The sequence below is a fragment of the Chitinasiproducens palmae genome (assembly GCF_900095735.1).
Taxonomy (GTDB): Bacteria; Pseudomonadota; Gammaproteobacteria; order Burkholderiales; family Burkholderiaceae; genus Chitinasiproducens; species Chitinasiproducens palmae.
The window spans coordinates 530,996-644,086 of the sequence record NZ_FNLO01000002.1 but is presented as its reverse complement, the minus strand read 5'-3'; the positions used below and the strand labels follow the sequence as shown (position 1 = coordinate 644,086).

At 65.6% G+C, this 113,091-nt stretch carries 92 protein-coding genes and 3 pseudogenes (1 of these 95 running past the window's edge); 56 read left to right on the top strand and 39 right to left on the bottom strand.

From position 1 onward, the window contains the following. Nucleotides 1-346: electron transfer flavoprotein subunit beta/FixA family protein (locus tag BLU54_RS05900; protein ID WP_407919395.1), on the bottom strand; the 346-nt coding region annotated here is incomplete at its 3' end. 256 nt (nt 347-602) lie between these two features. Between BLU54_RS05900 and BLU54_RS05895 the strand changes: the two genes are divergently transcribed. From BLU54_RS05895 to BLU54_RS05885, 3 genes are all read left to right on the top strand, one after another. Then, nucleotides 603-1,451, top strand: a complete 849-nt coding sequence (locus BLU54_RS05895; RefSeq protein WP_091906045.1) for an HTD2 family dehydratase — start codon at nt 603-605, stop codon at nt 1,449-1,451. A 95-nt stretch (nt 1,452-1,546) separates the two neighbouring features. Continuing rightward, entirely contained in the window at nt 1,547-2,710 is a 1,164-nt protein-coding gene (locus tag BLU54_RS05890; RefSeq protein WP_091905937.1) for an acyl-CoA dehydrogenase family protein, read from the top strand. A 43-nt stretch (nt 2,711-2,753) separates the two neighbouring features. After that, nucleotides 2,754-3,602 (top strand): HpcH/HpaI aldolase/citrate lyase family protein, encoded by an 849-nt coding sequence (locus BLU54_RS05885; RefSeq protein ID WP_091905935.1) that lies wholly within the window; start codon nt 2,754-2,756, stop codon nt 3,600-3,602. Between the two features lie 282 nt (nt 3,603-3,884). On the opposite strand, the gene BLU54_RS05880 is transcribed toward BLU54_RS05885, so the two are convergent. Then, nucleotides 3,885-4,385 (bottom strand): YciE/YciF ferroxidase family protein, encoded by a 501-nt coding sequence (locus BLU54_RS05880; protein WP_091905933.1) that lies wholly within the window; start codon nt 4,383-4,385, stop codon nt 3,885-3,887. 184 nt (nt 4,386-4,569) lie between these two features. Continuing rightward, the gene (locus BLU54_RS05875) at nt 4,570-5,190 is read right to left on the bottom strand and encodes an NUDIX hydrolase (RefSeq protein WP_170845040.1); all 621 of its coding nucleotides are present in this window, start codon (nt 5,188-5,190) and stop codon (nt 4,570-4,572) included. Nucleotides 5,191-5,867: 677 nt separating this feature from the next. Between BLU54_RS05875 and BLU54_RS05865 the strand changes: the two genes are divergently transcribed. From BLU54_RS05865 to BLU54_RS24595, 4 genes and pseudogenes are all read left to right on the top strand, one after another. After that, a complete protein-coding gene (locus tag BLU54_RS05865; protein ID WP_091905927.1) occupies nt 5,868-7,004 on the top strand; it encodes an efflux RND transporter periplasmic adaptor subunit in 1,137 nt (378 codons plus the stop codon). An 8-nt stretch (nt 7,005-7,012) separates the two neighbouring features. After that, nucleotides 7,013-7,711 (top strand): annotated as a pseudogene (locus tag BLU54_RS24605) (ABC transporter ATP-binding protein); the annotation flags it as partial. A 306-nt stretch (nt 7,712-8,017) separates the two neighbouring features. Next, a pseudogene (locus tag BLU54_RS24600) lies at nt 8,018-8,604 on the top strand (ABC transporter permease); the annotation flags it as partial. A 123-nt stretch (nt 8,605-8,727) separates the two neighbouring features. Then, on the top strand, nt 8,728-9,150 hold the full coding sequence (locus BLU54_RS24595; RefSeq protein ID WP_328586103.1) for an FtsX-like permease family protein: 423 nt from the start codon (nt 8,728-8,730) through the stop codon (nt 9,148-9,150). Between the two features lie 181 nt (nt 9,151-9,331). Here the strand turns inward: BLU54_RS24595 and BLU54_RS05850 are convergent, their stop codons facing one another. The 6 genes from BLU54_RS05850 to BLU54_RS05830 form a co-directional block, all read right to left on the bottom strand. Further along, complete coding sequence (locus tag BLU54_RS05850; RefSeq protein ID WP_091905924.1) at nt 9,332-11,119, bottom strand: ATP-binding cassette domain-containing protein; 1,788 nt, start codon at nt 11,117-11,119, stop codon at nt 9,332-9,334. Beyond that, nucleotides 11,116-13,062: an asparagine synthase-related protein gene (locus tag BLU54_RS05845; RefSeq protein WP_170845038.1), complete on the bottom strand. Its 1,947-nt coding sequence runs from the start codon at nt 13,060-13,062 to the stop codon at nt 11,116-11,118. Before BLU54_RS05845 ends, BLU54_RS05850 begins: the two co-directional genes overlap by 4 nt. Further along, complete coding sequence (locus BLU54_RS05840) at nt 13,059-13,523, bottom strand: lasso peptide biosynthesis protein (protein ID WP_091905920.1); 465 nt, start codon at nt 13,521-13,523, stop codon at nt 13,059-13,061. Before BLU54_RS05840 ends, BLU54_RS05845 begins: the two co-directional genes overlap by 4 nt. Continuing rightward, complete coding sequence (locus tag BLU54_RS05835; RefSeq protein WP_091905918.1) at nt 13,513-13,818, bottom strand: hypothetical protein; 306 nt, start codon at nt 13,816-13,818, stop codon at nt 13,513-13,515. The genes BLU54_RS05840 and BLU54_RS05835 overlap by 11 nt, the downstream gene beginning before the upstream one ends. A gap of 80 nt (nt 13,819-13,898) precedes the next feature. Further along, nucleotides 13,899-14,021 carry a lariocidin family lasso peptide gene (locus BLU54_RS24345; RefSeq protein WP_268874502.1) on the bottom strand — a complete coding sequence of 41 codons (123 nt, stop codon included), beginning with the start codon at nt 14,019-14,021 and terminating at the stop codon, nt 13,899-13,901. Nucleotides 14,022-14,315: 294 nt separating this feature from the next. After that, a complete protein-coding gene (locus BLU54_RS05830) occupies nt 14,316-15,236 on the bottom strand; it encodes a LysR family transcriptional regulator (RefSeq protein ID WP_091906041.1) in 921 nt (306 codons plus the stop codon). 115 nt (nt 15,237-15,351) lie between these two features. Here BLU54_RS05830 and BLU54_RS05825 point away from each other — a divergent pair. Continuing rightward, a pseudogene (locus BLU54_RS05825) lies at nt 15,352-16,764 on the top strand (M20 family metallopeptidase); the annotation flags it as partial. 134 nt (nt 16,765-16,898) lie between these two features. Then, the gene (locus BLU54_RS05820; protein WP_091905914.1) at nt 16,899-18,164 is read left to right on the top strand and encodes an MFS transporter; all 1,266 of its coding nucleotides are present in this window, start codon (nt 16,899-16,901) and stop codon (nt 18,162-18,164) included. Nucleotides 18,165-18,462: 298 nt separating this feature from the next. Here BLU54_RS05820 and BLU54_RS05815 read toward each other — a convergent pair whose 3' ends face one another. Genes BLU54_RS05815 through BLU54_RS05800 form a run of 4 tightly spaced genes read right to left on the bottom strand, consistent with a single transcriptional unit; the run spans nt 18,463 to nt 22,613 of the window. Further along, nucleotides 18,463-19,698 carry an MFS transporter gene (locus BLU54_RS05815; protein WP_091905912.1) on the bottom strand — a complete coding sequence of 412 codons (1,236 nt, stop codon included), beginning with the start codon at nt 19,696-19,698 and terminating at the stop codon, nt 18,463-18,465. A 46-nt stretch (nt 19,699-19,744) separates the two neighbouring features. Then, nucleotides 19,745-20,272 (bottom strand): gamma carbonic anhydrase family protein, encoded by a 528-nt coding sequence (locus BLU54_RS05810; protein WP_091905910.1) that lies wholly within the window; start codon nt 20,270-20,272, stop codon nt 19,745-19,747. Nucleotides 20,273-20,331: 59 nt separating this feature from the next. After that, nucleotides 20,332-21,882: an AMP-binding protein gene (locus BLU54_RS05805; RefSeq protein ID WP_091905908.1), complete on the bottom strand. Its 1,551-nt coding sequence runs from the start codon at nt 21,880-21,882 to the stop codon at nt 20,332-20,334. Then, nucleotides 21,879-22,613 carry a nitroreductase gene (locus tag BLU54_RS05800; protein WP_091905906.1) on the bottom strand — a complete coding sequence of 245 codons (735 nt, stop codon included), beginning with the start codon at nt 22,611-22,613 and terminating at the stop codon, nt 21,879-21,881. Before BLU54_RS05800 ends, BLU54_RS05805 begins: the two co-directional genes overlap by 4 nt. A 282-nt stretch (nt 22,614-22,895) precedes the next feature. Between BLU54_RS05800 and BLU54_RS05795 the strand changes: the two genes are divergently transcribed. Continuing rightward, nucleotides 22,896-23,831 (top strand): LysR family transcriptional regulator, encoded by a 936-nt coding sequence (locus tag BLU54_RS05795; RefSeq protein WP_091905904.1) that lies wholly within the window; start codon nt 22,896-22,898, stop codon nt 23,829-23,831. Between the two features lie 236 nt (nt 23,832-24,067). Here the strand turns inward: BLU54_RS05795 and BLU54_RS23125 are convergent, their stop codons facing one another. After that, on the bottom strand, nt 24,068-24,352 hold the full coding sequence (locus BLU54_RS23125) for a hypothetical protein (protein WP_139169507.1): 285 nt from the start codon (nt 24,350-24,352) through the stop codon (nt 24,068-24,070). Nucleotides 24,353-25,202: 850 nt separating this feature from the next. Here BLU54_RS23125 and tcuC point away from each other — a divergent pair. Both tcuC and BLU54_RS05785 read left to right on the top strand, forming a co-directional pair. Next, nucleotides 25,203-26,492 carry an MFS transporter gene (gene tcuC, locus BLU54_RS05790; protein ID WP_407919397.1) on the top strand — a complete coding sequence of 430 codons (1,290 nt, stop codon included), beginning with the start codon at nt 25,203-25,205 and terminating at the stop codon, nt 26,490-26,492. Between the two features lie 27 nt (nt 26,493-26,519). Further along, nucleotides 26,520-27,299 (top strand): substrate-binding domain-containing protein, encoded by a 780-nt coding sequence (locus tag BLU54_RS05785; protein WP_091905899.1) that lies wholly within the window; start codon nt 26,520-26,522, stop codon nt 27,297-27,299. 1,320 nt (nt 27,300-28,619) lie between these two features. Here the strand turns inward: BLU54_RS05785 and BLU54_RS05775 are convergent. Continuing rightward, nucleotides 28,620-29,519 carry an AraC family transcriptional regulator gene (locus tag BLU54_RS05775; protein ID WP_091905895.1) on the bottom strand — a complete coding sequence of 300 codons (900 nt, stop codon included), beginning with the start codon at nt 29,517-29,519 and terminating at the stop codon, nt 28,620-28,622. A gap of 189 nt (nt 29,520-29,708) precedes the next feature. Here BLU54_RS05775 and BLU54_RS05770 point away from each other — a divergent pair, with 189 nt between their 5' ends. From BLU54_RS05770 to BLU54_RS05750, 4 genes are all read left to right on the top strand, one after another. Further along, a complete protein-coding gene (locus BLU54_RS05770; protein WP_328586098.1) occupies nt 29,709-30,623 on the top strand; it encodes an SDR family NAD(P)-dependent oxidoreductase in 915 nt (304 codons plus the stop codon). Between the two features lie 810 nt (nt 30,624-31,433). Further along, the gene (locus BLU54_RS05760) at nt 31,434-32,252 is read left to right on the top strand and encodes an ABC transporter substrate-binding protein (protein ID WP_091905889.1); all 819 of its coding nucleotides are present in this window, start codon (nt 31,434-31,436) and stop codon (nt 32,250-32,252) included. A 119-nt stretch (nt 32,253-32,371) separates the two neighbouring features. Beyond that, the gene (locus tag BLU54_RS05755; RefSeq protein WP_091905887.1) at nt 32,372-33,115 is read left to right on the top strand and encodes an amino acid ABC transporter permease; all 744 of its coding nucleotides are present in this window, start codon (nt 32,372-32,374) and stop codon (nt 33,113-33,115) included. Continuing rightward, the gene (locus BLU54_RS05750; RefSeq protein ID WP_091905885.1) at nt 33,115-33,828 is read left to right on the top strand and encodes an amino acid ABC transporter permease; all 714 of its coding nucleotides are present in this window, start codon (nt 33,115-33,117) and stop codon (nt 33,826-33,828) included. Before BLU54_RS05755 ends, BLU54_RS05750 begins: the two co-directional genes overlap by 1 nt. Nucleotides 33,829-33,947: 119 nt before the next feature. Here the strand turns inward: BLU54_RS05750 and BLU54_RS05745 are convergent, their stop codons facing one another. After that, nucleotides 33,948-34,904 (bottom strand): LysR family transcriptional regulator, encoded by a 957-nt coding sequence (locus BLU54_RS05745; RefSeq protein WP_091905883.1) that lies wholly within the window; start codon nt 34,902-34,904, stop codon nt 33,948-33,950. Nucleotides 34,905-35,652: 748 nt separating this feature from the next. Continuing rightward, nucleotides 35,653-36,672 carry an NADP-dependent oxidoreductase gene (locus BLU54_RS05735; protein ID WP_091905881.1) on the bottom strand — a complete coding sequence of 340 codons (1,020 nt, stop codon included), beginning with the start codon at nt 36,670-36,672 and terminating at the stop codon, nt 35,653-35,655. Nucleotides 36,673-36,761: 89 nt separating this feature from the next. Here BLU54_RS05735 and BLU54_RS05730 point away from each other — a divergent pair, with 89 nt between their 5' ends. The 8 genes from BLU54_RS05730 (at nt 36,762) to hisN (ending at nt 46,018) form a co-directional block, all read left to right on the top strand. Then, nucleotides 36,762-37,346, top strand: coding sequence for a TetR/AcrR family transcriptional regulator (locus BLU54_RS05730; RefSeq protein WP_091905879.1), 585 nt, complete (start codon nt 36,762-36,764; stop codon nt 37,344-37,346). 516 nt (nt 37,347-37,862) lie between these two features. Continuing rightward, nucleotides 37,863-38,909: an ABC transporter substrate-binding protein gene (locus BLU54_RS05725; protein ID WP_091906039.1), complete on the top strand. Its 1,047-nt coding sequence runs from the start codon at nt 37,863-37,865 to the stop codon at nt 38,907-38,909. Nucleotides 38,910-39,015: 106 nt separating this feature from the next. Next, nucleotides 39,016-39,225 (top strand): hypothetical protein, encoded by a 210-nt coding sequence (locus BLU54_RS05720; RefSeq protein ID WP_091905877.1) that lies wholly within the window; start codon nt 39,016-39,018, stop codon nt 39,223-39,225. Between the two features lie 32 nt (nt 39,226-39,257). Then, the gene (locus BLU54_RS05715; protein WP_091905875.1) at nt 39,258-41,465 is read left to right on the top strand and encodes a phosphocholine-specific phospholipase C; all 2,208 of its coding nucleotides are present in this window, start codon (nt 39,258-39,260) and stop codon (nt 41,463-41,465) included. Between the two features lie 64 nt (nt 41,466-41,529). Beyond that, nucleotides 41,530-42,573 (top strand): ABC transporter ATP-binding protein, encoded by a 1,044-nt coding sequence (locus tag BLU54_RS05710; protein WP_091905873.1) that lies wholly within the window; start codon nt 41,530-41,532, stop codon nt 42,571-42,573. Next, nucleotides 42,570-44,303 carry an ABC transporter permease subunit gene (locus tag BLU54_RS05705; protein ID WP_211435305.1) on the top strand — a complete coding sequence of 578 codons (1,734 nt, stop codon included), beginning with the start codon at nt 42,570-42,572 and terminating at the stop codon, nt 44,301-44,303. Before BLU54_RS05710 ends, BLU54_RS05705 begins: the two co-directional genes overlap by 4 nt. Before the next feature lie 29 nt (nt 44,304-44,332). Continuing rightward, entirely contained in the window at nt 44,333-45,109 is a 777-nt protein-coding gene (locus BLU54_RS05700) for a DeoR/GlpR family DNA-binding transcription regulator (protein WP_091905871.1), read from the top strand. Between the two features lie 48 nt (nt 45,110-45,157). Beyond that, nucleotides 45,158-46,018 (top strand): histidinol-phosphatase, encoded by an 861-nt coding sequence (hisN, locus tag BLU54_RS05695; protein WP_091905870.1) that lies wholly within the window; start codon nt 45,158-45,160, stop codon nt 46,016-46,018. Nucleotides 46,019-46,287: 269 nt separating this feature from the next. On the opposite strand, the gene BLU54_RS05690 is transcribed toward hisN, so the two are convergent. Next, a complete protein-coding gene (locus BLU54_RS05690; protein ID WP_091905868.1) occupies nt 46,288-47,358 on the bottom strand; it encodes an aromatic ring-hydroxylating dioxygenase subunit alpha in 1,071 nt (356 codons plus the stop codon). A 112-nt stretch (nt 47,359-47,470) separates the two neighbouring features. Between BLU54_RS05690 and BLU54_RS05685 the strand changes: the two genes are divergently transcribed. After that, nucleotides 47,471-48,301 (top strand): IclR family transcriptional regulator, encoded by an 831-nt coding sequence (locus tag BLU54_RS05685; protein ID WP_170845037.1) that lies wholly within the window; start codon nt 47,471-47,473, stop codon nt 48,299-48,301. Between the two features lie 166 nt (nt 48,302-48,467). Next, the gene (locus tag BLU54_RS05680) at nt 48,468-49,577 is read left to right on the top strand and encodes a D-alanine--D-alanine ligase family protein (protein WP_211435304.1); all 1,110 of its coding nucleotides are present in this window, start codon (nt 48,468-48,470) and stop codon (nt 49,575-49,577) included. Between the two features lie 99 nt (nt 49,578-49,676). Here the strand turns inward: BLU54_RS05680 and BLU54_RS05675 are convergent, their stop codons facing one another. Next, complete coding sequence (locus BLU54_RS05675) at nt 49,677-52,070, bottom strand: TonB-dependent siderophore receptor (RefSeq protein WP_170845036.1); 2,394 nt, start codon at nt 52,068-52,070, stop codon at nt 49,677-49,679. Nucleotides 52,071-52,362: 292 nt separating this feature from the next. Beyond that, nucleotides 52,363-53,373 (bottom strand): FecR domain-containing protein, encoded by a 1,011-nt coding sequence (locus BLU54_RS05670; RefSeq protein ID WP_091905862.1) that lies wholly within the window; start codon nt 53,371-53,373, stop codon nt 52,363-52,365. Nucleotides 53,374-54,133: 760 nt separating this feature from the next. Here BLU54_RS05670 and BLU54_RS05665 point away from each other — a divergent pair. Next, nucleotides 54,134-54,628 (top strand): sigma-70 family RNA polymerase sigma factor, encoded by a 495-nt coding sequence (locus BLU54_RS05665; RefSeq protein ID WP_091905860.1) that lies wholly within the window; start codon nt 54,134-54,136, stop codon nt 54,626-54,628. Between the two features lie 454 nt (nt 54,629-55,082). After that, nucleotides 55,083-57,284 carry a TonB-dependent receptor gene (locus tag BLU54_RS05655; protein ID WP_091905856.1) on the top strand — a complete coding sequence of 734 codons (2,202 nt, stop codon included), beginning with the start codon at nt 55,083-55,085 and terminating at the stop codon, nt 57,282-57,284. Nucleotides 57,285-57,531: 247 nt separating this feature from the next. Here the strand turns inward: BLU54_RS05655 and BLU54_RS05650 are convergent, their stop codons facing one another. Further along, nucleotides 57,532-58,506 carry a GntR family transcriptional regulator gene (locus BLU54_RS05650; RefSeq protein WP_091905854.1) on the bottom strand — a complete coding sequence of 325 codons (975 nt, stop codon included), beginning with the start codon at nt 58,504-58,506 and terminating at the stop codon, nt 57,532-57,534. Nucleotides 58,507-58,741: 235 nt separating this feature from the next. Between BLU54_RS05650 and BLU54_RS05645 the strand changes: the two genes are divergently transcribed. The 5 genes from BLU54_RS05645 to BLU54_RS05625 are packed head-to-tail and all read left to right on the top strand — an operon-like array spanning nt 58,742 to nt 63,828. Then, entirely contained in the window at nt 58,742-59,650 is a 909-nt protein-coding gene (locus BLU54_RS05645; RefSeq protein ID WP_091905852.1) for a fumarylacetoacetate hydrolase family protein, read from the top strand. A gap of 1 nt (nt 59,651) precedes the next feature. After that, nucleotides 59,652-60,932 (top strand): alpha-hydroxy acid oxidase, encoded by a 1,281-nt coding sequence (locus tag BLU54_RS05640; protein ID WP_091905850.1) that lies wholly within the window; start codon nt 59,652-59,654, stop codon nt 60,930-60,932. Continuing rightward, nucleotides 60,922-61,686, top strand: coding sequence for an acetoacetate decarboxylase family protein (locus BLU54_RS05635; RefSeq protein ID WP_091905848.1), 765 nt, complete (start codon nt 60,922-60,924; stop codon nt 61,684-61,686). Before BLU54_RS05640 ends, BLU54_RS05635 begins: the two co-directional genes overlap by 11 nt. Further along, nucleotides 61,683-62,474: an SDR family NAD(P)-dependent oxidoreductase gene (locus BLU54_RS05630; protein ID WP_235837804.1), complete on the top strand. Its 792-nt coding sequence runs from the start codon at nt 61,683-61,685 to the stop codon at nt 62,472-62,474. Before BLU54_RS05635 ends, BLU54_RS05630 begins: the two co-directional genes overlap by 4 nt. 52 nt (nt 62,475-62,526) lie before the next feature. Continuing rightward, complete coding sequence (locus BLU54_RS05625) at nt 62,527-63,828, top strand: MFS transporter (protein ID WP_091905846.1); 1,302 nt, start codon at nt 62,527-62,529, stop codon at nt 63,826-63,828. Nucleotides 63,829-63,894: 66 nt separating this feature from the next. Here BLU54_RS05625 and BLU54_RS23625 read toward each other — a convergent pair whose 3' ends face one another. Further along, nucleotides 63,895-64,056, bottom strand: a complete 162-nt coding sequence (locus BLU54_RS23625) for a hypothetical protein (RefSeq protein ID WP_170845035.1) — start codon at nt 64,054-64,056, stop codon at nt 63,895-63,897. A gap of 339 nt (nt 64,057-64,395) precedes the next feature. On the opposite strand from BLU54_RS23625, the gene BLU54_RS05615 reads away from it, so the two are divergent. Both BLU54_RS05615 and BLU54_RS05610 read left to right on the top strand, forming a co-directional pair. Continuing rightward, nucleotides 64,396-64,716 carry a hypothetical protein gene (locus BLU54_RS05615; RefSeq protein ID WP_170845034.1) on the top strand — a complete coding sequence of 107 codons (321 nt, stop codon included), beginning with the start codon at nt 64,396-64,398 and terminating at the stop codon, nt 64,714-64,716. A gap of 232 nt (nt 64,717-64,948) precedes the next feature. Beyond that, nucleotides 64,949-66,469 (top strand): sensor domain-containing diguanylate cyclase, encoded by a 1,521-nt coding sequence (locus BLU54_RS05610; protein ID WP_170845033.1) that lies wholly within the window; start codon nt 64,949-64,951, stop codon nt 66,467-66,469. A 274-nt stretch (nt 66,470-66,743) separates the two neighbouring features. On the opposite strand, the gene BLU54_RS05605 is transcribed toward BLU54_RS05610, so the two are convergent. Then, complete coding sequence (locus BLU54_RS05605) at nt 66,744-67,883, bottom strand: alpha/beta fold hydrolase (protein ID WP_091905839.1); 1,140 nt, start codon at nt 67,881-67,883, stop codon at nt 66,744-66,746. 125 nt (nt 67,884-68,008) lie between these two features. On the opposite strand from BLU54_RS05605, the gene BLU54_RS05600 reads away from it, so the two are divergent. Both BLU54_RS05600 and BLU54_RS05595 read left to right on the top strand, forming a co-directional pair. Next, nucleotides 68,009-68,632: a TetR/AcrR family transcriptional regulator gene (locus BLU54_RS05600; protein ID WP_170845032.1), complete on the top strand. Its 624-nt coding sequence runs from the start codon at nt 68,009-68,011 to the stop codon at nt 68,630-68,632. 740 nt (nt 68,633-69,372) lie between these two features. Then, nucleotides 69,373-70,770 (top strand): MFS transporter, encoded by a 1,398-nt coding sequence (locus BLU54_RS05595; RefSeq protein WP_091905835.1) that lies wholly within the window; start codon nt 69,373-69,375, stop codon nt 70,768-70,770. A 162-nt stretch (nt 70,771-70,932) separates the two neighbouring features. Here BLU54_RS05595 and BLU54_RS05590 read toward each other — a convergent pair whose 3' ends face one another. Further along, nucleotides 70,933-71,679, bottom strand: coding sequence for an SDR family oxidoreductase (locus tag BLU54_RS05590; protein WP_091905833.1), 747 nt, complete (start codon nt 71,677-71,679; stop codon nt 70,933-70,935). Between the two features lie 275 nt (nt 71,680-71,954). Further along, nucleotides 71,955-73,052 (bottom strand): MFS transporter, encoded by a 1,098-nt coding sequence (locus tag BLU54_RS05585; protein WP_235837803.1) that lies wholly within the window; start codon nt 73,050-73,052, stop codon nt 71,955-71,957. A gap of 259 nt (nt 73,053-73,311) precedes the next feature. Here BLU54_RS05585 and BLU54_RS05580 point away from each other — a divergent pair, with 259 nt between their 5' ends. Then, nucleotides 73,312-74,313 (top strand): LysR substrate-binding domain-containing protein, encoded by a 1,002-nt coding sequence (locus BLU54_RS05580; RefSeq protein WP_091905829.1) that lies wholly within the window; start codon nt 73,312-73,314, stop codon nt 74,311-74,313. Between the two features lie 202 nt (nt 74,314-74,515). Here the strand turns inward: BLU54_RS05580 and BLU54_RS05570 are convergent, their stop codons facing one another. The 8 genes from BLU54_RS05570 to BLU54_RS05535 all read right to left on the bottom strand — a co-directional run bounded on the left by BLU54_RS05570 (nt 74,516) and on the right by BLU54_RS05535 (nt 88,932). Further along, the gene (locus BLU54_RS05570; RefSeq protein ID WP_091905825.1) at nt 74,516-75,178 is read right to left on the bottom strand and encodes a response regulator; all 663 of its coding nucleotides are present in this window, start codon (nt 75,176-75,178) and stop codon (nt 74,516-74,518) included. Further along, complete coding sequence (locus BLU54_RS05565; protein WP_091905823.1) at nt 75,175-76,593, bottom strand: ATP-binding protein; 1,419 nt, start codon at nt 76,591-76,593, stop codon at nt 75,175-75,177. Before BLU54_RS05565 ends, BLU54_RS05570 begins: the two co-directional genes overlap by 4 nt. 84 nt (nt 76,594-76,677) lie before the next feature. Next, nucleotides 76,678-78,174, bottom strand: coding sequence for an efflux transporter outer membrane subunit (locus BLU54_RS05560; RefSeq protein ID WP_235837802.1), 1,497 nt, complete (start codon nt 78,172-78,174; stop codon nt 76,678-76,680). Further along, on the bottom strand, nt 78,171-81,272 hold the full coding sequence (locus BLU54_RS05555) for an efflux RND transporter permease subunit (protein ID WP_091905821.1): 3,102 nt from the start codon (nt 81,270-81,272) through the stop codon (nt 78,171-78,173). The genes BLU54_RS05560 and BLU54_RS05555 overlap by 4 nt, the downstream gene beginning before the upstream one ends. Further along, nucleotides 81,269-84,577 (bottom strand): efflux RND transporter permease subunit, encoded by a 3,309-nt coding sequence (locus BLU54_RS05550; protein ID WP_091905819.1) that lies wholly within the window; start codon nt 84,575-84,577, stop codon nt 81,269-81,271. The genes BLU54_RS05555 and BLU54_RS05550 overlap by 4 nt, the downstream gene beginning before the upstream one ends. Continuing rightward, entirely contained in the window at nt 84,574-85,899 is a 1,326-nt protein-coding gene (locus tag BLU54_RS05545) for an MdtA/MuxA family multidrug efflux RND transporter periplasmic adaptor subunit (protein ID WP_091905817.1), read from the bottom strand. Before BLU54_RS05545 ends, BLU54_RS05550 begins: the two co-directional genes overlap by 4 nt. 420 nt (nt 85,900-86,319) lie before the next feature. Continuing rightward, complete coding sequence (locus tag BLU54_RS05540; protein WP_091905815.1) at nt 86,320-87,762, bottom strand: nicotinate phosphoribosyltransferase; 1,443 nt, start codon at nt 87,760-87,762, stop codon at nt 86,320-86,322. A 108-nt stretch (nt 87,763-87,870) separates the two neighbouring features. Then, a complete protein-coding gene (locus BLU54_RS05535) occupies nt 87,871-88,932 on the bottom strand; it encodes a bifunctional nicotinamide-nucleotide adenylyltransferase/Nudix hydroxylase (RefSeq protein WP_091905813.1) in 1,062 nt (353 codons plus the stop codon). Nucleotides 88,933-89,410: 478 nt separating this feature from the next. Here BLU54_RS05535 and BLU54_RS05525 point away from each other — a divergent pair, with 478 nt between their 5' ends. Then, nucleotides 89,411-90,397 (top strand): threonine ammonia-lyase, encoded by a 987-nt coding sequence (locus BLU54_RS05525; protein ID WP_091905808.1) that lies wholly within the window; start codon nt 89,411-89,413, stop codon nt 90,395-90,397. Continuing rightward, nucleotides 90,394-90,777, top strand: a complete 384-nt coding sequence (locus BLU54_RS05520; protein WP_091905806.1) for a RidA family protein — start codon at nt 90,394-90,396, stop codon at nt 90,775-90,777. Before BLU54_RS05525 ends, BLU54_RS05520 begins: the two co-directional genes overlap by 4 nt. Before the next feature lie 67 nt (nt 90,778-90,844). Here the strand turns inward: BLU54_RS05520 and BLU54_RS05515 are convergent, their stop codons facing one another. Then, a complete protein-coding gene (locus tag BLU54_RS05515; RefSeq protein ID WP_091905804.1) occupies nt 90,845-92,491 on the bottom strand; it encodes an IclR family transcriptional regulator domain-containing protein in 1,647 nt (548 codons plus the stop codon). Nucleotides 92,492-92,656: 165 nt separating this feature from the next. On the opposite strand from BLU54_RS05515, the gene BLU54_RS05510 reads away from it, so the two are divergent. The 16 genes from BLU54_RS05510 (at nt 92,657) to BLU54_RS05435 (ending at nt 110,220) form a co-directional block, all read left to right on the top strand. After that, a complete protein-coding gene (locus BLU54_RS05510; RefSeq protein ID WP_091905801.1) occupies nt 92,657-93,463 on the top strand; it encodes an RraA family protein in 807 nt (268 codons plus the stop codon). Nucleotides 93,464-93,470: 7 nt separating this feature from the next. After that, nucleotides 93,471-93,905, top strand: coding sequence for a nuclear transport factor 2 family protein (locus BLU54_RS05505; protein WP_091905796.1), 435 nt, complete (start codon nt 93,471-93,473; stop codon nt 93,903-93,905). A gap of 61 nt (nt 93,906-93,966) precedes the next feature. Further along, the gene (locus BLU54_RS05500; RefSeq protein WP_091905793.1) at nt 93,967-94,260 is read left to right on the top strand and encodes a Dabb family protein; all 294 of its coding nucleotides are present in this window, start codon (nt 93,967-93,969) and stop codon (nt 94,258-94,260) included. Nucleotides 94,261-94,354: 94 nt separating this feature from the next. Next, nucleotides 94,355-95,764 carry an MFS transporter gene (locus tag BLU54_RS05495; protein ID WP_091906026.1) on the top strand — a complete coding sequence of 470 codons (1,410 nt, stop codon included), beginning with the start codon at nt 94,355-94,357 and terminating at the stop codon, nt 95,762-95,764. A 30-nt stretch (nt 95,765-95,794) separates the two neighbouring features. After that, nucleotides 95,795-96,982 (top strand): L-talarate/galactarate dehydratase, encoded by a 1,188-nt coding sequence (locus BLU54_RS05490; protein ID WP_235837812.1) that lies wholly within the window; start codon nt 95,795-95,797, stop codon nt 96,980-96,982. 65 nt (nt 96,983-97,047) lie between these two features. Continuing rightward, complete coding sequence (locus tag BLU54_RS05485; protein WP_091905790.1) at nt 97,048-98,283, top strand: UxaA family hydrolase; 1,236 nt, start codon at nt 97,048-97,050, stop codon at nt 98,281-98,283. Between the two features lie 23 nt (nt 98,284-98,306). Next, nucleotides 98,307-99,833, top strand: coding sequence for a UxaA family hydrolase (locus BLU54_RS05480; protein WP_091905787.1), 1,527 nt, complete (start codon nt 98,307-98,309; stop codon nt 99,831-99,833). Between the two features lie 133 nt (nt 99,834-99,966). Next, entirely contained in the window at nt 99,967-100,944 is a 978-nt protein-coding gene (locus tag BLU54_RS05475; RefSeq protein WP_091905784.1) for an amidohydrolase family protein, read from the top strand. Nucleotides 100,945-101,048: 104 nt separating this feature from the next. Next, nucleotides 101,049-102,179, top strand: coding sequence for a lactonase family protein (locus BLU54_RS05470; protein ID WP_091905781.1), 1,131 nt, complete (start codon nt 101,049-101,051; stop codon nt 102,177-102,179). Between the two features lie 66 nt (nt 102,180-102,245). Further along, on the top strand, nt 102,246-103,832 hold the full coding sequence (locus tag BLU54_RS05465; protein WP_091905778.1) for an aldehyde dehydrogenase (NADP(+)): 1,587 nt from the start codon (nt 102,246-102,248) through the stop codon (nt 103,830-103,832). A 277-nt stretch (nt 103,833-104,109) separates the two neighbouring features. Next, nucleotides 104,110-104,634: a DUF305 domain-containing protein gene (locus BLU54_RS05460; protein ID WP_091905775.1), complete on the top strand. Its 525-nt coding sequence runs from the start codon at nt 104,110-104,112 to the stop codon at nt 104,632-104,634. A gap of 172 nt (nt 104,635-104,806) precedes the next feature. Further along, the gene (locus BLU54_RS05455) at nt 104,807-106,336 is read left to right on the top strand and encodes a YncE family protein (RefSeq protein WP_091906024.1); all 1,530 of its coding nucleotides are present in this window, start codon (nt 104,807-104,809) and stop codon (nt 106,334-106,336) included. Nucleotides 106,337-106,406: 70 nt separating this feature from the next. Then, on the top strand, nt 106,407-106,937 hold the full coding sequence (locus BLU54_RS05450) for a sigma-70 family RNA polymerase sigma factor (protein ID WP_235837801.1): 531 nt from the start codon (nt 106,407-106,409) through the stop codon (nt 106,935-106,937). Continuing rightward, entirely contained in the window at nt 106,934-107,716 is a 783-nt protein-coding gene (locus tag BLU54_RS05445) for an anti-sigma factor family protein (protein WP_091905772.1), read from the top strand. The genes BLU54_RS05450 and BLU54_RS05445 overlap by 4 nt, the downstream gene beginning before the upstream one ends. Nucleotides 107,717-108,007: 291 nt before the next feature. Then, on the top strand, nt 108,008-109,102 hold the full coding sequence (locus tag BLU54_RS05440; RefSeq protein ID WP_091905769.1) for an L-dopachrome tautomerase-related protein: 1,095 nt from the start codon (nt 108,008-108,010) through the stop codon (nt 109,100-109,102). A gap of 449 nt (nt 109,103-109,551) precedes the next feature. Then, nucleotides 109,552-110,220 carry a phosphoribosyltransferase gene (locus BLU54_RS05435; protein WP_091905765.1) on the top strand — a complete coding sequence of 223 codons (669 nt, stop codon included), beginning with the start codon at nt 109,552-109,554 and terminating at the stop codon, nt 110,218-110,220. A gap of 133 nt (nt 110,221-110,353) precedes the next feature. On the opposite strand, the gene BLU54_RS23620 is transcribed toward BLU54_RS05435, so the two are convergent. The 5 genes from BLU54_RS23620 to BLU54_RS05410 form a co-directional block, all read right to left on the bottom strand. Further along, complete coding sequence (locus BLU54_RS23620; protein WP_170845031.1) at nt 110,354-110,527, bottom strand: hypothetical protein; 174 nt, start codon at nt 110,525-110,527, stop codon at nt 110,354-110,356. Nucleotides 110,528-110,674: 147 nt separating this feature from the next. Next, nucleotides 110,675-110,998 carry a hypothetical protein gene (locus BLU54_RS05425; protein ID WP_091905759.1) on the bottom strand — a complete coding sequence of 108 codons (324 nt, stop codon included), beginning with the start codon at nt 110,996-110,998 and terminating at the stop codon, nt 110,675-110,677. 251 nt (nt 110,999-111,249) lie between these two features. After that, the gene (locus BLU54_RS05420; protein WP_091905757.1) at nt 111,250-111,963 is read right to left on the bottom strand and encodes a maleate cis-trans isomerase family protein; all 714 of its coding nucleotides are present in this window, start codon (nt 111,961-111,963) and stop codon (nt 111,250-111,252) included. A 78-nt stretch (nt 111,964-112,041) separates the two neighbouring features. Continuing rightward, nucleotides 112,042-112,758 carry a hypothetical protein gene (locus BLU54_RS05415; protein WP_091905755.1) on the bottom strand — a complete coding sequence of 239 codons (717 nt, stop codon included), beginning with the start codon at nt 112,756-112,758 and terminating at the stop codon, nt 112,042-112,044. 18 nt (nt 112,759-112,776) lie between these two features. Beyond that, nucleotides 112,777-113,091, bottom strand: the final stretch of a protein-coding gene (locus BLU54_RS05410; RefSeq protein WP_091905753.1) for an asparaginase. The gene runs 777 nt beyond the window's last position; the window shows 315 of its 1,092 coding nt (coding positions 778-1,092); its start codon lies off the right edge, out of view — the gene reads right to left on this strand; its stop codon occupies nt 112,777-112,779.

The window sequence follows — 113,091 nt, the reverse complement described above, 5'->3', positions numbered from 1 at the left end:
CGAGGATCACCAGCTCAGGGGCTTCCTTCTCGACCACCGCCTTGATCAGCTTGGCCACGGCCAGCGGCTGCAGCTCCGCGCTGGTCTCGACCAGCAGCGCGCGGTCCGCGCCGATCGCCAGCGCCGTGCGCAGCGTCTCCTGGCACTGCGTCACGCCACACGACACGGCCACCACCTCGGTGGCCACGCCGGCCTCGCGCAGGCGTACCGCCTCCTCGATGGCGATCTCGTCGAACGGGTTCATCGACATCTTCACGTTGGCGAGGTCCACGCCCGACTCGTCCGCCTTCACGCGAACCTTCACGTTGTAGTCCACCACGCGCTTCACGGGTACCAGAATCTTCAAGGCCAGCCTCCTTCTTCGGTTCAAGAGCCTCACTGTGACAGACCGTCACCCCCCGCTCAATTCGCGATGCGTGAAGCGCTCGTTCGCCAGACCCTAAGACAGGCGATGCCGGCATCGGCTGTACAGCCTTAAGCAAAGCCGAATGCCCACTTTCCGAATCAGAACTTTGCGAAGCCGGCAGGGCAGTTCATAGTAGCCATGACTCGGACGAATCCAAGCGAATGACAAGAATCGCATCACACAACGGAGACGCATGATGAATGCCGTTCCGGCGCGCCTCGACGACTGGCTGGGCAGGGAGGAGACTGCCGGCGAAGTGATCTCGGCCTTCTCGCTGCGGGCCCTGGCCGCCACGCTCGACTCAGGCGATGCGGACGTGCCAACCAGCGTACCGCCTCTTTGGCATTGGATGTTCTTCCAGCCGACCGCGCCGCAGGCGAGCCTCGGCGAGGACGGGCATCCGCAACGCGGTGGCTTCCTGCCGCCGGTAGCGCTGCCTCGGCGCATGTGGGCGGGCGGCAGGCTGACGTTTCACGCCCCGTTGCCGGCCGGCACGGATGCCACGCGCCACTCGACCATTGCGGCGGTGGATAGCAAGACCGGGCGCACCGGTCAGCTTGTTTTCGTGACGGTGCAACACCGTATCGAGACAGGCGGGGTGCTGTGCGTCGAGGAAGAGCAGGACATCGTGTATCGCGATGCGCCGCGCTCCGATGCGCCAGCCGCCCCAGCGGCGCGCGCGCCGGACGGGGAGCGTTGGTCGCGTACGGTTCATCCGGACCCGACGCTGCTGTTCCGCTATTCCGCGTTGACCTTCAACGGCCATCGCATCCACTACGACCATCCGTACGTCACCGCAGTGGAAGGTTATCCGGATCTGGTGGTACACGGCCCGCTGATCGCCACGTTGCTGGTGGATCTGGTCCGGCGCACGCTGCCCGCCGCCGTCGTGCGCACGTTCTCGTTCCGCGCGCAGCGCCCGGTGTTCGCCAACCGTCCGCTGACGCTATGCGGCCTGCCTTCGGACGACGGCTTGAGCGTCGAGCTGTGGGCGAAAGATCACGAAGGCTATCTCGCGATGCGGGCGGTCGCGACGTTGGCCTGAGCCGCCGCGACCGCATCTGGCGCCCGATCCGAAGCAGAACGGGCGCGGCCTTGTACGCCGCGTCCGACCCTCCCGATTTTCACGTTTTCCTTGCCATGCAGACGACCCAACAGGAATCCTTTCAAGACATCCGCGAGGCAGTCCGCGACTTGTGCGAGCAGTTCTCCGGCGAGTATTTCCGCAAGATCGACGAGGAACGCGGCTATCCCGAAGCGTTCGTCGACGCGCTGACGCAGGCCGGCTGGCTTGCCGCACTGATTCCACAGGAGTACGGCGGTTCCGGCCTCGGCCTGACCGAAGCGTCGGTCATCATGGAGGAAATCAATCGGTCGGGCGGCAATTCCGGCGCCTGCCACGGTCAGATGTACAACATGGGTACGCTGTTGCGGCACGGTTCGGAACAACAGAAACAGACCTACCTGCCGAAGATCGCCAGCGGCGAGCTGCGTCTGCAGTCGATGGGCGTCACCGAGCCGACCACCGGCACCGACACCACGAAGATCAAGACGACGGCGGAGCGTCGGGGCGACCGCTACGTGATCAACGGCCAGAAGGTCTGGATCTCTCGGATCCAGCACTCCGACCTGATGATCCTGCTGGCGCGCACGACGCCGCTGGCCGACGTCAAGCGCAAGTCCGAGGGCATGTCGATTTTCATCGTCGACTTGCGCGAAGCGATCGGGAAAGGCATGACCGTGCAGCCGATCCTGAACATGGTCAACCACGAAACCAACGAGCTGTTCTTCGACAACCTGGAGATTCCAGCGGAGAACCTGATCGGGGAAGAGGGCCAGGGCTTCAAGTACATCCTCGACGGCTTGAACGCCGAACGCACGCTGATCGCGGCCGAGTGCATTGGCGACGGGTATTGGTTCATTGACAAGGTCAGTGCCTATGCGAAGGAGCGGATCGTGTTCGGCCGCCCGATCGGCCAGAACCAGGGCGTGCAGTTCCCGATTGCGCGCGCCTTCGTCAACGTCGAGGCAGCCAGCCTGATGCGGTTCGAGGCAGCCCGCCGCTTCGACGCACACGAGCCCTGTGGCGCGCAGGCCAATATGGCGAAGCTGCTGGCCGCCGATGCGTCTTGGGAGGCGGCCAATGCGTGCCTGCAATTCCACGGCGGCTTCGGCTTCGCTTGCGAGTACGACGTGGAACGGAAGTTCCGTGAAACGCGCCTCTATCAAGTCGCGCCGATCTCGACCAACCTGATCCTCTCCTACGTGGCGGAGCACATCCTGGGTTTGCCCCGCTCGTTCTAGGCAAGCGCGATGCGTGCGCCAAGCGAACAACGAAGGTATCGACATGAAGCCAGCACTCGCACGTTCCTACCTATTCGTGCCCGGCAACCGTCCAGAACGTTTCTCGAAAGCCATGGCGGCGGGCGCCGATGCGATCGTCATCGACCTGGAGGACGCGGTGCCGGCCGCTGACAAGCCTGCGGCGCGCGGCTTCGTGCGGGAGACGCTCGACGCCTGGCAAGCGGCCGGCCAGGCAAACGCCTGCGCGGTCGTGGTGCGGGTCAATGGTCCCGACACAACCTGGTTTGGCGACGACCTGACCGCGCTCGCTTCGCATCCGCTGCTCGCCGGCATCATGCTCCCGAAAGCGGAGCGCCGCGACGATCTCGCAACGGTGCGGCGTCTTGCGCATCAGGCGATGGCGATCCTGCCGCTGGTTGAAACGGCGCGTGGCATGGCCGAGGTGTCGACACTCGCTGCGTGCCCCGGCGTTCAACGGTTGGTGTTCGGCACGCTGGACTTCCAACTCGACCTCGGCATCGACGGCGATCGCGAAGAACTGGATCCTTTCCGCGCCCAGCTTGTCATGGCATCCCGCCTCGCTTCGCTCGCGCCACCGATCGACGGCGTCAGCACCGTACTCGACGATGCGGCAAGGATCGAGGACGACGCCCGGCGTGCCCGTCGGTTTGGCTTCGGGGCGAAACTGTGCATCCATCCCAGGCAGGTCGCGCCGGTGCATCAGGCCTACGCGTGGAGCGAGGACGAGCTGGCGTGGGCGAGGCGTGTCCTGCAGGCGGCGGGCGCTGGCGCGGCGGCGCAGCTCGACGGAAAAATGATCGACACGCCGGTGATTCTGAAGGCAAGACGGATCCTGGGCGCAGCCGTGCCCGTGCCCGCGTCCATGCCGTGACGGCGACCACAATCGAGCCACGGTTGCACAACACAGATGATGTGGTCCGCGGGCGGCGGACCGAGAATCAATGCAAGGGCTGGCGGCGCATCGTCGGTCAGCCGCCCGGGCTTCAGTGAATCGCTGCCGCGCTCGTGTGGACGGGATGCACCGGCGCAGAGGCGAAACGTGCAGCGCCCACTGGCGCCATGAGCATACATGTCGCGGAGCGGCTTGTGTGCGCTACCGCACACCGCCGATCGCGGGAAGGGCGGTGGGCCGAAACGAGGCGCCGCGCTGGGCTCAGGCGACCCCGGCCGCTTCGTCGTTCACCTGCTGCTCGGCCAGCACCGTCAACTTGCGGTCCGTTTCCTTTTCTTCCTGCAGCGTCTCGGCGAGCAGCTTGGCGGCATCGTTGAAACCAAGTTGCTTGGCCAGCACGCATAGCGTGCCGTAGGTCGCAATCTCGTAATGCTCGACCTTCTGCGCCGCGCCGATCAGCGCCGCGTCGAGCACCGGACCCTTGTCCAGCTCGTCGATCACTTCCTGCCCCTCCTCGACGAGCCCCTCCATCGCCGCGCACTTCATGCGCTTGAGCTTCACGCCGGAGGACTCGACAACCTGGTCGATCCGCTCGATCTGCCCCTGGGTCTCTTCGAGGTGGGTTTCGAACGCCGCGGCCAGATCCGGATTGGTGGCCGCGCGTGCCAGCTTGGGCAGGGCCTTGGTCAGTTGTTTCTCGGCGCTGTACACGTCCGAAAGAGCATGAATGAAGAGGTCGGTCAGCGTGGTCTTCTTGGCCATGGTCTATCTCCAGGGAGTGTGTGTGCGTTGCGTCGGACGGCACCCGACGCCACGCAGCACTGCTCAGCAACGCGTGTTCCCAACATTCGCTCGGGCCGTGCCGCGACGATCGCTGCGGCGCGCCGCGCCGATAGCGGGCGACAGCGGGCGACACCCATGCCGCGCGCCGGCGGCAGGCCCCCGCTCAGACCATGCGCCGCAACTTGTCACGGATACGGGAAAGCCCGGGTGCGTCGATGTCGGCGAGCGGGCGCCAGACCATGGCATGCGCGTCCAACGGCGTGCCCGCCGGGCCTTCCGGCACGAGTACGAAGCGGAGGTCGCAATGCCAGTGCTCGGGCTCGTGTTTGGACGGGTTGGCCGGGATCCGATGGATATCGACGTCGATCGGCACCACGGGGTCGCGGTGCCATGCGTGCAGACCGCAGCGGAAGCCCGTTTCCTCCATGACTTCTCGCAGCGCGCTCTGGTCCGGCGTCTCGTCGCCCTCGACATGGCCGCCGGGCTGCAGCCAGCGAGCCGTGGGCGCGTGCCAGACCAGCAGGACCTGGGCAGCATCGCCTTGGCCTTGGCCAGCGGCGATGCCGCCGTTCTCCACATTCAGGACGATGCCGCTCGCGGTGACGTGACCGGGCAGATTGCGTCGACTGAACGGGTCGGCGCTTCCTTGGAACGCGGCGATGGCGCGATCGACGCTCGTCGCTTCGTCCGGGAAGCGGATCCGGTAATCGAGCAGGCAGGCAAGCAACGTGGCTTTTCGGGTCATTGGGGTGTTTATCGAGGTGCAGGCGGTTCGCGGCTGCACTGTCACTGAGCGTCCGTCGCGTCCGCTACCTGGTCCGCCGAGGTCGCGCGCGCAATTGCGGCGGGGTGCCCGGAGCATGGCGAGATGGTAGCGTGGCCGCTCGCGCAAAACGTTTCGAATGTTGTCCGGCCGCCCGGTCAGGCAGACCGGTCCGACCAGTCGAAGGGATCCAGCCGTGCATGTCACGCGTGCGGCAATCGTGTCGCAAACGCGTGCGCGCGCCTTCTCGGTCCGGCGCACGGCTTTGCGATCTGTAGCGTTTCATCATTGCGCGCACGATCGCTTTCGGTGAATGCTTCGCTTCCGCCCGTTGCTGCGGCGGCCGCTTGCCGGTCGACTGCGTCAGCACCACGCGTCAGGTCGTAGCGATGCCCTGGCGTTGACACAAGCAGGCTGCCTGCAACCGGTGCGTTACCGCGGTCCGCGCCGATGGCCGGCCTCGGCGGTGGTCCACTTGCCGCACGTCGAATGTGCGTGGCTGCGCCACGCGCCTGGCACCGCACCGGTCCCACGGCTTTGTCGCGGCCGTCGCGGCGATGGCCGGTCTCGCAGGTACCGATCCAGCGCAAGCAAACAGGAGATGTCTTGAAACTGTCGCGTGTTGCAAGACGCGGTTCTCTCGCTTGAGCCAGCCGACCACTCGCAGCGCGCGCCGCCGGGGCGTCGCGTGCGCCGGCATGCTCGCGGCCGCCGCCTGTGTCGCACTCGCTTCGATTTGGCTCCGTTCGAAGCCGGCGCAGCAATATCTGAGTGCACCGGTGCAACGTGGCGACCTCGAGCGCGTGGTGCTCGCCACCGGCACGCTGCAGGCCTACCGGCAGGTCGACGTCGGTGCGCAGGTCTCGGGGCAGCTGAAGACCCTGAAAGTTGCCCTTGGGGACACTGTGCGCCAGGGTCAATGGCTGGCGGAAATCGATCCGGTGATCCCACGCAACGCTCTGCGTCAGGCGCAGAGCAACGTGGCGCGACTGCTGGCCGAGCGGCGCGCCACCGCGGCGCGTCTGACACGTGCGGCAGCCGGCCTGCGCCGTCACCGCCGCTTGCGCGACCTTGACTCGACCTCCGGGCAGGAATTCGATGCGGCGCGCGCGGAACGTGACGTCGAACGCGCCAATCTGGCGGCGCTGGATGCGCAGATCGGCGCCGCCCGAATCGAGGTGGAGAGCGCACGGGCCAGTCTCGGCTACACGCGTATCGTTGCGCCGATCGACGGGCGGGTGGTTGCGGTCGTGACGCAGGAAGGCCAGACAGTGATCGCGCAACAGCAGGCCCCGGTCATCTTGAAGCTGGCCGATCTGGACACAATGACGGTCAAGGCACAGATCTCCGAGGCTGACGTGATCCGCGTCCGTCCGGGGCAGACCGTCTACTTCACGATTCTCGGCGAGCCGGACACGCGGCATTACGCTCGCCTGCGCGCGATCGAGCCGGCGCCGCAGAATATTCTGGAGGTGCAGAACCCGGTTGGCGGTAGCACGCGGCCGAGCACCGCGGTGTTCTACAACGCGCTGTTCGAGGTGCCCAATCCCGACCATCGCTTGCGGATCGCCATGACGGCGCAGGTGGGGGTGCTGCTGGGCGCCGCGCGTGGCGTGCTGACCGTGCCCGTCGGCGCACTCGGCGCGCCCGGTGTGCGCGATGACCGCCATCCGGTTCGTGTATTGGACGCGGCTGGCGAGGTGTCGACCCGTTGGGTAAGGACCGGCATGGACGACGGCACTCGGGTGGAAGTGCGGGACGGGCTGCGCGAAGGCGAACGCGTGGTGATCGACACCCCGGACGATCCCGAGCCTGATGTCGGCACGGCGGCTTGAGCATGGATATGGAACCACCATTGCTCGAGCTCGTCGGCGTCACGCGACGTTTTCGCACCGGCGAGCGCGACGTCGCCGTGTTGAAGGGTATCGACCTGTCGATCCGCGCGGGCGAGTTCGTTGCCATCGTCGGCCCGTCGGGCTCCGGCAAGTCGACGTTGCTGAACCTGTTGGGCTGTCTCGATGCGCCCAGCTCGGGCACCTACCGTATTGCCGGCCGCGAGACCGACAGCCTCCACGATGACGCGCTTGCGCAGTTGCGGTGCGAGCGCTTCGGCTTTGTGTTCCAGTGCTACAACCTGCTGCCGCATCTTGATGCCCTCGCGAACGTCGCCTTACCGGCGATCTACCGGCGCGTCAGCGGTCAAGTGCGCACGGCGCGGGCGGCAGCGCTTCTGGCAGGCGTCGGACTGGCCGCTCACGCGGCGCACCGACCGGCGCAGTTGTCGGGCGGGCAGCAACAGCGCGTGGCCATCGCGCGCGCGTTGATGAACGGGGGCGACGTCATCCTGGCCGACGAACCGACCGGCGCACTGGACTCCGTCAGCGGGCAGGAGATCATCGACATCCTGGCAGGGCTGAACGCGCTGGGACATACCGTGATCGTGGTCACGCACGACATGGGCGTGGCGGCGCGCGCGCGACGCATGATCGAGATGCGCGACGGCGAAGTAGTGGCCGACCGGGCACAGGCACAGGCACAGGCACAGGCACAGGCACAGGCACAGGCACAGGCACAGGCACAGGCACAGGCACAGGCGGGCGCGCTTGGCGCCTCGCGCCCCGCCGCACCGGACTGCGGATCGGCCCATGCGAGCGTCGCTCGCAATGCCCGGCGGGTCGACGATCGCGCAGTCGCTCCCTACGCAGTCGCTCCCTACGCAGTCGCTCCCTGCGCGGCGCTCCCTTCGCAGAGGACGGGTCGCGTCGACGGCGTCGCGGCACGTTGGGCTGCCGTGGTCCAGGAGGCGTGGCTTGCCCTGCTGTCGCACCGTCTGCGCACCCTCCTGACGATGCTCGGCGTCGTGATCGGCATTGCCGCGGTGGTGACCATCGCAGCCCTCGGCGAAGGCGCCAAACGTCATCTGCTGGCCGCGCTCACCAGCATGGGCAGCCACACCATCAGCATCTATCCGGGACGCGACTGGGGAGACACCGAAGCGGCATCGATCCGCACCCTGGTTGCCGCCGATGCGACCGCGCTGGCGACGCAACCGTATCTCGACAGCGCGACGCCCGAGGTCGCCGCAGCCTGTTGCTCCGTTACCGCAACGTCGACGTCAAGGCACTCGTCAATGGCGTTGGCGAGCATTACTTTTCGGTGCGCGGCATGCGGCTGGCCGCGGGCCGCGCGTTCAGCAGCGACGAAGTACGGCACCAAAGGCAAGTGGCGGTGATCGACCAGCACACGCGGCGCAAGCTGTTCGGCAAGCGCGTCAGCCCGCTCGGCAAGGTAATCCTCATCGATACGCTGCCGTGCGTGGTGATCGGCGTCAAGGCGGAGACGCGGGACGGCGCCGGCGATGTGAAACAGCTCAATGTGTGGCTCCCGTACACCACCGCGTTGGCCCGTCTGTTTGGACAGCAGCATCTGGACAGCATCACGGTTCGCGTGCGGGACGGTCAGCCGGGCGCGCTTGCGGAAAAGAGTCTGACCCGGGTGCTCCGCACAAGGCACGGCCGGCAGGACTTCTTCACCTACAACGTCGACAGCATCGCCCGGATGGCGGAACAGACCGCGCGCTCGCTGACGCTGTTGCTGTCGCTGATCGCAGTCATCTCATTGCTGGTTGGCGGCATTGGGGTGATGAACATCATGCTCGTCTCGGTGACCGAACGCACCCGTGAGATTGGCGTGCGCATGGCGGTCGGAGCACGACGCAGGGACGTGCTGCAGCAGTTCCTGGTCGAGGCGCTGCTGGTATGCGTCGCGAGTGGCGTGGCTGGGGTCGCGCTGTCGCTGGGCATCGGCTGGCTGGTCTCGTGGCTGGTCTCGTTGTGGCTCACGCAATGGCAACTGGTGTACTCGGTCGGCGCCGTCGCGTCGGCGCTGGCAAGCGCAACGGCGACGGGCGTGCTGTTCGGCTACGCGCCGGCGCGCCGCGCGGCCCGCATGCTGCCGGTCGACGCGTTGTCACGGGACTGAGCGAGCCAAGGCGCAACAGGGTCGCGCTTGACCGACGGGCGCTGATCGCCCGTAGGGCGATCTCCGACTTTCTCCAGCGCTCCGCGCAGGTCTCGCCTGGGGTTCATCTCGCCGGGCCCCGTCCAATCGCGTCCCATCGCGCCCGAGCGCGTGTCGGCCAGTACGCGCGCGCGCCGTGCCGTTACATCGGCGTGTCCGGTTGTGCCTGGTAGAACTGGGCCTGGCTACGGAACATACGTGCGTATTTTCCGTCGCGTGCGAGCAGCGCATCATGCGAGCCTGTTTCGACGATTCGGCCCTGCTCGAGCACCACGATGCGATCCACGAACCGCGTCAGTGCGAGTCGATGGCTGACGATCACGGTGCTCCGCCGTCTGGCGATACGCAGGATCAATCGCATGATCTCCGCCTCGAATTCGGGGTCCAGCGCGGATGTCGGTTCGTCGAAAAAGAGCAGGTCGGCCTCGTCGGCATGGGCCAGCACGCGCGCGATGGCGAGTCGTTGCCATTGGCCACCGGAGAGATCGACGCCATCGGCCATTTCGCTTGTCAGTGGCTGCGTCAAGCGCGTGCTCAGACTGTCCAGACCCACCGCGCGCAGGTGGGCCCTTGCCCGGCTGCCATCGCGCTCGTCGGGCATACCGAGATTCGCGATCACGTCGAATGGGAAGCGCGCGAAATCCTGAAACAGACCGACGACGCGCGGCGGCGCCGGCTCGGTCGCCCAACGCAGGGTGCCGGCGGTCGGTTGGTAGAGGCCGCTCAACAGCTTGAGCAAGCTGGTCTTGCCCGCGCCGTTTTCACCGACGACGGCGATCGACTCTCGCGGTGCAATCTCCAGGTCGACGTCGACGAGCGCGGGCCGCGCCGCGTCCCGGTAATGAAGGCTCACGCCACGGAGGGAAACGCTGCTTGCCGCCGGCGCGGCAACACCATCGATGCCGCCTCCGTCGGGTGTCGGCTGGCTTGCCCTATCACGTTGACGCGCGGCAAGGTGGGCCGCCGTCAACGCGCGTAGCGGGCGCGCGGCATAGGACACGCGCAGTACGTCGCCAACGTTGTAGATGATTGCCGCCAGGCCGTCTTTCAATTGCACCAACGCGCCGAGCAGGAAAGCGAGCTCGGCAATGGTGAAACGGCCCGCTGCACAGCCTGCCACGACGACGTACAGGGGTATGGCCAGGCAGCCGCTCGCGGCAATAGAGGTCCCGGCAAGCTTGAGGGCGTTGCGTGTGCGCACGCGCCGCATCGAATCGAGATAGGTCTTGTAACGATGCCGCCAGCCCGCGAGCAGGTCCTGCTGCATCCGGTAGACGCGCAGGTCCTTCGCGTACTCCGGCTGCGTCAGCACCCGTTCGACGATGCGCAGCGCATTGAAGGTCCCGGCATGGCGCTCGCGTACATCCCAGCTCTCGCGTTCCGCCCGGGCTCGGCAGTACACGGCGGGTGTCATCCCTGCCAGCATCAGCAGCGGGATCCACCACGCGGTGTGTGCGGTAATGACGAGGATCGGCGTCATCATCACGGTACCAAGGCAGACGGCGTACAGATGCTGGACCAGATCGCCGATCTCGTCGCTGGCCGCGGCCGCGAGGAGCGCCGTCTCGCGTAGCTGGGCATCTTCGTGAATGCTCAGGTCTGGATAGGTTGAGACGATCGCGTTGACCTGGCCCTTCAATCGCACTTTCGCCGCGTCCTCGAGCGTATCGACGACGAAGCTCGAAATGGCGTTCAGCCCGTCGTGGCAACCGCCAAGCAGGAAGTAGCTGAATACCAGTGCCATGACGGCCGCGACGCCGGCGTTCGAGCTGAGGCGACCGATCAGTTGCGCGTTGATGTAGAGCAACAGCGCCGGGATGGCACCGACCACCAGGTTGGACGCGAGCGCGAGACACATTGCGCGCGGTGCCGCGTGCCACAGCAGCGACAGCACTTCGTATAGATTGGCGACGATCTGACGGGCCGTCATGTTCGTCGAGGGCCGGCGAGTGCGCGCAGCGGTCTGAATTTCAGGCGCGCGGCGACGGCGTGCCGGGGACCCGAGAACCGGCCGAGCCACGTTTCGAGGTCGGTGACGCCGCGCATGAAATGATAGTCGCAGCCGAACTGCGCATTGGGATCGTCGGACGCGACAATGTAGGCAAGCAGGTGTTCACGGAACTTCGCCTGATCGACAAGGCCCCAATCGCTGAGAATCATCCGTTGTTCCGTGAGGCGCAGCAGGGCGCCGGCAGAATTGCGAAACATCCTGCGTGCCATCAGTGCGTAGCTGGTCTTGCCGCGCTTGTCGCTTGCCAACGCCGGCAACACGTCCCGATAAGCGTTGCGGGCCAGCATCTTGGCCGTGGCGTACGGGTTGGCGCGGTCCAGGCGCCGGTAGTCATGATGCAGATGCGGAGGACAGGCAAGCGTGAATGCGATCATCCTCGGGTCAAGGAACGGATGCGAGTGGGTGCAGTAGATATTCAACGTGTCGAAATACGCGGCCCTCGGATAAAGCATCGCCTCGACGTAGCGGTGGCCGAGATAGGCTCTGCCGCAGGCCGTGGGCGTTCGACCCGCGCTTCGCGCCTGTCGGCGGGCAGCGCTATGCAGATCTGTGTTGAAGTAGTCAGGTGTCGAGGCGTGTCCCCGATTCGCTGCCCGGAGCCATTCGCGCCCGGCAAGCCGTGGCGACAGCGCGGCGAGCATCTTGCGCAAATACGTTGGCGAGAAGCACGCAAGGCCGAGACTGCCGGTGAGATAGTCGTGGGCCGCGCGCACGCCTTCGTGCTTGCGGATCGCGTCATGGAGCCAGGCATAGCTCGACTCGCCCAGGATCAAGTCGCCTCCCTCGCCAGTCATCGCGAGCGCCACACCTTGCTCCTGAAACGCGTGCGCACACGCCTCCTTGGCAAGCGGGTTGGCGGCTGCATCGGGCCCGTCGATGTAACCGCCCTCGTCGGCAGCGCTTGGCAAGCGGAGAAAGCGGTCGGCGTGGACCACGCGGTGCGGTACGCCGCAGCGTTCGACGAGCAGCGCGACGAGCTGGTCGTCGTGGCTCATCGCAAGGTCCGCATCCTCGAAGCTCATCGTGGCACAGAACGGCAACGGCGCGTGCAGGGACAGGCTCGCCCCCAATATCGTGTTCGAATCGACGCCACCGCTCAGCATCAGACCGCTGGCGCCCGCCTCGATGCGATCCATCACGCACGCATTCAGGCATTCGCGCAAGGCAGTCTGCTGGGCCACCGGGTTGGACGACGAAGCGCACGCAGTCACTGACGGCAAAGACGGCGCCGGCTCGCGAAGCGTGCTGTCGCCGCCCGCATCGATCTGCAGGATGGTGGCCGGTGGCATCTTGCGGACCGCGCTGAAGAACGTACTGCAATCGCGCAATTCATTCTCGTCGACCATCACCGACTGTGTCAGATGTTCGAGACAGGCGGCGCGGTCGATGGTCATTGACACCGCGCGGCATAGAAGAAGCAGGCGCAGATCATTGCTCGCAACCCAGCGCCGGGGGCGCGGGCCAAGCGGACCGCAGTAGTAGATCGGATGCGTTGCGTAATGGTCAGTGAGCAACGCGAGATGCTTGGCGCCGAGCGCCGCATAGCTGAATTCACCTAGCGCGGGGCCGGCAATCGGATCGAAGCTCGGCATCTCACCGCGCAGGGCGGAAAAGCGCCGCGGCCCGCCCGGCTCGCGCAGCCAGCCGCTGTAGGCCGCGACAGCGTCAGAGGCGCGCGCACGGCTGCGCTGCGGACGTCGGGGACTGCACAGACGCAGATCCGCCTGCAGCAGCATGACCCATGGACGGTCGGTGCGCTCGAAGCGGTCGACCTGGATGTCGGCGAACGCATCGCTCAAGTCACGGATGTAAGTCTCGATCGATGCACGATCGTGGTTGATCAGTGCGCTCCAGACCCTCATAGCGTCGCTGCCCATGCAGCGATGGCCCGTTCCGGCGCCATCCGGCTCATCGGCCGGTATTCAGCCAAGTCGACTTGGCCCGGGTTCACGATCGCCGGCACCGTCATCCCCATTCCCAGTTCCAGCCAGGCGTGACCGACAATCTTGCCGTCCTGTTTTTTCACGCCCACTACCATTTCGCTGGGCAAACTGGAGGCGAAGGCCAGTAGTTGGGCGACGATGGTCGCCGAATAGCAGGACGCACACGCGGTGCCGACGTTGTCGATGCGATAGAGCGAATCGCACACGCGCTGTAGATGTAAGGGTGCCGTCCGTCGCGACAGGCATCCGAAGCGGCCGAGGACAGCCCCGGGGAAAACCGATTTGAAGATGGCCAGATACGCGTCCTTGACCGGGCGGTCGAGCAGGATCGCCCGAACCACGCCGTGAACGATGAATAGGTGGGTGTCGTCACTTTTCATGAAGCGCGCCGAGTTCGAGCAATGTCGAGATGCCTTCTAGAAGCAGCATGTGCTCGTCTTCCGTCAGATGCCGGCCGGCTGATAGTGTGTCGATCAATTCGGCGCGCCGCCAGCCCTTGCCACGTGTACGCTGCACCAGCGTCAATATGTCGGCGGCCGCACCCGAGACGCCGAAGTAGCCATCCTTCGTCTCGCTGTACAGAATCAGTTCGTCGCCAAGCGGGACGCAGTCGAGAGACGCACTGAGGAACAGGGAAGCGAGATCGGCTGCGCCGGCGGGTCGTCGAAATTCCATGGAACGGGTTCGGTTGTCCCGCAGCACGTTCGGGCGCTACCCCGCGCGTGCTGCTGCAAGTACAGGCGTTACGCGTCGGATCAGCCGCCCTTCACGCCGCGGCCGAAGATGCCATCACCCGGCCGCGACTTTTTCGACAGGATCAACGCGAGGAACGAGCCGTACGCCACGACCTTCGTCGGTTGCACTGCGGCAGTTTTCATCTTCATCTCCTTAGTTGTCGGGAAACCGCCAGGGAGGCGATTCCGATTGCGCACCACCAAGAGATTGGTACGCACTACGGAACATAGCAAATATGGCGAGGTAGTCCAGCATTGGTTGCGCGATTGACTGTTCATTTCTATCCATTTGTACGCGGTCCAGTCGCTCGCCTTGCGTCGGACCTGCGCGGCCCCGCGTCGAACCCGCGAAGCACGCTGAGCAGCAAGCGGTTAATGCGCGCCACGCGCGGCGTTCGCACAGCGCGTGTTCCTGGCCGGCGACGGCTGTTGCCCGGACTACTGCCTATCGTGAGTCTTCCCCGTGTCATTGCGCAGCGTCGCGACAAGGCGGGCGAGGAACCGTTCGACGCCGCTGGGCAGTCGACGATTTTCCATTACCATCACCTGCAGCCTGCGATTGGCAAGCAGCGGTTCATCGATCGCGCGTGCAACAAGCGACGAGGGACCTGCCACGTCGACCAGCGCAAGTCGACTTCCCAGCGTGATCGCGCCGGTAAGCGCGGCGAAGTGATGCAGCACGCTTGAATCGTTGCTGGTCAGCACCGGTTCGAACTGCACGCCACGGGCGGCGCAGCACCAGTCCAGCAGTTGGCGCACCGTCGTGCCGCGATCGAGCAACACCAATGGGTGCGCCAGCAGATCGTCGAGGCTCAGGCTCGATCTCGCAGACAGCGGATGGCTGGGCGGCATCAACGCACAGACGGGCGCGGCAATGCTGAAATAGACGCCGACCGCTTCCGAATGGATGGTGCCAAAAGCGAGACCGATGTCGACTTCGCCGGTCGCGATCCACTGCTCCACCTGCGCAGGTGTCCCGGACCGCAGCATGAAACGCGCATGCGGCTCGGCAGCGTGATGCTCCGCGAGCACGCTGGGCATGAAGGTGCGCGTGAAGCCCTCGGTACAGCCGATGCGTACGATGCGTCCACCCAGCGCGTGAGCGGCGGCAATGTCGTCGAGCACGGCGTCGCCCTCCAGCAGCGTCCGACGCGCGTAGCGCGCCAACGCCTCGCCCGACTCCGTCAACACCATGCCGCGCGGCATGCGATCGAAGAGCGGCGTGCCCACCTCCCGTTCCAGCTTGGCGATCTGCCGGCTGATTGCCGACACCGCGACGTGCAGCGCTTCCGAAGCTGCGGCCAGCGAGCCAGTACGTGCGACCTCGATGAAATAGCGGAGGGCGAGGGCATGGAGCATGGCGGTCGAGAGGCGCTTCTGTTGCCGAAACGGCAATGGTAGTGGCAAATATTGAAATTGTTGCGAATTTTTGTCGTTTCTAGACTGGCCTTGTTACCCAGCCTCCGATTCGACCATGCCCCAACCACTGACACGCGACGACGCCATCCGCCTGGCCCACGACGATTTCGACTCGGGTGGTTTCCTGCGTCACCTGACGCGCCGCGTGGCCTACAAGACCGAGAGCCAGGACAGTGAGCGGGCGCAAGTCCAGCAGGCATATCTGCTGGACGAATTGGCTCCCGAGCTTGCCAAACTGGGCTTTTCGAGCCGGCTCGTCGCAAACCCGATCGCGCCGAGCGCGCCATTCCTGATTGCCGAACGGATCGAGGCTGCGGCGCTGCCGACCGTGCTCACCTACGGACATGGAGACGTCGTGCTCGGCTACGACGCCCAATGGCGGGCCGGGCTCTCGCCCTGGACGGTGGCGGTGGAGGGCGATCGTTGGTACGGTCGCGGCACCGCCGACAACAAGGGGCAGCACTCGATCAACCTGGCGGCCCTGGCGGCAGTGCTCGCCGCGCGCGCGGGCCGGCTCGGCTACAACGTGCGGATGATCTTCGAGACGGGCGAGGAGATCGGCTCACCCGGGCTGCAGGAGGTGTGTGCGGCCGAGCGGGAATCGCTCGCGGCCGACCTGTTCCTTGCCTCGGACGGCCCGCGGGTCTCAGCAGAGCGTCCGACGCTTTTCCTGGGCTCGCGCGGCAGTGTCAATTTCGAGTTGAGCGTGACATTGCGCGACGGCGCCCACCACTCGGGCAATTGGGGCGGCGCGCTGCGCAACCCCGGCGTCGTCCTGTCCCACGCAATCGCCAGCATGATCGACGCCAATGGCCGAATCGATGTCGAGGGCCTGCGTCCGCCGCCCCTTGGCGGCGCGGTGCGGGAGGCGCTGGCGGACATCGTGCTCGGCAGCGACGAGAGCGCACCGGCCGTCGACGAGGATTGGGGCGAGCCGGGGCTGACGCCGACCGAGCGCGTGATCGGTTGGAACGCGCTCGAGGTGTTGGCGTTGCAATGCGGCAACGCTAACGCCCCGGTGAACGCGATCCAGCCCAGCGCACGCGCAATCTGCCAACTTCGTTTCGTGGTGGGCACCGACTGGGAGCGCCTCGACGCCCATCTGAATGCCCATCTTGCGCGGCATGGCTTCCCGCAGGTGAAGGTCAACGTTCTGCGCGGCGCCCCCGCCACCCGCCTCGACCCGCGCGATCCATGGGTGATCTGGGCGCTAGGGTCGTTGCAACGCAGCACCGGAAAGAAGCCGGCGCTGCTGCCCAACCTTGGCGGAACCGTTCCGAACGACGTGTTTGCAGGCACCCTGGGTCAGCCGACCGTGTGGGTGCCGCACTCGTACCCGGCCTGCGCGCAGCATGCGCCGAACGAACATCTGCTGGCCTCGGTGACGCGCGAGGCACTGGCGGTCATGGCAGGACTGTGGTGGGACCTGGGCGAGACAGGTGCGGCGGTCCTCGCCGAACGTGCCGCGCTTGTCGACCAAGCCGGTGACCCGCATGCCGGTCGTGCCGCGTTTTCGCAAGACGCCGTCGCGCCGCTGCCCGGCAGCCGCGACGCCGATCCGCTGTCCCACGACGTCCCCGCGTCCGCCCGAGTCCTCGCGCCATGAGCAAAAACAAACCCGTCAGCCTTGCCAGGATCGTCATTGCCACTTCGGTGGGCAATGCCCTCGAGTGGTTCGACATTGCGATCTATGGCTTCTTTGCGGTCTATGTTGCCAAGCACTTCTTCCCGGCGAGCAGTGAATCTGCCTCGCTGTTGCTGACGTTTGGGTCGTTCGGCGCATCGTATCTGGTAAGGCCGCTGGGTGGCGTGGTGCTCGGCGCCTACGCGGATCGTCGCGGCCGCAAGAAAGCGTTGATGCTGTCCGTCGCGCTGATGATGATCGGCACCCTGCTGATCGCCGTGATGCCGGGTTACCAACGTATCGGCGTGGCCGCGCCGATCGCGGTCTTCGTTGCGCGACTGATCCAGGGCTTTTCGGCCGGCGGCGAGTTCGGCGCCTCGACCGCGATGCTGATCGAACATGCACCGCATCGACGCGGCTTTCTGGCCAGTTGGCAATTCGCGACGCAGGGTTTGAGCGGGCTGCTGGCCGCGCTGTCCGGTTTCCTGCTGACGCAATGGATGACCCCGGCGGCGCTGTCGGAGTGGGGCTGGCGCATACCGTTCTTCTTCGGTCTGTTGATCGGGCCGGCGGGTCTGTACCTGCGCCGCTTCCTCGAAGACGCGCCGACCTATGTCGAGGCGGCACACGCACAGTCGCCGGTGCGCGAAGTCTTCGGGCATCAGAAGCTGCGGCTGCTGATCTCGATTGGCGCGCTGACCGTATCGACCGCGGTCAACTACATGCTGCAGTACGTGCCGACCTTCGCGATCCGCGAGTTGCATCTGCCCGCTTCGAACGGCTTCGCGGCTGGCATCGTCGCCGCGCTGATCCTGACGGTGGTCACACCGTTCGCAGGCCTGCTGTCGGATCGCATCGGCCGACGCAAGCAGATGGCGGCGGCCGCGGTGATTCTTGCGGTCAGCAGCTATCCGGCGTTCGCCTACATGGGGCGTCACGCCAGCGTCGCGTCGCTTTTCATGGTGGTCGCCTGGTTCGCGGTGTTGAAGTCGGTGTACTTCGGCGCGCTGCCGGCGCTGATGGCCGAACTGTTCCCGGTGTCGACCCGCGCCACCGGCATGTCCGTCGGCTACAACATCGGGGTGACGGTGTTCGGCGGTTTCACCCCCGCCATTATCGTGTGGCTGATCAGCGCCACTGGCGACAAGACCTCACCGGGCTATTACCTGATGTTCACGGCGGTACTCAGTCTCTGCGCGCTGGCCGGTGCCGGCCAGCGGCGGCCGCGGATGGTGGCTGCCTGAGCGGAAACGAGCCTCGATGTCGCCGGTGTTCTTACCGGCCTCGCGGCGCCCGCTGCCTCTGAGAGCGGATGCCGGTAACGCGCGGGGCCACGTCGAACGTTCGGCGGCCCGCCCAGCGGCGCGATGCTGGCGGCCTTCGCTCGTGTCGCCTTGGTGGCGAACGCAGTCCGTCTGGCGCGCGGTCGACACCCTAATCGGCGTATCGTCGCAGCAGCACATACATGCGGGCTCTCACAGATTCGCGAATGCCGCCATGACAGCCGGAGTGTGGGAGATGCGCACTTGCGGCGCCCCGGCGTCAACGCACGCCACCCAGTTGCTTTGCTTCAACGTCTTCGCGCTTCGGCACCCGGCTGGACATCCAAATCTGCAGCGCGCCATAGCATGCTGCACTTGCAGCCATCGCGCCGATCATGAAGCCGAAACCGCTGTTGTACGAGTTGGAGGCTTTGACCAGGTAGCCAACTGCCAGCGGCGCCAGCAGTCCACCGATCTGACCACCCGTGTTGATGGTGCCCGCGAACATGCCTCGTGCGCCGGCGGGGGCGAGCTGCACGACGAGCGCCGCGTACGGTGTGAGGCAGCCGTAGAGCAGGAAGGCCGTGGCGGACAGCGCGATCACGCAGGATTGGATGCTATGCGCGCTGTATGCGACGTACAGCGTCGCACCTGCTGCAAGCACGCTGGTTGCCAGCAATGCGGGCTGTCGACGATATAGCCAGCCACTGCCAAGCCTGCCGTACACCAGAATGCCGACACAGCCGAAAAGATAAGGAATGGATGCCGCAAGGCCGAGCGCCTTCAGGTCGATATGCCGTTGCGCAACAAGGTAAGATGGAACCCACCCGAGAAAGCCCCAGTAGCCAACGCTGAATGTGAAGTAGCCGAAGAACATCATCCACGTGCTGGGCTGGCGAGCGAAAGCGCGCCACTGAGCGCGGCGCTCGTCGGACGTCAGCGTGTGCCTTTGTCCTTCGATCGCGTCGCGCGGAATCAGGAAGAAGACCAGCAGGGCGACGATCACACCGGGAACCGCGAACACGAAAAACACGGTGCGCCAGTCCGCCGTGCGTAGAATGGCGGTAGCGATCGGGGCGACGAGCGCCGGACCCAACGCGAACGCGGTCAGCCACATGCTATGCGCGCGGGCCGCTTCCCGGTGCGTGAAGTTGTCGCCGATGAGCTTGTAGAAGCCGGAGTTGATCGCACCTTCCGACAGGCCGAAACACAGGCGTGCAGCGATGAGCGCGGCGAGCGTCGTGGCCAGGCCCGTTGCACCGGTGAACACCGAGAACAGCACGGGCGCGACAACTAACATCGCTTTTGTGCCAAAGCGGTCCGCGAGAAAGCCGCCTGGAATCTGCATGATCGCATATCCCAGCGCGAAAGCCGCGAGCAACAAACCGAATTGCGAAGCGTCGAAGCCGAGTGATTTCACCATGGTCGGACCCGCAACCGAAATACTGGTGCGGTCGAGATAGTTGACGAACTGCAGCAACCACGAAAACAGCAAAAGTCGGAATTTGATGTTCATTGTCTTACTCGTAGTGGAATGCTGTCGGTCAAAGTGAGTGAGTACGTCAAAGCGGGCGCAAGTCGGCCTTCATGCCGCGCCAGTTTTCAACGTAGTTGAGCGCGGCCTTCTTCAAGCGTGCAGCGGCGTCCGCGTCAAGCGTCTTTAGGACTTTGGCGGGCGCGCCGACAATCAGCGAATTTGGCGGAAATACCTTGCCCTCGGTCACCACCGCGCCCGCGCCGACTATGCTGCCGTCACCGATCGTGGCACCGTTCATCAAGATGCTGCCCATCCCGACGACAACGCCATCGCCGATCGTGCAGCCGTGGATGATCGCGGCATGGCCGATGGTCGTGTCATCGCCGATCGTGACCGGATAACCCGGATCAACGTGCAGCACGGCGTTTTCCTGCACGTTGCTGCGTTCGCCGATCAAGATCGGCGCATGATCGGCGCGTGCCGTCACCCCGAACCAGACGCTGGCGTCGCGCTTGAGCGTCACGTTTCCGATCAGGGTGGCGGTCTCGGCAACCCAGTGGTCGCCGTCGGCAGGTAAATTTGGCGACAGGTCGCGAAAGGAAAAGAGCGGCATGGGAATGTCCTTGTGCAAGAATTGATGAATGAACCTGATGACGTACGAGAGTCACGCGATCAGATCGCGCGATCGGCTTCGCGCCAAAAGGTTTTACGGATCGCCTTCTTGTCGGTCTTTCCGGCGAGATTGCGCGGCAGCGCATCGACGATCGTCACCCGCTTGGGTGCCTTCACGCTGCCGAGGTGCGTCTTGCAATGCTCGATCAGTTCGGCCACGGTCAACGCGCAGCCCGGCTTCAGTTCGACAACGGCGGTGACCGATTCGCCCCATTTTTCGTCTGGACTACCAACGACGGCGCAATCGTGAATCGCTGAGTGTAGGCGGATGACGTTTTCGACCTCTGCCGGATAGACGTTGAAGCCGCCCGAAATAATCACGTCTTTGATGCGGTCGACGATGTAGAGGTAGCCATGCCGGTCGATGTAGCCGACGTCGCCCGTGTGCAGCCAGCCATTTCGAACCGTGTCGCGGGTAGCCGATTCGTTTTCAAAATAGCCGCTCATGATCTCGTATGACGCGCAGACGATTTCGCCGGACGTACCGGCAGGCGCGTCGCGTCCATCCGAATCGATCACCTTGATGCGGTAGTTGGGCGAACCGCGTCCGCAGCTTGCGAGGCGTCCTGGATGATGGGCCATCGCCTCAGCGTGTTGGGCCGGCGTGAAGATTGAAATGGTGCTGCTTGCTTCGGTCATGCCGTACACCTGCGCGAACACGGGGCCGAACACGTCCCACGCTTCTGCCAGACGATGCCGGGACATCGGAGCCGTGCCATAGATGATGTAGCGCAACGACGAATAGTCGAATGTGCGCACCGATGGATGCGCGAGCAACGAGTAGATCAGCGTCGGCGGCATGAACACCGAGCTGATCCGGTGCGTTTCGATATAACGAAGCACCGTGTCGGGCGCTGTCGAATTCAGGATGTGATGCGTTCCACGCGCTTCGAACACCGGCAAGGCGATCGACCCGGCGGCATGCGATAGTGGCGTGAGCACCAGGCTGATCGGTGGCGCGTCGAATGGGAGCGCGGTTAGGTAATCCATCACCTGCAATACCTGGCACAGGTTGGTGCGCTTGACGCCTTTCGGTTCTCCGGTCGATCCGCTGGTCGTGCGTAAGACGGCCGTGTCGAGGGGCCCGACGGGAATGCTCGGGTCGCTATCCGGAAATTCGGCCAGCCAGTCGTCGAGGAAGATAAGCCCTGGAACGCGTGCGTCGATGCACACCAGTCCCTTGAGCGTTGGCACCGCGCCCCTGATCGCATCGGCCTGTTCGGCAATCTGACGATCGACGAACAACCATTCGGCGCCGAATCCGGCAAGAATGCCGATCGCCTCGGGCACAGCGGCTTTTGGGTTGACCGGCAACCACACATAGGACGTTCTGTTGATGCCGAACTGGCACACGAACGATGCGGGGTGATTGCTCATGTAGGTCCCGATGCGCGCACCGGCAGCGAGCCCGGTGGCGATCAGCGCGTTCGCGAGCGCACAGCTTGCTCGCTGAAGCGTGCGATAGCTCATCACATTCTCGCCATGCACGATGGCCGGGAAATCGGGAGATGCCTGAGCGGAACGGTCCAGAAATACGTGCGCGCCGTTCATGCCACAGTGCTCCCTTTCGTCGCCAGCGGTTGGTCCACGAAGCGCGCAAACGTATCGAGCGGCTCACGCTGCGCTCGGATCGTATTCACTGGCGCATGCATGTCGGCATAACCCAGCGCCATGCCGCACACGACGACGTGACCATCTGGAATCGCGAGTTCTTTTCTCACGATGTCGTGATAACGCGCCCACGCGCCTTGCGCGCACGTGTCAAGGCCATAGTGACGCGCCGCGATCATCACCGATTGCAGGAAGATACCTAGATCGATCCAGCTGCCTTTTTCGAGCACACGTTCCAGCGTGAAGATCAGGCCGACGGGGGCGTCGAAAAAGCGATAGTTTCGGCCAGCCGCGTCCCGGCTCGCAGCGCGATCGCCCTTGGCAATGCCGAGCGAGCGATACATGTCCCAGCCGACGCGACGCCGCCGCGAGAGATACGGCTCGGTCATCGGATCCGAGTAGTAGCGGTATTCGCCGGCTACGTTCGCACCAGCTTCACGCTCGGGTTCGGCGCGCCGAACCTGAGCGACGTGCTCGCACAGACGCGTCTTGGCCGCGCCCGACACGACGATGACGTGCCACGGCTGGGTATTGGTGCCGCTCGGCGCATACCGGGCGGCGTCGAGGATCTGTTCGATGGTGTGCCGGCTGACCTGTTCGGGCTGGAAGGCACGAATCGATTGACGCTCGAGCAAGGCGGCGAGTGCGTTGGGCGATGGATGTCTTGGCATTGGCTGATTCGATGAAGCGGCTGCAAGAGGCGGCTGCAAGAGGCGGCTGCAAGAGGCGGCTGCATCAAGCGGCTGCATCAGGCGGTGATTTTTGACGCGCTACACTCGATTCGCTCCTCGCGTCCGGTGATCAAGGCGACCGTATTGCTGCGGAGCAAGGCACTACGAGTGACTGATTGGATTGAGACGATGGTAGGGCGCCAAATTTGGAGCACGCCAATAACAAATCGGACTGGCGTCGATCACCAATCGGCATGGCAAGCACTAGAACAGCGTTAAGACATGGAACTGCGGCAACTGAGGGCGGTACTGGCGATTGCCGACACGGGCAGCGTGACCAAGGCCGCGGAGCAACTGCACGTGGTGCAACCGGCCATCTCCCGGCAATTGCGGATCATTGAGGGTGAACTCGGCACGGCGCTGTTCGTGCGCGCGTCCAATGGCATGGCGCTCACCGAGGAAGGTCGCGCATTCGTCAATCACGCCCGCAAGGCGTTGAGCGAGCTGGATCAGGCTGTAACGGATATCCGTCCCGCGAAAGGCGTTGTTTCCGGGCTGGTTTCGGTGGGAATGCTGCCCAGCGTGAGCGATCACATTGCCGGCATGCTTCTGGCTGAGGTGCAGCGGCTTTATCCGCTCGTGCGCCTGAGGCTGTCGTGCGGCTACGCGGGCGAGTTGCAGGAGTGGGTGCAGGACGGGACCGTCGATCTTGCCGTACTGTATGACGCCAAGGCGAATGCCGCGATCGAAGCGATGCCCCTGCTCGATGAGCCGCTTTATCTGGTGTGTTCCAACACGCTACCGCTGCCCAAGGGCGAACGTGTTCCATTGGACGCGCTGCGCAACCTGCCGCTGATTTTGCCGAGCGGCCGGCACAGCGTGCGCGGCATACTCGAAGACGCGTGCGCCGTGGCTGGCATCGCGCTCGACGTCATCGCCGAAGCTGACGCGACGCAGCTGACCAAGGCGCTACTCCTGTCCGGCGCCGGCTATACAGTGCTGGCCGGAATCGCAATCGCGGACAGCAAGCTCAAGGGACAAGTGTCGAGCGTGCCGCTCGGCATACCGCCGCTAAGACGACGCGTGACGCTATGCTCTGGCGTGGTCAGGCGCGAACTCGAGCCGGTCCGACGGGTGAGGGAGGTCGTGCAGACGATTGTGCACAGACTGACGCTTTGCGGAGAATGGCCGGGGGCGGTGTTGTTGGCGGCGGGGTGATCCCATGTTGGGGACCGCAACGTGCAGTCGGATAGCAATCGGACGATGCGCCGCCGCAGGTGGCTGCTGGCGGCGACAAGTCAACTCGGCGGCGTGCGCGTCGCGGCCGGACACTTTCCGTCGTGCGCCGCCGCGTTCGAGAGCGCGGGAAAGGAGCGATGCGATCGAGGCCGATCAAGCTGTGCGCCGGTGGCGTTCCGAAACGCTGGCTCTAGTGGCACCGAGCATGTCGGGCGTCAGATAGGCCGGTGATGGGTGTCGGGGAACAGCACGTTGAACACCCGATGTTCGACCCCACCGAGCTTGGCGTGCAGCCATTCCTTCACCCCGGAGGATACCCGCCCCGGCCGCGCGCCGCGGCTTTCGGCCAACGGCCTTCTGTACGCCTGCGTGGCCTTCGCGGCGCGGGCGCGCCGATCAAGTCCGTCCCGGCCGCTGACGAGCCATGACGACGTGACCGATGCTTTTGTGCATGACGAGAGGCCGAGGCAGTCTTCCTTGGATGAGACGAAAGCTTGCAAGCGGCGGACCTGTCCTACCGCTGCCGTCAACCTGTGCTGAGATCGTCGCGCGCAATCGCGCGCTGAGTAGCCGGGTCTGGCGTCGTGTAAGCGTCGCCTGGCGGAGGGTTCTGAGCGGTCCATGGTGCGCTCCATCCACATGACCAGGCCTCGGGATGGAGTCTAAAGCCGCTGAGCCAGCGCGCGGAGTGTCGACTATCAAAAACCGTCGTGTGGTGGCGGGTGCCAACAAGAACGCAGAATGCCCGCGGGGTCTGGCGCTCGGTCTGCGGAGGTGTATGCGAGGCGAGTCACCGAAGGCGCGGCTGTCCGCGTCCCACACGTCGCGAGTCCACCTAGTGTATGGACGATCAGTAAGCGTAGGCTGCGCGCGCCAAAACGCGACGTAATCGAATCCGGCGTCTGACCGGGGCGGCGGCGGTAATGCGACTTCCATTGGCGCGAGACCGTGTCAACGCGGTCTCGCGTCGTCGTGGTGCTTGCATTCGCCTACCGATCCGACACTGATCATTCTCGAGGCGACCCGCTTGCATGTCGCTGCCGCCAAGGCCGACGGCCATATCGCCTAGCGTTCACGTAGGGACCCGTGGGACGAGTTTCCCGCCTGTCGTATGGGTCCCGGCGTGAAACGGCGAAGCCTCGGCCGACACCCTGCATCGCGGACGACGCCGGCAGCACCACCCGACGCCGCTACCATCGAGCGCCAGTGGCAAGTATGAGCCCGTCGGCCGATACGATCCACGCATCGGTCGATGCAAAAAATGCACTTATCAGATGGTGACCAATCGGCGACCCTTCCGGCTACAACGAGACGCAGTATGTGCGTCAAACATGGACGGAGATCAGCATGATGCCTCACCAAGCGCCCGGCAGCGTGGCTGCCCGCGCGCGCGCGATCCTGCGCGTCACTTCGGGTAACTTCCTGGAGCAGTTCGACTTTTTCCTCTTCGGCTTTTACGCGACGTCGATCGCGGCAGCGTTCTTCCCGTCGAGCAGCGAATTTGCGTCGCTGATGATGACCTTCGCCGTATTCGGCGCCGGTTTCTTGATGCGCCCGCTCGGCGCCATCTTCCTGGGCGCCTACATCGACGAGGTCGGTCGCCGCAAAGGCCTGATCGTGACGCTGGCGATCATGGCCGCGGGCACCTTCCTGATCGTGCTGGTGCCTGGCTACGCCAGCATCGGCATGTTCGCCCCTTTGCTCGTCCTGCTGGGTCGTTTGCTGCAGGGTTTCTCGGCCGGAGCCGAATTGGGCGGGGTGTCGGTCTATCTTGCCGAAATTGCCACGCCGGGCCGCAAGGGTTTCTACACCAGCTGGCAATCGGGTAGCCAGCAGGTGGCGATCGTCGTCGCGGCCGCGCTGGGCTTCGGCCTCAATCGCTGGTTCGCAGCCGAAGCAATTCGCGACTGGGCGTGGCGCCTGCCGTTCGTGGTCGGCTGCGCGATCGTACCGTTCATTTTCCTGCTGCGGCGCAAACTGGAAGAGACCGAGGAGTTCGCGGCTCGTCGGACGCGGCCGGTGCTGCGCGACGTGCTGCGCACCCTGCTCGCCAACTGGACCGTGGTGGTCGCCGGCATGCTGATGGTCGCAATGACGACGACGGCGTTCTACCTGATCACCGTCTATGCGCCGACATTCGGTAAGACGGTGCTCAAGCTGAGCACCGCCGATAGCCTGCTCGTGACGCTGCTCGTCGCTGTCTCGAATTTCATCTGGCTGCCGATCGGCGGTCTGCTGTCGGACCGTTTCGGACGCAAGCCGCTGCTGGTGGCGATGACCGTGCTGACGATCCTGACCAGCTATCCGGTCCTGTCCATGCTTGCGGCGGCGCCGAGCTTCGGCCTGATGCTGGCGGTGCTGTTATGGCTCTCGTTCCTGTACGGCCTCTACAACGGTGCGATGATCCCGGCGCTTACCGAAATCATGCCGGTGGAAGTGCGGGTGGCGGGCTTCTCGCTCGCGTACAGCTTGGCCACTGCCTTGTTCGGCGGCTTCACGCCGGCGATTTCCACCGCGCTGATTCACGCCACCGGCGACAAGGGCGCACCGGGTTACTGGATGAGTTTTGCCGCACTGTGCGCGCTGGTCGCCACCCTGTTCCTGTACCGCCGCAGCGCTGCTCGCCTGCGCGCTGCCTGACCCGCTCGACCACGGACAAGAAAGAACATGAAGATTTCGGTAAAGCATTTGATGGGCGCGGCGTGTCTGCTGGCAGCAGGCACGGCCCAGGTAAGCGCGGAAGAGATCAAGGTAATGACCTCGGGCGGCTTCACCGCTGCGTATCAAAAACTGGGGCCGGCATTCGCCACCGCGCACGGCGACACGTTGACCACGATCCTCGGCCCGTCGATGGGGAAGGCGCCTGAAGCGATTCCGAACCGGCTGGACCGCGGTGAACAGGCAGACGTCGTGATCATGGTCGGCTACGCGCTCGACGAGTTGATCAAGCAAGGCAAGATCGAGCCCGGCTCGCGTGTCGAGCTGGCGGATTCACGCATCGGCGCCGTGGTGCGAGCGGGCGCGCCGCGCGTGTCGGTCGGCACGCCGGAGGCGCTCCGCGAGACGCTGCTGCACGCGCGCTCAATTGCTTACTCGGACAGCGCCAGCGGCGTCTATGTGCAAAACGAGCTGTTCGCGAAACTGGGCGTGGCCGACCAGGTCAAGCCGAAGTCGAAGATGATCGAGAAGACCCCGGTCGCCTCGGTCGTCGCGAAGGGCGACTACGAGCTTGGCTTCCAGCAGGTCAGTGAATTGCTGCCGGTAAAGGGGGCGACGTTCGTCGGCAAGATTCCGGAATCGCTGCAGTCGGTCACGCGTTTCGCCGGCGCCGTTCCGAAGGGCGCTGCGCACGCGGCCGAAGCTCGGGCCTTGCTGCAGTATCTGGCGTCCCCGGCCGTTCAACCGACGGTTCGCGCTACTGGCCTTGACTCGGTCTCGGCCCAATAGAAGCAGCACTGACAGCGCGGAAGGCGTACCGGGCATCGTCGGGCGCCATCTCGCGCTGTGCATGGACCGGGCCCAAGCCGTGGCGATGCGCTGGCAGCCAGCCACGGTTGTCAAAGCGCTGACCCAGCCAGGTCCGGCTTTCGTTGGCTCGTTCGACGCCAACTCGGCTTCCTCCGCCGTCACTGCCCAAGGTCAGCGCCCACCGTGCATGCCGATGCGACGCGCTTGCAAGCTGACCGAAGGCTGTCTCGGCTCCGGTCGGTCTGGCATGCGCCCGTTCATGGCGCGATAGTCGCGATCAGCAGCGCTCGCGTTCCTGGCGAACCGTGGCGATGGTCAGCCAACGATGCTCAGCGAACGCGTGATGGATGTCGTGACTGCGATCAGCATCGCCGACAATTGGACCCCGGAAGTGACCACCTCCGCCACTTCAGCATGTCCGTGTCCGGTCGGTCAGGCGAATGGAAACGCGTGGCCAAGCACGCGTCGTAGTGCTGGCGCGAGACCACGCCGTTGCCGCCATACGCTTGCACGTCTAAGGCGCCGCTTGTTCGAGCGGCGCGAATGTCAAATGCATGTCTAACGCGGCAACGACCTTCAATGATCGTTGCGAATGCTGCATGTCTGTTTAACGACAGCGCTTCCTGTTCGCTATCGCTGCTGTTCGCCCGTTGGTTTTTCTCGAAGCTGAGCAGAGGAGACCAGCGGCTACTCCCGTTAGTGGCAACAAACGTGCGTACACCGCTCTGATTATCTTGCCCGGGCAGGCCGTTCCGGAGGCAAGGTAGCTTGTTCAGGCGCGACGGAATGTGTCCACGGAGCCTGCGGCACTTGCACCGTGTCGGCGCACCGTCTCCGTTACCTTCGTGAGGTCGCGCATGGCGCGATCGCTCCGGCGTGGCCCGCTGTGAGCAGTTCAAGCCCCGCTTACAGAACCTTTGAAAAACCTCGCATGTCGCGCCGGCCCTCGCTCTCGTTTGAAACGCCGACGTCACGACGCTTGCTGGATCGTCGAATCGACCTTCTCGCGGGCAGCGAACCTGTCGTTGGCGCCCAAGCGGAATAGAAGTTTGGTGGCGCTCAGAATGCGCAAGTGGGAGTCGTCCGCGAACACGGCAAAAATCGCGGCGGTCGCTGCAATGCTCGAGCTCGCCACGCTCGAAGTGTGTGATTCACCGTCTAGCTCCAAGCCAACGCGCTGGCCCGTCAAGTCCAACGCGAGCCGCAAGGCCGACCGGCTTTATTCCAACGTGCCGGGCCAGCGGGCGATTGCGCGTACGGCTCCTGACGCCTTCGCCTATCGAGACGAACCGTCGCCGCTCAGATCAGCAGTTCCGAAGCAGGCGCCAAGCCGTTCTGCATCGAAACCGCATCCTGTTTCGGCGATGTGCCGAAGTGTCGCGAATAGTCCCTGCTGAATTGGGACGGACTTTCGTACCCCACCGAGAACGCGGCGTCGGCCACCTTGGCCTTCACCGCCAGCAGCCGCCTTGCCGCCTGGAGCCGCAGCATCTTTTGGTATTGCAACGGGCTCGTTGCGGTCGCCTCTCGAAAGTTTCGGTTGAAGGAGGGCAGGCTCATGCCCACCATGTCGGCGAGCCGCTTGATCGGGACGGGCTCGCCGACATGAAGTTGCATCCACTCGATGGCGCGCCGGATGTCAGCGAGCCTGCCCTCGCAACGCGCCAGCTGTCGCAGCAGCGGACCATGTTCGCTTTGCAGCAAGCGATAGAGCAGTTCGCGCTCGCGCGACGGTGCGAGCACCGGAATGTCGTTGGGGTGGTCGAGCAGCGACAGCAGACGGCTCCATGCGTCCAGCACATCCGGTGACGCGGTGGCGACGGCGAAGGCCGGGAGTCGATGAGCCTGTTTCGCCGGACCGAGTTCCGCAAGCAATGTCGAGATTGCGTCGGGGTCGACGATCAGGCTTGTGGCGACGTAGGGCGTGCCGGGATGTGTCTCCACCAGCGATCGGGTAACAGGGTACTCAACCACGGACGTGAAGTAATCGCCCGCCGCGTACCGCAGCCGGCGCGCGCCCACGTTCATCTGCTTCGCACCTTGCAGGACCAGGCAGATCCCGGCGCGGCAAGCCAACGCCACTGGCGTGGTGGCGCTTGCCACCACGCCTATGCCGACACCGCGCAGCGGTGTATCCATGCGTACGCCCGTCGCGTGGCGTAGCACCAGCCGGCACATCTGGTCGAGTCGTTCTTGCATTTTGAGATTGTAGCTTCGGGCCGGTGGATCGCTCGGCCGTGATCGGATCAGGCATGCAATTGCGCGGATCCAGCGCGAAGTGGCGGTGTTGGCTGACTAGACTGGGCAGTCAGGTCGCGACCGGCGACTGCTTCACCATTTGGAGATCACATGACTGACTCGTTCAACCTGATGTCGACGACGGCCGACGTGCTGCGCAATGTCGACCTGCACGGCAAGCGATTCCTGGTAACCGGGGTGTCCTCGGGCATCGGTTGCCAGACTGCCCGTGCACTCGCTGCGCGCGGCGCGGAAGTCATCGGAACGGCGCGTGATCGAGCAAAAGCAAAGGACCTGACCGAAAAACGCGGCGGGAAGATCGACGTTGTCGAACTCGATCTCGCCGACCTCGGAAGTGTTCGGCACTGTGCGGCTGCGCTGGTTGCCGACGGTCGGCGCCTGGACGCGATCATCGCCAACGCGGGCGTCATGGCACTTCCGCTGCAGCGAACCAAGGATGGTTTCGAGGCGCAGTTAGGCATCAACCACCTCGGGCACTTCGTGCTGGTCAACCGTATCGCGTCGTTGCTCAGTGATGGCGGCCGGCTCGTCACGGTGTCGTCCAATGGGCATCGGTGGGCCGATGTGAACATTGACGACCCGAACTTCGAACAACGGCCGTACGATCCCTGGGTCAGCTATGGCGGCTCGAAGACAGCGGTTAGCTTGTTCGCCGTCGAGTTCGATCGCCGTCATCGCGCGCGTGGCGTGCGCGCCTGTTCATTGATGCCGGGCGTCGCCAATACCGGTCTGGCGAAACATCTTTCGCAGGGCGATCTCGCGGCGTTGGGGACGCGCATTGCAGCCGAGCTGGGAACTGCGGGCCAGTCTTTCGCGTTCAAGACGATCCCGCAGGTCGCAGCCACGTCGGTATGGGCGGCCGTCGTGGCCAATGCGGAGGACATCGGCGGCCGCTACTGCCAGGACTGCCAGGTCGCGCCGGTGGACGATGCGCCGGGTATTCGGTTCGGCGTCATGTCGCATGCGCTCGACGCGGACCGGGCGAAGCGGTTGTGGGCGAAGAGCGAAGAACTTGTGCAGGAGCGGTTCGGAGAGACCGTCTAGAGTAAGCGGCGCGCGATACACGCGCCGCCGCGATCGGTGTCGCGCACACGGTATCGATGGTATCGAAATCGTACTTCGACGTCCGGTGTCTGGATGCACCGTCCGAGCCTGCGGCAGTCCACCTCGCGGCCGCTAGGGCAGTCGACGGTCGTCGCGCGCGTCGGGGCGTCGCCCGCTCACCGGGACGGTCGCCGGGCTCATCGCCACGCCCGCGCACAGGCTGATGACCAGTAAGGGTAACGCACGGGCGTCCCCGGCATCCGTCCACGAGAGCCTGCTGTGGTGATGCGAGCGGGCAACGACCGCGGCGGCACCGGTGGGCCGGCTCGTGAAGCGGTTATCGAGGGATGACCTCGGGCGCCGCGCGGGGTGAGACTCGGGGTGAGACTCGGGGTGAGACGCAATACGGGACGCGAGATAGGACGCCATATAGGACGCCATATAGGACGCGACGCGATGCAGGTTCCCTGGCAGGAAACGGGCGGCAGTGCGGAGCAACAGGGTAACCATGGCGGGCGGTCGACGAAGCATTGTCACAATGGTCCCATGCGCCGCCGCGCGCTGTGAACGCATTTATGTCGATAAGCAAAGCATCATGCGGATGCTTTGCGACGGCAAGCGCTGCCGGGGATGTTGTTCATGCGTAGGACGCGCCCACAGGCCGTGCATATGCGCGTTGCGCATTACGTTTTCTGCAAATGTCATTTTGCGTCGTCGTGGCCGACTGCTACCGTGGCGCTTCCGTCGCTGCGGTGCTCACAAGGCAAGGTCTCTCGCGGCGCGGCAGATACCAAGACACGGAACACGATAATGAAAAAGCGCATTTTGGCGACGGCTCTGATCGGGCTGTCGTTGCTATCGGGGTTGGCCCATGCTGACCGGCTCGACGACATCAAGAAGGCCGGCGTGCTGCGGGTCGCCGCGTTCGACAGCAATCCGCCGTTCGGTTTCGTCGACCCGGCCAGCAATCGCATCATCGGTCTCGACGTCGACTATGCAAAGGCACTGGCCGACAAGCTCGGCGTAAAGCTGGAATTGCAGCCGACCAATCCGGCCAATCGCATCGCATTCCTCACGTCACGCAAGGTGGACCTGGTCTTGGCCAACTTCACGATCACGGACGAGCGGAAGAAGGAGATCGACTTCAGCGTTCCCTACTTCGCCTCCGGCACGCAGTTCATCGCGAAAAAGGGCACGCTGAAGGAGCCGTCGCAACTCAACCAGTTCCGCATCGGGGCCGACAAGGGCACCACGAACGAAGCGCAGGTCAAGGCGAAATTCCCGGGCGCCAAGGTGATCGCCTATGACGACACGCCGTTCGCTTTTGCCGCCCTGCGCGTCGGAACGGTGCAGGCGATCACGCAGGACGGCCCGAAACTGGTGGCGCTGCTTGCCAACGTACCCGACAAGGAGAAATACGAGATTCCGCCGTTCACGATCTCGAACGACTACGAAGGGGTCGGCGTGCCCAAGGGCGAGACGCGCCTGCTGGCGTTCGTCAACGACTCGCTGAATCAGTTGGAGAAAGATGGCACCGCGGCCAGGATCTACGATCGCTGGTTCGGCCCACAGAGCAAGGCGCCGCTGCCGCGCCTGTACAAGATCGGCGACGCGCAGAAGCCAGAGTAAGCCGGCTTGCCGACCGGAGGCCCGCGCCGTCAAGCGCGTATGGCCGCTCAGTCCTGCCATGAGGGCAGTCCGGCCGACAGGCCGCGCTGTCCGCCTCTTTTCTCGTCGTCCATACCGGTATGACCGCCTGGCTCGAACCCCGCTACATGCAGCTGCTGTGGCAGGGGCTGTACACGACATTGCTGCTGACGCTGGCGAGCGGTGTCGCCGCGACGCTGCTGGGTGTTGCGCTAGCGCTGCTGCGCTACTTGGGCGCAGCGCCGCTGCGCGGCTTGGCGCAGTCGTACATCCTCGCTTTTCGCAACACGCCGTTGCTGATACAGCTACTTTTCTGGTACTTCGGCGCGGCGTCGCTGTTGCCGCCGACATGGGTCGCGTGGCTGAACGTGCCGCGTACGCTGCACTTCGGCAGCGTCGCGTGGGAAGCGCCGGCATTTGAAGCTGTGGCCGCGTGGGTAGGGCTCAGCCTCTACACCGCTGCCTTTGTCGCGGAAGAGTGCCGTGCCGGTCTGCGCGGCGTGCCGGGCACGCAAGCGCAGGCGGGCGCGGCGCTTGGCCTCACGCGCCTGCAATGTTTCCGCTACATCGTGCTGCCGCAGGCGGTGAAGGTGGCAACGCCCGCCTTGTTCGGGCAGTACATGAATCTGGTGAAGAACTCATCGCTGGCAATGGCGGTGGGTCTGGCCGAGCTGTCATACCAGACGCGCGCAGTGGAGTCGGAGACCTTCCGCACGTTTCAGACCTACGGCGTGGCGACATTGATGTACGTTGGCGTGATCGTGTTGCTTGAGGTCGCCATGCAGTTCGTGCGGCGCGGCCAACGACTTTCACCGGGCGCAGCCCGCGGCAGGCAGGCACGCTGATGCCCGACTATCTTTGGCACGCGTTGCCTTATCTGCTGCTCGGCGCATTTCCGGACGGTCCGCTCGGCGGTGCCGCGTTGACGCTGCTGCTGGCGGTCTGCTCGGCGCTTGGTTCGGCGCTGATTGGCTTTGTCGCGGGGGTGGCCCTGGCCATGAGTCGCGGCCTCGTCCACGTGACGATACTGGCGGTGATCGGCTTCTTCCGTGCCATACCTGTGCTGCTGCTGATCTTCTGGACTTTCTTCGTGCTGCCATTGCTGTTGCACGTCGATCTGCCCAGCCAACCGACGGTCGTCGTTGCCCTGTCGTTCGTCGGCGGCGCCTACCTGGCCCACGCCGTGCACGCGGGCATCGTCGCGGTCAGTGCCGGGCAGTGGCAGGCCGCGTTGTCGCTCGGTCTCACCCGACGTCAGGCGTTGCGCTTCATCATCATGCCGCAGGCGCTGCGCATCATGATCCCGTCGTTCGTCAATCAATGGGTCGCGTTGATAAAGGACACGTCCCTGGCCTACATCGTCGGCGTGCCGGAGCTGTCTTTCCTTGCCAACCAAGTCAACAGCCGCTTGATGGTGCACCCTGTCGAAATATTCCTCTTCGTGGCGCTGCTGTATTTCGCACTGTGCACGGGACTGGGCTGGGGGGCGGCGCGACTGCTGGAGCGCGCAGCGGGGGATGGATCACGCTCAGCCTCGCGCGGCGTGACGGGCAGCTGAATCGGCGCCGCTTCGTCACCGCTCAGTCGCCCGCCGCTCGTCGGTCCGACAGGGCGTGCGTGGCGCGCGTCGCAGATTGCAGATCAAGGTCCGATGGCGGGCGTATCCGGTGACGCGCGCTACGGGTTCGGCGCACTGTCCGACGATGACGCGCCGGTCGCCGCCCCCGGCAGGGACGGCAACGGTGTCTTCATGCCGACGATCAATGCTTCCAGTTCGCGCGCCGCCGGGCTCAGCGCACGGCCCCGTCGTTTGATCAAGCCGACATTGCGCGCGACGGTGGGCTCGACCAGCGGCACGCTGGTCAAGATCGGATGCGTGTTGCCGGGCATCGCCATCGTTGGCACCGCGGCGATGCCGAGCCCCGCTTCGACCATGCCGAGCATGGTGGTGACGTGCCGCGTCTCGCAAAGGCTCGCGCGCGCCGGCTTCAGATGCATCAATGCCTGATCGAGCAGGAAACGATTGCCAGAGGTCTTATCGACCATGATGTAATCGTGCTCGAAGAACTCGCTCCAACTCACCTCTTGGCGGCCGGCCAATGGGTGATCGCGTCGGCAGGCCGCGACGTAGTGTTCATGAACCAGCCACTCGAACTGGACCTGCTCGTCGAGATTGCCGGCGAAACTGAGGCCGAGATCGGCTTCACCGCTGACCACTGCCGCGCACACGCGGTTCGCACCCGTGTCGAGAACCTTGAGCCGCACGTTCGGGTACAGCTGGTGATACTGGGCGATCACGCGCGGCATGAAGTAGTAGGCCGCGGACGGCACGCACGCGACGGTCAACTGGCCCCGCCGGCTGGGCGCGGCGTCGGTGATGCCAATCAGGGCATCGTCCAGATCGTCCAGCAACCGTTCGGCGCGTGGCGCGAACGCGCGCCCGGTCATCGTCAACGTGACGCGCCGGGTCGTGCGGTCGAACAACTTCACGCCAAGCGCCTTTTCGAGCTTGTCGATGCGTCGGCTCAGTGCCGGTTGCGAAATGCAGACGGCATCGGCGGCGTGCCGAAAGCTGCCGTGCTCGGCGAGCGCACGGAAGGCCTGCAGGTCGTTGAGATCGAAGTTGATGGACACGGCAGGGAGCGCGAGCGGCGGAGATGCCCGAATTCTACTTGACGGGCGGTTGCGCGGCCGCTACCGCGCCACGCGCGGCGGATGGCGTGATCGGGTCACGCATCGCTGCACGGAACTGCGCGCGCAGCGGTGGCACGCGTCGCCCCGGTGGCGGACTGGTCACTGCCGGGCATGACGCATTTGCCGCCAACGCGCGCGGGACCGGCAGAGCGACTGCAAAGCGCAGGTCAGACAGCCTGCGGATACTGGGTGAGACATGGCGGCAGACGGCACTGCCGGCAGAGAAGCGCCTGGGCCCGCGCTCAGTCAGGGGCTCGACAGGATGGCGGCATCCAGGGAAAGCGTGCTTTCCTCCAGGGCGCGTAAAGCGCCCGTCAGCCCCTCGTTCTCCGAACACGTACACCTCCTGCCGCAGCCGTTCGCCGTTCGGCTGTCGCAGGTCGATGACGTGGCGCGCTGCGTAGCGAGCGCCGTCGACAAACTCGTCAAGGGCAGTGACGGTCGCGCTTGCAACCGTTACACGAAGCCGCTCGACGGCGACGACGAATGCCGCGCGATCGATCCAAAGTCCGTTGACGCGCTGACGGAAGTCGGCAGCGAAGTGCCGGTCGGTGGCGTCCGCCACGGTCGACTTCGGATCGAACAGGTCGTCGATGGCCGATTTCAAGAGATTCATCAGGATAGGTTCCAATGTCGTGGGCGCCGCAGCGACGACCTGGCAGATGAAGCGGCGCCCACGGTTTTGCAATCACCGCACCGTGAGGACGATCTTGCCGCGGATATGGCCCCGCGCAGCACGTTCGTGGGCTGCCTGCGCGTCGGCCAGCGCAAAGGTGCTGTCGATGGCGACTCGGATCTTGCCGCTATCGAGCAAGTGCGCGAGTTCAGCAAGCTGGGCGCCGCTGGATCTCACCTGGGTTGCGGAGACGGTGACGCCGCGTTGCTTGGCCTCGTCGCCCGCGGCGAACCCGAGCGGGAAGATCGGGAACAGCGCGCCGCCACGCTTGAGTGTTCGCAGGAAACGACCGGCGCCTGCGCCGCCGACCGCATCGACAACAAGATCGATATCGCTGGCCACGGCCTCGGCGGCCTGCGCACCGTAGTCGATGAATTCGTCGGCGCCAAGATCTCTCAGAAATGCCGCGTTCGCGCCCGACGCCACTGCGATGACGCGCGCGCCCTTCAGCTTCGCAACCTGCAAAGCGAGATGGCCGACGCCGCCCGCTGCGCCGTTGACCAGCACGGTCCTGCCACCGAGCGGCACTGGCTCGTGGCGCGTTGCTTGCAGTGGATTCGGTGCGTCGTGCCCAAGTGCGACGAGGAACTGCCACGCAGTGAGGAGCGACATCGGCGCGGCCGCGGCATGCACGTGATCCAGGTTCGCCGGCTTTCGTGCCAACTGCGTCGATGGCACGCTGACGTATTCCGCATAGGCCCGGCTTCCCCCCGCTGCGCCATCGGGAAAACGGACCATCGAATAGACCTCGTCCCCGACTGCAAAGTCGGCGACGTCATCGGCCACAGCGGCAACAATGCCGGAGATGTCGGTGCCGAGAATAAGAGGGAAGGCCAGCTGCGGCCGCCACGCCGGCGGCAGGTCCTTATACCCCTCGCGCAGGTACCAATCCGGCGGATTCAGGCCGACCGCATGCACTCTCACCAACACTTCGCCGCGAGCCGGGCTCGGTATTGGCGCCGCCTCGAGCCGCAGCACTTCCGGACCGCCGAAGCGATGTTGCTGAACCGCCTTCATCTTGGTGGCAGACATGGCTTTCTCCCTCGCGAAAAATACGCTATCTTCAACGGAACACTGCTCCATATAATCGGAGCGCCGTTCCGTTTTGTCAAGTCGCGATCATGAGAGCCGACGCCAAGAGAAATTACGACAGCCTGCTCGCCGTCGCCCGCGAGGTCTTCATCGAACAGGGCGCCGAGGCCTCCCTAAGAGACGTTGCGCGTCGCGCAGAGGTGGGCCTGGGCACGCTCTATCGGCACTTTCCGAGCAGGGAAGCGTTGTTGGAGGCCTTGCTGGGATCGGGTTTCGACGCGCTGACGCGGCGCGCCCGCGAACTCGAACATGCCGATTCACCCGACGAAGCGTTGCTGTCGTGGATGCAGGAAACCACCGAGCTGACGCACAGTCATCGCGGCGTCATCGCCGTGATGATGAGCGCCATCGAAGATCCCGAGTCGGCGTTGCACGTCGCATGCGTCGCATTGCGCGCCGCTGGCGCGGCACTCCTCAGCCGTGCGCAACGCGACGGCACGGCGCGCGCCGATCTGGACGGTGCGGAACTCTTCGACCTGATAGCGGCGCTGGCGTGGCTACGCGAGCAACCCGCCCACGCATCGCGCGCCGCGCATCTGTTCGAGGTTATCGCCGGTGCGGTCCTGTCGAAGCGTCCGCGCGTCAGCGGGCCGAAGCGCAGGGCACCCCAGTGATACGCGTCCGCCGCGCGGACCGGCCTGTCCATCCGCGTGCCTGTCGGTCGCCACATCGGCCGCCGCATCGGTCGCGCGGCGTCGCAGTCCAGCGGTCTGACGCAGCGTCCCGGCTGTCCGAGTCGCCAGGCGGTCCGTGACGCAGGCCCTCGCCGCTCGCGAGACGCACTGATTCGCGCCGACTCCGGGCAGCGCAAGGCACGGTACGGCGCCGCGATGCGCTTACTGGGTTCGACCGACGCTTGCCCTGTCACCGAAGATGCCGTCGCCGGCAGATCGCTGCACGATCTGCCGCCGGTGCTGCGGCACGCGTTTCACCTCGGCGCAGGCCCGCGGAGCGAATCGTCATCGGCGTGTCATCCGTCGTTGGCATATTTTGCATCCGTGCATTTCGTTGCATATGGCTTTGTTTCGCTGGCGCAGTCGCGCGAGCTGATGCACGTGATGCACGACGCAATGACAACACGGGACGCCGCGGCTTGCGTGGCGCGCAACGCTGTACTTCACGGGGGTAGTATGCAAGTCCACTCGCCATTCTTTCGTGCGCGCCGCCTCCGAGCGTCGCTCGCCGCGCTCGGTTCCGGCTTGTCCTTCGCGCTGGGCGCGATGGGCACCGCGCATGCGGGCACCGTCACCGTCTACACGGCGCTCGAGGAGGACGAAATCAAGGATTATCTCGCCGCCGCGAAACAGGATTTGCCCGATATCGATATCAAGGTCCTGCGGCTGTCTACGGGCGACCTGGGTCCGCGTCTGCTGGCCGAAGCCGCGCATCCGCGCAACGACGTGCTGTGGGGCTGGGCTTTGACGAACATGCTCGATCCGCGCGTCGACGCGCTGCTGGAACCCTATGCGGCCAAGGGCAGCGCGGCCTTGCCGGCGCGCTATCGCGCCACCGATGGAAAGTGGTTCGCCGCAACCGGCTACATGGCGGCGTTCTGCGTGAACACAGAGGTGTTGAAGGCGAAGAACCTGCCGGTGCCCACGACGTGGCAGGCGCTCGCCGATCCCCGCTATAAGGGCGAGATCGTGATGCCCAACCCGGTCTCGTCTGGCACGGGTTACCTGCAGATCGCCGCGTTGTTGCAGAAAAACGGTGACGCCGATGGATGGAAACTGCTCAGGGCGATCGATGCCAATGTGGCGCAGTACACCAAATCGGGTTCCGCGCCATGCAAGGCGGCGCGCGCGGGCGAATTCGCGATTGGCACATCCCTCGCGTTCGCCGCGATGCAGTCGGTCAAGGAAGGTTACCCGATCAAGATGATCGTGCCGAGCGATGGCGCGGGATACGAGTTGGAGGCCTCCGGGCTGATGAAAGCCGCGGCGAACAAGGCCGACGCGAAGCGGTTCCTCGACTGGACTCTTTCGCCGCGTGCCGCTGCCGTGTACACGCGCTACAAGGAGATCGTCACCATCAACGGCACGCCCCAGTCGCAGGCCGCGAAGGCGGCTGGCCTGCCGGCCGACTTGTCGAGTGTCCTGTATCCGGTGGACTTCGCCAAGTCCTCGCGCGAACGCGAGAGCATTCTCGCCACCTGGCAGAAGACGCTGGGGCGCTGACTCTCGCTGCGCCACGCAGCCGTCACGCCTCGAATGGTGCCGTCGTCCCGCGAGGCGACGGCCATGTTCCGGCGACCCATCTCGTCCCCCAAAGCACCTGATCGACATGAATAGGACAACTGAATCCATCAACACATGCAAGACGCGCCTAGCCGTCATTCCAATGTTGGCGTTCGCCTGCCTGCTGGCAGCGTGCGGCGGCGGCAGCGACGTGGGCAAGCCGGGCAACGCCCCGGGTACCACGCCTGACAACCCGGCCAGCACGCCCACGCCCGGCAGTGGTGCGAGCGCCCCGCAGATGCGTTGCGCTCCGTAAGCGCCCTCCATCATTCAGACGCGTAACCAGTCATGATCGACCAATCGAAACGTAAATTCCTGCGTGCCGGCGTTGGCACGGCCGCCGCCGCCGGCATGCTCAATATGTTCCCCGCGAGCATCCGTCGTGCGCTCGCCATCCCGGCAAACAACCGCACTGGCACCATCAAGGATGTCGAGCACGTGGTGATTCTCATGCAGGAGAATCGCTCGTTCGACAACTATTTCGGCACGCTCGCCGGCGTGCGCGGCTTCGGGGATCGCTTCACGATACCGGTGCCGAATGGCCTGAACGTGCTGCAGCAGTTGAACGCCGAGGGCAAGGCGGTACTGCCGTATCACCTGGACCAATCGAAGGGCAACGCGCAACGCGTGAGCGGCACGCCGCACAGTTGGACCGATGCGCGCGATGCATGGGACAAGGGTCGCATGTATCAGTGGCCCCGGTACAAGAAGCAGCAATCGATGGGCTATTTCGCGGAAGCGGAAGCGCCGTTCCAGTTCGCGCTGGCCAATGCCTTCACGATCTGCGACGGCTACTTCTCGTCGTTGCACGGCGGCACGAACACGAACCGGATGTTCCACTGGACCGGCACGAACGGCGCCAACGTCGGCGACCGCAGCGTGGTGGTGAACAACGTCTGGGACGAACTGGACCGTACGACCGACATCAGCAAGGGCGGCTTCTCCTGGACCACCTACCCGGAGCGTCTGCAGAGCGCCGGTGTGAGCTGGATGGTGTATCAGTCGATGCCCGACAACTTCACCGACAACCCGTTGTTCGGCTTCAAGCAGTACCGTGCGGCCAACGTCGCGTCCGGCAAGCCGGTGTATCACGACGTCGAGGTCAATCCAGCCTACGACCGCGCCACCGACGACGCGAAGGCACCGCTCTACAAGGGCATTGCCAACACGATGCCGGACGGCGGCTTCCTCGGTACCTTCAAAGCCGACGTGAAGGCGGGCACGCTGCCGCAGGTCTCGTGGATCGTCGCGCCAGCGGCTTACTCCGAGCATCCGGGGCCGTCCAGCCCGGTGCAGGGTGGCTGGTACATCCAGCAGGTGCTCGACGCGCTGACCGCCGTGCCGGACGTGTGGAGCAAGACGGTTTTGCTCATCAACTTCGACGAGAACGACGGCTTCTTCGACCACTATCCGCCGCCGTGCGCGCCGTCGCTCAAGGGAACGACGCCGGGCGACGCGTACGGGAAGTCGACGCTGGCCGCGTCGGACATGGCCCACGAATACTACAATCACGCCGCGGTTTCAGGCACGGAGATGCCGCCAGCGGACGCGGATTGCTATGGTCCAGGACCTCGCGTGCCGATGTACGTGGTGTCGCCGTGGAGCCGGGGCGGTTGGGTGAACTCGCAGCAGTTCGACCATACGTCGGTGCTGCGTTTCCTGGAGGCGCGCTTCGGCATCGCCGAGACCAACATCAGTCCCTATCGGCGCGCCGTCTTCGGCGACCTGACGAGCGCGTTCGATTTCGCCACGCCGAACGACGATGTCCTGCCGGTGCTGGGCGGTCGCAAGACGCGTGAGGCGGCGGATGCGTTGCGCAATGCGCAGGAAGCGCTCGCGCAGATCCAGCCGCCCACCGTGCAGAGCCTGCCGAAACAGCAGACGGGGGCGCGGCCGGCGCGGGCGCTGCCGTATGAACTGCACACCAGCGCCCGCACCGATGCCACCGCGCGCACCGTCAAGTTGCTTTTCTCGAACACGGGTACGCAGGCCGCGGTCTTCCATGTGTACGACCGTCTGCATCTCGACCGGGTGCCGCAGCGATACATGGTCGAGTCTGGCAAGCAGCTCGACGACAGCTGGGACACGCGCGACGACAGCGGTTTGTATGACCTGTGGGTGCTCGGACCGAACGGCTATCACCGCAGCTTCGCTGGCAACCTGGCCGAACAGACCAGTGCCAAGCCGAACCTCGAGGTGCGGGTCTGTTACGACATCACCAACGGCAACGTCTATCTGACGGTCAGCAACAGCGGACAGGCGTCGGCGCAGGTCAGCATTCGCGCGAAGGCATATCGTTCCGACGGTCCGTGGAACCTGGTCGTGGCGGCCGGGGCCAGCACCGATGTGCATTGGGACCTGTCGGGTAGCGCCAGCTGGTACGACTTCGCGGTCTCGTGTACCGAACTGCCTTCCTTCGCGCGGCGCTTCGCTGGCCGTGTCGAGACCGGCAAGCACGGGCTGAGCGACCCCGCGATCGGCTTGGCGGATCTGTGAGCGGAAGCGGGCGCGGTGCACGGTCCGACGGACCGCGCACCGCGCCCGCGAGGCTGCGAGTTTTATGGCACTGACTATTGAGAATCTCGGCAAGCGCTTCGACGGCCGGCCGGTGCTCGACGGCATCGATCTGGAAATCGGTGCCGACGAATTCGTCTGCCTGCTCGGACCGAGCGGCTGCGGCAAGACAACACTCCTGCGCATCGTCGCAGGCCTGCTGCAGGCGGACGAGGGGCGGATATCGCTCGACGGGCGTACGCTTGCCGGGATCAGCGCGCGTGAGCGCAACTTTGGCATGGTGTTCCAGTCCTATTCGCTGTTCGGGCATATGACCGTGGCGGAAAACGTTGCTTATGGCTTGCGCTTGCGGCGCTGGTCCCGCGATGCCATGGCCACGCGCGTGGCAACACTGTTGGACATGGTGCGCCTGCCAGGGATGGCGTCGCGCTATCCCGCGCAACTTTCCGGCGGGCAGCAGCAACGCGTTGCGATCGCCCGCGCGCTGGCGGTCGAGCCTGCGCTGTTATTGCTGGACGAGCCGTTTTCCGCGCTGGACGTACATGTGCGAGGCGCGCTCCGCGACGAGTTGCGCGACATGCAGCGTCGCCTCGGCGTGCCGACCTTGATGGTCACCCATGACCAGGAGGAGGCCATGACGCTGGCCGATCGCATCGTCTGCATGAATGCCGGGCGTATCGAGCAGGCGGGCACGCCCGCGGCGTTGTATCGACACCCGCGCTCGCGCTTCGTTGCGACCTTCATGGGGCAGGGCAACCTGCTGCCGGCCGCCGCCGCATGCGCGTTGCCGGGCGTCGCTGTCCCGGACGCGCTCGATGCGCGAGACCTGGACCTGTACGTGAGGCCGGAGAGTCTGGCGCTGAGTCACGCGCCGGACGGCGAGGGCTGCATCCGTTCGGTCACTTTCCTCGGCGGACTGCAGCGCGTCCATCTTGATTGGCGCGGTTTGCGGCTGACCGCAGACGTCTTCGGCGGGACTGAATTCGCGGCAGGCGAGACGGTGAACGTACGGTTGACCGACTTCGAGCGCTGTACCTGGTTCGGAGGCGAGCCCGTGGCTGACGATGCGGCGGCCGGAGCAACGGCATGAAAGTCTGGATGTCTTCGCGACGCGGTTTCGCCGCGTCGCGCCGGGACGGCAGGGTGGGGACGCGCCCGTCGGTGCCGACGTCGCCGCGCGCAAAGGCGGTCGAGCGCTGGCTGTGGCGGCTGTGCCTGCTCTGGCCGCTGGCCTTGCTGCTGGTCTTCTTCGCATTGCCGATGTTGGCGATCGCGTGGCACAGCCTGATCGACGATGCGACCGGCACGATCGGGGCGAGCAACTATGCTGCCGTCCTACGCGCGCCGCGCGTTTGGCACGCCGCATGGAACAGCGCCGTCCTCGGTGTCACGGCGACCGCTTTTGCGTTGATGCTGGGATTCGTGTTGGCGTATGGCATCGAGCGCACTGCCATGCGTGGCAAGCGTCTGGTGACTGCGGCCATGGCCCTGCCGGTGCTGGCGCCGTCGCTGGTTCTCGGGCTCGGGCTGATTTTCCTGCTGGGGCGCAACGGCATTGTGGGCCGTCTCACCGGTACCCGTCCCGACATCTACGGTTTCTGGGGGCTGGTGCTGGCCGACGTGCTCTACGCGTTGCCCGAGGCAGTGCTGATCTTGCGGGCCGCGTTGCGGCGCGGTGATGCCAGTCAGCACGAAGCCGCGCAGTTGCTCGGCGCCGGTGCCTGGCGCCGCTTCCTCGACGTGACGATGCCGGGCGCGCGGTACGGCCTGGGCCGCGCCGCGTTCGTGGTTTTCACCGTGACGATCACCGACTTTGGCAATGCCGTCGTCATCGGCGGCGACTATCCGTTGCTTGCAACGGAGCTTTACAACCAGGTCAGCGGACAGATGCATCTCGGCATGGGCGCGGTGGTCGGCATGCTGCTGCTGCTGCCGGCCGCGCTGTGTGTGCTGGCGGATCGACGGCTGGAGCGGATACCCGCCGGAAGCCATGCCGATGCCCGACACCACTCGGCGCCGGTGCCTGAGTGCGCCCGCGATCTGTGCTTCTCGGCGGCGACCCTGTCGATTGCGGCCGCCATCGCCGTCGTGATCGGCACGGTCGTGTTGGCAAGCTTTGTCCAGCTGTGGCCGTATCGTTTCGACTGGACGCTGCGCCATTACGCGCTGGTGCTGGCGGACGGGCTCGGCTCGCTCTGGTTTTCCGTGAAGGTCAGCGCAGTGGCCGCCGCCGTCGGCACGGTCGGCATCTTTTCACTGGCGTACGGCATGCGTCGCGCGACCGGCGGCTACGCGACGCTCGCCGGCTTTCTCGTGGCGGCGCCCGTCACGGTGCCGGGTCTGGTGCTGGGGCTCGGCTACCTGTTTGCCTTCAACGCCCCGGTCTTGTCGCTTGGCACACTGTACGGCTCCGCCGCGCTGCTCGTCTGCTGCAACATCGTGCACTACTACACGCAAGGTCACGCGATGGTCGCGACCGGCCTGCGCTTCGTACCGGCGGCACTCGAGGATGCGGTCACCGTCCTCGGCGGCGGCACCGGCGCCGCGCTGCGCGACGTCTATTTGCCGGCGCTGTCCGCGACGCTGGGCGGACTGGCGGCGTTCCTGTTCATGCGTTCGATGGTCACGCTCTCGGCTGTGATCTTCCTCGTCACGCCAGACCTGCCACTGGCCGCCGTCGCCGTGATGCGGCTCGACGAGGCGGGCTTTACCGCGCAGGCCGCCGCGTTCTCGACTTGCATCATGGTCACCGTCGCGGCGAGCCTCATCGTATTCCATGGCTGCAGTGCCCGCGCGATGCGTGCGCGTCGGCCGCGCTGACCTTTTCCCGACGCTAAACTTACCTTCCAATGCTCCAGGAAATCCGTCTGAAGCGAATCACCGCGCTACTCGCCAGCCTGCAGCAGGTCAGCACCGAGCGCGTTGCGCAGGATCTCGGCGTTTCGCGCGAGACGGTGCGGCGCGACGTGTTGCAGCTGGAGGCACAAGGCAGCCTTCGCCGCGTCCACGGCGGCATCGTGGCGCTCACCGAGTCGCACCCTGAACCGCCGCTGGCGGTGCGCAGGACCGCGCGCGCCGCGGAAAAGCGGGCGATCGCGCGTGCGGCGCTGCGTCTCGTCGAGCCCGGACAGACCCTTTTCATCGATGCGGGCAGCACCACCGCGCTGCTCGCCGAAGCGCTGGCGGTCGTGCACGGCTTGCGTGTGTTGACGAACGGTGTCGAGCTGGCGCGCCGTTTGAACGACCAGGCCGCGCGTCGCGTCGGCATCGAGACCATTCTCCTCGGTGGTCGGCTCGACGACGATGGCATTGCCACCTACGGCGATATCACGGTGGCGGAGGTCCATCGATATCGCGCGGACCTGGCCATGCTGTCGCCGGTCGGTATCAGCGCGCAGCATGGCGCGAGCAGCTATGCGCTGCACGAAGCGGTGGTAGCGCGGGCCATGGTGTCATGCGCGGCGCGTTGCGTCATCCTGGCGGACCACAGCAAGCTTGGCCAGACGAGTCGCTCGATCTATGCGATGCCCGAGCAAGTCGGTGCGCTGGTCACCGATGCGCGTGGCGCTCAGGACGCCACTGCTCACTCTTTCCGGCAGGCGGGCTGCGAGGTCGTCGTCGCCTAGTCGCGTCCCCCGCTCTTCCGAACAGCGACACCCTCTCCGAATTCCGTCATGAGCCATCGCACCGTCGCCTTAGTGGCATCCGTTTCCGCGCGCGCGCGGATCACCCGTCCGCGCCTGCCGGCGGATCCTCGCGAGTTGATCCGCTTCGTGCACGCTGCGGCGGATGCGGCGCGGCCGGTTTCCCTGGGTCACTTCCGCCATCCGCTGCAGGTCGACATGAAGCCGGACCGGTCGCCGGTGACTATCGCGGACCGCAGCGTCGAGGCGCTGCTGCGTGCACATATCGCCATGCGTTTCCCGGCGCACGGCATTCTCGGCGAGGAACAGGAAGCGGTCGGCAAGGATGCCGAATATCTCTGGGTGATCGACCCCCTCGATGGGACCAGGAGCTATGTGTCTGGCTGGCCGCTCTGGGGAACGTTGATCGCGCTGCTGCATTGTGGCGAGCCGGTCCTTGGCCTGATCGACATGCCGGTGCTGGGCGAGCGGTGGCTGGGCATCGCCCACGAGTACACGATGTTTCATGGCGCGGGCGAGCCGCGTACGTGTCAAACCAGCGAGCGATGCGCGCTCAGCGATGCGACGCTTTACACGACCTCGCCCGACGCGTTCGATGCACGAGAGCTGCAGGCGTTCGAGGCCGTCTCGGAGCGCGTGCACGCCCGTCGTTTTGGCGGCGACTGCTACAGCTATGGCTTGCTGGCGAGCGGTCATCTCGATATCGTGATCGAGGCCGGGCTGCAACCTTACGACTATCTAGCGCTGGTGCCGATCGTCGAGGCCGCAGGAGGCGTGATCACCGACTGGCTCGGCCGACGTTTGAGCGTGGACAGCGGCGGACGCGTACTCGCGGCCGCTTCGGCCGCGCTGCATGACGCGGCGCTGGCGATTCTGGCGTCGCACGCCTAGCCGCTTGGGTTCGGCGCCGCCGTTGCGCTGCCGTTGCGCTGAAGACTCGCGCGGCGACCGTCTTTCGATGCGGTGAGGGGCGCCATTCGCCAGTCATCGTGCGTCCACGGCGCGGTTTCGCTTGCCGGCTACGGCCTCGTCATCCGAGCGATGCAGTCGGGGTGAGCGCCGTCGTGGCGCCGGCATCCTTCTGGCGCAAAGGTTTCCCGGACGACGAATGACTGCCCCCGGCCCGCGGCTTCGCTTGGACGGTAGCGTTGGCGAAGACGTCAGGCTTCGACAGGCTCCCGCACCTCGTCGGCCTGTTGCCGCAGTGTTTCGAGCAACCGCCGCGCGCGCGCGGGCCCGACATCGATGTTCAGCAGCAGTGGCTCCACGGCGTCGAGCCCACCCGCCCGGATCATCGCGTCCTGCTGCGCCATTACCATCGGTTCGTCCTGGTCCTTGAACGCATGGCGCCGCAGATCGCCGAGCTTCTGCATCACTTCGCTGGCTTCCTCTTCGCTGCGCGTCACCGTGTCGTCATAGCGCACTGCCGCGACGTGGTAGCGGGTTCGGAACTCCGAGACCGGTGTCAGGATGTGCGCGCCCAGGATATGGACGCCGGCACTGCGCTCGCCACCCGGCGGGCACACCCCCGCATAGTTCAGCATCGACGCCGGCGCATTCCATCGCATGTCGGCCCACACGTCGACCGGCTGCCCGTCCCGGCGGAACATCAGGTCGAACATCCCGGGCGGCGCCACGTTCGGCGTCGCACGTCGCACGTAGAGCGTGTTGTCTTCCTGCTGCACCTCGATATTGCCCCGCACCATGTCGGCATGACCCAGGATGCCATCATGCAGAAACGAAACATGGCTGAGATCGAGCAAATTGTCGGTCATCAGCTGGTAGTTGACGTCCAGTTCGATCGTCTCGCGTCGTCCGACGCGAGCGTTGTTGCACTCGTCGAATGCGCTGTAGTCGGGAATTTGCGCTTCGCACGGCGCTGCGTCGCCCATCCAGACCCAGATCAGGGAGTGGCGCTCGACGACGGGGAAGGCGCGCACCTTTGCCGCGGTCGGCACGCGGTCGCTATGTGGATTGCGTACGCAGCGGCCGGCGCCGTCGAACTCCAGGCCGTGATAGCCGCACTGCAGGCGCGCGCCGCCATCGCACAGCCGACCGAGGTGAAGCGGAACCAGACGATGCGGACATCGGTCGAGCAGGGCGGTCGCCTTCCCTGCTGCATCTCGAAACAGCACGACGGCCTCACCGATGATGGTCACGGGAACCAGTCGATCGGCCGGCAGATCCTGTGCCCACACCGCCGCGTACCAAGTATTGCGCATGAAGTTCATGGTCTGCCTCCGTATCCGGTTATTTCAACTATCTTGAAATGACTCATGAATGCTGCAATCGTGCCTTGGATCGTTTTTCGTCATAATCGGTATTTTCCCGGGCAAACTCTCGATGAGCTCAGCACAGCAGCCGGACGACGATGCCGACGTTCCGAAGCAGAGCGGCATTCAATCGGTCGAACTCGGCTTTCGGCTCATCACGGAACTGATGGGGGCGCGCGAAGCGCTCTCTCTGACGGAGCTGGCGCGCCGCATCGGTATGTCCCCCAGCAAGGCACGCGGTTACCTGATCAGCTTCGTCAGGCTCGGTATCGCGCAGCAACAACAAGGCGGTGGTCTTTATGACCTCGGGCCGACCGCGATACGTCTCGGCCTCGCGGCCATGAACCGGATCGACGCGCTGGCGTGCGCGCGTGCGCAGTTGCCGGCGTTGCGCGCGGCGCTTCGTGAAACGGTCTGCCTTTGCGTGTGGGGCGACCATGGGCCGGTGGTGATCGACAAGTTGGAAGGTGCGGGCCATGCACCATTTGAATTGCGCCTGGGCACGTCCGTGCCGCTGTTGTCGACCGCAACCGGTCGAACCTTTCTGGCCTGGTTGCCGGAGGAACGCTACGCGCCGCTGCTGCGGCTGACGTCCGAGGCGTCCCTGCGACAGGCGACGCCGGAGCACGTCGCGCTCGAGCGGATGATCGAAACGGTTCGTCGGGACGGCTGTGCGGTGGTCGGCGATGTCGAACTGCCAGGCTTCGCGTCGGTTGCCGTGCCATTGCTTGACCATCGCGGTGCGTTGATCGCGACGGTAAATGCCATCGGGCCCAGCAATGCATTCGACGTGTCGGTCGACGGTTCCCCGGCGCGCGCGCTGCGGGCGTTCGCGCGCGATGTCGCCGAGCGGGCAGGCGCGCCCCTCCATCGGAGCGACACCAGCCGTCCCGGCCGCTGAGCCGGGAGCCCGTCAACAGCGGGGATGGGCACAGCTGGCCGCGGCGCACCTGGCGCCGCACCCGCACCCGCCCCCGCGGCGGCGATTGCGGCCGTCATCGCGCATCGAGCGTCTGTGCTGCCGACTGCGGACGTGTACTTGTCCGTCGGTGACCTGCAATCGCATTATGGCAATCGAGTTCATTGGGGCCGGCGACATGCGGCGGGTCGCGGTGCTGTATCAGCAAACCGCGCCGCCGGTGTTCGATGGCGCGCGCAAGGCGCCGAAGCCAGGCGGCTATGCCGACAGCGGCGCTGACATCGCGTATTGCCTGCGGCGGCGCGGCGTGCAGCTAGTCACGCCCGTGGCGACCCCGGCACCGGGGAGCGATCGGGATTGGGTCTTTCCGGATACGGACGCCGGCATCGCTCATGCCGCGCGTCTGGGCGCGACAGTGCTGTGGGCGAACACGGTGCTGTTCGCCGGTCATCCGCTCGATTCGCGCTTGGGCGACTTCTGGCTCGTCGGTCAATTGCCCGAGCGCCAACAATGCGCCGACGACAAATACGCGACCAATGCCGCGTTGCGCGCCGCCGGCCTTCCGGTCGCGGCGTCGATCATCGTGGCGGACGCTGCCGGGGGAGAGCTACCAGCGATCGAGGCGCTCGACGACGCCTATCTCCGCGAGCATGGCCTGAGCTTCCCTCTGGTCGTCAAACCCGTGCGTGGGCGCGGCAGTCAAGGCGTCAGCCTCGTCGCCGATCACGCAGCTTTGCTCGTGGCGTTGCGCGAACTGTTCGACAGCGCCGCCTTCGGCAAGCGGGCGATCGTCGAGGCATACTTGCCCGGCGAGGAACTGACGCTTACGGTGATGGCGTGTCCGCGGACCGATCGATCCGAGGCAGCGCGCGCGTTCGTGCTGCCGCCGGTGCGCCGCTTCAATCACGTCGCTGGCATCGCGCCGTACAACGGAACCGTCGCGGTGACGCGCAATAGTGCCGTCCTGTCAGCCGACGCGGCCAAAGCACCGGCCATTGCGGCACTCGTCGAAGCATGCGCCGCAGCCTTCGAGCGCGTCGGCGCGCTGGCACCGATACGGGTCGACTGTCGTGCGGACGCCGACGGCGCTTTCCGTCTTTTCGATCTCAATATGAAGCCGAACATGACCGGCGCTGGCAGGCCGGGCCGTGACGACCAGGACAGTCTGTCCGCCATCGCCGCGGCGGCCATCGGCTGGCACTACGCCGACCTGCTCGAGGCGATGCTGGCCGCCGCCTGGCGACGCGCGCGCGTCTGACGTTTTGCGCCGCCTCGGGCGGGGCGGTCGGTCAACGCCGGGAGCCGGCGCAGGGTGGGAACGGATGAGCGGAACGAGCGGGCATTTCGCTGGTTCTGTCTACCAGCGGTAGTCGACGCCCGTGAAGACCTGCCGACCGTAGCCGTACGCGCACCAGCTGGCCAGATAGCACGATGCGACATAGCGCCGATTCAAGAGATTCTGTGCGTTGATGTACACCGCAGCCCCCTTGAGCGAAGCCGCCGCGCGGCCAAGATCGTATCGGAGCGATGCGTCGAACAGCACGAAGCTGCGTACCTGGAAGTTGTTGTCGGCGTTGAACGTAGCACCTGTGTAGCGCGCGCCCGCGCCGACGGACAGTCCGGCTAATGCATCGCGCTGAAATGCGTAGCTTGCCCACAGCGACGCTTGACGCTGCGGCACGGCGGCGAGGTATTTCCCTTCGAGACCGCCATTGTCCGTGAGGTACTTCGTCTGGAGATAGGTGAAGCTTGCCAGCAGGTTCAGCGAATCGCTGACGCTGAGGCGCGCTTCGAACTCGATGCCACGCGAACGCGCGATGCCGGCGTCGACCTGATAAGCAGGGTTGAGCGCGTCCAGCGTCAGAAGGTTCTCGCGTCTCAAATCGAAGGCGGCCACTGTAAACAGCGCGTCGGTGTTCGGAGGTTGGAACTTCAGGCCCGCCTCGAATTGCCGCGCACGCTCGGGTTTGAAAGGCGTGCCGCTGACGTCGCTGCCCGCTTGCGGCTTGAACGATTGCGAGAAGCTCGCATAAGGTGCGAGTCCAGTTGCGAACACGTAAGTGAGCCCGGCACGTCCGCTCCACGCGCCGTTGTGCTGATGCACCGCGGTTCCGGTTCGCGCGCTGCGCGACAGTGTGTCCGCCCAATCGTGACGCGCGCCAAGCGTCAGCACGAAACGTTCGAAGCGCACCTGGTCCTGCGCGTAGATACCGTATTGATTCATGACGGTCTGCGTTTCGTATTGCGTCGGGGTTGGAATATCCTGGTAGTAGATGGGCGCGAAGACATCGATCGGTGGCGCGCCGCCGGTGCCGGCCCGCGCGGAACTGTCGAGGCGCTGGTAGTCGACTCCCACCGACAGCGTGTGCGCCAAAGCTCCGGTGGCAAAACGGCCCACCAATTGATTGTCGAGCGCCGCTGTGTCGACTCGATCTGACGATGCGACGGTGCCGCGTTCGAGTGTTCTGGCATCGGCGCGCAACTGCGTGCCATACACGCTGGCGTAGTCCTGATCGACATGCAGCCAGCGGCCACGGCTCTGCAGGCGCCAGACCGCATTCAGTTCGCGGTCGAACCGGTAGCCGAGCGCGGTCTGCGTTCGGTCGAATCGTTCGAAAGCGGGATCGCCGTCGTAGAATGTGCTGCTGATCTGTCCCACTGGGTTGAACAGTGCGGTGCCGAGCGGTGGCACGCTGCCATACGAAGCGCTGCGCGGGTCTCGCTGGACCAGGCCCAGCACGGTGAACGTGGTGCGTGCGTCGGGACGCCAGCTGACGGAGGGCGCGACCAGCAGACGTTCGTTCCGAGTGTGATCGATCTGACCGTTTTCCGTGCGACCCAGGCCTGTCACGCGATAGGTCAGGCGTTCGTCGTCGCCGACCGGCCCGGTAAGGTCGAAGTTGACCAGGCGGTGGCCGAAGTTGCCCAACTCGACGCCCACTTCGTGGAACGGGTTGGCGCTTGGCAGCTTGCTGCGCTGATCGAGCATGCCGCCGGCGGACGCCTGGCCGTACAACACCGATGCGGGACCGCGGACGACGTCGATATGGTCCAGCACGTATGGATCGAGCTGCGGCACCGCGTAGCCGTTGTTGCCGATCATGCGCAAGCCATCCCAGTAATTGTCCGCGGCAAAGCCGCGGACCTTGAGAAGATCGTAGCGGGTGGCCACGCTGCCGCGCGTTTCCGGCGTGACGCCGGCGGTGTAACGCAGCGCCGCGTTCAGCGTCTGCGTGTTCTGCTCGTCCATCTGCGCGCGGGTGACGACGGAAACGGATTGCGGCGTTTCGAGCAGCGGCGTTGACACCTTGTTCGCAGCATCGCTGGCGCTGGCGACGAATGGCGAAACCGCGTCATCGTCCGACGTGCTGCGGCGGGACAGGACGTGCACGGGCGGCAACACGCGCTCGCTGCGCACGGCTTGCGGGGCGCCGACGACAACCGCGCCGCTGGCCTCCGCGCGCAATACAAATACGTGCCTGCGCCGTTCGTCGGCCACCAGACCGCTGCCGCGCAGCAGCGTGGCGAATCCTTCGTGTACCGTGAAGTCGCCGCGCAGGCCGTCGTTCAGTCTGCCCTCGACCAGCGCGGGATCGAGCAGGACCGTCACGCCCGCCTGTGTCGCATAATCCGTCAACACGGCAGCGAGCGGACCGGGCGCGACGTCGAACGCGGCCGCGCGAACCGCGGCAGCCGCGTCGGAGACAAGAGCGGCACTGGCAACAAGCGCAGGCAGCGCCGCAGCGCGCATCGGTATCGCCAATCCGCGGCGCGCTGGCGCAGCCTGCCACGCAGAGATGGCCGATGAGATGGCGCCGAAGCGGCGTGGCGCGCGATGCGCTGGACTGCTCACGCGCGCTGCCCTGGGCGCACCGCGCGAGACACGCACAACGCGCGGACGCGTGCCGGTATACTGCGCCCCGGAAAGGAGACGCATGTCCGCGCCGGCTGCACGTTCGTGGCCGGGCGGCGCGGCGGCGACGCGGGCAGGTCAACACAGGCACGCGTTATCGGGCCGGCTGGGCTCGCAACTGACTGAAGCATTACGCGGCGGCGATCTCCACCCAAAAGCGGGTGCGATAGGTTATCCGTACAGGCAGGGTCTGCGGCAGCGCGGTGAGGATGTTGTCGGTGTTATCGAGCTGGAATACACCGCTGATTCGTAGATCCGCAACGTCTCGGGCGCAGCGCAGCACACCGGGGCGGTACCTGCCCAGCTCCGTGGCGAAGTCTTCCAAACGCATGTGGTCGGCGAACAGTGAGCCACGCGACCAGTCGGCAACGTGGGTGTCGAGCGGGGAGACCGGCCCCACGGTGCCAGCGAAGTGCGCCTGTTCACCGGCGCGGAGCAGGGTGAGCGCCTGCGGCGCCGTGTGGGTTGCGACTTCGACGGCATGCTCGAAGACGGCTACCTGGGTGGCTGCCTGGCCCCCAAGTTCCCTGACGACAAAACGGGTACCGAGGGCAGTGATGCGGCCTTGCTCTGTCTGTACCACGAACGGGCGATGCACGGTCACGCTCGAATCGGTCCCGGTCTGTACCAGAATCTCGCCCTCATAGAGCATCAGGCGCCGCTCCGTTGCGCTGAAGGCGACGTCGAGCGAGGTCGAGGTGTTCAACTCGATGCGCGTTCCATCCGCGAGGTTTATGGAGCGTCGTTCGCCAATGCCTGTGCGATGTGCGGCAGTCCACTGCTGCCACGGCGCGGCGCGATAGGCGAAATGGGCGAGATAGGCGGCAGGACCGGCCACCAGCAGTGCGCCGAAGAGCTTGATCGCGTTGCGGCGCTCGCGTCGCGCGGCCGCGTCGAGGGTGTGCATGCCGACGCCGGCGGGAAGCATGCCGAACATCTCGTTGATGCGCTGCGCGCGCTGCCACGCACGTTCATGTTCCGGATGCGCCGCACGCCATTGCTCGCATGCCGCACGGTCTTCGGCGCTCGCGTTTTCCTGCAACCGCACCATCCAGGTTGCAGCGGCGCGCGCCACCGCGCGATCGACAGGCGTGTCGTCGTCGCTGCTGGATCGGCTCGTCGAAGGTTTTTCAGCTTGCATGCGGCGGTCAGTGCGGCGCACCAGTCGCCGAGTCGGAGTCGACGGAACGTGAGCACCGAAGTCTATCGGGTGAGGTCGCCGGCAAGGTGGCTATTGCCTTGTCGACGCGCCGTTGCTGTGCGACTGAGGCACCTTAGGCAACCAAGGCACCGCCAACGCGGCGCGGGCGCGGCAGCGGTGCGGGCGGTGCGAAGCCGCTGCTACCGCCGCCGGTCCCCGCGCCTTCCCAGCGCGGCACGGCGGCATCCCCGCGCCCAGGTTGGACGCGTCGGCTCAACCCAGGGGCCAGGCGCCCAGCGGTTATACGCTGCTGGCGGCCGGCTCGCAACTGTCGCGAAAAGCATCCACAAGGCAGTCGTGGGCGCTGTCGAAGACGTTCAGCGCAGTATTCGCGCCTACTGGCTGGCGACCCGGACGCGGCGAGCGCGCTCGCAGGGCGGGTGATGGAGCCGCAAGAAACAAATGGCGGGTAGCGCCCCGACGCTTTGGCGGACGGCACTCCGCGGCATTCGTCTGCCGCTTGCTCGACAAGGATCGTCGCGCGGCGGGTGAACGCTACCGCATGTTGCGGTCGTACAACTCGGCTCCACGATCCCAGCCCGGGTTGAACGGCTATCGGCGAATCGCTGCGCTGCTTGTTGACAATGACACGCATTACGAGATATTAATAATGTTTCTCATTTGTATTTGGACTCCACGACCGTACTCGCCGCGCTATCGCGCGACCGGGCACGCCGGTGTGGCCAATCGAGTGCTCCGGATGTTCGTTCCGTCCACCGTCGAATCACTGTATGTCGACCACCATTCCTGGCTACAGGGCTGGCTGTATCGACGTCTTGGTAATCTCGAGCAGGCCGCGGACATTGCGCAGGATACGTTCGTGCGGCTGCTGACGACCGACAGTGCGCCTGCGACGCTCGAACAGCCCCGTGCCTTTCTCACCACGGTCGCGCGCAACCTGGTTTCGAACCTGTGGCGCCGCGAGAAGCTTGAGCGGGCCTACCTCGATGCGCTGGCGCAACTGCCTGAACAAACGGTGCTCTCCGAGGAGCAGCGCGCCCTTCTGTTCGAAACGCTGTGTCAGATCGATCGACTGCTCGATGGGCTGCCGGCCATCGTCAAGCGGGCTTTTCTCCTGTCCCAATTGGAGGGCAGGACGCATGCCGAGGTGGCCGATGCGCTCGGCGTCTCGGTGCCGACAGTCAAGCGTTATCTGATCAAGGCGCTGGAACAGTGCTATCTCGCGGAGATCTGAACCGCGGGCTTCACGCGCATGGCGCGCACCTGGAAGGGACCGTTGGACGGGCTTAGCGCATTCAGCAGCCTGGGGCGCGCATCGGACGGCGTGGCCGCTGCTTCCACGCGTTCGCCCGCTCCGAAGCGCCAGGCTCATTCGCGCTCAGCCTCAGCCGCCCGGCGTTTATCACTTCAATCGATGCGACGTCGTTCGACGCGGCAGGCGTCGTCCGGTCTTCTTCCTCGTCGAGTGCCTTGCTTCGCAGCCAACGCGCTTGGCGATTGAATGCAATGCGCGGCCGCCTCCGATAACCCTTGATCAAACGCGGGCCCTGACAACCCTGGCTCGCTGTCTCCGATTGCCCTGAGGGACATCTGTCGAAATTCCTTGCGCTCGGTGATCCGTTTTCGAATCTCGCGGGTCATGACAAACGAGAGCGCAGTTCCTCATTTTTCAAGACAAAGGGCAGATCATGAATCACCACCAGACGCCGAAGCGTCAAGGACAGCGTCTGTTCAGACGCACGGCGTTGGCGCAGGCGGTTGGGCGCGTCACATTGGGAGCGGCCGCCACGCTGGCGCTACCGACTTTCGTGCATGCGCAGGCGGCCAGCGAGACGGCGACCGGCGCCGATTCGGCACCGCTGCCGCAGGTCGAAGTGAAGGCCGCGGCGGCGACCGACGGATTGCCGGCGGGCTATGCCGGCGGACAGGTGGCGCGCGGCGGTGGCCTCGGCATTCTGGGCACGTCCAACACGATGGACATCCCGTTCAGCACCACAAACTACACGCAGCAGGCCTTGCTGGATCAGCAGGCCCGTACGCTTGCCGATGTCGTCGTGAACGAAGCATCGGTGCGCATGCTGACATCGAGCAACGGATTCGGCGAGGACTTCCAGATTCGCGGCTACACCGTGTCGAGCACCGATGTCGGCCTGAATGGGCTGTATGGCATGGTGTCCGGCAGCCGCATGCCGGCCATCATGATGGAGCGCGTCGAGGTCCTGAAGGGACCGGGAACGCTGATGTACGGCATCGGACCGAGCGGCAGCATCGGTGGCGCGGTCAACATCGTGACCAAGCGCGCCGACGACGAGCCGCTGACGCGTCTCACCGCGACGTACCAGAACAAGTCGCAATTCGGCGTTCAAGCTGACGTCGGCCGCCGCTACGGCAAGAACAACGAGTGGGGCATTCGCTTCAACGGCAGCTATCGCAACGGCGACACCACCGTGAATGGCGGTAAGCAGGAGCAGGGCGTTGGCGCGATCGGCCTGGACTACCGTGGCGAGCGGCTGCGGTGGTCTCTCGATGCGTACAGCGTCCGCGAGGATACTGACAACTTCCGTCCGCAAGTCGGCTTCCAGTCGACCATCAAGACGCTGCCCTCGCCACCGTCGAGCTACGCGAACTTCTTTCCCGGCACCGAGCTCAAGCTGCGCGACTCCGCCGTGCTCACGCGTCTCGAATACGACATCACGCGCGCCGTAACCGTCTACGGCGCGGCTGGGTATCACTACGGAACGGCGGAACAGACCTTCCCGTCAGGGCCGGTCGACGCGCTCGGTAACTTCGCCGCGCGCAATGCCTTCTACGACTCGTACAACCGCACCACGACCGGCGAAGTCGGCGTGCGTGCGCGCTTCGATACCTTCGGCGTCGGGCACACGGTGTCCGCCGCGGCCACGCGCCTCGACCAGGAGAGCGGTAATGCGTACGTGACTTCGGCAGGCACGGTGCCGTCGAACATCTACAATCCGGTGGCGCTGCCGCCGGTTACCGCCGCTCGTACGTCGCCGCAGAAGGCGTCCGACACGGCGTTGACCAGCTTCACGATCACCGACACGCTGTCGTTGGCCAACGATCGTCTGCTGATCACCGCCGGTTTGCGTCACCAGAACGTGGCGCTGGACAATTACTCGACGACGAGCGGAGCGCGCACCGCGTCCTACGATCAAAGCGCGGTGTCGCCCCTCGCGGGCATCGTGTTCAAACCGCTCTCGAACGTCTCCGTGTACGGCAACTTCACTTCAGGTCTGACGCGTGGCGGCGTCGCGCCGGCGACGGCTGCCAACGCTGGCGAAGTCTTCCCGCCGTACAAGTCGAAGCAATACGAAGCCGGTGTCAAGGTCGACTGGGGACGCGTGATGACTTCCGTGTCCGTGTTCCAGATCACGCGTCCGAACGCGGTCACCGATCCGGTCACGACGATCTATTCGTTCGACGGCGAGCAGCGTAACCGCGGTCTCGAATTGGCCGCCTACGGCGAAGTCACGCGCGGCTTGCGCTTCATGGCGAGCACCACTTTCTACGATGCCAAGCTGACGAACACGGCCGGCGGCGCGAACAACGGCAACACGGCCAACGGCGTGCCCAAGTATGCGCTGAATTTCGGACTCGACTGGGACACGCCGTGGGTGCCGGGCCTCGGCCTCAATGGACGGGTGATCACGACGTCGTCGGAATACTTCAACGCGACGAACACCTTGCAAGTGCCGAGCTACACGCGGGTGGACATCGGCGCTCGCTACCGGACGCAGGTGTTTGGCAAAGCGGTCGTGCTGCGGGCCAACGTGGAGAACCTGTTCAATCGCAATTACTGGCTGATCAGCGGTACCTACGCAACGGTGTCGGCGCCGCGTACGCTGTTGCTGTCGGCGCAGTTCGACTTCTGAACGGGTGATGCCGCACCGGCATCGCTCGCCGCGATGCCGGTCCAGCGTGCCGATGCGCGGCACGCGTCGCATGCGGGCCGAGCGATGCGATGCGGGAACGCGTGACGCGTCGGGCTGCTGCGTTTGTAGTTGCGCCTGTGGTGGCGATCATAACGGCGCCCTCGCCGCACACCGAGCAGGCGTGCCGTGACACGGCACGCGCGCGTCGAGCAGGCGAGAAGCGGTGCCGTGGCGCTGCCCGATCGTGTCAGCAGCTCACCAGATAAGCAGGCAGTTCCGCGGGGGACGCGTGGGCGGCACCTTCAAAACGCAGCAGCCATCGCTCGTCGGCCGCTTTCAGATGGCCGTGCAAGGCCTCGGCCGCCCGGTTCGGCTGGCGCGCGAGCAGAAGCTCATAGATGCGCAAGTGCTCCTGCAACGCTTCCTCGATAGACGAAAGTGGAATGTGCAGCACCGGATCGAACAGGTAGCGTGTGGGCACGAATAGCATGCGCGTGCGCGCCAGCGCGTGCGCGATCTCGCCATTCGGGCAGTGCGACAGCACGTGTACGTGCAAGTCATGCTCGACAACGTCGGTATCGAAGCCCTGGCGCGGAAAGCCGTCGAGCGCCTCGACCACCGTCTGGCGTTTGCTTTCTAATTCTGCGGCCGTGATCAGCGGCGCGGCCTGACGCAAGGCTTCGGGCTCGAGCAGCCAACGCATCTCGTAAAGATGATGGGTCTTGTCTGGCGTCACGCGGTTGGCCAGCCAACGCCCGAGCGTATCCTTGCTGACCAGCCCCACGCTGTGCATGCGCGCAAGCACGTCGCGCACTACCGTGCGACTGACCCCGAAGTGCTCGGCCACGCGTTCCTCGACGATGCGTACCGACATGAACATCACGCGCGCGCAGAGTTCGCGCTCCAGCTCGACGTAGACCCGTTCCCATTGCTGGACCGCGGCGATCTTTACTTCGTCCAAGATCGCGCGCGGCCCGGGCGCCGCTTCGCGAGCCGCGCCCGCCACCTCGTAGCCGCGTCCGCGCGCCTCGACCACGCGCTGTTCGCGATGCAACATCTGCAACGCGTAGCGTGCCGGCGACCGGCTGATACCGAATGCTTTCGCGACCTGCGCCTCCAGCAACTTCTGGCCCGGTGCCAGGCGTCCGTCGTCGATCATCGCTTTCAGCAGTGCGTACGCGCGGTCCTGCACGGACTGTCTTTCGAAGCCTTCTTCTCGCATAAATAGTCGGGCGGCTTTGCGCTGGCTCGGCGACGTGGATGCCGGCCGCGCTCCGCCGCGCTGCGCCACGTGCGGCCGCCCATCTTATCCCATCCACCTCGTCTGCTGCCGCCAAGGTCGCGTTTACCACCATGCATCGACTGCTTGACAGACCCATTGGCGCTGATTAATCTCAATAAACGTACATCGCACACAATGTACGTTTATTGAGATTAATTCGAGCAGCGGAGGCAGGATGAGGTTGGTTCGTTGGGGCAGCGCGGGCGCGGAACGTCCGGGACTGGTGGATTCGGACGGACGCGTGCGCAGTCTGGTCGGCGTGATCGATGACTGGCACGGCGCAACGCTCGACGCAGCAACGTTGGCACGCATCGCGCGAATCGCGCCTGCTTCGCTGCCGTTGGTCGATGACGACGCGCGCATCGGGCCTTGCGTCGGCGCGGTCGGCAAGATCGTGTGCATCGGGCTGAATTACACCGATCACGCCGAGGAGGCGGGCATGGCGCTGCCGAAGGAGCCGATTCTCTTTCTGAAGGCGACCAGCGCGATCACCGGTCCATTCGATGCGGTGCGCTTGCCGCGCGGCGCGGAGAAGGGCGATTGGGAGGTCGAACTGGGCATCGTGATCGGCACGAGGGCACACGACGTAAGCGAGCAGGCTGCGTTGCAGCACGTGGCGGGCTATTGCGTGATCAACGACGTGTCCGAGCGCGCCTTCCAGCTCGAGCGGGGCGGGCAATGGGACAAAGGCAAATCGGCCGATACCTTCGCGCCGCTCGGTCCCTGGCTGGTGACCGCCGACGAGGTGCGCGACCCGCAGGCGCTCGCGCTCTGGCTGGACGTCGGCGGCAAGCGCTACCAGGATGGCAACACACGGCACATGATCTTCGGCGTCGCCGCGATCGTCGCGTATGTGAGCCGCTTCATGAGTCTGCAGCCTGGCGATGTGATTGCCACCGGCACGCCGGCCGGCGTCGGCATGGGACAAAAGCCGCCGGTCTACCTGCGCGGCGGCCAGACAATGTCGGCCGGTATCGCCGGGCTCGGTGAACAGCGGACGCCGGTCGTGACGGCTGACATGGCGGATGAGGTGGCGGATGAGGTGGCGCACGATGCCGTGCGCCATGCCGTGGACCGACGCTGAGATGAACGCCACCGCACCGGCCGCAACGGCCCGCGTCGCTCGCATCGGCAGTATCGATGATCTGCAATGCCTGGCGCGGCGTCGTGTTCCCAAGCTCTTCTACGACTACGTCGACGGCGGATCGTGGAGCGAGTCGACCTACCACGCGAATGAGAAGGATCTGGCTCGGCTGTGCTTCCGTCAGCGGGTGGCGCGCGATGTGGACAAGATCGATCTGCGCCGGAGAATTCTGGGCCATTCCTGTTCGCTGCCGCTTACTCTCGCGCCGACCGGCCTGGCCGGCATGGTGCATGCGGACGGCGAGATCCTCGCGGCCCGGGCGGCCAAGGCGGCGGGCGTACCGTTCACGTTGTCGACGGTGAGTATTTGCTCGCTCGAAGACGTCGCGAAACACGTCGGCGGCGGCTTCTGGTTTCAGCTGTACGTGATGCGCGATCGCGAATTCGTCGCAGCGCTCATCGAACGCGCCCGCGCGGCGGGGTGTGGCGCGCTGGTGCTGACGCTCGACCTGCCAATACAGGGGCGACGCCACAAGGACGTGAAGAACGGCCTGTCGGTTCCGCCACGCATCACGCCCGCAAGCCTGCTTGCGATGCTCTCCCGACCCGCATGGTGCGCGCGCATGCTTGGCACGCCACGCCGGACGTTTGGCAACATCGTCGGACACGCGAAAGGGGTCGGCGGCACCGCGGCGTTCGCGGAATGGGTCAGCCAGCAATTCGACCGGACCGTTTCCTGGCGCGACGTCGCCTGGGTCAAGCGGCAATGGGGCGGGCCGTTGGTGGTCAAGGGCGTGCTCGATGCCGACGACGCGCGGCTGGCAGTCGACGCCGGGGCGGATGCGCTCGTCGTCTCGAATCACGGCGGTCGACAACTCGATGGTGCGCCGTCGTCGATCAGCGCGCTGCCCGAGATCGTCGCCGCGGTAGGGCACCGGACCGAGGTGATGATGGACGGCGGCGTGCGGAGCGGGCAGGACATCCTGCGCGCCCTCGCACTCGGTGCCCATGCGGTTTCGATCGGCCGAGCCTATCTGTATGGCCTTGGTGCGCTCGGCGAGGCGGGCGTGACACGGTGCCTGGCGATCCTGCAAGACGAACTGGAAGCAACGATGGCGCTGTGCGGTCTCGCGGAACTGGGCGCGGTCGACCGGCGCGCGTTGATCGGCGCCGACGTCGCGCATTCGCGGCAGGCCGCCCGGCTGGCGTCCATTGCCTCGGCCGCCGCACCCGGTACACAACAAGCGGTTCCATCCAATGAGGAGACAGCACATGTTTGGTGATTACAAGATGCATGAGAACAGCGGCGTCAATCCGCCGTATTCGCCAGCCTACCCGGTCGAATGGGAGTGTCCGCTCCGCACGCTGGAAGTCGTCACGCGGGTCGATCCCGGCAAGGTCCGCACGCTACTGGCGGACACCCCGTTCGAGCTGGTGAATGACCGCGTGGCGTTCCGCTTCATGCTGTCGCCCGGGAACACACTTGCGGTGCATGCAGGTGAGATGTTCGACCTGATGGTGACCGTTCCCGTGCGCTACGAGGATCTCTTCACGCAGACGCACATCTTCATGTACTGCAGCGATCCGATGGGAATCGCCGCCGGCCGGGAGCTGTTCGGCTACACCAAGAAGGACACCGCGTATGCGTTCGAAGAGGGCGCCGATGGCAGCGTCGCCGGCTGGGTACGCCGCCGCGGCGTGCTGCTGGTCGACTTTCGCTTCACGCCAGACCCGGACGCGCCGCTGGTCATGCTGACCGACGAAGCCGAGCAGCCTGGCGGCGAGATTCACGTACGCAGGTTGCCCGATCCGTCGAAGCTCGGCATCGCGTATGCGGACGTGGTCTACCGTCGCACACCCTTGAAATATTCCGCGCCGGTGCGAGGCAAGATCGACTGGCAGCTGCACGCCAGCGCGTTCGACCCGATCGCGGCGCTCGAGCCTGAGGTGCTGAGCGCGCATTTCATGACGTCCGAAGTCTATGGCGGCGGCTTTGCGGTAGAGGACCGCCGCCTGCTCAAGCGGCTCTATCCGTGAGCACCGCGCGAGGTTCGTCCGAGCAGGTGACGCGGTGTGCCGGCCGCGTCGTCGCGGTGACGGGCGCGGCCGGTGGCATTGGTGCAGCGATCGTGCGGCGGCTCGCGACCGACGGCTGGTCGCTCGTGCTCGCGGATCGCGACCCGCGGGCGTTGGCCGAACTCGCCGACGAGGTCGTCGCGCTGGGTGGCGATTGCCTGCCTCGCGCCGGCGATGTGACGCAGCCGGAGTATGTTGCCGGATTGGTCGGCAGCGCATTGGAACGATACCGCCGCCTGGACGGCTTCGTCAGCAACGCGGGAATCGTGGGCGGCATGGTGCCGCTCGACGACTATCCGGAAGCCGTCTTCGACGAGGTCATGGCGGTCAATGTGCGCGGCACCTTCCTGTGTCTCAAGCATGCGTTGCCGGCCTTGCGCGTACAGCCCGGGGCAAGTTTCGTGGCAATGGCGTCGACCTCGGCGGTGCGGGGCCGCGCCAATCTGTCCGCGTATGTGGCCAGCAAGCATGCGGTGCTGGGCTTGGTACGCGCGGCCGCGCTGGAATGCGTCGGCAGCCATGCGCGCGTGAACGCAATTCTTCCTGGCCCCACCCAGACGGCGATGATCGACGCGATCGACCGGATGGCGGCGCAACGCTCGCCCGACGGTCACGTCGCCAGGGCGGTCAGCACCCCCTACGGACGGCCGGAGGATGTCGCCGCGGCCGTGCGCTTCGTGCTTTCGCCGGACGCGGCACACATGAACGGCGCAATGCTGACGGTCGACGGAGGCAGCATCGTCGCGTGAGCCGCGGTCGTTGGTTCGCCAGTACCGAGACAATCAGAACAGGAGACAAGAGATGGAAACGAGTGTCGCCGCCGCCGATGCGCGCGGCCCGATCGCGCAGCACAAGAAGGCGTTAGTCGCCGCGTGCGTGGGCAACTTCATCGAATACTACGACTTCGTGATCTACGGCTACTTCGCCTCGGTGATCGCGCGACTGTTCTTTCCTGCCGACAACGAGGCAGCGAGCCTGCTGCTCACCTTTGCCGTGTTCGCGATCAGTTACGCGTCTCGGCCGCTCGGCGGCCTGATCTTCGGCCATCTTGGCGACCGGTACGGCCGCAAGACGCCCCTCGCGGTCGCCGTCCTGCTGATTGCGGCGTCCACCACGATCATCGGACTGTTGCCCACCTACGAGTCGATCGGGCTCGCGGCCCCGGTCATCCTGACGGCGGCGCGTTTGGTGCAGGGCATCTCTGTCGGCGGCGAGTACGGCGGCGCGACGTCGTTCATCGCGGAATACGCGCCACGCAACCGCCGCGGCTTCTATACCGGCTGGCAGACCTTCACAATCGGACTGGCGCTGCTGGTCGGCGGCGGCGTTGCTTCGCTGATCACCGGCGCGCTGTCGCCGGCGGACCTGCGCGCATGGGGTTGGCGGCTGCCGTTCTTCGCGGGACTTCCGCTTGGTTTCGTCGGCCTGTATCTGCGTTTGAAACTGGAGGAAACACCGCATTTCGCCTCGGTGCAGTCTCATCAGGAGGTCGCACGCGCGCCTTTGCTCACGGGGCTGCGAGACGAGTGGAAGTCGATCCTGATCGGCATGGGGCTGATCTCGGCACCGTCGGCCTGTATCTACATCTACTACATCTACTCACCGACGTATCTGTCGGCCGTACTCGGCTTTGCGCTGGCCGACGCCCAGCGTGCCAACCTGTACAGCCTGATCTTCTATTGCGCGTTGCTGCCTTTCTTTGCGCATCTGAGCGACGTGGTGGGACGCCGTCCACTGATGCTGGTCAGTGCCTTGGCGATCATCATCGTCACCTATCCGGCATTCCGGATGCTCGACCCAGCGCATTTCGGCCGCTCGGTCGCGGCGCTGTGCATGATGTCGTTGGCGTTCGCGCCGCACTCGGCGACCGCGCTCTGCGCGATGGCGGAGATCATGCCCACGAAGATGCGCTACACGGGTCTGTCGGTCAGTTTGAACATTCCGGTCACCCTGCTGGGCGGCACCGCTCCTTTCATCGCCACCTATCTGGTCAGTCACACCGGCGATCTGCGCGCGCCGGCCTGGTTCGTGATCGGTGCCGGGCTGTGCACCCTGCTTGCGGCGCTCTGCTACCGGGAAACGCTGCGCACCGGCTTGCGCTGAGCGGTTGCCGTCGGCCCGCGGCGCTGCCGGCACCGGCCGTCAGGGCACGGCAGCGCCGCCACAGCCTCAGCGGCGCGCGGTCATCTGCTCAGGCCGCTGCATGGGCATCTGCTCAGGCATCTGCTCAGGAATGTGCTCAGGCATTTGCTCAGGCATCTGCTCAGGCATCTGCTCAGGCATCTGCTCAGGCATGAGTTCAGGCATCTGCTCAGGCATGAGTTCAGGCATCGGCTCAGGTCGCTTCTCATGCATCTGCACTGGCATGCATCATCCCGTATCGAACTCGCGTTGCATCCTTTCGTGCGGTGCAGGCCTCGACGTGCCCGGTGCCGCGCCGTCCCGTTATCTCGATGACCGGTCATTCGGCGGCAACGGCGAATGCCGGCATCGCAACGCCGCAGCCTGCGCCGCAGTTGCTGTTGTCGACGACCGCGGCGGCGATGCCGCTTGTGTCCGGCCGGTGCCGTCCACCCGAGTCCGCAGCCCGTTATCTCAAATCGGACCGCTTCCTGGTCGAGCCGCGCTTCGATTTGAGACAGCATGGCATCTTTCCCAACGGAGCCGGGCATGACCAATATGAATCTGCAAGCGATCGATACGGCGCGGGTGAAGCAAGGGGGGCAATGCAAGGCATATCAGCACCGTGCGCGGCACGCCGCCCGGCAGAGTGCGCGATGCGAGGCAGCGTGGCAGGGGACCGGGGAGCGACGGCAGTCCATGACGCAGGCGATCTTCTATGTGGGCGCGCTGGCTTGCCACTGCGCCTCGCTGCCCACGCCCGTACAGCCGGCGATCGTCAGACCCGCGGCCGCCCAGCCCATGCCGGCTGCCACCGTATCGCGCTGGCACGAGCAGCAGGATCACGAATTTCTGCGCTTCGGGCGCTGAGCCGGGCATTCGCGTGGCACGGGGCTGTGTTCCGTTCGTCGGCGCGGCACGACCCCAGGGCACCGTGATCACAAGTGTCCGATGCCGGCAACGCTTTTAGAGACGTGGCAAAACGCTGCGCTATGATGACGTTTCCGGCACGATCTAAAGTCGCGGCGAAGCTCGCCGCGCTGTCGGTGCCGCCGATCGGACTGTTGTCCCGTGCCGCTGTGCGGGCGAATGACTCTGGATGATGAACATCGGCACGAAGGAACGGGCATCTGCGCTGGTCGGCATGACGGTATTGCTGGTCGGGCTTTCGTGCCTCACCCTGATTGGTTTCGACGTATGGCGCTGCCTGAGCGAGCGATCGGTGCAACTGCGCGAGGTTCATGCATCCGTGCGAAACCTCGCGAAGGCGATGCAGATCCATGCGCAGAACGCCATCGACGAGGCGGATCTGGTGCTGGTCGGCGTTGTTGAGCGGATCGAAACCGATGGAACCGGGCCTGCGGTATTGGCGCGCACCGAACGGCTGATGAAGCTGCGCAAGCAGGCATTGCCCCAACTCGATGGCCTGTTCGTCTTCGACCGCGAGGGGCGATGGCTCGCCTTCTCGCAACCTGCGCTCGTCGCCAACGCGAACAACGCAGATCGGGACTACTTCATCCGCCACGAACGCGACGCGGCCGCCGGGTTGCTGATCGGCGCACCGGTGCGCAGTCGCTCGACCGGTCATCTGGTCATTCCGCTGACCCGCGCGATCAATGCGCCGGATGGCAGCTTTGCCGGCGTTGCACTCGCCATGCTGCGGGTCGACTACTTCACCCGTTTCTACGACGAGCTGGACATCGGTCATGATGGTGCGGTCGCGCTTGCGGCGACCGAAGGGTACCTGCTTGCCCGCCGGCCGTTCTCTCCGTCTTATGTCGGCAAGAGCCTGGCCGGTTCCCAGTTGCTCGAGACGGTCCGCAAATACGGCACCGGCGTGACGAAGGAAATCCGTTCCGCGCAGGACGGCGTGGTGCGGCTCAATTCGATCATGCGAGTCGGCGACTATCCTTTGTTCGTGGGCGCCGCGATGTCGAAGGACGAGAGCCTGGTGGAATGGCGCAGCAACACGATCGTACACGTGGTGTGCGATCTCGGCTTCGTGCTGCTGCTCACGTTGCTCGGTCTTCAACTGGCTCGACGCGTGCGCGAGACCGAGCGCGCTCGCGCACAGCTGGTGGACGCGCACGAAGCGCTTGAGCGTCTGAATCGCGACCTTGAGCGGCAGGCGCTGTCCGACGGCCTGACCGGGCTGGCCAATCGGCGACACTTCGACATGCGCCTCGCGCACGAATGTGCAATGGCAGCGCAGCAAGGCACGCCCTTGGCGCTGCTGCTGATCGACATCGACCATTTCAAGTACTACAACGACGAGTTCGGCCACCAGTCGGGCGATGCATGCCTGCAGCGCGTGGCCGCTACCATCCGCAGTTTCGAGACAGATCCGAGCTGCGTCGCGGCGCGTTACGGTGGCGAGGAACTGGCGCTGATCCTGCCGGGAATCGACGGCCTGGCGGCATCGGGCATCGCTGACAAGGTTCGCGAGGCGGTCGCTGCCTTGGGCATTCCGAATCCTCGCACGGGTCGCGCGGCGCTGACCGTCAGCATTGGCGTGGCGAATTTCCGTGCGAATGACACGCCGCGCGAGCTTATCGCGCGGTCGGACGCGGCGCTTTACAACGCAAAATCTTGCGGCCGGGATGCGGTGCGGCTGGCGGCATGAGGTGATCGGGTCGATCAAGGTTCGCAGCGACAGCGAAGTGCGGCGGGTGACTTGCGAGGCATGCTCCGGGGCGATTTGCTCATGTCAAGCATGGTCCGTCCGCTTGCCTTGAGTCCGCGATGGCCTGGATCGGCTGTCATTCCAGCTCGTCAGACGACGAAGCACGCCCGCAGCTTCGCTCGCTACCGGGTGCGGCGCTGGCCTCGACGCCCAAGCACCACAGCGTAGCGACCGCCGTGACATCGGCGTCGCTACGGGATGACGTCGCGTCAAGCTATGCCGGTGCACTGCCAACCGTCGAGCCTGACGGTGGTCCGCCGAGGAAGAATTTCTCGAGTATTTTGACGAAAACGTCCGGCTGTTCAAGATGGATCACGTGGCCCGCATCGATCTTTTGGTAGCGACCGTTTCTCAGAAGTGCCACGGCGCGCTGCGCGTCCTGCGGGCTCATTGCGCCATTGAGGGTGCCATCCGGCAGTGTCAAGGTATTCGCCTGCAGCAGCAGGACCGGGCATGTGATCCGGTGCAGGGCATCCGCATGGTCGAAACCCTGATTCCAGCCGCCATCGTAGAACGAGGCGCCGAAGCGAGGATCGTAGCGATCCAGGCCTCGCAGCAGCAGCCGAACGGTGTCGTTCTTGATCAGGGCGATGTCGATTGGCGCGCCCGGGTGGTCACGACGGTACGCCTTGACGGCTCGGGTCAGCAGAAAAGGCGTGCCGGGGCCGACGTTTTTTCTGAAGAAAGTGGCATTGCCCCGAATCCAGTACAGCAGGAAATCGCTGGGGTGATCGTTCGTGGCGGCGGTGTAACTCGTTCTGAACGCGCGGTCCGCAATGGTTTGTTTGATGCGCGGGAACTCGGAAGAGAACAACGGCGGGTCTTCGAGCACTGCGGCGCGAACGAGATCCGGACGATTGGCGGCCAGCCAGGCTGCCAATAAGCCGCCGGACGAATTGCCGGTGACGAAAGCTGGCTGACCGATTTGTTGCGTGATGAACGCGCCAAGGTCCTTGCCGATCTGGTTTGCCGTCATCGGATAATTGGCGGGCGTGACTGTCCCGCCATGGCCGGGATAGTCGATGTCGAATACATGGAACGACTTCGCAAGGTCGGGCAGAACGCGGCTGTAGCTGAACCAGTCGAGCAGCTGGGCATGAAGCAGAACCAGGGGCGGCCCGTTGTCTGGCCCCTCCACATAGCTCAAAGCAATCTCGTTGACATGCGCAACCTTGGCGACGTATCCAGCCGCCGTGACTCGCGCCTGGTACACGTCATCCGCGCTGGCACGGTCAGTCCAGAACGGCTTGGCGTGCGCGACGCCCGCGAAGAGAAGGAAGGCGCCGCACAAAAACGCAAGGACGGTGGTCTTGCGTGCGGAGGGCGGAAAGCGGCAAGCAGGAACGGTATCCATCGGTGCGGAAGACGACTTGGAAAAAGCGGCGCGTGTCCGCCGGGATACACTAATATATTGAGCATTGCTCAACTCGCATACTCGCTTTTCCCGATCGCGTTCGACGTCTCGGGTCGGAGTTCCATGTGGATGATTTGAAGAGGAAAACGCCAAATCAGTCGCGCGCGCGCAAGACTGTCGAGACGCTGCTTGAGACTACTGCTCAGATTCTCGCCCAAGAAGGCAGCGGGCGACTGACCACCAATTACCTCGCCGAGAAGGCGGGGTATTCGATCGGGACCGTGTATCAATATTTCCCTAACCGGGAAGCCATTGTGATGGCGTTGATCGAGCGCCAGCGCGAACACGTTCAGCGGCGCATTAGCGAGATACGCGCCATGTCGGCCGACGCGACTGCCGAGCAGAAAATTCGCGGCATCATTCGCGTACTTCACGCTTCCTTCGATCTGCACCGTCTGCCGCAACCTCGCTTGGTGCAAGCGCTGGTTCAACTGGCGTTGGTGCATGGCTTGCCCAGCCCCTCGGATGCGGCCGCGCATGCCATCATCGAGATATGGCAGACGGAGCGCCGCGGCGCGCTCAATGAAAGCGAAGCGTTCGTCCTGTCCGCCGGGTTACTGGAAGTGCTGCGGCGCGCGACCTTGCAAGGTTTTCCGCTGCTGGGCAGCGATCAGTTCGAACAGGCTGTCGTGCGCCTGGTGATGGGCTTTCTGAACGCGGCGGTTGACGACACATCACGCGCAGCTTGACCGACCCGTGTTCCAATTCGCTGCATGAGTTGCCGACGCGCAAGGCGTTTTGGCCCAACACAGTGTGAGATCGCTTCACGTGTGGCGGCTTGGTTGCGTGGCCTGCTCGGACAGGCCACGCAGATGCGCCTGTATGGACAAAGCTCGAACATCCATTCCGGTCAGGACCACCGCAACGCGGATCGGAGGGCAGTCTCGCTAGCGGCACAGGTCTCCGGCATGATGTCACGCTGCTAGTGGCATCTGGCACGGTGGCTCGGCGCGTACGCATGGATTCCTGCCGCGGGTCCAAGCAGGTTGTTGCGTACCTCGCGATCGCGGAAGCGGAAGTAGTGTGCCGGACGTTTCACGCCGCGGCTGTTTCTGACGCTCGTCCCTTGCCGCGAACGGTTTTGCGCCGTAGCAGTCCCGGCGCTCTCGCGTGTCAGCGGAGCACGACACGTCGTAAGACAGAGATCATGCAGCCGCATTGCCGGCAACCGCGCACGACTGCTGGCGCGGGGCCGCATGAGGGGCAGTCCTGGCTTGCCATTCAGGCAGCAACGCAAGCCGCGCGTGCAGACGCCGCCGGCCATTCGAGCGTTGTGCCGCCGGTACAATCGATCGCGCCAGCCACGCTGCGTCTGTCCCGAGAGCGGGACCGCCCGTGACGAATGACGGGCGCAATGCGCCGCTGGCTCGGCGCACGACACGCGACCGAAATGTCCACGCACCGCGCGTAACCAGACAGCGAGACCCTCATGCACCGACGTCCTAGCGATGACTACCCCGTCGGCGCGGCCGGCCAAGGTCGCCCTGTCCGCGAGCGGTTGGCGACGATGGTCGCGATCTCGCTCGCCGTCGGCATGGCGAGCCTCGATTCGGCAATTGCGAATACGGTGCTGCCAAGTCTCAGTGCGCAGCTCGGCGTCGGCCCAGCGGCGGTGATCTGGGTGGTGACCAGCTATCAGCTCGTCATGGTGGCGGCCATGCTGCCGCTGGCTGCGCTGGGCGAGGCAGTCGGGCACCGGAAGGTTTTCACGGCGGGGGTCGTGGTGTTTACCGTGACGTCGTTCCTGTGCGGGATGGCGGATTCGCTTTCGAGCCTGGTGGCTGCGCGTGCCGCGCAAGGCATGGGCGCGGCGGCGATCATGGGGAGCAATACCGCGCTGGTGCGGTTGGCCTACCCGCCGGAGCGTCTAGGGCGTGGGCTCGGGCTTAACGCGCTGGTGATCGCGCTCGGACTGGCTGGCGGACCGGTCGTGGCCTCCGGTGTATTGGCGTTCACCAGTTGGCACTGGTTGTTCTATCTGAACGTTCCGCTCGGTGCGTGTGCGGGCTTGCTCGCCTGGCGGATGAAAGCGCCGCAGTCAGACGAGGGGCGTCGCTTTGATCTGGTCGCCGCGCTGCTCTGCAGCGCGGCGTTCGCGCTAAGCGTTCACGGCCTGGGCGCGCTGGCGCATGGCGGCATGAACGTTGTGATCGCGGCCGAGTGGGCGCTCGCGCTCTGCTGTGGCGCATGGCTCGTGCGTCGAGAACACGGGTGTGCCGCGCCAATTCTGCCGGTCGATCTGTTTCGCAACGCGCCGTTCGCGCTTTCCTCTGCGACGGCGGTGTGTGCGTTCACCACGCAAGGGTTGGCGCTCGTTGCCTTGCCCTTTCTGTTTCATACTGTGCTCGGGCGCAGCCAGACCGAGATCGGCATGCTCATCGCGCCCTGGCCGATCACTGGCGCGGTGATGGCGCCCTTTGCGGGCTCGCTGTCCGATCGCGTGCCGCCAGGTTTGCTCGGCGGGCTGGGGCTGTGTTGCCTCGCGGCCAGCATCGCCAGTCTGACATTGCTTGACGCGGACGCGAGTGCTGGCGTCATCATGCTGTGCACGCTGTTCTGCGGCTTCGGCTTCGGCCTGTTTCTGTCGCCCAATCAACGCATGCTCATGTCCAGCGCGCCGGCCGGCCGCAGCGGCTCCGCCAGCGGGGTGCTGGGTGTGACGCGTCTGCTTGGGCAGACGACCGGCGCTGCGCTGGTGGCGCTGGGGCTTTCCGCGTCGCTGCGCGCGGGCGTCGGCCCCGTGCTCTGGACGGGCGTTGGCTTCGCCGCCTGCGGCGCGGTGTTGAGTCTGCTGCGCCTGCTCGTGCCGCAGGGTCGAGTGCGTTGAGCGTCAAGGCGGCCGGCGAAGCGCCAGGCGGATCGACGGCGTGTGGTCACCGAGGGCGCCGGCGCCAACCGCAAGCACGCTTGCAGTCCGGCAGGACGCCGCGCCGTTGCAACCTGCAAGGGCCCGCGCGTCATGCGCGGCCGTCCGGCCCGCACGCCGCAGTCACTTGCCGCCGTTCACGTTGATGAAGCCGCCGGTTGCAAACGAAGCCTTGTCGCTGAGCAGCCAGATGATGGCTTCGGCCACCTCCTCAGGACGCCCCCCACGCCCCATCGGAACCGATGCAGCAACGCGCTCGACGCGGTCGGGCTCGCCGCCGCTTGCATGCATCTCGGTGTAGATCGGGCCGGGACGCACGCCGTTGACGCGAATGCCTTCGCGCGCCACTTCCTTGGCAAGGCCATACGTCATCGATTCAAGCGCCCCCTTGCTGGCGGCGTAATCGACGTATTCGTTGGGCGAGCCAAGCTGTGCCGACGAGGACGAGACATTGACGATGGCGCCGCCCGCGCCGCCTCGCCGCGTCGACATCCGGCGAACCGCTTCGCGCGAGCACAGAAACGGACCGATCGCATTCACCGCGAACATGCGCTGCAACCGTTCCAACGAAATGTCTTCGACACGGCTGTGGTGCGCGACGATCGCCGCATTGTTGACCAGCCCGACGATCGGCCCCAGGCGACGCTCCGCGCTCTCGAACAGGTCGATCACCTCGGCCTCATTGGCAACGTCCATTTTCACGGCGGTCGCGTTGCCGCCATCGGCCGTGATGCTGCGTACCACCGCTTCGGCCGCCTCGGTATCGGACCGATACGCGATGCATACCGCATAACCGTGGCTGGCGGCCAGCTTGGCCGTCGCCGCGCCAATGCCGCGTCCTCCTCCGGTGATGATCAGCGTGTTTGCCATAATGAATTCTCCAGTTCGGAAGAATGCGATGACCGTTCGCAGGCGCGCGGTGACAGACGACCGGAACGGGCCATGGCCGCGACTGCGCGCCAACGTTGATCGCCGCGTGCGGGCGCCGGCACCGGACGACACGGCGTGAAGGACAAGGGACGCCGCGCTGACGCAGCCCGTGTGTTGGCCTTCGACGCGCCGCTTCCTCGTGCGCCGTGTCGGGCAGCGTGCGGCAAGCGAGGCATCATACGGCGTGGCGGTCCTGTGCGCCCTTTGCCAGGCAGTCACGACCTGCGCTTTGGCGCGCCCGGCAGTCGCGGCCGAAGTGCCACGACGAGTGGTACGATGGCCAGCGCTGTTGCCGCGGTCGCGATTGTCGCGCCCTGCGCACCGATCCGGTCGCCGAGTACACCGTAGGCGACAGGTGACAGCGCGCCGGACGCGATGGTGCCAGTGTAGAACAGCGCAAAGGCGCGCTCGGTGTTCTCGAGCGGGGTCAGCTCTGGCACGGTGCCGTATAACACCGACGACGTACCATTCAGCATCATGCCGAGCACCGGTAGGACCGCCAACGCGGGCGCGAGCGGCAAGGCGATCAGCGCGACGATCAATGCGGCCGTGCCGCCTTCGGTCGCGAACACTGTGCCACAGACGCCGAGTCGGGCGCCGAGCCACCCGCACAGAAACTTGCCGGCCGCGCCGCCCATGAACACCAGTGCGAAGGCGGTGCCCATCATCGGTTGCGAAATGCCTTTCGCTTTCAGCAGGAAGGGCAGGAAGGTCAGCAAGCCCATGCGCACGGCCGTGTCGAGCACACCGATCGCGAACAGCAGCCAGAAACCGGCACGCGCGCTCCCGGCGGCGCGGTGCGACGCACGAGGCTGCGCTCGCGGCGCCAACGCCGGCGACGGGAGAAAAAGTGCGATCACGGCTGCGACCAACACGCCAAGGCCCGACATGGCCCACAGCGCATGGCGCCACGGCATGATCGTGATCATCACTGAGATTGCCGCGGGAAGCGCGGACTTGCCGAGGTCGCCTGCGAAGTTGTAGATGCTGAGCGGACCTCTTGCGTCGCTTCCATAGGCGCGCGACACGGCGCCCGAGGCGAGCGGATGTTGCGTGCTCGAACCCGCGCCGGACAGTGCAAGCGCGACGCACAAGCCGAACAATGTGCCCGACATTCCGGCAGCCGCGTAGCCGAGCGCGGCCAGCAGGGTGCCCAGCGCAAGCGTCGCACGCGTGCCCAGCGCGCGCGCCAGGCGTCCCGCCGGCAACTGAAGCGTCGCCATCGCGCCGGCATACAGGCCTCGCAGGACAGCGAGCGCGCCGAAGTTGAGTCCGAAGTCTGCCTGCCAGACCGGCAGCAGCGCGTAGATCATGTCGGTGTAGCCGTCGTGGAGCGCGTGTGCGCCACACGCCAGCCATAGCACACGTCTGCGCGGGCCGGCTGCCGATCCGGTCGCCTCGTCTGTGACAGTTGATGGTGGTGCGGCAGGGGAAAGGCGTGTCATCGGTGGTCAACTCTCGCATCTCGGCCTCACGGCCTGCGCGATGATCCAGAACAGCATCAGTCTAGGTTCCAGGGCAGCAGGGGACAACTGACGTAAAATCGACCCAGATGGGAGCTTAAGTCACCTCATGGTTCGCCACGACAAACCAGTAACCGACACCGAACATCTGCCGCCGCTGAATGCTTTGCGGCACTTCGAGGCCGTCGCCCGGCTTGGCAGCTTCGCTGCCGCGGCCAACGCGCTTCACGTGACGCACTGGGCGGTCGGCAAGCAGATTCGATTGCTCGAGGATTGGTTCGGCGTACCCCTGTTCGAGCGTCGGCCGCGCGGTGTCGTGCCTACCGACGAGGGCGTTGCGCTGCTTAACGATGTCAAGAGCGCGTTCGCGCGTTTGAGCAGTTCGGTCACGCAACTGCGCGGCGAGCCCGCGACGCGCCGAATCGCGGGTGTGGTCCGCGTGAATGCGCTGGCGAGCTTCGCGTTGTGCTGGTTGATTCCTCGGCTGGCTGACTTCGAGCGCCACTATCCGGATGTCGAGGTCCGCCTGTCGACCACGTCGCGCCGGCTGCGCTATGTCGGCGATGCGTTCGACGTGGGTGTGCGCTCCGGCCCGGAAGAAGCCACGGGCCTGCTTTCCACGCCATTGATGCCGGACGTGCGGCTGCCGGCGTGCAGTCCATCGGTCTTGCGGCGCAAGCCGATCGGCACTGTCGACGATCTGCGTGCGCACACCTTGCTTCATTCGGCAAGTACGCGCACGGCATGGTCGGACTGGCTGCGTGCGGCGGGCGCCCCCAGTCTGCAGGGCGCTCGCCACTTGCATTTCGATCACGTCTATCTGCAGTTGGGCGCGGCCAGCGAAGGACTCGGCGTGACGCTCGCTTCGCTGCCGTTGATCGAGCGCGAGATCGCGACCGGCCGTCTTGTATGCCCGTTGTCCGAACCTGCGTGGCGAGGACCGGACTACATGCTGGTGACAAACATCGAGCGCGCGCAGGACCGGGCGGTTGCCGCGTTCACGGATTGGATCGTCGGGATGGCCGCGGCCTACAGGGTTACCGCGTCGGGCGGACGCCCCGCTATCCGGATGCGCGGCGCCACTTCGCGCGCGACGCAGGCGCAGGGCTGAACCGCGCCGCCGGAATCGCTGGAACGGCGCCGAGCTGCGCTGGCAGGCGCCAGCGACGGCGAAGAAGCGACGGCAGAGAGGCGACGGCGTGGAATGCGACGCGGTCTGCGCCGCCGTGTTCAGCCGATCGGTCGACGTCGAATGCACGCACGCATGCATGCAAAGCCGCTTGCACCGCGACGGTCATGCGACGAAATACCGGTCAAATCTCCAGACAGTAGCCCACGCCATAGATCGAGCGGATCAGTTCGGTGTCCGGCGCCACCTGCTCCAGTTTGCGCCGCAGGTTCTTCACGTGGCTATCGACGGTGCGATCGGTTACGACGCGATAGTCCTCGTACAGGTGGTTCATCAACTGGTCGCGGGACAGCACGCGCCCCGGATGTTCGGCCAGCGCCGCGAGCAGGCGATACTCGACGGGCGTCAGGTCCAGCAAGCGGCCGTCGAGTGTTGCCTGCCGCCGCGCGTCGTCGATCAGCAGGCCGCGTGCGCGGGGATCGCTGCGCGCGCGGCGCAGCACGGCCTTCACGCGGGCCACCACTTCGCGCGGACTGAACGGTTTGCAGATGTAGTCGTCCGCGCCGGTTTCGAGCCCCAGCAGGCGATCGATCTCGTCCACGCGTGCTGTCACCATGATGACCGGTACGTCGGTGAAACCGCGCAGTTCACGGCAGACGTCGAGGCCGTTGCGCCCTGGCAGCATCAGGTCGAGAAGCAGCAGGTCGGGCGGCGCCTCGCGTACCGCCGGCACCACCGCAAGTCCGTCGGCCAACCATCTGACGCGAAAATCGGCTGCCTGCAGGTAGTCGGTGAGGAGGGCGGCGAGCTTGGGCTCGTCCTCGACGAGCAGGATGGTCTGGGTCATCGGTGCGTCGCTCCATCGTATGCCGGCAGGTCCAGCTGCAACCACAGCCCGCCGAGCGCCGACGGCTGCGCGCGCAGTACGCCGCCGTGGACTTCGGCGATGCCGCGGCAGATCGCCAGGCCCAGACCCGCGCCGCCGCTGCGGCGGTTGCGCGAGCCTTCGACGCGATAGAAGCGTTCGAACAGGCGGGGCAATTCCGCTTCGACGACAGCGGGCGCGGTGTCGAACACGTCGAGCAACACGCGCCCGCCTTGCTGCCGGGCCGCGATCCGAGTCTCGCCACCGGTGTCGGTGTACTTCAGGCTGTTTTCCAGCAGGTTGTAGACCAGTTGCGCGAGACGGCGTTCATCGCCGAGCACCCAGAGCGGCGCCTGCCCGCAGTCGAGATTCAGGCGCAGGCCAGCCTGCGCGTAGCGCCGCGACCAGCTCTCCACGGCGAGTTCCAGAAGGAATGCGAGGTCGACCGGCTCGCGCCGATAGGTTGGCCCACCCACCTCGGCCAGCGAGAGTTCGAACAGATCGTCGACCAGTTTGTTCAGCGAACCGACCTCCGTTTGCAGCGATTGCAGCCCTGCGCGATCGAGCGGCCGGATGCCGTCCTCCATCGCCTCCAGTTCCCCTTTCAAGACGGCCAGCGGCGTACGCAATTCGTGCGAGATGTCGGCCATGAACACGCGCCGCATGCGTTCGTTGTCCGCCAGGCTGCGCGCCATGCGATTGAAATCCCGGGCGAGCTGTCCAGCTTCATCCTCGGACTCCACCGGCACCTGGACGTCGTAGGCACCCGCGGCGAGTTGACGCGTGGCATCGGCGACGTGGCGGATAGGTCGCAGCAGCGTGCGCGTGATCCACCATGCGATGACCGCCGCGAGCATCAGGCAGACCAGTGCGATCGCGGTGCTGGAGCGGATCTGGGCGCGCTGAAAGCGCTGGTCGCCGGTGGCGGTGACCGCCTCGATCGGCGTGAGCGCCAGCCAGCCGACCGTCTGGCCGCGCGACCGGATCGACCTCAGCACCGGCCGCCGGCCATATTGCTCGAAGCCGATGACGAAGCGTTTATCGGCGTCGAGCAGCGAGATGCGCAGGAATGCGCCGGTCAGGTCGGAGACGGGCGGTGGCAGGCGCAGGTGCTCGTCGCCGGCCGGCCGGGCAGGGCGGGTCAGTTCGAACCAGGCATGCATTGCCTGGGGCGGATCGCCGCGCAGGAAACGCCAGTCGCCGTGCGCCGCGTACGCTGCCTCGAAGCGGGGCACCAGCGGGTCGAGACGGCCTTCCGCCTGTTCATTGAGATAGCCGATGAAGCCGCGCGTGAAACTGATGTAGGACGCGAAGGCCATCGCGGCCACCGCGAATGCACATACGGCAATCACGGCAAGAAAGACTTTGGTCGGCAGGCTGAGGCGAGGCAGTCGCATCGTCGGGGCGTTGAAGGCGCGCGGTCGCGGCGCGGTTTGCGCGTGCCGCGCGGGTTCTGTGGGGCTCACCGTTCGGTGTTCCGGTCAGCGCTGGCCAGCGCTTGCTTGCGAATCCCAGCCGCCGCCCAGCGCGGCGATGAGTTGCACGCTGGTGACCAGTTGCGTGCTCTGTAGCGTCAGAAGACTCTGTTGGGCGCTCAGCAGCGACGCCTGGGTCGTCGCCACGTCAAGATAGTCGATCATACCGGCCTCGTACTGATCCCGCGTCACCTCGGCGGATTCACCCGCCGCGGCCGCGGCGCGGCGTTGTGCCTCGATCTCCGGATCGAGCGTGCGCAGTTCGACCAGATAGTCCTCAACCTGTCCAAGCGCGGTCAACACGGTCTGGCGATAGGTGGCGACCTGGGCGTCATAGGCGGCACGGGCTTGCTCGACGCCCGCGCGCGTGGCGCCGAAGTCGAACAGCGTGCCGCTCAGGGTCGGCCCCACCGACCAGAAGCGATTCGGCAGCGAGAACAGACGGCTGAACACCGTGCTTTGGAAGCCGGCGCTGGCACTGAGCGTCAAGTCGGGGAAATATGCGGCGACCGCGACGCCGACCGCGGCATTGGCCGCGGCCATCTTGCGCTCCGCCTCAGCGATATCGGGGCGGCGTTCGAGCAGTTGTGTCGGCAGCCCGACCGGAATGTCGGGCAGACGCGGCACCCATGCCGCGTCGACCGCCAACGCGAAGTCCGCCGGGGGCTTGCCGATCAGCAATGCGATCGCATGTTCGAGCTGCGCGCGCTGCCAGACCAGATCGAGGCGGGACGAGCGCGCGCTTTCGAGCTGGTTGTTCGCCTGGGCGAGGGTGGCGCGCGACGCGATGTGCTCGTCGTACTTGTTGCGTATCACCGTGGCGTAGCGCTCGTAGGCGGCGATCGTCTGATCGTACAGTGCGATGCGGCGGTCCAGCCCACGCACCTGGAAATAGTCCTGCGCGAGTTCGGACTGGGCACTGAGCGTCGCATTCGCCAGTTCCGCCGCGCTCGCCGCCGCGCTGGCGCGGTTCTCCTCCAGCGTGCGCCGCAGCTTGCCCCAGATGTCGAGCTCCCAGCTAAGGCTTGCCGTGGCCGTATGCGCGTTGCTGATGCTGTCCGTAGTGCCGTACGCGCTGCTACGCGTGGCCGACGTCGCCGACCGGCTGCGCGTGCTCTGCAGCGACGCGGTCGCGCTGGGCAGCAAATCCGACTGGGAGGCACGGGCCAGCGCCAGTGCTTCACGGTAGAGCGCCGCGTAGTTCGCGACGTTCTGGTTGGACACCTGCACCTGGGCGAGCAACTCGGAAAGCGTCGCATCGCCGAAGGGCGCCCACCAGGCGCCCTTCGGGCGGTCATCTCCGGGCGTGGCCGCTTTCCAGCCGTCGGCCTCTTTGAAGGTCAGCGACACCGGTGCGTCGGGGCGTCGGTAGTCGGGCCCGACGGTGCAGGCGGCCAGCGTCAGGGCGGCGACAGCCAGCAGCGGCGCGGCCGCCGCGCGGCGCGGGCGGAAGGTCGACGGCAGCGGCGAGGTGGCGGCAAGGCGGTTTTTCATGATGCTCATACGGCGGTCCGGCGCAGCAAGCGGCGCCAGAGTACATTGGACGCGCTGCTCACGCGCGCGAGATAAAGGTAGACGACGGGCGTCGTGAAGAGGGTCAGCAGCTGGCTGACGGCAAGACCGCCAGCGATCGCCAAGCCCAGCGGACGGCGCAGGGAGGCGTCGCCGCCGGTGCCGAGTGCGAGCGGCAGCGCGCCGAAGAATGCCGCAAGCGTGGTCATCAGGATCGGACGGAAGCGCAGCCGGCACGCTTCGATGATCGCTGCTTCCGGGCTCATACCGCGTTCGCGCTCGGCGATCAGTGCGAAGTCGACCAGCATGATCGCATTCTTCTTGACGATGCCGATCAGCAACAGGATGCCGATCAGCGCGATGATGGTCAGTTGCGTGCCGGTCGCCTCGAGCAGCAGCAGCGCGCCGACGCCGGCCGACGGCAGTGTCGAGAGGATGGTCAGCGGATGGGCGTAGCTCTCATAGAGCACGCCGAGCACGATGTAGATGGCCGCGATCGCGGCTGCGATCAGCCACGGCATCTGGCGGGCCAGCGACTCGTAGGCTTTTGCGGTGCCCTGGAAGCCGGTTTGGACGGTGCTGGGCACCCCAATGCGCTGCAGTGCGTCGTCGATCGCGCGCTTCGCTTCGTCAAGCGACACGCCGTCGGCAAGATTGAACGCGATGGTGCTGGTGGCCGATTGGCCCTGGTGCGCGACGGACAGCGGCGCGTTGCCGCTGGCGAAGCGCACGAAGGCCGACAGCGGCACCTGCGCGCCGCTGCTGGTGACCACATGCAATTGCTGCAGGATCGCCGGATCGCTGGCGCGGGCGCTATCCACGCCCATGACCACGTAATATTGATTCAGCGTCCGGTATAGCGTTGCGACCTGCCGCTGGCTGAACGCGTTGTTGAGCAGGTTGTCGATGTCGGTGACCGTCACGCCGAGGCGCTTCGCCGCCGCGCGGTCGATGTCGAGCCGCACTTCCTGGCCGCCGGTCTGCGAGTCCGAATCCACGCTGGTGAGTTGCTTGAGTCCCTTCAGCGCGGCCTCGACGCGTGGCGTCCAGGCACGCAGTACGTCGAGATCGTCGGCTTGCAGGCTGAACTGATAGCTTGCGTTCGCACTGCGTCCGCCGATGTGCAAGTCTTCGGCCGGCATCATGAACAGTTGAATGCCCGCGTGCCGGCTGCCCGCCATGCCCAGGCGGTTCGCAATCTGTTGCGCGCTCGCCCGGCGTTCGGAGATGTCCTTGAGCCGCACGAAGAATTCGGCGGTGTTGCGGGAGCCGAACATGCCGCTGCCCGTCGAGGCCATTACCGCCGCCACGTCGGGGTCGGCCTTCACTTTCTGCGCGATTTCCAGAAGATAGGGTTTCAGGGCCTGGTAGGACGTGTTCTGGTCCGCACGGATCGCGCCCATCAGCACACCGGTGTCCTGGGGCGGGAAAAACCCCTTCGGTATCGCGATATAGAGATAGACATTGAGCGCGACGGTCAGCGCCAGGCTCAGCAGCGTCAGGCGCCGGTGCCGCATCGCCCAGCCGAGCGCCACCAGGTAGCCCGCCTGGGCGCGCGCCAGCCCGGTCTCGATCGCGCGATACACACGAGGCACGGGCGCGCCATGCGGCTTTGGACGAAGCGCGTACGCGCACAGCATCGGCGTCAGGCTGAGCGAGACGAACATCGAGATCACCAGCGCGACGCTCAGCGTCACCGCGAACTCGCGGAACATGCGACCGACGATGTCGCCCATCAACAGTAATGGGATGAACACCGCGATCAGCGACAACGTCATCGACAGCACCGTGAACGACACTTCGCGGGCGCCGACCAGCGCCGCGCGCAACGGGCGCATGCCCAGTTCCTGATGACGCGCGACGTTTTCCAAGACGACGATGGCATCGTCCACCACGAAGCCTGTCGCGACGATCAGCGCCATCAGCGACAGGTTGTCGAGGCTATAGTCGAGCACGTACATGACAGCGCAAGTGCCGATCAGCGAGATCGGCAACGCGACTGCCGGAATCAGCGTCGCACGCAGATCGCGCAGGAACACGAAGACCACCACGACGACTAGCAGGACCGCGATCAGCAGCGTTTCCTCGGTATCGCGCAGCGACGCACGAATGGTCGGCGAACGATCGATGACCGGCACGAGCGTGACATCGGCGGGCACGAGTGCCTGCAGCTGCGGCAACTGCGCGTTGATGGCATCGATGGTCTGCAGCATGTTCGCGCCGGCCTGCCGGGTCACGCCGATGGTGACCGCGGGCTGACCGTTGTAATAGCCGCTGACGTAGACGTCCTGCACCGAATCGTAGACGTGCGCGACATCGCCGAGCCGTACCGCCGCGCCGTTGTTGTAGCCGACCACCAGTTCCTGGTAGTCGCGAGCGCGGTCGAGCTGGCCGTTGCCGTCGATCGACCAGTTCTGTCCCTGCGTCTGCAACAGCCCTTTTGCGCCGTGCTGGGTGGCGTTGGAGACGGCTTGCCGCACCGTGTCGAGCGCGATGCCGGCCTGCGTCAGCTGTGCGGGCCTGAGGTCGATGCGCACGGCCGGCAACGAGCCGCCGCGTACCGACACCTGCCCGACGCCATCGACCTGGGCGATCTTCTGCTGCAAGGTGCTGGACGCCAGGTCGTACAGTTCGCCGGCGCTGCGGGTGGAGGAAGTGAGCGCAAGCATCACCACGGGCGCATCCGACGGATTGGCTTTCCGATAGGTCGGCAGGTTCGGCATGGCGCTCGGCAGCAGACTGCGGGCTGCGTTGATCGCCGCCTGCACGTCGCCGGCCGCGCCATTGATGTCACGGTCCAGATTGAATTGCAGGATCAGGCTGGTCGAGCCTTGCGAACTCGTCGAGGTCATCTCCGTCACGCCCGCAATCTGGCCGAGGCTGCGTTCCAGCGGTGTCGCAACGGTGGCGGCCATCGTCTCGGGACTGGCCCCGGGCAGGCTGGCGCTGACCATGATGGTCGGGAACGCCACCTGCGGCAGCGGCGCAACGGGCAACAGCTGGTAACCGAGCGCGCCGAGCAGCACCACCGCGAGGCTGAGCAACAGCGTCGCGACGGGCCGGACGATGAACAGGCGGGTCGGATTCATCGACCCTCCTCGCGGGTGTCATTGGCCCGGCCGTCCGCGCGCGTCGCCCGTGCCTGGCGCGCGGCGCGGCGCTGCGCGAGGCGGCGGCCCAGCCGTTCGCTGACGCCGTCGAACGCCAGGTAGATGACCGGCGTGGTGAAGAGCGTCAGCAACTGGCTGAACAGCAGGCCACCGACGATGACCAGCCCAAGCGGACGCCGCAGTTCCGCGCCCGAGCCGCTGGCGAACATCAGCGGCAGCGCGCCGAGCAGCGCCGCCATCGTGGTCATCAGGATCGGCCGCAGGCGCAACAGGCTGGCGCGGTGAATGGCTTCTCGCGCCGAAAGCCGCAGCTGTTGCCGGCCTTCCAGCGCGAAGTCGACCATCATGATCGCGTTCTTCTTGACGATGCCGATCAGCAGGATCACGCCGATCAACGCGATGAGGCTGAACTCGGTGCCGGTCAACAACAGCATCAGCAGCGCACCGATCGCGGCCGACGGCAGGGTGGAGAGGATCGTCACCGGATGGATGTAGCTTTCGTACAGTACGCCAAGCACGATGTACATCACCGCCACCGCGGCCAGGATCAACCAGAGCGTATTGCTCGACGCGCGCCCGAACGCATCCGCGGCGCCTTGATAGCGAAGCGTCGTGCTGGTCGGTGCGTGCACTTCGGCGACCGCTGCCGCAATCGCCTGCTGTGCCTGTTCCAGTGAATAACCGTCCGCGAGGTTGAAGGAGACGGTGACCGCGGGAAACTGGCCAAGACGCGACTGGGACAGCGCGCCCGTGCGCTGTTCGATGCGTGCAATGCTGGTCAGTCGAACCAGCGTTTTGCTGGCGGTCGAGGTGCCCGTGCTGGAAGTGCCGGTGCTCGAGCCCGAGCTGGCGGTGGTCGTGCTGCCGGATGTCCCGCTGCTCGATGTGCTGCCCGTGCTGCTGCCCGTGTTGCTGGCCGACGTGTTGCTGGATGAGGTGTTGCTGGATGAGGTGCTGCTGGCGGCGACATACACGTCGTCGAACGCCGCCAGGGACGACTGGAATGCGCCGGGTACCTGCAACACCACGCGGTATTGGTTCGCCTGGGTGAAGATGGTCGAGATCAAGCGCTGCCCGAACGCGTTGTACAGCGCTGTATCAACGTCCGACGCGGAGATGCCGTAACGCGCGGCAGCGGCCCGGTCCAGAACGACGTTGGCCACCAGGCCCTGGTCCTGCAGATCGTCGATCACGTCGCGCAGTTCGGGCCGGTGTTGCAGCTTTTCCATCAAGCGCGGCAGGACCGCGGCAAGGTTCGCGCTGTCCGCGTCGTCCAACGTGAATTGGTACTGGCTCGGCGTGACCTGGTCGTCCACGGTCAGGTCCTGTGCGGCCACCATGTTCAGCGAGATCCCGGACACCTGAGCGCTGGCCTGCTTGAGCCGCGCGATGATCACGCCCGCGCGGTCGTCGCGCTCGTCGAACGGCTTGAGCTGGATCTGCAGGCGGCCGTTGTTCAGCGAGCCGTTGCTGCCGTCGACGCCAATGCTGGACGCGACCGACGCCACCGCCGGATCCTTCAGGATCTGGGTGACGAGGGCCTGCTGTCGGCGCGCCATCTCGCTGAACGACACGTCCTGCGAGGCGCGGCTGAAGCCGGTGATCTGCCCGGTGTCCTGGGTTGGAAAGAAGCCCTTCGGCACCCAGAGGTAAAGCAGCGCGGTCAGGACGACCGTGGCGAGCGCAACGATCAGCATCAGCGTGCGGTGATCGAGGACGCGAGTGAGCAGCCGGTCGTAGCCTGCGATCAGACGCTCGAACTGGTGTTCGCCCCATTGCGCGAAGCGGCTCTGCCGCTCCAGTGGCACGTGCTGGAGCAGGTGCGCGCAGAGCATCGGCGTCAGCGTCAGCGAGACGAACATCGACACCAGGATCGCGACAGCCAGTGTGATCGAGAATTCGCGGAACAGACGCCCCACCACGTCGCCCATGAACAGCAGCGGAATCAGCACGGCGATCAGCGAGAAAGTCAAAGAGATGATCGTGAACGCGATCTCCCTGGAGCCCTTCAGTGCCGCCGCCAGCGGCGTTTCGCCTTCCTCCAGGTGACGGGCGATGTTTTCGACGACGACGATCGCGTCGTCGATCACGAAGCCGGTAGCGATGGTGAGCGCCATCAGCGTGAGGTTGTTGACCGAAAACCCGGCCAGGTACATCACGCCGAAGGTGCCGACCAGCGACAGCGGCACGGCCAGGCTCGGAATCAACGTTGCGGTGAAGTTGCGCAGAAACAGGAAGGTGACCATCACCACCAGGGCGATCGACAGCACCAGTTCGAATTGCACGTCATGGATCGAGGCGCGGATCGTGTCGGTGCGATCGGTGAGAATCGTCAGCTTCACGGTGTCGGGCAGCGCCGCCTGCAACTGCGGCAGTTGCTTCTTGATCGCATCGACCACGCCAATCACGTTGGCGCCCGGCTGCCGCTGGATGTTGACGACAATCGCCGGCCGGCCGTTCGCACTGGCCTGCAGATAGGCGTTCTCGGCGCCCTCGCTGATCGTGGCGACGTCCTTCAGCCGCAATGCGGCCCCGCCTTCGTAGGTGAGGACCAGTTCGCCGTATTCGGCCGCATCGCGCAACTGGTCGTTCGCATCGATCGTGATCGAATGGTGCGGACCGTCGAAGCCGCCTTTCGATCCGTTCACGTTGGCCGCATTCACCACGTCGTAGACGTTCTGCAGCGACAGGCCGTGCGCGCCGAGGGCGCGCGGATTCGCTTCGATGCGGATCGCCGGTTGCTGGCCGCCGGCAAGGCTGACCAGGCCGACGCCCGAGATTTGCGACAGCTTGAGCGCGACGCGCGTGTTGACGAGATCCTGCACGCGCGTCAGCGGCAAGGTTTCCGACGTGGCGGCGAGGGTCAGTACCGCCGTGTCGGCGGGATTGACCTTCTTGTACGTCGGCGGATTGGGCAGGTCGGTCGGCAGCAGGCTGTCCGCGGCGTTGATCGCCGCCTGCACCTCCTGTTCGGCCACATCGAGCGAGAGGTCCAGGCCGAACTTGAGCGTGATGACCGAGGCCCCGGCCGAACTGGTCGAGTACATCTGCGCCAGACCGGCCATCTGGCCCAGTTGCCGTTCCAGCGGCGCGGTGACGGCGCTGGCCAGCACGTTCGAACTGGCGCCGGGGTAGAGCGTCGTGACCTGGATGGTCGGGTAGTCCACTTCCGGCAGTGCGGAGGTCGGCAGCATCCGATAGGCGACGATGCCCGCGAACAGGACCGCGACCATCAGCAACACGGTAGCGACCGGGCGCTGGATGAACAGGCGCGACGGATTCATCGGAGACCGCCGCTCGTGCCGCTCGTGCCGCCCGTGCTGTCAGTCGCGGCCTTGCCCGCGCTTGCGCTGTCGGCCTGGGCGCCGCTGGCCGCATTGGCCGTAGCCGCTTTCTCGACCTGCACCTTGCTGCCGTCGCGCAGGTGATCGATGCCACGGGTCACGACGCGCTCGCCGTTCTTGACGCCGGCACTGATGGCACTGCGGTCGCCAAGGGTCGGTCCCACGGTGACGGCGCGACGCACCACCTTGTCATCGGCGCCGACGACGTAGACGAAGCTGCCATCGCTGCCGAGCTGCACGGCCGCGCTCGGCACCACCACCGCGTCGTGCAGCACATCGGTGCGAAGCTTCACGTTGACCGACTGATTCGGGAACAGTTTCTCGTTGGGATTGGCAAACAGCGCCTTGAGCTTGATTGTGCCGGTACTCGTATCGATCTCGTTGCTGATGTATTTCAGGCTGCCGGTGGCAAGGGCCGCGCCGCTCAACTGGTCCAGCGCCTCGGCGGGGAGAGCCTGGCCCTGACGCACACGGGGCACCAGCACATCGATGTTCGCCTGCGGCACACTGAAGGTGACGGCGATCGGGTCGGTCTGCGTCACCGTCACGATGCCCGTCGTATCGCTGGCGTGAACCATATTGCCCGGATCGGTCAGCCGCAAACCCACGTAGCCGTCGATCGGGGAGACGATGCGCGTGTAGTCGACGTTGAGCCGCGCCGACGCGATCTGCGCCCAGTCGGATTGGACCGCGCCCTCGTACTGTCCAACGGTGGCGGTCTGCGTGTCCAGGTCCTGCTTGGCCAGCGAGTCTTTCTCGTAAAGCCGGCGATAACGTTCGAGCGTGAGGCGGGCGCCATTGAGCTGTGCCTGATTCTGCGCGAGGGCGCCCTGATATTGCGCGAGGGTGGCCTGATAGGCACGCGGATCGATCTGGGCGAGGAGCTGGCCTTTCTTCACGCGCTGGCCCTCGGTGAAGAAGACCTGTTGCAACTGGCCATCGACGCGGCTGGTCACGGTAACCGTGTAGTTCGCCGCCACCGTGCCGAGCGCCGTCAGATACACCGGCACGTCGGCCAGCCGCGCGGTGTCGACGGCGACGGTCACGGTGCCGCCGGCGCCGCCGGGCCCCGGACCGCGCGCGCCGCCGCCGCCCTGTGGGCCGGCGGTCGACGAGGCGGCATCGGCACCACTGCCGGCCGCCTTGCCGCCCGCTTGCCCGCCCGCATGGGCGTGCAGGGAACGATACAGCCAGAGACCGCCCGCGGCGGCGACAAGAATCGCAATGAGAACGATAAAGGAGTAGGTGCGATTTCTCGACATGGAAGCTTCGATGGTGGAGGCGCTGCCTCGAAGCTAAGGGGGGAATGTGCAAGAAATATGGAGGCCGCGCCGGTAACGCCGCGTTGGCGCCGCCCTCCGCCGCCCTCCGCCGCCCTTCGACGCCCTTCGACGCCCTTCGACGCCCTTCGACGCATCTCGCATCCCGCTGGCGCAGCCCGGCAAGCGACGGAGCAAGCGGCGCGGCACGCTTTCGGATTGCGCCAGCGGGCGGGTGGGAGTCGGTTGCAGGCGCGTCTGCAGGCGCGTTTGCACGCGATTCCGCGCTATGGTCAGCCGCGTCTCAGCGCGATGCAGCTGACCGGCGCGGTGCGACGAAGCCTCCCGCAGTGGCGGCTACCGCAGCGCCTGCAAGGGCCAAGCGGCTCAGGCCGAGGCTCAGGCAGAGGCTCAGGCAGAGGCTCAGGCAGAGACGACTGCAGCGGCGTGGGCTCGCGCGCGGATCGCCGCAAAGGTATCGTCGACCAGCAGCCGGCCACTGTCGAATACCTCGACCAGTGCATCCTCCCAGTCGCGCTCCAGCGTCTGGTCGTCCCACTGCAGCGGCAGTTCGGCCGTGCGGTAAGCGCCGGTACGTCGATTCCGCAGCAGTGTCAGTCGTCCTTTCTTCGAGCGCTTGCCGGTGTCGGTGACCGGATCCTTGCACACGCCTTGCCAGACCTCGCCGAGCCGGATGGCGGAACACTTCATCGCAAAACGCTGCGTGTCGCGATTGAGCTGTTGCAGCAGCGCGCCGCCCATGCCGAACACGAGATTGTCGGCGGCGTAGCCCGCCTCGGCGAGCGCGGCGAGCAGCGTCTCGATGGTCTGTGCGTTGATGCCGTCGCCCTGTATCACGCGCACGTGCCGCAGCACGCGATAGCCCTTGCCGTTCGGCTCGGCGCCGAACGTGGCATCGAGCGCGCGCAAGGTGCGCAGCACGATCTCGCGGGGGGCGCCCGAATCCGGCCGCACCACCAGCACGGCGCCGGAATCGATCACTTCCTGACGCAAGGCGGTGCCCCACAGGTCGAGCGCCGCGAACAGGTCGTAGGAGTCCGATACCACTGACACGATGGCGCCAGGGCGGCCGAACTGCCGCAGCATGTTGCGATAAGCGTCTGCCTCGCGCTCGCGGCCCCAGGCGGTGATGGTGCTGTGTTCCGCGGCCGGTACCGAGAACGCGGCCATCGTCTCGTTGTAGTAGCGGTTGGCTGCAATCACCCCCAGCACCGTGTCCGAGCCGCTGAAGCTCACCAGGTGGGCTGCGCCACCGATCGCCGACGATTCCGTGCTGGAGACGCCGCGTGCGCCGAAGTCATGCAACTTGAACGGCAGTTGCGCCGGATCGTCGCTGGTGCGGTCGAGATAGCCGGCGATGGTCCGCCGCAGGTGCCAGCTCTGCGTGGCGACGGTCACCGGATACCAGATGCGCAGCAGCATCGTTTCGAGATAGGAGGCCAGCCAGAACACCTCCGGATCGTCGCTCTCGACCGTCATCAGCACATTGTGCGTCGGTACGACGGTGCCCTCCGGTACCGCGCGAATCCGCACCGGCAGGTAACCGCCGTATGTCGCCACGATGTAGCGCCAGCCCGCTTCGTTGAAGGGCTCGCCGTGCACGGCGAAGAAGTCGCGCGCCTCGTCGATCATGCGATCATCGATCGGGCGGCACAGATACTCCTTGAGCAACATCTGCAAGCCGAAGAAGACGGTCTCGTCGAAGCGGCCGCCGCGCGACTCGACGTACGAAAACATGCCGGTCGCCTCCGGCGGGTATTGCAGGAAGTGCGATGCCTTGTACGAATCGGTATTGAGAATCGGATTCGACAGAATGGACGCCAGGGTGCTGGTGTTGCTTTGCATGGCTAGAACTCCTCTAGGCCGCGAAGGGCCGGCGGGTCTGTCCCACCGGCAGGGCGGCAAGCAGTCGGGCGTGGCATGCGTCCGGGAACAACCCGCACGCGCTCGACCTCAAAGCTTGCCGAGAAAGTGATAGGCGATGTCGAAGTGGTCTTCGTACATCACATCGCGCATCTGCGCGAACGTGTTCAGCGGCACCCAGCGCGCCTTGTCGGCATCGTCGCCGCCCTTGATACGGGGCAGTTCGCCCACCGCGAAGCTGAACAGGAACGCATGGGTGATGGTGCGGCCGCGCAGCGAGCGGTCGGGGTGGTCGAACACCTGCCGGTCGCGCAGCGAGCCCCGGATCACGGGTTCCGGCAGCTTCAGGCCGGTTTCCTCGCGCAGCTCGCGGATGCAGCCCGTTTCAAGCCGCTCATCCTGGCCAAGGAAGCCGCCCGGCAGCGCCCACAGACCTCGCCCCGGCTCACTGCGCCGACGCACGAGCAGGATGTGCCCGGAATGAACGACGACCGCGTCGACGGTCACGAACGTCACCGGATAGGGGGCAGCCGCCCACGCCTTGCGATAGCCGGCGATGAATTCCGCCTCGGCCTTGAGCTGGGCGAACGGGGCCGTGCCGCGAAACGCGTGCAGCCATTCGTTGACCGGCGCGGAGACCGCCCAGGTCACGAAACTGTTGTTGCGCTCGGCGAAGAACTGCTCACGGATTTCCGTCGCCGAAATGTCTTCGGTAGCAGGAACCTCCACCCGTTCCCATTGCGGAAACATCCGCAAGTACTGCGACGAGTCGTCCTTTTCATGGCCGATCAGGCCAATGCGATGCCGGCGCGTGCTATCGTCCGCACGGGTGTCGGCTGCCGCACAGCTGCGCGACACGGCATCCTGCACCCGGCGCAGCCAGTCGCCGTCGTTGTAGATCGAATCCTGCACCGGTTCGATGCGCACACGTGCTCGCTCGGACGCGTCGAGCACGGATTCGATCATCTGGCGGCGTTCGTCAAACGAGAACGGATCCTTGATCGTGCGCGGGCGGTTGGCGGAGCCAACCAGAACGAAAACCTGGGACGACAGATCGAGTGCGCGACGCAGCACGTCGAGGTGTCCGCGGTGCAAAGGCTGGAAACGGCCGATGAAAACGAGCGCGTCGTAGCGCGTCGGTGATTGGCTCATGAGGCTCCCTCAAGAGTGATGTCGCGGCAGGTCTGTCCCGCCGCCGTGTTTTGATGATACTGCGGAGCGGAGGCCGCGTCAAAAGCGATGATGATCCTGCTGAAGGTGCTGCTGGCTGCCAGCCTGACGGTGGCGATACCGCTGGGTGTGTCGTGGCTGCTCGTATGGTTGCTGCCGCATTGGGCGAGGCGACGGCTGCCGCACCGCTAGCGCTGCCACGCGGTCCGCGATCGGCACGTGACCGAGCGGGCCTCGACCTCAAGCGAGTGACGCGCCGGACCGACGGCACGCGCCCGCTGTCGCCCTGGCGCATGCGGGCGACGGCGCGTCGCTTCGTCATGCGATGGAAGGGCGCAAACCATCATGTCGTCCCGCAATTTGAGACACGCGCAGCTGCGACGTGCGTGCACGGTTGCAGCGGCGCGCATGCGTTCGGACAATGCGAGGATTGCAAGCTTCGCGGCGAACGAGACTCGAAATGACTTTCGGCACTGCGGATCTGACGTTGCGCCATGTACAGGACGCGGCGACTCGGATCCGACCCAGCATCACCCGCACTCCCGTTGTGACATCGCGCGCGCTGAACGCGCGTCTCGGTGCGGACGTCTTCTTCAAGTGCGAAAATTTCCAGCGCACCGGCGCGTTCAAGATGCGCGGCGCGTCGAATGCGGCGGCACGGCTATCGTTCGAGGAGCGCGCGCGCGGCGTCATCTCGTATTCGTCCGGAAACCATGCGCAGGCACTGGCATTGGCCGCGTCGTCGCTTGGCATGCCGGCGGTCATCCTGATGCCGTTGGATGCGCCGCCGTCGAAGATCGCTGCGACGCTGGGCTATGGTGCCGAAGTGGTCCACTACGATCGGTATCAGGATGACCGCTTCAAGTTGTGCGCGGATCTGGCGGCGCGTCGTGGACTGGTGGAGATTCCGCCGTGCGAACACTTCGACGTCATGGCGGGTCAGGGAACGGTCGCCCTTGAGCTGCTGGAGGACGTGCCGGACCTCGACGCGCTGCTGGTACAGGTCGGCGGTGGTGGCCTGATCTCCGGCTGCGCGACGGTGGCGAAGGCGCTGCGACCAAGCTGTGACGTGGTCGGTGTCGAGCCGTGCGAAAGCGACGACGCGAAGCGCTCGCTCGCCGCGGGCACGCGCATCACGATACCGATGCCGGTCACCATCGCCGACGGGCAGGCATCGGGAAGCCTCGGCGAGAAGACGTTCTGCGTCATCCAGCGGCTCGTCGACGACATCCTGCTGGTTGACGAAGCACAGATCAAGGATGCCATGCGCTTTCTGTTCGAACGCATGAAACTGGTGGCCGAGCCAAGCGGCGCAACGACGCTGGCGGCGCTGATGACGCACGCGGCGCGCTTCAGGGGCAAGCGGGTAGGCGTGGTGATTTCGGGCGGCAACATCGCGATCGAGCGATTCGTAGCCCTGTTGGACTGCGGGGCAAAGGAACAATGAAACGCGTCGTTGAAACCGATCGCGCCCCACGACCACGCTTCAAGTACGCGCAAGCGTGTGTGCATGGCGGACTGATCCAGGTGGCCGGCCAGATGGGGCTGACTGCCGACCGGGTACTGGCCGGCAGCGACGTCGGCGCGCAGACCACACAGGCGCTCCACAACATCGGCGCGATCGTCGAGGCCGCGGGTGCGCAACTTGACGACGTGATCATGTACCGCGTCTATCTGGCCGAGGAAAGCCTTTTCGCGGAGATGAACGCGGCCTTCGAGCGCTTCGTGCGCGAACCGTTTGCAGCGCGCACCACCGTCTACGTGGGCTTGCCCAAGGGATATCTGGTGGAGATCGACGCGTTGGCCGTGCTGCCGGCCGCGCGATGAGCATGCCGCTGCGTCGCCCTGTTGCGCCGATCGACTGGTTCAGCTGAGGCGACGGGCGTATGTCCCGTCACCGCGCTGACGCGGAATCGACAAGCGTGGATGCGGTGCGCGGCGCGCCGGTCTCGTCGACTTTCATCTGCAGCAAGTGCCCCGAGAGCGGCGCACTGTTTAGTGTCTCCCTGGACAAGGCGTGACGGTCACTGGTGAGATAAAGCATCGAAAGATCCTTGCCGCCGAATTCGATGTCGACGGGTGAGGGCACGGGGACACCCATCAACCGTTCGAGATTGCCGCTCGCCGAGAACTGCGCAACGCTCCAGCCGTCCTTAAGCGTGGTCCAGACGCCGCCTCGGCTATCCAGCACCAGTCCCGCGAGATGGCCTGAACCCTTGGCCATCTGTGCGAAGCGCCGAACCACCTTGCTGCCGGGCGACATGAGGAAGATGGTGCCGCTTTGCGGCGCCAGCGCGTACAGCGACGTGCCGTCGTGATGCCACGCAAGTGCGCTGATCGGCTCCGAGATGCGCCATACGTCGCTTGCTTCGCCGCCCTCGGCGTCGACCGGGCCGATGCGATAAGCGTCTGCGTCGTGGCAGGCGCCCCAAAGCACGCCATCGGGGCCCAGACACAGGCACTCCGGGGCTGCGCCATGCCACGCGTGCAATGCGCCTGCCTTGCCATCGACTCCGACCAGAGACCACCCCTCCGCCTGCGCGACGATAACACCATCCTCATGCAACTCGAGGGCGATGATCGGCGAGCTCGCGCTGGTCAGAATGCGATCGCGCTCGCCATCGAAGAAGTGGACCGCCGGCGCAAGGGTATCGGCCCAGAACAGACCCTGCCGCGGGCCGGACCAACGCGGAAATTTCCCGACGAAAGCCCAATCATGCGTCACCGGTCGGATCGTTTCCTCCGCGCGTACCGGTTCATGCACGGCGAGTTGGCTACCGACCCGCCGCGCCGCGCCAGCCACCTCGGGTCCGAGCAGGTCAAGACGCTGGCGCGTCAGGCGGTAGGCGGGGCCAGCGACGCTCAGCGCGCCGCGCACGAGGCCGTTGCTGTCGATGATCGGCGCGGCAACGCAGCGGATGCCGGTGACGATCTCTTCATCGTCGATCGCGTAGCCTCGCGCCTTGGTGGCCCGCAGCTCCGCTTGCAGTTGCCGACGATCCGTCAAGGTCTGCGGCGTCAAGGGAGTCATCGTCAACCCCTTCAGGATGCTTTCGCGATGCTTCTCGTCCAGCGAGGACAGGATGGCTTTGCCTTGCCCGGTGCAGTAGACCGGCTTGCTTCGCCCAAGCGCCGCGGCCGAGCGGGTCACGTGGGCGCCGTCGCAGCGTTCCAGCGATAGCACCTGGTCGCCGTCGAGGACGGCCAGGTAGGACGTCTCACCCGACAGATCGCGCAACGAACGCAATTCGAAACTGGCCGATGCGACCAGATCGGGTTCGAGGTACGCGTTGCGTACCAGTTCAAGGAAACGGAAGCCGAGGCGGTAGACCTTGCGTACCGGATCACGGCGCACCATGCCGCGTGCCACGAGACTCGCAACGATGCGGTAGAGCGTGGTCCGGGGCAGTGGGACCGCTTCGGCCAAACGCGCCTGCGACAGCCCGTCGGGCGCATTGCCGATCGCGTCGAGCACATCGAGCGCCTTTTCGAGTGCGCCGGTTCCGTCGCCGAGGTTTTTCCCGTCTTGTGGGATTTTCATCTATTTCTGTTACAAAGCCAGCGTTCTCGATTCCCACAACGCCGCATAAAATTCGACTTCAATACAGCGGCGCCTTTCCTGAAGTTCCGTATGTTGGGAATGATAGGCGACTTGAATGTTCGTGTCATCCCGAATTCCGGGATTGTCTACGTCGGAGACACATCAATGGCAATCCACCAGTACGCCGATTCCTACGACAACAGCGCCAATCGCGCCGTTCATGTCAGCGATGAAACGCTGGAAAAACTCGCGCGGTGCAGCAGCGGTTCGCTGACCACCCAGCTGTTCAAGCGGGGCTTCCGCCAGCCTGCCTTCGTCGGCCTGCGTGCCATCGCGAAGGACACCAAGCCATTTGCGGGCCGCGCGTACACGATGCGCTTCATTCCAGCGCGCGAGGATATCGATACATACGGCACGATGACGACCAAGCCCAATGGAGACAACCTGCAGTGGCAAGGCGTCGAGCAGGTGCAGCAAGGCGACGTGCTGGTGATCGACAGCCGGAACGACCCGAGCGCCGCGTCCGCCGGCAACATTCTGGTCACGCGGCTGTTGGCGCGCGGTGCGCGCGCAATCGTGACGGACGGCGCACTGCGCGACGGCTCCGAGATTGCCCAGTTGCCCCTGCCAGCCTATGCACGCGAAATCACCGCGACCACCCGAATCTCCTACCACCACGTCGCCGACCTGCAGGTGCCGATCGCATGCGCGGGCGTGGCGGTGTACCCGGGCGACATCATCGTCGGCGATGCCGATGGCCTGACCCTGGTGCCCGCGCATCTTGCCGAGGAGTTGGCCGACGTGTGCCTGGAACAGGACGACATCGAGCACTACCTTGCGATGCGCATTGCCGCGGGCGAAGCGCTGTGGGGCGTCTATCCGCCCAGCCCGCAAGCGGTGGGGGCCTATCACGACTGGGTTGCGTCGGGCCGTCCGCCGATCCCGGCCGTCTTCGGCAAGCCGCAGGAGTAACACCGACATGCACAAACACGAGCAGACAATCCGACGCTATTTCGATGCCTGCAATGAAGCGGACTTCGACAAGCTGGTCTCTTGTTTCACCCCCGACGCGGTCCATTACTTCCCGGCGGGTTTGCCCGAGATCCCGTGGCGTGGCGCCGAAACCATCGCCGCGAAGTGGGTCTGGTGCGTCGACACGTTGGGGTCGCAATGGACGATCGAGAAGGTGCTGGTCAGCCATGACAGCGACGAAGCCGTGATCGAGTGGACCCACTGGAAAAGCAAGCTCGGCACCGCGCTGCGCGGCGACGAGTGGTACGTCTTCGACAAGGCAAGCGGCCTCATCAAGGAGATTCGCGCCTATTACGCGGCGCCGGCCGACAAGGAGGCGCGGATCAACGAACTGGTCGAATTCGACTATCCGGGCCGTGGCTACCATCTCGAACCGCGCTGACGCGCGGCGTGCCCGCATTCCGGCACGGCCGACCGGCAGATAAGAAAAGGATGAACGGGCAATGATGAAACATATCGTGATGTTCAGGCGTCTGCCGGGCATCGAGAAGAACGAGGCGTTGGAGCGGGAGCTGGTGGGCCGGATGACCACGCTCGACCAGCAGATCGACTTCGCGCGTGATTGGCGCGTTGCGGCCAATGAGCTGGATCGGCCGATCTGCTGGGACTACGTGCTCGAAGCGACTTTCGACGACGCGCAGGCCGTGGCCCGCTACCTCCCGCACCCCGCTCACGCTGCGTTGGTCGCGGACCTGAAGCAGTACTTCGAGTGGGTTGCCGTGGACTACACGCGCTAGGCGGCAGCACTGCTCGACCGCGGCACTTGGGCTGCACTGGTCGGGCGAATATAAACGCTCTGCACAGCAGAGACGAATAAGCATGGAGACAAGCATGGCGAACAGAGAGCGGTATGTTGCGACGAACGCCGACCACGGCGCTGCGGCGGAAGTTGCGCCCGACGTCGCACCGCGACGCGAATTTGCCGGCAAGACCGGCTATCGCTTCGTGATCCTGGCGCTGATCACCATCGTCCTGGCGCTCAGTTCCGGCGACCGTGCCGCCATCTCGGTCGCCGGCTCCGATATGAGCAAGGAACTCGGCATCAGTTCGATCGAAATGGGTTATCTGTTCTCGGTCTTCAGCTGGGCCTACGTCATCTTCCTGATTCCGTCGGGCTGGCTCAGCGATCGCCTCGGTTCCAAGAAATCGATGACGGCCGCGATCGTCGTCTGGTCGATTTTCACGATCGGCATGGGGCTGGTTCATTTCGTCGGCATGATCGTGCCGCTGCTGCTGGCCTTGCGTTTTCTTCTGGGCGTGGCGGAGTCGCCGGTGGGACCCGCATCGACGCGCGTGATCGCGGCGTGGTTCCCATCGTCGGAGCGCGGCATGGCTGGCGCGATCTTCAACAGCGCGCAGTACATCGCACTGGCACTGTTCACGCCGTTCATGGGATGGCTGTGCTACACATTCGGTTGGGAGTACGTATTCATCGTGATGGGGGTGGTCGGCTTCGGCATCGCGCTTGTCTGGTGGCTCAACTACTACCTGCCGGTGAAGCATCCGAAGATGAACGCCGCCGAACTCGACTATATTCGCGCCGGTGAAGGGTTGGTCGACCTCGAAGGCAAGGCGGTCGCCGAGATCGACGGGACGAAGAAGACGATTGGCCTGGCTGGAATCGGCATGCTGTTCAAGAGTCGGATGCTGATCGGGATGTTCATCAACCAGTATTGCGTGAGTGCGATCAGTTGGTTCTACGTCACCTGGTTCCCGATCTATCTGGTCAAGGAGCGCGGTTTCACCATCCTGTCGGCGGGCGTCATCGCCTCGGTGCCGGCGTTGTGCGGCCTGATCGGCGCGGTCTCGTCAGGCTTCTTCTCGGACTTTCTGCTGCGTCGCACCAACTCGCTCACGTTTGCACGCAAGACGCCGATCGTGACCGGCGTGCTGCTCAGCTCGACGATGATGCTGTGCAATTACGTCGACGCGCAGTGGATGGTGATCTCGATCATGAGCCTTGCGTTCTTCGGCAAGGGCTTTGGCAACCTGGGCTTCAGCGTGGTCGCCGACACGGCCCCGCGCGAGATGGTCGGCATGACGGGCGGCGTCTTCAACGCGGTCGGCAACACGTCCGGGATCATCACGCCGGTGGTCATCGGCTACCTGCTGCATTCGAGCGGCTCGTTCAACAGTGCGCTGCTGTATGTCGGCGCGCATGGCCTGCTCGCCGCCTTCGCCTATCTCGTCATCGTCGGCAAGATCCGGCGTCTCCATCTGAGCGACATCTCGCATGCCTGAGGGCAACCGCGAAAAGGAGTGGTCATGTCCATGATTGAAAGCAACGTCTATATCGAGACCGACATCGCGTCGCAGCGCGCCGGTGCGGCGACCACCGATCGCATCGAGTGGCTCAAGCTGTCGTTGACCGTGTTGCCGCTGGCCGCGCCGATCAGCGACGCGAAGGTGCTGACCGGCCGACAGAAGCCGCTCACCGAGATCGCTTTCATCTTCGCCGAGATCCGCACCCGCCAGGGCTTCGAGGGCATCGGCTTCGGCTATTCGAAGCGCGCCGGCGGACCGGGGATGTATGCGCATGCCAAGGAGATCGCGCCCGCGTTGTTGGGTGAGGATCCGAACGACATTGCCAGGCTGTTCAACAAGTTGTTGTGGGCCGGTGCTTCGATGGGGCGCAGCGGCTTGACGACGCAGGCGATCGCGCCGTTCGACATCGCGTTGTGGGACCTGAAGGCCAAGCGCGCCAACCTCCCGCTTGCCAAGCTGCTCGGTGGACATCGGGACTCGGTACAGTGTTACAACACATCGGGCGGCTATCTCTCGACGCCGCTGGAAAAGGTGCTCGAGAACGTCGAACTGTCACGCGCCAACGGCATTGGCGGCATCAAGATCAAGGTCGGCCAGCCCGACACGAGCATCGACTACAAGCGCGTCAAGGCGGTGCGTGAGCGGCTGGGTGAGGGCTTCCCGCTCATGGTCGATGCCAATCAACAGTGGGATCGTGTCACGGCGCAGCGGTTTTGCCGCAAGCTGGAGCCATTCGATCTGACCTGGATCGAGGAGCCGTTGGATTGCTACGACGTGGAAGGGCATGCGGCACTGTCCGCGTCGCTCGATACGGCCATTGCCACCGGCGAGATGCTGACCAGCTTCAACGAACACGCTCAGCTGATCCAGGCGCGTGCGGCTGACTTCGTGCAACCCGATGCCCCGCGCGTTGGCGGCATCACGCCGTTTCTCCAGATCATGTCGCTGGCGAGTTTCAAGGGCCTGAAGCTGGCGCCCCATTTCGCGATGGAAATTCACCTGCATCTTGCGGCCGCCTATCCCGAGGAGCCGTGGCTGGAGCACTTCGAGTGGCTCGAACCCATGTTCAACGAGCGACTGGAATTGCGCGAGGGCCGCATGTGGGTGCCGAACCGCCCGGGCCTTGGCTTCACGTTGAGCGATCAGGCGCTCGCCTGGACCGTCGATACCGCCGAGTTCGGCAAGCGTCCGTAACGTCGAGACGGCGAGGCGGGCGTTCGTCGAGCTGGACGCCCATCCCAACGTCGCAGGAATACAGCATGACTCTATCTGCAAGCGCGCCGGTCCCGTCCTCGAGGCTGGCCACCTTCAATGGCATCGTCCGTGCGGACGGGCGAGTTGCAACGCGCAACTACATCGGCATCTTCGTGGTCGGCAACTGCGGCGCGACGGTCGCGCGCAAGATCGCGGACTGGTTCACGGAGGCGCGGCTGACTGCATGGCCGGGCGTCGACGGCGTGGTGCCCTTCGTGCACGAGATTGGTTGTGGCATGGAGATGACCGGCGAGCCGATGAACCTGTTGCGCCGGACGATCGCCGGCACGATCCGCAATCCCAACATCGCTGGCGCGCTGGTGATTGCGCTAGGTTGCGAACGCAACAACATCGACGGCTTCCTCGAACAGGAGAAGCTGGCACAGGGGCCGCTGCTCAAGCGCTTGGTGATGCAGGAGCTCGGCGGCACACAGCGGACCATCGAGCTCGGTATCGCAGCGGTTTCCGAGATGTTGCCGCTGGTCGCCAACGTGCGTCGCGAGCCCGTCGCCGCCCGTCACTTGACCGTCGGCCTGCAAGCCGATCCGGACGACGAACAGGCAGCGGCGACCGCAAGTCCCGCGCTGGGTGCCGCGATGGATTTGCTTGTCGCACAGGGCGGCACGGTGATCCTGTCGGGCACGGCTGGCATCGCGCCGGTGGCCGCCGCATTCCAGGCCAGGGCCGAGCAACCGGCAGTCGGCGAGCAACTCGCGCAACGCGTGCAATGGTGGCATGGGTACAGCGAAGGACGAACGAACCGTCTCGGGCTGCGCCTGACGCAGCCAGCCGCGCACGATCAGCACGCTCGCTTGGCCGAAGCCAATGCGCGCCGCGCGGGCAGCGCGCCCTTGCAGGCGGTCTACGAATACGCGCAGCCGGTCGTTCGTTCGGGTCTGGTGTTCATGGATACGCCCATCTACGAGGCGGTGTCCGCAACCGGACAGATTGCCGGCGGCGCTACGCTGATCTGCGTTGCCACTGGAACGGGTTCCGGTTTCGGTGCGCTGCCCGCGACTACGATCAAGCTGGCGGCCAGCAGCGCGTTGTACGCCGCGATGGAGGACGACCTCGATGTGGATTGTGGCGCCGCTGCTGACGGACCGGAAGCGGTTGCGCGGCTCGGGCAGGAAATCTTCGCGCGGTTGCTGCGGCACGCTTCGGGTGACAAGACCAAGGCGGAAGAACTGGCACTGGGCGAGAACGAATTCGTGCCCTGGCCCATCGGCGTGCTGGCGTGATCGGTGGTGAAAGGAACTGAACAATGACAACTCGCAACCCCTTCATCCGTCTCGGCCCGGCAGACAATGTCGTGGTTGCCCGCGCGGACGTCGCCGCCCACATGCCGGTGCCGGACGAGCAGACCGAGACCCGGCAGGCGGTGCCGGCCGGGCACAAGATGGCCGCGCGTTTCATCGGCCGGGGCGAGCCGGTCAGGAAGTACAACACCGTGATCGGATTCGCGTCGGAGGATATCCCGCCGGGTACGTGGATGCACAGCCACAACATTGCCTTCGGCGATCTCGAAAAGGACTACCGACACGGCCTCGACTACCGTCCCACAGACTATGTTGCACCGGCCGACAGAGCCACGTTTCAGGGCATCGTGCGGCCCGACGGACGGGTCGCCACGCGTAATTTCATCGGCGTTTTCATCGTCGGTCACAGCGGTGCGAGCATCGCACGCAAGATCGCCAACCACTTCGATGCGGCCAGGCTCGCCGCCTATCCGCATATTGACGGCGTCGTGCCGTACGTACACGAACAGGGTTCGGGCATGGAGCGGGGCGGTGAGCCGATGGCGCTGCTGCGCCGCACGTTGGCCGGCTACATCCGCCATCCCAATACCGGCGCGGCACTGATCATCGGCTCGGGGCACGACCACAATCCGCTGCCGGCGTTCCTGGATGCCACCGGCCTGTGCTGTGGGCCGTTGCTGCGCACCGTGCACATCCAACAGGCAGGCGGCACGCGCAAGGCCATCGAGGCCGGCATTGCCGCGATCGAGGCGATGCTGGACACCGTTGACGGCGCCCGCCGCCAGACGGTGTCCGCGGAACACATCATGGTCGGTATGCAGTGCGGCGGATCGGACGGCTTCTCCGGACTCTCGGCCAACCCGGCGCTCGGCGCCGCAATGGAGATCCTGATTCGTAATGGCGGCACGGCGATTCTTTCCGAGACCAGCGAAATCTTCGGCGTCGAACACACGCTCACCGCGCGCGCCGTCACGCCGGAAGTCGGGCGCAAGCTCGTCGAGCGGATCGACTGGTGGCTCGAGTACAACAAGGGACGCGACACGCAGATCAACGGCCGCGTCAGCCCTGGCAACAACGCGGGCGGCTTGGCGAACGTGCTGGAGAAGTCTCTGGGCGGCGCGAAGAAGGGTGGCAACGCGCCATTGATGGCCGTCTATCGCTATGCCGAGCCCGTCACGCAGAACGGGCTGGTCTTCATGGATACGCCAGGCTACGACCCGGTATCCGCGACCGGCCAGATCGCGGGCGGCGCCAACATGGTGTGCTTCACCACCGGTCGCGGATCCTGCTTCGGTTCGGTGCCGGCGCCCACGATGAAGCTCGCCAGCAACACGCCGATGTACACACGCATGGCGGCGGACATGGACATCAATTGCGGCGTGGTGATCGACGGCGATGCGACGATTCCGCAAATGGGCCAGCGAATCTTCGAGCAATTGCTGCGTCACGCGTCCGGCGAAAAGACCGCGAGCGAGCTTGCCGGCGTGGGAGAAAACGAGTTCGTGCCCTGGCCGATCGGCGTGGCCGACTAGGCCGGAGCCGTGCGCGACGACTGGCAGGGGTGCGGCGGGCCAGCGATGCAGACTGACGCGCGCCGGTGGCGACAGAAAGACAACGACGACAGCGGCGACAGCGGCAAAGAGACATCGACAGTAGGGAGACGAAATGCCGAGTAGACGAGACAGCCTCAAGGCGCTCGCGGCCATGGCCGCGGGCTTGGGCAGCGTGCCCGCATGGGCGGGCAGGCCCTCTTCAGCTGCGCCGACGGTGAAGACCCGCGTGAATTTCGCGGTGCCGCGCGGGGCGTGTGATTCGCACGTCCACGTGTTCCCCGACCCGACGCGCTTTTCGCCGTCGCGCCCGTTCACGCCGCCCGAAGCGAGCGGCGACCAGCTGCTGGCGCTACAACGCGCGCTTGGCATGGATCACGTCGTCATCGTCAACTCCACCGTCTACGGCGCGACCATCCAGCCGGTGCTGGAAGTGATCGGACAGCTCGGACAGCGCCGCGCGCGCGGCGTTGCGTTGTTCGATCCGAAGCTTGGCGCTGAGGAAATCGACGCGTTGCACGCTGGCGGCATCCGGGGCGTGCGCGTGTTTCTCGGCCTGACGCCGGACGTCGATCTGAGCGCGGCGGCGCGCCAGCTGGAGATCGCCGACAAACAGGTTGCGGGACGCCCTTGGCATATCCAGGTGTACGGCAAGCACTCGGTGCTTGCCGCCTTGCGCACGCAGTTGGGCGCGCTGCGGGCGCCGCTCGTGTTCGATCATTTCTGCGGTATCGACGCGCCGGCCGGTCTGGACCAGGATGGCTTCGGCGACGTCGTTGCCCTGGTTCGGTCCGGCAAGGCGTACGTGAAGCTCTCGGGTCCCTACTACTGCTCGGACAAAGCGCCTGATTACCCGGACATGACGCCGTACGCCAAAGCACTAATCGGTGCCAACCCGGAGCGAGTCCTGTGGGGCAGCGACTGGCCTCACCCCAACAGTACCCCGATACCAACACGCAAGGCGACGGACATCGCGCCCGCTCAGGACATCGATGACGGACTGGTTCTCGACCAGTTGGCCGTGTGGGCGCCCGACGTCACCGTCCGCAAGCAGATTCTGTGCGACAACCCGCAGCGGCTGTACGGCTTCTGAGAGCGGGCGACGGACCGACGCGCGGCGGCACCGTCACGGGCGACCGCCGCGACGAGACGGTGGGATGAGTCGACTCTAACAATCAACGAACGCAAGGAGACATCATGAACATACGCAGCGTCGCCCTCGTTGCAAGCTTGATCGGCTGCGTCAGCTCGGTCAACGCAGCCACCTACGTCTACATCGCCAACGCCGACGATCACACCATCTCGATGTACGCGATGGACAACAAGGCTGGCACGCTGCGCGCGATCGGCACGACGCCGGTAAGCGGGATCGTCATGCCGATGGCGGTCAGTCCGGACAGGCGCTACCTGTACGCATCGATCCGCACCAAACCGTATGCGGTCGAATCCTATGTAATCGATTCGGCCTCGGGTCGGTTGGATCTGCTCGGTAGATCGCCGCTCCCCGAAAGCATGGCGTATATCTCGACCGATCGCGGCGGCCGTTATCTGTTCGGCGCTTCCTTTGGCGGCGACGTGATCAGTGTCAGCCCGATCGGGGCCCAGGGCGTCGTGCAGCGCGACCCGGTGCAGGTCATCAAGACCGGGCCGCATGCCCATTCCATTCTCCCGGACCCGAGCAACCGATTCGTCTATGTCGGCAACCTTGGCGTCGACCGCGTTCTGCAATTCAGGTTCGATGCGGCGAATGGGAAATTGACGCCGATCGACCGGGGTTACACCGAGGCGCCAGAGGCTGCGGGGCCGCGCCATCAGGCCGCTTCGCCGGACGGCAGGTTCCTTTACGTCGTCAACGAGCTCGCCGGGACGGTGACGCAGTACACGATCGACCAAGCGTCGGGCGCCCTCGCGCGTGGGGCGTCGGTGCAAGCGGTGCCGGCCGCGTACGGGCTCGCGCCCGGCCTGGTGCGGCCGCCGCTCGGCGGCGGCGAGAAGGTCGACGACGTCCGCCGCATCTGGGCGGCCGACGTGCATGCGTCGCCGGACGGGCGTTTCCTGTTTGTGTCTGAGCGCACGAGCAGCAGCATCACCACGTTCCGCATCGATCCGCACGACGGCAGCCTGACCTTTGCCGGCAACGTCCCGGTCGAATCGCAACCGCGCGGCTTCAACATCGAACCGCGTGGTCGCTTCATGGTGGTGGCCGGCGAGAAATCGCCGACCGCAGGGGTCTATGCGATCAATCCGGATGACGGCAGCTTGAAACGGATCCAGCGCATCGCCGCCGGCAAGGGCGCGAACTGGGTCGAGATCGTCGACTTCAATTGACGCGGGTCACGGTGGCCGCATGCTCGCCCCGCAAGACCGTTTTGCAACCCTATCTTGAGGAATCAAATGAATATCACCGGTGACATGCTGATCGGTTACTCGACGGTGCGCGGCAAGGACGCCGAGCAGCGCGCCATCGATCCGGCCGCGAACGCAGAGATCGCCACTCCGACGTTCGGCTTCGGCGGAGCGATTGAAGTGGATCGCGCGGCACGACTGGCGGCTGCGGCGTTTGATCCCTACCGCGCGCTGCCGTTGGAGACGCGCGCGACATTCCTTGAACGGATCGCCAGCGAGATCGAGGCGCTGGGCGATGCGTTGCTCGAACGCGCGCACGCGGAGTCTGGCTTGCCGATCGCTAGGCTGCAGGGCGAACGTGGCCGCACTACCGGTCAGTTGCGCCTGTTCGCTTCCGTGGTGCGGGAGGGACGCTTCCAAGGTGTCGTCGTGGATCCCGCTTTGCCGGATCGCCAGCCGCTGCCGCGCTCCGACATCCGGCTGCGCAAGATCGGGCTCGGTCCCGTCGCAGTCTTCGGCGCCAGCAACTTCCCGCTGGCATTCTCGGTCGCCGGCGGCGATACCGCGGCCGCGCTGGCGGCTGGCTGCCCGGTCGTCGTCAAGGCACACAATGCGCACATGGGGACGTCGGAACTGGTGGGTCGCGCCATCGTTGCGGCGGCGCGCGCCCTGGCATTGCCGGAAGGCGTGTTCTCGCTGTTGTTCGGTGCGGGCCGTGAACTGGGCGAGGCGCTGGTTGTCCATCCCGACATCAAGGCGGTCGGCTTCACCGGCTCGCGCCAAGGCGGCTTGGCGTTGACCCGCATCGCCAACGCGCGCGCCGAGCCGATCCCGGTCTACGCGGAAATGTCGAGCATCAATCCCGTTTTCCTGTTCCCGGCGGCGCTGGAGGCCCGGGCGGAGACCATCGCGAAGGGTTTCGTCGCTTCGCTGACGCTGGGTGCGGGACAGTTCTGTACCAATCCCGGCCTGGTCTTCGCCGTCGCAGGGCCCGGCCTCGACCGGTTCCGACAGACCGTTGCCGAAGCACTCGGCGCTGTCGGCGCGCAGACGATGCTGACGCCTGGCATCCATGCCAGCTACGACAAGGGGGTGTCGCACCTCGATCAGGTCGCTGGGGTGTCCCGGTTGTCCAGTGGCACGGCGGGCAGCGGCGGCAATGCCGCGCAAGCGCACGCCTATGTCACGGACGCAGAGCGTTTCCTGGCATCGCGCGATCTGCAGGAGGAAGTGTTCGGACCGACTTCGTTGATTGTGACGCTACGCTCCGTCGACGAGATGGTGGAGGTCACGCGCCAACTGGAAGGGCAGTTGACCGCGACGCTGCAACTCGATGAAGCCGATGTGGAGGCGGCGCAACGCCTGCTCCCAGAACTGGAGAAGAAGGTCGGCAGGATCCTTGCGAACGGCTTTCCCACTGGTGTCGAGGTCTGTCACGCGATGGTGCACGGCGGGCCGTTCCCTTCGACGTCCAATGCGATGTACACGTCCGTTGGTGCGACGTCGATCGAACGCTTTCTGCGGCCCGTTGCGTATCAGGACCTGCCCGACGCACTTCGCCCCGATGCCATCAAGGCGTCGAATCCGCAGGGCATCTTCCGCATCGTCGACGGCGTCGTGCAATTGCCGGAGTGATCGAAACGCACCGGCGCGGCGACTCGCATCGCATGGCCGCGGCGCCCCTCGCCGACCGTGCGGCGCGCCGCTAGCGGCATCCAGGGGCGCACGGCGGCGCGTCAGGCGGCGCCTCACGCGTCGCCTGATTTCGCAGCGATCGACACCACGCGCCCGGCGGTGTGTGTCGATCGTCACCGCGCCTGATCGCTAAACGCTTTCAAGGAATTCCCTCGTCTCGGAATAAACGCGCGTCGCGCGCGTCCATCTCGCATCGATCCTTCGCGGAACAACCACGATGCCCGAGACCCGTTACGGCGCCACGCGCCTTCCGGCGCGCCCCCGCAACGACGCCTGCCTCGTGCGACGGTGCAGCCGGGGTGCGTTCGTCCATACGCTTGTCTGTACGCTGGCGCTCGGTGCATTGCCGCTCAGCGTGCCGCTCGCCGAGGCGCAGACGCCCGTTGCGACGCGCGCCGCCGAGGCACCTTTCATCGCCGAGAATCAGGCGGCGATGGACAGGATGATGGCCGACATGGAGATCGCGCCCAGCGGTGACGTCGACGCGGACTTCGTCGCGATGATGGTGCCGCATCACGAGGGTGCCATTGCGATGGCGGTTGCCGTGCTGCGTCATGGCCGCAACCCGCGCATCCGACGCATCGCGCAAGAGATCATTGTCGAACAACAACAGGAAATCGCCGCGATGCGGCTGGCGCTGGGGCAACCATTGCCGCCGGCGTTCCCCGCGCCGACGCAAGCAACGGCAGCCCCCGCAGTTTCCTCATCCGTGCCCTCGCCCACCGCCGCGCCGAAGCTGTGACGCAGCTGTGACAATTCGGCGACGCAGCGTGCGGGCACCGAAACGATGGCGGCAGCGTGCGCCGGCTTGGCGACCGGTACGCGGATCCGATCGCCGGCACGGCAGGGCCGTCGAGACATCCGGACGCCGCGACGCCATCTCTTCCAACAACCGATCAACGAGGAGCATGCCGATGAAACCATGGTTACGTGCGCTGACAATCGCCTGCCTATTTGGCGGCGTCGCGCCCGCGATTGCCGGGCAAGCGCCCTTCGCGGCAGGCGCCGAGGACGTGCCATTGAGCAGTAGCGATCGTGTGTATGCGGCGGAGCAGTTCTCGAACACCGTCTCGGTGACGGATCCGGCAAGCAATCGGCTGCTTGGCGTGATTCGCCTCGGCGACGTGCAACCGGGTAACCTGAGTCCGCTCTACAAGGGCCAACTGCTGGTGCACGGCATGGGTTTCTCACCGGATCGGCGCATGCTCGCGGTGGTATCGGTCGGCTCCAATGCAGTGACCTTCATCGATACCGCGAGCAACCGAATCAAGCACACGACCTATGTGGGACGCTCGCCTCACGAGGCGTTCTACACGCCCGACGGTAGCGAAGTCTGGGTAACGGTCCGCGGCGAGGATTATGTCGCCGTGCTCGATGCGAAGACTTTCACGGAGAAGACGCGCATTGCGGTGCCCAACGGTCCCGGCATGCAGATCTTCTCGCCCGACGGTAAATATGGCTATGTGTGTTCTTCTTTCACGCCGGAGACCGACGTGGTCAGCGTGGCCGACCACCGGGTGGTGGGCAGGGTCGCACAAGCCAGTCCCTTCTGTCCGAACATCGCGGCGACGCCGGACGGCGAACAGGTCTGGTTTACGTTGAAGGACATCGGCAAGACGCAGGTGTTCAACGCCAGGCCGCCGTTCAATATGCTCGCGACGCTCGACACGGGGCCGATCACCAACCATGTGAACTTCGCGCATACGGCGGCGGGCACGCTGGCCTACGTGACGGTCGGCGGACTGAACGTCGTCAAGGTGTTTCGCACCCGTGATTTCACGCAGGTCGCCACGATACCAGTGGGCGCGCTGCCGCACGGTCTCTGGCCATCGGGCGATGGCTCGCGCATGTACGTGGGCCTAGAGAACGCCGATGCGCTGGCGGCGATCGATACAAACGCGCAGCGGGTCGTGGCGACGGTGCCAATCGGACAGGCGCCGCAGGCGGTGGTGTACGTGCCGGGCGCGGTGCCCGACGAGGCCGGCACGCACGCGGACCGCACCGCGTTGCAGGCGCTTGGCGCGTCGGCACAGACCCTTCATCTACGACTTGCGCCCCGCGTCGCGGGAGCCGGCGTCGCGCCGTCCGATGCCGCTGCGCCGACCAGTGTCTCGCTGTTCGACCAGGGCCTCATCCAGGTGTTGCAGGCATCGGTAAGCGGTCTGGCGCCAAAGCGGCCGTATGTACTCGCGCTGTCCGGCCGCCGCGACGGCGGCGGTGCGTTGCAGCCGCTGGCGGCTTTCACCACCAATCCCGCTGGCGCGGCCATCGTCAACGCGAGCGGCCCGATTCGCCAGGTGGTGCAAAATGAGACAATGAACGCGCGGCGCTACCTGGTCATCTCGGAGGGCACGCCGGCGCAACTCGGGGCGGTTGTGCAGCGGCAGTTGGGCGACGCAATGCCCGACGCGTCCTCGCCCGATCCCGTCAACGCAACGCAGTGAGGGTAGATGGGTACGACAGCATCGCGCCACCCGTATGCCGCAATGCCTTCGCGTCGCCTGAAGGAGGCTCATGTCGACTGACATGCTGGCGCTGATCGAGCCGGTGATCCCGGCGCTGCGCCGCTATGCGCGCGCGTTGCTGCGCGATGTCGCCGCGGCGGACGACCTGGTGCAGGACTGTCTGGAGCGGGCCATCGGCCGGTGGGATCAGCGGCGCGCCGATGGCGACGCGCGTGCGTGGATGTTCTCGATCCTGCACAACCTGGCGATGACGCGGCTGCGCCGGGCCGCCGAGCGGCCGACCCATCTGGCACTCGACGGCGTGGCCGATGCGCACCTGACCGTGCCGGCCACGCAGGAAGACACGCTGCGGGTGCGCGACCTGCTCGCCGCGTTGGCCGCGTTGCCGGACGAGCAGCGCACCGTGCTGCTGCTGGTGGGCGTCGAGTCGCTGTCCTATGCCGAAACCGCCACCGTGCTTGATGTGCCGATCGGTACCGTGATGTCGCGGCTGTCGCGCGGCCGCGAGCGGCTTGCCAGGCTGATGTCCGCCGACACCGTCACCGAATCCGCCCCCGCCCACCTGCGCCGAGTGAAATGAGTTCACGCCCCATTACCGAAGACGATCTGAACGCCTACGTCGACGGGTGCCTCGATGCGGCGAGGCAGCGCGAAGTCGCTGTCTATCTGGAATTGCACCCCGACGTGGCCGGCCGGGTGGCGGTGTACCGTGCGCAACGCGACGCGCTGCGCGCTGCGTTCGCGCCGGTCATCGAAGAGCCACTGCCGCCAGAGCTCGACGTTGCGCGCATGGTCCAGACCCGCCGCGCGCCGCGCGCACGGCATGCGTGGGTCCAGACCGCCGCTGCCGCCGTCGTTTGCCTGTGCGTCGGCGCTGCCGGCGGCTGGTTGCTGCGGGGCGCCGACGCGCGCGCGCCGAGCGGCGCGCAATTGTTGGCGCGAGAGGCGACCGCCAGCTACGTCGTCTATGCGCCGGACCCGATGCGGCCTGTCGAGTTGCGCGCCAGCGAACATGCGCAGTTCGCGAAGTGGGCCAGCGAACGTCTCGGTCGGCCGGTCAACATCCCGGACCTCACGGCGGCCGGCTACCGTTTCATGGGAGGAAGGGTCGTCGCGACCGAGCACGGCCCGGCCGCGCTCTTCATGTACGACGACGGCCGTGGCGCGCGGCTCGTGATGCTGGCGCGTCCGATGGCCGCGCAGCGCGACATGCCGATGGCGCCGCACACGGAGAACGGCATCAATGGCTACGTCTGGGCCGATCAAGGCCTGGGTTTCAGCCTGGTTGGCAGGGTTGCGCCGGAGACGCTGCATCCGATCGCCGACGACGCAAGACGCCAGTTCCGAGACGCGATCTGATCGGGCGCCTGCCTCGCGAAGACTCGCGCGGTCTTGACAGACGCGCGCGACGGCGCTGTGGCTGAAAGAACGCGTAGCCTGCGGCCATGCCGCGGCGCGAACAGCACTTTCACGCATTGTCGCCTGCCAGTCGAGCGGCCCATGGCGCGCCGGAACCCCGTGCAAAGGCCACTCGCCGGCGTTCCACGGCGCCACGACGCGGAGTCGTGACGGTGCGGCACGCGCGTTGCTGCCTGATCTCACAGGGTTCAGCCTCCGCTCCCGGATGGCAGGACGCAAGACGAGAACGCCATGACCGAAAAGCTCCCCGATCCCGCCCATGAAGTGCCGTTGACCGCCGCACCGACCACGTCCGCGAAAGGGCAGCCGCGGCTCCGCCAGATCGCGACGTTCGACCATCAGGTGACCGGCGTAACGGTTGCTTCGGACGGTCGGATCTTCGTCAATTTTCCTCGCTGGACGGAGGATGCGCCGATCTCGGTGGCCGAACTGACAGCCGACGGCGACACGCGTCCGTATCCGGACGGCGAATGGAACCGTTGGCGAAATGCGAAACGTGATCAAATCGATCCCGGCAATCACTGGGTCTGTGTGCAATCGGTGGTCGCGGACCGCCAGGGAAGACTCTGGGTCCTCGACCCTGGCGCACCCGCGCAGGCCTTCGTGGTACCTGGCGCACCGAAGCTGGTCTGTATCGATTTGGCGAGCGACTCGGTGCAAGGTGTGCATGCGTTTGGGCTGGACATCGCGCCGCAAGGCAGCTACCTCAACGACGTCCGCATCAGCCCGGATGGCAAGACCGCTTACATCACCGATTCGGGCACGCAGGGGGCGATTGTCGTGATCGACCTTGACAGCGGTCGCGCGAAGCGTCTGCTGGATGGCCATCCCAGTACACAAGCCGACAAGACCGTGACGGTGCACGCCGATGGTAAGCCGTTGCGTCGCCCGGACGGCCGGGGCGTCGAGTTTTCGGCTGACGGCATCGCGCTGTCTCCGGATGGCGCCTATCTGTATTGGCAGGCGGTGAAGGGCAAGACGCTCTACCGCGTGTCTACCGCGGCATTACGCGACGCGCAGCCCGACCATGCGCGGCTGGGCGAAGCGGTCGAGACGGTCGGGGAGAACGGGCCGGCCGACGGTTTGCATTTCGATGCCAGTGGCCTGCTGTACATCAGTTCGGTCGAGACTCATGAAGTGAAGGTGCGGGACGCAAATGGCGTACGCGTACTGCTGCATGAGCCGGGATTGCGCTGGCCGGATACGTTCTCCGAGGGGCCGGACGGCACGATTTACCTCACCGACTCGCGCATTCCGGACATGAACTGGTTCAAGCCGGGCAATCCCGATGCATTGGCCACCCGTTTGCTCGTCATCGAAGGCTGATGCCGAGCGTGTGATGCGGATGCGGCGGACGCATACCTGGCCGCATGCCAGTAAGGCGTTCCGCGCATGCGGTACATGGCCGAGCGGCAGGGCAAGCCGATATGGCTGCCCATGCGCGATCCGGGGCGACGCGCCCCCGACACTCCGTGCGACTTGCCGGGTGCCGAATGCCCGTCTGTACCGCAACGCGCGGCAAGCTTGAAAAGCCTGGTCATCCACCTAGGATACCGAAGGAATTTGCGCGTGGAGGGACGGAGTCGGCGCGCGTGCCCGGGTGATACCAGTGTCTGCGTCGGTGCGGGTCTCGACCACAGTGGCGGCGCCAGTGCCGACATCCAGTGGAGCGCGCCGACGCGGTCGCCGCCGAGTCAGGCACGGACGCTTCCTTGCGTCGTTGCATGCGCCGCGCGGTGACGTGCGCGAGCTTTCTCAGACAGGAGACATCGCAAATGTATGCTGACGACACAGCCTTCCCGGACCGGCGCAGTGCCGGCCGAACGCTGGCCGCAGCGCTTCGACACCGCGTGGTCGGCACCCCGGTGATACTGGCGCTACCCCGGGGCGGCGTGCCGGTCGCTTACGAAGTTGCATTGGCGCTTGACGCGCCGCTGGATCTGCTGATGGTCCGCAAGATCGGCGCACCGGGCAATGCGGAGTTCGGCATCGGTGCCGTTGTCGACGGCAGCAGTCACCGACGCGTGATGAATGACGCGGCTGTGCGCGCGGTGGGGCCATCGAAGGCCTATGTGGAAGCGGAGACGCAGCGTCAGCTTGAAGAGATCGAGCGGCGCCGCAGCGCTTATATGTCGGATCGCGCCCCTGTGCCGGTGGTCGGACGCACGGTGATCGTGGTGGACGATGGCATCGCGATGGGCGGCACGGCGCGCGTGGCGTTGCAGGCGCTGCGTGCGGCCGGCGTCGGCCGCCTCATGCTTGCCGTGCCAGTCGCGCCCCGCGAAACCCTGGCGCTGCTGCGGCCGGAGGTCGATGATCTGGTCTGCCTGCAGGTGCCGGACGACTTCGGCGCAGTAGGCGCGCACTACCGGCAATTCGACCAGACATCGGATGAGGAAGTGGTTGCGCTACTGGCGCAGGCGCAATCCTTCGGCGCTCACTGACTGAGGTCCGCCCTAAGCCCGAACAGCCGGTCCGGCCGCTGCGGCGGCGCTTGGCGGGCGCTCGGCGGGCGCTCGGCGCGATGCTCGCACGCCGACGCCGCCAGGCAGGCGCTCGGCAGCAGTGCGTTCCAAGTCAGCCGAGCGGCGATGTGTTCCTGCCGATCTTGTCGTGTGTTTCCATCGACACCCGGCAGCCGTTCAGGAACACGCTGAGCAGGTTGAACCAGCCGATGATCAGGACGAGCTTGCGGCTACCGGTCTGTCCGAAGCGTTCGACCAGTTGGCTCAGGGTAGCGTCGTCCAGCATAGTGCGTGTGCACAGTTCGTCGGTGGCCCGGCAGACGAGCACGTAGTCGGGGTGTACGCCGAGCACCGGGCCCGTGCTGGCGGCGGCAGCGATGTCGGCATCGCTCAGCCCGACGTTGCGCGCCAGACTGACATTAGCCTGCCACTCTTACGGCACATCGAGCACCGCCGCCGTTCGCAGGATGATCATCTCCCTGACCCCGGCATCGATGCCCTTTTCCTCGAAGACGGCTGTCAGGAAGCGACGGGCGGCGTCGAACAGCGCGCCCGTGCCGGCAAGCATCTTGACTACGTTCAGCGCCTTGTCGGGTCCATACAGTTCCCCGAGTACGGCGCGCAGCGCGTCGTCCGGCGGCAAAACTAGGCCGGCTGGAGACGGGTAGGGCGACGGTTGTCCCGCGTTGAGCGGTGCGGCGCGCCGGCGCTGCCCCTGCGTGGGCGGTGCGGGCGGCGAACGATCGGCATTCGGCATGGCGGACTGGCTCCTCGGCGATTGAGGCCGACGTTCAGGCGCGTCGTTCGAGACAGCGCTAGCTGCCGCCCCGGGCCCATCGAGAACGCCCGCCGTGAGGCTGGCCTCGTCATGCGGCGCGGCGCATCGGCCGGCACCCTGGCTGAAGCAGTTGCAGTGCCTGCTGCGTCGCCGGCGGGCGAGCGTTCGCGTTGCCCCACCATCGAGCGAACGCCGTGCAGCGCGCGCCGAACGCCGTCGGCCAGAAGCCGTCAGTCGAACCGACCTGCCAGTAACGCGCCGTAGCCGGGCGGCCGCGCTTCGACGCGCAACCGCGACAGGCAGTACCAGAGCATCGCCCCGTTGCTGCAGATCACGGGCTTGCCGGTGGCCGCCTCGATCGACGCGATGACGGTGGCGAGCTGGATACCGGCGCAACTGACGAGGATCGCGTCGATATCCGCGTCGAGCTCGCGGGCCAGCTGGAGCCATCGCGCCGGCGCGATTTCCGCCTGTTCGACCGGCGTCGCCTGCGGCAAGTGTGCCTCGGATACAACCGAGATGCCTTCGGTCTGTAGGAACAGCTTTTCCGCGGACACGACTTCCGCGCGGTACGGGGTCAGCAGGCCGACGCGTCGTGCGCCGGCGGCGCGGCACGCGGCCATGACCGCCTCGATGGTAGTGACGGCCGGAATGCCGGTGCTCGCTTCGATGCGTGCATTGATCGTTCCGGCACCGCCGACCACCCCCGCTGCGGTGCAGTTGAGCGCGATCAACGACACGCGCGCGTCAGCGAGCAGTGCGGCATGGCGTTCGAGATCGTCGATGATCGCGTGGTCGGAGGCGATCGAGGTATCCCGAAACGGCAAGCGCGTCGTGACGAACTGCACGCCGGCGGGCGCCATCAACTGGATCTCGTAATCGCAGAGTCCCCCGGAGGGATACAGGTGGCCGATGCGAGCACGGCTGCCGAAGCCAAGGCTCATGATGCTGTTCTCCGTCGGATACGTAGCAAGGTTGGCAGGCGCGCCGCCGCGCGGCTTGCCGTGCGCGCGATGGCGGGCTCAGCGTGCGTTGCCCAAGTCGCCGGCAATGGTTTGGCAACTCATTGGATGGTGGATGTTGCTGCCGACGAACGGCGGAAATTTCTCGAAATCGGCACGCATGCGGTGCCGGACCGGGGAGTGCATGGCGTCGGTGATCGCCTGGGGGCTGTCGAACATCAGCTTGTTGCGCTGCATGTAATGCACTCTGGGCCAGGGCATCGCATCGAGCCAGTCCACGCGCGTAAAGATCTCGATTTCGCGCACACCCTCGAAGTCGTGCATGATTTGCGGATGATGGGTCAGGTAATAATTCAGCCAGACGTCCAGGTCCTCTGCGTGACCGGGATAATGGACGAGAAACTGGCACGGCAGGGCGCCCGCTGCGACCTGCGGCACCGGATCGGCGACCGGGAAGGGCCGTCGCGCCATCGCTTGTTGCTCGACGGCACACTCGGCGAGGCTTGGCAACGCCGTTCGCGCGAGCGCTTGCAGGTGTCCATCCACTGCGATGTTCGCTTCGAGTTCAAGCAGATCGTCGAAGTCGAGCTGCAGCGCGAAGATGGGCGACGGCCCGTCGTCGGTGTAGAAGTCGTCCGCCTGCTGTGGGGTGTACAGCCGGGCCCGTTTCATCGTCGGCGTCGCACGGACAATGTCGGCGATCTGCGTCAAGTCGCCTTCGGCGATGCGTGCGTTCGCGTCGGCGTGTCGATAGGTGACAAGGTAGGAAAATTGCATGGCTCGACTCCGCACGCGCTACAGTGAAAGAAGAAGGTCCTGCAGCGCCGCCGCGTCGGCTGAACGGCGCAACGCGAGCAACAGCGCAATCCTAAGTTTCTGCGGCGAGAGATCCCCGCCCGCAAGAATCCCGGCGGCCTGCAGGAAACGCTGCACGGGCACCGATCCGCGCGGCACGCGGGTCGCCTGCACGACGACGACGCCGGCATGAACCGCGTCCACGTAAGCGCCGAACTCGCCGCTCGCCGGCCGGCCCGGCGCCAGCCCCGCGCACACGATGGCACGCGTTCCCGCCGCAACCAGCGCGTCGATCACAACTCGGTCCGCGCCGGC

What these genes read in the sequence shown, in the direction of transcription:
- BLU54_RS05895 (WP_091906045.1), top strand. Translation starts at nt 603, where the DNA reads ATGAATGCCGTTCCGGCGCGCCTCGACGACTGGCTGGGCAGGGAGGAG.
- BLU54_RS05890 (WP_091905937.1), top strand. Translation starts at nt 1,547, where the DNA reads ATGCAGACGACCCAACAGGAATCCTTTCAAGACATCCGCGAGGCAGTC.
- BLU54_RS05885 (WP_091905935.1), top strand. Translation starts at nt 2,754, where the DNA reads ATGAAGCCAGCACTCGCACGTTCCTACCTATTCGTGCCCGGCAACCGT.
- BLU54_RS05880 (WP_091905933.1), bottom strand. Translation starts at nt 4,385, where the DNA reads ATGGCCAAGAAGACCACGCTGACCGACCTCTTCATTCATGCTCTTTCG.
- BLU54_RS05865 (WP_091905927.1), top strand. Translation starts at nt 5,868, where the DNA reads ATGCTCGCGGCCGCCGCCTGTGTCGCACTCGCTTCGATTTGGCTCCGT.
- BLU54_RS24595 (WP_328586103.1), top strand. Translation starts at nt 8,728, where the DNA reads ATGGCGGAACAGACCGCGCGCTCGCTGACGCTGTTGCTGTCGCTGATC.
- BLU54_RS05850 (WP_091905924.1), bottom strand. Translation starts at nt 11,119, where the DNA reads ATGACGGCCCGTCAGATCGTCGCCAATCTATACGAAGTGCTGTCGCTG.
- BLU54_RS05845 (WP_170845038.1), bottom strand. Translation starts at nt 13,062, where the DNA reads ATGAGGGTCTGGAGCGCACTGATCAACCACGATCGTGCATCGATCGAG.
- BLU54_RS05840 (WP_091905920.1), bottom strand. Translation starts at nt 13,523, where the DNA reads ATGAAAAGTGACGACACCCACCTATTCATCGTTCACGGCGTGGTTCGG.
- BLU54_RS05835 (WP_091905918.1), bottom strand. Translation starts at nt 13,818, where the DNA reads ATGGAATTTCGACGACCCGCCGGCGCAGCCGATCTCGCTTCCCTGTTC.
- BLU54_RS24345 (WP_268874502.1), bottom strand. Translation starts at nt 14,021, where the DNA reads ATGAAAACTGCCGCAGTGCAACCGACGAAGGTCGTGGCGTACGGCTCG.
- BLU54_RS05830 (WP_091906041.1), bottom strand. Translation starts at nt 15,236, where the DNA reads ATGCTCCATGCCCTCGCCCTCCGCTATTTCATCGAGGTCGCACGTACT.
- BLU54_RS05820 (WP_091905914.1), top strand. Translation starts at nt 16,899, where the DNA reads ATGAGCAAAAACAAACCCGTCAGCCTTGCCAGGATCGTCATTGCCACT.
- BLU54_RS05815 (WP_091905912.1), bottom strand. Translation starts at nt 19,698, where the DNA reads ATGAACATCAAATTCCGACTTTTGCTGTTTTCGTGGTTGCTGCAGTTC.
- BLU54_RS05810 (WP_091905910.1), bottom strand. Translation starts at nt 20,272, where the DNA reads ATGCCGCTCTTTTCCTTTCGCGACCTGTCGCCAAATTTACCTGCCGAC.
- BLU54_RS05805 (WP_091905908.1), bottom strand. Translation starts at nt 21,882, where the DNA reads ATGAACGGCGCGCACGTATTTCTGGACCGTTCCGCTCAGGCATCTCCC.
- BLU54_RS05800 (WP_091905906.1), bottom strand. Translation starts at nt 22,613, where the DNA reads ATGCCAAGACATCCATCGCCCAACGCACTCGCCGCCTTGCTCGAGCGT.
- BLU54_RS05795 (WP_091905904.1), top strand. Translation starts at nt 22,896, where the DNA reads ATGGAACTGCGGCAACTGAGGGCGGTACTGGCGATTGCCGACACGGGC.
- tcuC (WP_407919397.1), top strand. Translation starts at nt 25,203, where the DNA reads ATGCCTCACCAAGCGCCCGGCAGCGTGGCTGCCCGCGCGCGCGCGATC.
- BLU54_RS05785 (WP_091905899.1), top strand. Translation starts at nt 26,520, where the DNA reads ATGAAGATTTCGGTAAAGCATTTGATGGGCGCGGCGTGTCTGCTGGCA.
- BLU54_RS05775 (WP_091905895.1), bottom strand. Translation starts at nt 29,519, where the DNA reads ATGCAAGAACGACTCGACCAGATGTGCCGGCTGGTGCTACGCCACGCG.
- BLU54_RS05760 (WP_091905889.1), top strand. Translation starts at nt 31,434, where the DNA reads ATGAAAAAGCGCATTTTGGCGACGGCTCTGATCGGGCTGTCGTTGCTA.
- BLU54_RS05755 (WP_091905887.1), top strand. Translation starts at nt 32,372, where the DNA reads ATGACCGCCTGGCTCGAACCCCGCTACATGCAGCTGCTGTGGCAGGGG.
- BLU54_RS05750 (WP_091905885.1), top strand. Translation starts at nt 33,115, where the DNA reads ATGCCCGACTATCTTTGGCACGCGTTGCCTTATCTGCTGCTCGGCGCA.
- BLU54_RS05735 (WP_091905881.1), bottom strand. Translation starts at nt 36,672, where the DNA reads ATGTCTGCCACCAAGATGAAGGCGGTTCAGCAACATCGCTTCGGCGGT.
- BLU54_RS05730 (WP_091905879.1), top strand. Translation starts at nt 36,762, where the DNA reads ATGAGAGCCGACGCCAAGAGAAATTACGACAGCCTGCTCGCCGTCGCC.
- BLU54_RS05725 (WP_091906039.1), top strand. Translation starts at nt 37,863, where the DNA reads ATGCAAGTCCACTCGCCATTCTTTCGTGCGCGCCGCCTCCGAGCGTCG.
- BLU54_RS05720 (WP_091905877.1), top strand. Translation starts at nt 39,016, where the DNA reads ATGAATAGGACAACTGAATCCATCAACACATGCAAGACGCGCCTAGCC.
- BLU54_RS05715 (WP_091905875.1), top strand. Translation starts at nt 39,258, where the DNA reads ATGATCGACCAATCGAAACGTAAATTCCTGCGTGCCGGCGTTGGCACG.
- BLU54_RS05710 (WP_091905873.1), top strand. Translation starts at nt 41,530, where the DNA reads ATGGCACTGACTATTGAGAATCTCGGCAAGCGCTTCGACGGCCGGCCG.
- BLU54_RS05705 (WP_211435305.1), top strand. Translation starts at nt 42,570, where the DNA reads ATGAAAGTCTGGATGTCTTCGCGACGCGGTTTCGCCGCGTCGCGCCGG.
- BLU54_RS05700 (WP_091905871.1), top strand. Translation starts at nt 44,333, where the DNA reads ATGCTCCAGGAAATCCGTCTGAAGCGAATCACCGCGCTACTCGCCAGC.
- hisN (WP_091905870.1), top strand. Translation starts at nt 45,158, where the DNA reads ATGAGCCATCGCACCGTCGCCTTAGTGGCATCCGTTTCCGCGCGCGCG.
- BLU54_RS05690 (WP_091905868.1), bottom strand. Translation starts at nt 47,358, where the DNA reads ATGAACTTCATGCGCAATACTTGGTACGCGGCGGTGTGGGCACAGGAT.
- BLU54_RS05685 (WP_170845037.1), top strand. Translation starts at nt 47,471, where the DNA reads ATGAGCTCAGCACAGCAGCCGGACGACGATGCCGACGTTCCGAAGCAG.
- BLU54_RS05680 (WP_211435304.1), top strand. Translation starts at nt 48,468, where the DNA reads ATGGCAATCGAGTTCATTGGGGCCGGCGACATGCGGCGGGTCGCGGTG.
- BLU54_RS05675 (WP_170845036.1), bottom strand. Translation starts at nt 52,070, where the DNA reads ATGCGCGCTGCGGCGCTGCCTGCGCTTGTTGCCAGTGCCGCTCTTGTC.
- BLU54_RS05670 (WP_091905862.1), bottom strand. Translation starts at nt 53,373, where the DNA reads ATGCAAGCTGAAAAACCTTCGACGAGCCGATCCAGCAGCGACGACGAC.
- BLU54_RS05665 (WP_091905860.1), top strand. Translation starts at nt 54,134, where the DNA reads ATGTTCGTTCCGTCCACCGTCGAATCACTGTATGTCGACCACCATTCC.
- BLU54_RS05655 (WP_091905856.1), top strand. Translation starts at nt 55,083, where the DNA reads ATGAATCACCACCAGACGCCGAAGCGTCAAGGACAGCGTCTGTTCAGA.
- BLU54_RS05650 (WP_091905854.1), bottom strand. Translation starts at nt 58,506, where the DNA reads ATGCGAGAAGAAGGCTTCGAAAGACAGTCCGTGCAGGACCGCGCGTAC.
- BLU54_RS05645 (WP_091905852.1), top strand. Translation starts at nt 58,742, where the DNA reads ATGAGGTTGGTTCGTTGGGGCAGCGCGGGCGCGGAACGTCCGGGACTG.
- BLU54_RS05640 (WP_091905850.1), top strand. Translation starts at nt 59,652, where the DNA reads ATGAACGCCACCGCACCGGCCGCAACGGCCCGCGTCGCTCGCATCGGC.
- BLU54_RS05635 (WP_091905848.1), top strand. Translation starts at nt 60,922, where the DNA reads ATGTTTGGTGATTACAAGATGCATGAGAACAGCGGCGTCAATCCGCCG.
- BLU54_RS05625 (WP_091905846.1), top strand. Translation starts at nt 62,527, where the DNA reads ATGGAAACGAGTGTCGCCGCCGCCGATGCGCGCGGCCCGATCGCGCAG.
- BLU54_RS23625 (WP_170845035.1), bottom strand. Translation starts at nt 64,056, where the DNA reads ATGCCTGAACTCATGCCTGAGCAGATGCCTGAACTCATGCCTGAGCAG.
- BLU54_RS05615 (WP_170845034.1), top strand. Translation starts at nt 64,396, where the DNA reads ATGACCAATATGAATCTGCAAGCGATCGATACGGCGCGGGTGAAGCAA.
- BLU54_RS05610 (WP_170845033.1), top strand. Translation starts at nt 64,949, where the DNA reads ATGAACATCGGCACGAAGGAACGGGCATCTGCGCTGGTCGGCATGACG.
- BLU54_RS05605 (WP_091905839.1), bottom strand. Translation starts at nt 67,883, where the DNA reads ATGGATACCGTTCCTGCTTGCCGCTTTCCGCCCTCCGCACGCAAGACC.
- BLU54_RS05595 (WP_091905835.1), top strand. Translation starts at nt 69,373, where the DNA reads ATGCACCGACGTCCTAGCGATGACTACCCCGTCGGCGCGGCCGGCCAA.
- BLU54_RS05590 (WP_091905833.1), bottom strand. Translation starts at nt 71,679, where the DNA reads ATGGCAAACACGCTGATCATCACCGGAGGAGGACGCGGCATTGGCGCG.
- BLU54_RS05585 (WP_235837803.1), bottom strand. Translation starts at nt 73,052, where the DNA reads ATGATCTACGCGCTGCTGCCGGTCTGGCAGGCAGACTTCGGACTCAAC.
- BLU54_RS05580 (WP_091905829.1), top strand. Translation starts at nt 73,312, where the DNA reads ATGGTTCGCCACGACAAACCAGTAACCGACACCGAACATCTGCCGCCG.
- BLU54_RS05570 (WP_091905825.1), bottom strand. Translation starts at nt 75,178, where the DNA reads ATGACCCAGACCATCCTGCTCGTCGAGGACGAGCCCAAGCTCGCCGCC.
- BLU54_RS05565 (WP_091905823.1), bottom strand. Translation starts at nt 76,593, where the DNA reads ATGCGACTGCCTCGCCTCAGCCTGCCGACCAAAGTCTTTCTTGCCGTG.
- BLU54_RS05560 (WP_235837802.1), bottom strand. Translation starts at nt 78,174, where the DNA reads ATGAGCATCATGAAAAACCGCCTTGCCGCCACCTCGCCGCTGCCGTCG.
- BLU54_RS05555 (WP_091905821.1), bottom strand. Translation starts at nt 81,272, where the DNA reads ATGAATCCGACCCGCCTGTTCATCGTCCGGCCCGTCGCGACGCTGTTG.
- BLU54_RS05550 (WP_091905819.1), bottom strand. Translation starts at nt 84,577, where the DNA reads ATGAATCCGTCGCGCCTGTTCATCCAGCGCCCGGTCGCTACCGTGTTG.
- BLU54_RS05545 (WP_091905817.1), bottom strand. Translation starts at nt 85,899, where the DNA reads ATGTCGAGAAATCGCACCTACTCCTTTATCGTTCTCATTGCGATTCTT.
- BLU54_RS05540 (WP_091905815.1), bottom strand. Translation starts at nt 87,762, where the DNA reads ATGCAAAGCAACACCAGCACCCTGGCGTCCATTCTGTCGAATCCGATT.
- BLU54_RS05535 (WP_091905813.1), bottom strand. Translation starts at nt 88,932, where the DNA reads ATGAGCCAATCACCGACGCGCTACGACGCGCTCGTTTTCATCGGCCGT.
- BLU54_RS05525 (WP_091905808.1), top strand. Translation starts at nt 89,411, where the DNA reads ATGACTTTCGGCACTGCGGATCTGACGTTGCGCCATGTACAGGACGCG.
- BLU54_RS05520 (WP_091905806.1), top strand. Translation starts at nt 90,394, where the DNA reads ATGAAACGCGTCGTTGAAACCGATCGCGCCCCACGACCACGCTTCAAG.
- BLU54_RS05515 (WP_091905804.1), bottom strand. Translation starts at nt 92,491, where the DNA reads ATGAAAATCCCACAAGACGGGAAAAACCTCGGCGACGGAACCGGCGCA.
- BLU54_RS05510 (WP_091905801.1), top strand. Translation starts at nt 92,657, where the DNA reads ATGGCAATCCACCAGTACGCCGATTCCTACGACAACAGCGCCAATCGC.
- BLU54_RS05505 (WP_091905796.1), top strand. Translation starts at nt 93,471, where the DNA reads ATGCACAAACACGAGCAGACAATCCGACGCTATTTCGATGCCTGCAAT.
- BLU54_RS05500 (WP_091905793.1), top strand. Translation starts at nt 93,967, where the DNA reads ATGATGAAACATATCGTGATGTTCAGGCGTCTGCCGGGCATCGAGAAG.
- BLU54_RS05495 (WP_091906026.1), top strand. Translation starts at nt 94,355, where the DNA reads ATGGCGAACAGAGAGCGGTATGTTGCGACGAACGCCGACCACGGCGCT.
- BLU54_RS05490 (WP_235837812.1), top strand. Translation starts at nt 95,795, where the DNA reads ATGATTGAAAGCAACGTCTATATCGAGACCGACATCGCGTCGCAGCGC.
- BLU54_RS05485 (WP_091905790.1), top strand. Translation starts at nt 97,048, where the DNA reads ATGACTCTATCTGCAAGCGCGCCGGTCCCGTCCTCGAGGCTGGCCACC.
- BLU54_RS05480 (WP_091905787.1), top strand. Translation starts at nt 98,307, where the DNA reads ATGACAACTCGCAACCCCTTCATCCGTCTCGGCCCGGCAGACAATGTC.
- BLU54_RS05475 (WP_091905784.1), top strand. Translation starts at nt 99,967, where the DNA reads ATGCCGAGTAGACGAGACAGCCTCAAGGCGCTCGCGGCCATGGCCGCG.
- BLU54_RS05470 (WP_091905781.1), top strand. Translation starts at nt 101,049, where the DNA reads ATGAACATACGCAGCGTCGCCCTCGTTGCAAGCTTGATCGGCTGCGTC.
- BLU54_RS05465 (WP_091905778.1), top strand. Translation starts at nt 102,246, where the DNA reads ATGAATATCACCGGTGACATGCTGATCGGTTACTCGACGGTGCGCGGC.
- BLU54_RS05460 (WP_091905775.1), top strand. Translation starts at nt 104,110, where the DNA reads ATGCCCGAGACCCGTTACGGCGCCACGCGCCTTCCGGCGCGCCCCCGC.
- BLU54_RS05455 (WP_091906024.1), top strand. Translation starts at nt 104,807, where the DNA reads ATGAAACCATGGTTACGTGCGCTGACAATCGCCTGCCTATTTGGCGGC.
- BLU54_RS05450 (WP_235837801.1), top strand. Translation starts at nt 106,407, where the DNA reads ATGTCGACTGACATGCTGGCGCTGATCGAGCCGGTGATCCCGGCGCTG.
- BLU54_RS05445 (WP_091905772.1), top strand. Translation starts at nt 106,934, where the DNA reads ATGAGTTCACGCCCCATTACCGAAGACGATCTGAACGCCTACGTCGAC.
- BLU54_RS05440 (WP_091905769.1), top strand. Translation starts at nt 108,008, where the DNA reads ATGACCGAAAAGCTCCCCGATCCCGCCCATGAAGTGCCGTTGACCGCC.
- BLU54_RS05435 (WP_091905765.1), top strand. Translation starts at nt 109,552, where the DNA reads ATGTATGCTGACGACACAGCCTTCCCGGACCGGCGCAGTGCCGGCCGA.
- BLU54_RS23620 (WP_170845031.1), bottom strand. Translation starts at nt 110,527, where the DNA reads ATGCTGGACGACGCTACCCTGAGCCAACTGGTCGAACGCTTCGGACAG.
- BLU54_RS05425 (WP_091905759.1), bottom strand. Translation starts at nt 110,998, where the DNA reads ATGCCGAATGCCGATCGTTCGCCGCCCGCACCGCCCACGCAGGGGCAG.
- BLU54_RS05420 (WP_091905757.1), bottom strand. Translation starts at nt 111,963, where the DNA reads ATGAGCCTTGGCTTCGGCAGCCGTGCTCGCATCGGCCACCTGTATCCC.
- BLU54_RS05415 (WP_091905755.1), bottom strand. Translation starts at nt 112,758, where the DNA reads ATGCAATTTTCCTACCTTGTCACCTATCGACACGCCGACGCGAACGCA.